Annotated in this window: 94 protein-coding genes and 1 tRNA gene (1 of these 95 running past the window's edge); 39 read left to right on the plus strand and 56 right to left on the minus strand. The window is 67.6% G+C overall.

What is annotated here, in order from left to right; translation table 11 throughout:
* Both ACYVDK_RS00005 and ACYVDK_RS00010 read left to right on the plus strand, forming a co-directional pair.
* The coding region (locus tag ACYVDK_RS00005; protein ID WP_460516098.1) for a molybdopterin-binding protein at positions 1–598 on the plus strand (598 nt) is incomplete at its 5' end.
* 30 nt (positions 599–628) lie between these two features.
* Positions 629–796 (plus strand): hypothetical protein, encoded by a 168-nt coding sequence (locus ACYVDK_RS00010; protein WP_460516101.1) that lies wholly within the window; start codon positions 629–631, stop codon positions 794–796.
* Between the two features lie 53 nt (positions 797–849).
* On the opposite strand, the gene ACYVDK_RS00015 is transcribed toward ACYVDK_RS00010, so the two are convergent.
* From ACYVDK_RS00015 to ACYVDK_RS00045, 7 genes are all read right to left on the minus strand, one after another.
* Positions 850–934: transfer RNA gene (locus ACYVDK_RS00015), tRNA-Ser, on the minus strand.
* 28 nt (positions 935–962) lie between these two features.
* Complete coding sequence (locus ACYVDK_RS00020; protein ID WP_460516104.1) at positions 963–2105, minus strand: winged helix DNA-binding domain-containing protein; 1143 nt, start codon at positions 2103–2105, stop codon at positions 963–965.
* A 32-nt stretch (positions 2106–2137) separates the two neighbouring features.
* On the minus strand, positions 2138–2860 hold the full coding sequence (locus tag ACYVDK_RS00025) for a hypothetical protein (protein ID WP_460516107.1): 723 nt from the start codon (positions 2858–2860) through the stop codon (positions 2138–2140).
* 277 nt (positions 2861–3137) lie between these two features.
* A complete protein-coding gene (locus ACYVDK_RS00030) occupies positions 3138–4532 on the minus strand; it encodes a glycoside hydrolase family 32 protein (protein WP_460516110.1) in 1395 nt (464 codons plus the stop codon).
* 117 nt (positions 4533–4649) lie between these two features.
* Positions 4650–5525: a carbohydrate ABC transporter permease gene (locus tag ACYVDK_RS00035; RefSeq protein WP_460516113.1), complete on the minus strand. Its 876-nt coding sequence runs from the start codon at positions 5523–5525 to the stop codon at positions 4650–4652.
* Positions 5522–6442, minus strand: a complete 921-nt coding sequence (locus ACYVDK_RS00040; protein ID WP_460516116.1) for a carbohydrate ABC transporter permease — start codon at positions 6440–6442, stop codon at positions 5522–5524. The genes ACYVDK_RS00035 and ACYVDK_RS00040 overlap by 4 nt, the downstream gene beginning before the upstream one ends.
* Positions 6443–6480: 38 nt before the next feature.
* Complete coding sequence (locus ACYVDK_RS00045) at positions 6481–7884, minus strand: ABC transporter substrate-binding protein (protein WP_460516118.1); 1404 nt, start codon at positions 7882–7884, stop codon at positions 6481–6483.
* A gap of 207 nt (positions 7885–8091) precedes the next feature.
* Between ACYVDK_RS00045 and ACYVDK_RS00050 the strand changes: the two genes are divergently transcribed.
* Entirely contained in the window at positions 8092–9168 is a 1077-nt protein-coding gene (locus tag ACYVDK_RS00050; RefSeq protein WP_460516120.1) for a LacI family DNA-binding transcriptional regulator, read from the plus strand.
* Positions 9165–10643: a glycoside hydrolase family protein gene (locus ACYVDK_RS00055; RefSeq protein ID WP_460516123.1), complete on the plus strand. Its 1479-nt coding sequence runs from the start codon at positions 9165–9167 to the stop codon at positions 10641–10643. The genes ACYVDK_RS00050 and ACYVDK_RS00055 overlap by 4 nt, the downstream gene beginning before the upstream one ends.
* A 34-nt stretch (positions 10644–10677) precedes the next feature.
* On the opposite strand, the gene ACYVDK_RS00060 is transcribed toward ACYVDK_RS00055, so the two are convergent.
* The 9 genes from ACYVDK_RS00060 to ACYVDK_RS00100 all read right to left on the minus strand — a co-directional run bounded on the left by ACYVDK_RS00060 (position 10678) and on the right by ACYVDK_RS00100 (position 21422).
* A complete protein-coding gene (locus tag ACYVDK_RS00060; protein WP_460516126.1) occupies positions 10678–11325 on the minus strand; it encodes a Fic/DOC family protein in 648 nt (215 codons plus the stop codon).
* Positions 11325–11567, minus strand: coding sequence for an antitoxin VbhA family protein (locus ACYVDK_RS00065; protein WP_460516129.1), 243 nt, complete (start codon positions 11565–11567; stop codon positions 11325–11327). Before ACYVDK_RS00065 ends, ACYVDK_RS00060 begins: the two co-directional genes overlap by 1 nt.
* An 80-nt stretch (positions 11568–11647) precedes the next feature.
* A complete protein-coding gene (locus tag ACYVDK_RS00070) occupies positions 11648–12025 on the minus strand; it encodes a PIN domain-containing protein (RefSeq protein ID WP_460516132.1) in 378 nt (125 codons plus the stop codon).
* Between the two features lie 102 nt (positions 12026–12127).
* Positions 12128–14704: a GH32 C-terminal domain-containing protein gene (locus ACYVDK_RS00075; protein WP_460516134.1), complete on the minus strand. Its 2577-nt coding sequence runs from the start codon at positions 14702–14704 to the stop codon at positions 12128–12130.
* 347 nt (positions 14705–15051) lie between these two features.
* Positions 15052–17607: a right-handed parallel beta-helix repeat-containing protein gene (locus ACYVDK_RS00080; protein ID WP_460516137.1), complete on the minus strand. Its 2556-nt coding sequence runs from the start codon at positions 17605–17607 to the stop codon at positions 15052–15054.
* Positions 17608–17760: 153 nt separating this feature from the next.
* Positions 17761–18984 carry an ABC transporter permease gene (locus ACYVDK_RS00085; RefSeq protein ID WP_460516139.1) on the minus strand — a complete coding sequence of 408 codons (1224 nt, stop codon included), beginning with the start codon at positions 18982–18984 and terminating at the stop codon, positions 17761–17763.
* Positions 18981–19664 carry an ABC transporter ATP-binding protein gene (locus ACYVDK_RS00090; protein ID WP_460516142.1) on the minus strand — a complete coding sequence of 228 codons (684 nt, stop codon included), beginning with the start codon at positions 19662–19664 and terminating at the stop codon, positions 18981–18983. Before ACYVDK_RS00090 ends, ACYVDK_RS00085 begins: the two co-directional genes overlap by 4 nt.
* Positions 19661–20749, minus strand: a complete 1089-nt coding sequence (locus tag ACYVDK_RS00095) for a peptidoglycan-binding protein (protein ID WP_460516145.1) — start codon at positions 20747–20749, stop codon at positions 19661–19663. Before ACYVDK_RS00095 ends, ACYVDK_RS00090 begins: the two co-directional genes overlap by 4 nt.
* Entirely contained in the window at positions 20742–21422 is a 681-nt protein-coding gene (locus ACYVDK_RS00100) for a hypothetical protein (RefSeq protein WP_460516148.1), read from the minus strand. The genes ACYVDK_RS00095 and ACYVDK_RS00100 overlap by 8 nt, the downstream gene beginning before the upstream one ends.
* 113 nt (positions 21423–21535) lie before the next feature.
* Here ACYVDK_RS00100 and ACYVDK_RS00105 point away from each other — a divergent pair, with 113 nt between their 5' ends.
* Entirely contained in the window at positions 21536–22186 is a 651-nt protein-coding gene (locus tag ACYVDK_RS00105) for a response regulator transcription factor (protein ID WP_460516151.1), read from the plus strand.
* 7 nt (positions 22187–22193) lie between these two features.
* Positions 22194–23504: a sensor histidine kinase gene (locus tag ACYVDK_RS00110; RefSeq protein WP_460516154.1), complete on the plus strand. Its 1311-nt coding sequence runs from the start codon at positions 22194–22196 to the stop codon at positions 23502–23504.
* On the opposite strand, the gene ACYVDK_RS00115 is transcribed toward ACYVDK_RS00110, so the two are convergent.
* Together ACYVDK_RS00115 and serS are read right to left on the minus strand one after the other, a co-directional pair.
* On the minus strand, positions 23396–24280 hold the full coding sequence (locus ACYVDK_RS00115; protein WP_460516157.1) for an HAD family hydrolase: 885 nt from the start codon (positions 24278–24280) through the stop codon (positions 23396–23398). The genes ACYVDK_RS00110 and ACYVDK_RS00115 overlap by 109 nt on opposite strands.
* Positions 24277–25545 carry a serine--tRNA ligase gene (gene serS / locus ACYVDK_RS00120; RefSeq protein WP_460516160.1) on the minus strand — a complete coding sequence of 423 codons (1269 nt, stop codon included), beginning with the start codon at positions 25543–25545 and terminating at the stop codon, positions 24277–24279. The genes ACYVDK_RS00115 and serS overlap by 4 nt, the downstream gene beginning before the upstream one ends.
* A 152-nt stretch (positions 25546–25697) precedes the next feature.
* On the opposite strand from serS, the gene ACYVDK_RS00125 reads away from it, so the two are divergent.
* Positions 25698–26783: a diacylglycerol/lipid kinase family protein gene (locus tag ACYVDK_RS00125; protein WP_460516164.1), complete on the plus strand. Its 1086-nt coding sequence runs from the start codon at positions 25698–25700 to the stop codon at positions 26781–26783.
* 105 nt (positions 26784–26888) lie between these two features.
* Here ACYVDK_RS00125 and ACYVDK_RS00130 read toward each other — a convergent pair whose 3' ends face one another.
* Together ACYVDK_RS00130 and pheA are read right to left on the minus strand one after the other, a co-directional pair.
* A complete protein-coding gene (locus ACYVDK_RS00130) occupies positions 26889–27305 on the minus strand; it encodes a GNAT family N-acetyltransferase (protein WP_460516167.1) in 417 nt (138 codons plus the stop codon).
* 19 nt (positions 27306–27324) lie between these two features.
* Positions 27325–28377, minus strand: a complete 1053-nt coding sequence (gene pheA, locus ACYVDK_RS00135; RefSeq protein ID WP_460516170.1) for a prephenate dehydratase — start codon at positions 28375–28377, stop codon at positions 27325–27327.
* Positions 28378–28452: 75 nt separating this feature from the next.
* Between pheA and pgm the strand changes: the two genes are divergently transcribed.
* On the plus strand, positions 28453–30078 hold the full coding sequence (pgm, locus tag ACYVDK_RS00140) for a phosphoglucomutase (alpha-D-glucose-1,6-bisphosphate-dependent) (RefSeq protein WP_460516173.1): 1626 nt from the start codon (positions 28453–28455) through the stop codon (positions 30076–30078).
* Between the two features lie 258 nt (positions 30079–30336).
* Here the strand turns inward: pgm and ACYVDK_RS00145 are convergent, their stop codons facing one another.
* The 5 genes from ACYVDK_RS00145 to ACYVDK_RS00165 form a co-directional block, all read right to left on the minus strand.
* On the minus strand, positions 30337–31149 hold the full coding sequence (locus tag ACYVDK_RS00145; RefSeq protein WP_460516176.1) for an ABC transporter permease: 813 nt from the start codon (positions 31147–31149) through the stop codon (positions 30337–30339).
* 9 nt (positions 31150–31158) lie between these two features.
* Entirely contained in the window at positions 31159–32001 is an 843-nt protein-coding gene (locus ACYVDK_RS00150; RefSeq protein ID WP_460516179.1) for an ABC transporter ATP-binding protein, read from the minus strand.
* Between the two features lie 171 nt (positions 32002–32172).
* Complete coding sequence (locus ACYVDK_RS00155) at positions 32173–33129, minus strand: DUF4097 family beta strand repeat-containing protein (RefSeq protein WP_460516182.1); 957 nt, start codon at positions 33127–33129, stop codon at positions 32173–32175.
* Positions 33129–33644: a type II toxin-antitoxin system HicB family antitoxin gene (locus tag ACYVDK_RS00160; protein ID WP_460516185.1), complete on the minus strand. Its 516-nt coding sequence runs from the start codon at positions 33642–33644 to the stop codon at positions 33129–33131. The genes ACYVDK_RS00155 and ACYVDK_RS00160 overlap by 1 nt, the downstream gene beginning before the upstream one ends.
* A 188-nt stretch (positions 33645–33832) precedes the next feature.
* The gene (locus ACYVDK_RS00165) at positions 33833–34471 is read right to left on the minus strand and encodes an amidase domain-containing protein (protein ID WP_460516188.1); all 639 of its coding nucleotides are present in this window, start codon (positions 34469–34471) and stop codon (positions 33833–33835) included.
* 179 nt (positions 34472–34650) lie between these two features.
* Between ACYVDK_RS00165 and ACYVDK_RS00170 the strand changes: the two genes are divergently transcribed.
* Positions 34651–36081, plus strand: coding sequence for a L,D-transpeptidase family protein (locus tag ACYVDK_RS00170; protein WP_460516191.1), 1431 nt, complete (start codon positions 34651–34653; stop codon positions 36079–36081).
* A 179-nt stretch (positions 36082–36260) separates the two neighbouring features.
* On the opposite strand, the gene ACYVDK_RS00175 is transcribed toward ACYVDK_RS00170, so the two are convergent.
* Together ACYVDK_RS00175 and ACYVDK_RS00180 are read right to left on the minus strand one after the other, a co-directional pair.
* Positions 36261–37073 (minus strand): M15 family metallopeptidase, encoded by an 813-nt coding sequence (locus tag ACYVDK_RS00175; RefSeq protein ID WP_460516194.1) that lies wholly within the window; start codon positions 37071–37073, stop codon positions 36261–36263.
* A 46-nt stretch (positions 37074–37119) separates the two neighbouring features.
* Positions 37120–38082 (minus strand): amidase domain-containing protein, encoded by a 963-nt coding sequence (locus ACYVDK_RS00180; protein ID WP_460516196.1) that lies wholly within the window; start codon positions 38080–38082, stop codon positions 37120–37122.
* Between the two features lie 355 nt (positions 38083–38437).
* Between ACYVDK_RS00180 and ACYVDK_RS00185 the strand changes: the two genes are divergently transcribed.
* From ACYVDK_RS00185 to ACYVDK_RS00195, 3 genes are all read left to right on the plus strand, one after another.
* Positions 38438–40834 (plus strand): MDR family MFS transporter, encoded by a 2397-nt coding sequence (locus ACYVDK_RS00185; protein ID WP_460516199.1) that lies wholly within the window; start codon positions 38438–38440, stop codon positions 40832–40834.
* Positions 40835–41394: 560 nt separating this feature from the next.
* Positions 41395–42426, plus strand: a complete 1032-nt coding sequence (locus ACYVDK_RS00190; RefSeq protein WP_460516202.1) for a LacI family DNA-binding transcriptional regulator — start codon at positions 41395–41397, stop codon at positions 42424–42426.
* Positions 42427–42476: 50 nt separating this feature from the next.
* Positions 42477–43715, plus strand: coding sequence for an MFS transporter (locus ACYVDK_RS00195; RefSeq protein ID WP_460516205.1), 1239 nt, complete (start codon positions 42477–42479; stop codon positions 43713–43715).
* Between the two features lie 295 nt (positions 43716–44010).
* Here the strand turns inward: ACYVDK_RS00195 and ACYVDK_RS00200 are convergent, their stop codons facing one another.
* Entirely contained in the window at positions 44011–44865 is an 855-nt protein-coding gene (locus ACYVDK_RS00200) for a DNA-methyltransferase (RefSeq protein WP_460516208.1), read from the minus strand.
* A gap of 58 nt (positions 44866–44923) precedes the next feature.
* On the opposite strand from ACYVDK_RS00200, the gene ACYVDK_RS00205 reads away from it, so the two are divergent.
* Positions 44924–45220 carry a GNAT family N-acetyltransferase gene (locus ACYVDK_RS00205; protein ID WP_460516211.1) on the plus strand — a complete coding sequence of 99 codons (297 nt, stop codon included), beginning with the start codon at positions 44924–44926 and terminating at the stop codon, positions 45218–45220.
* Between the two features lie 106 nt (positions 45221–45326).
* Here the strand turns inward: ACYVDK_RS00205 and ACYVDK_RS00210 are convergent, their stop codons facing one another.
* The 6 genes from ACYVDK_RS00210 to ACYVDK_RS00235 form a co-directional block, all read right to left on the minus strand.
* Positions 45327–46343 (minus strand): PHP domain-containing protein, encoded by a 1017-nt coding sequence (locus ACYVDK_RS00210; RefSeq protein WP_460516214.1) that lies wholly within the window; start codon positions 46341–46343, stop codon positions 45327–45329.
* Positions 46322–46468 (minus strand): hypothetical protein, encoded by a 147-nt coding sequence (locus ACYVDK_RS00215; protein WP_460516217.1) that lies wholly within the window; start codon positions 46466–46468, stop codon positions 46322–46324. Before ACYVDK_RS00215 ends, ACYVDK_RS00210 begins: the two co-directional genes overlap by 22 nt.
* Positions 46469–46551: 83 nt before the next feature.
* The gene (locus ACYVDK_RS00220) at positions 46552–46860 is read right to left on the minus strand and encodes a hypothetical protein (protein WP_460516219.1); all 309 of its coding nucleotides are present in this window, start codon (positions 46858–46860) and stop codon (positions 46552–46554) included.
* Between the two features lie 154 nt (positions 46861–47014).
* The gene (locus ACYVDK_RS00225) at positions 47015–48064 is read right to left on the minus strand and encodes a lipoate--protein ligase family protein (RefSeq protein WP_460516222.1); all 1050 of its coding nucleotides are present in this window, start codon (positions 48062–48064) and stop codon (positions 47015–47017) included.
* A 344-nt stretch (positions 48065–48408) separates the two neighbouring features.
* Positions 48409–49254: an alpha/beta fold hydrolase domain-containing protein gene (locus ACYVDK_RS00230; protein ID WP_460516225.1), complete on the minus strand. Its 846-nt coding sequence runs from the start codon at positions 49252–49254 to the stop codon at positions 48409–48411.
* Between the two features lie 16 nt (positions 49255–49270).
* The gene (locus ACYVDK_RS00235; protein WP_460516228.1) at positions 49271–49912 is read right to left on the minus strand and encodes a dihydrofolate reductase family protein; all 642 of its coding nucleotides are present in this window, start codon (positions 49910–49912) and stop codon (positions 49271–49273) included.
* 247 nt (positions 49913–50159) lie between these two features.
* Here ACYVDK_RS00235 and ACYVDK_RS00240 point away from each other — a divergent pair, with 247 nt between their 5' ends.
* On the plus strand, positions 50160–50720 hold the full coding sequence (locus ACYVDK_RS00240; RefSeq protein WP_460516231.1) for a MarR family winged helix-turn-helix transcriptional regulator: 561 nt from the start codon (positions 50160–50162) through the stop codon (positions 50718–50720).
* Positions 50721–50725: 5 nt separating this feature from the next.
* On the plus strand, positions 50726–52027 hold the full coding sequence (locus ACYVDK_RS00245; protein ID WP_460516234.1) for an MFS transporter: 1302 nt from the start codon (positions 50726–50728) through the stop codon (positions 52025–52027).
* 9 nt (positions 52028–52036) lie between these two features.
* On the opposite strand, the gene ACYVDK_RS00250 is transcribed toward ACYVDK_RS00245, so the two are convergent.
* Positions 52037–53563 (minus strand): MFS transporter, encoded by a 1527-nt coding sequence (locus ACYVDK_RS00250; RefSeq protein WP_460516237.1) that lies wholly within the window; start codon positions 53561–53563, stop codon positions 52037–52039.
* A 515-nt stretch (positions 53564–54078) separates the two neighbouring features.
* Between ACYVDK_RS00250 and ACYVDK_RS00255 the strand changes: the two genes are divergently transcribed.
* The 4 genes from ACYVDK_RS00255 to ACYVDK_RS00270 all read left to right on the plus strand — a co-directional run bounded on the left by ACYVDK_RS00255 (position 54079) and on the right by ACYVDK_RS00270 (position 58672).
* Positions 54079–56229 carry a DUF6807 family protein gene (locus ACYVDK_RS00255; protein ID WP_460516240.1) on the plus strand — a complete coding sequence of 717 codons (2151 nt, stop codon included), beginning with the start codon at positions 54079–54081 and terminating at the stop codon, positions 56227–56229.
* Positions 56226–57365, plus strand: coding sequence for a M24 family metallopeptidase (locus tag ACYVDK_RS00260; protein WP_460516242.1), 1140 nt, complete (start codon positions 56226–56228; stop codon positions 57363–57365). Before ACYVDK_RS00255 ends, ACYVDK_RS00260 begins: the two co-directional genes overlap by 4 nt.
* Positions 57366–57441: 76 nt before the next feature.
* Entirely contained in the window at positions 57442–58146 is a 705-nt protein-coding gene (locus tag ACYVDK_RS00265; RefSeq protein WP_460516245.1) for a helix-turn-helix transcriptional regulator, read from the plus strand.
* A gap of 118 nt (positions 58147–58264) precedes the next feature.
* Positions 58265–58672, plus strand: coding sequence for a VOC family protein (locus ACYVDK_RS00270; RefSeq protein ID WP_460516248.1), 408 nt, complete (start codon positions 58265–58267; stop codon positions 58670–58672).
* A gap of 259 nt (positions 58673–58931) precedes the next feature.
* Here the strand turns inward: ACYVDK_RS00270 and ACYVDK_RS00275 are convergent, their stop codons facing one another.
* The 4 genes from ACYVDK_RS00275 to ACYVDK_RS00290 form a co-directional block, all read right to left on the minus strand.
* Positions 58932–60245 carry a mandelate racemase/muconate lactonizing enzyme family protein gene (locus tag ACYVDK_RS00275; protein WP_460516251.1) on the minus strand — a complete coding sequence of 438 codons (1314 nt, stop codon included), beginning with the start codon at positions 60243–60245 and terminating at the stop codon, positions 58932–58934.
* Complete coding sequence (locus ACYVDK_RS00280; protein WP_460516254.1) at positions 60242–61165, minus strand: beta/alpha barrel domain-containing protein; 924 nt, start codon at positions 61163–61165, stop codon at positions 60242–60244. Before ACYVDK_RS00280 ends, ACYVDK_RS00275 begins: the two co-directional genes overlap by 4 nt.
* Before the next feature lie 88 nt (positions 61166–61253).
* A complete protein-coding gene (locus ACYVDK_RS00285; RefSeq protein WP_460516257.1) occupies positions 61254–62315 on the minus strand; it encodes an NAD-dependent epimerase/dehydratase family protein in 1062 nt (353 codons plus the stop codon).
* Positions 62312–63865 (minus strand): Gfo/Idh/MocA family protein, encoded by a 1554-nt coding sequence (locus ACYVDK_RS00290; protein WP_460516260.1) that lies wholly within the window; start codon positions 63863–63865, stop codon positions 62312–62314. Before ACYVDK_RS00290 ends, ACYVDK_RS00285 begins: the two co-directional genes overlap by 4 nt.
* A 289-nt stretch (positions 63866–64154) precedes the next feature.
* On the opposite strand from ACYVDK_RS00290, the gene ACYVDK_RS00295 reads away from it, so the two are divergent.
* From ACYVDK_RS00295 to ACYVDK_RS00305, 3 genes are all read left to right on the plus strand, one after another.
* A complete protein-coding gene (locus tag ACYVDK_RS00295) occupies positions 64155–65513 on the plus strand; it encodes a LacI family DNA-binding transcriptional regulator (RefSeq protein ID WP_460516263.1) in 1359 nt (452 codons plus the stop codon).
* 447 nt (positions 65514–65960) lie between these two features.
* Positions 65961–68876: a family 78 glycoside hydrolase catalytic domain gene (locus tag ACYVDK_RS00300; protein ID WP_460516266.1), complete on the plus strand. Its 2916-nt coding sequence runs from the start codon at positions 65961–65963 to the stop codon at positions 68874–68876.
* Positions 68877–69015: 139 nt separating this feature from the next.
* Positions 69016–71280: an alpha-L-rhamnosidase gene (locus ACYVDK_RS00305; RefSeq protein ID WP_460516269.1), complete on the plus strand. Its 2265-nt coding sequence runs from the start codon at positions 69016–69018 to the stop codon at positions 71278–71280.
* An 86-nt stretch (positions 71281–71366) separates the two neighbouring features.
* On the opposite strand, the gene ACYVDK_RS00310 is transcribed toward ACYVDK_RS00305, so the two are convergent.
* Both ACYVDK_RS00310 and ACYVDK_RS00315 read right to left on the minus strand, forming a co-directional pair.
* Positions 71367–72218 (minus strand): dihydrodipicolinate synthase family protein, encoded by an 852-nt coding sequence (locus ACYVDK_RS00310; protein WP_460516272.1) that lies wholly within the window; start codon positions 72216–72218, stop codon positions 71367–71369.
* A complete protein-coding gene (locus ACYVDK_RS00315; protein WP_460516275.1) occupies positions 72215–74956 on the minus strand; it encodes a glycosyl hydrolase family 2 protein in 2742 nt (913 codons plus the stop codon). Before ACYVDK_RS00315 ends, ACYVDK_RS00310 begins: the two co-directional genes overlap by 4 nt.
* A gap of 269 nt (positions 74957–75225) precedes the next feature.
* Between ACYVDK_RS00315 and ACYVDK_RS00320 the strand changes: the two genes are divergently transcribed.
* The 3 genes from ACYVDK_RS00320 (at position 75226) to ACYVDK_RS00330 (ending at position 78477) form a co-directional block, all read left to right on the plus strand.
* Complete coding sequence (locus ACYVDK_RS00320) at positions 75226–76557, plus strand: ABC transporter substrate-binding protein (RefSeq protein WP_460516278.1); 1332 nt, start codon at positions 75226–75228, stop codon at positions 76555–76557.
* A gap of 85 nt (positions 76558–76642) precedes the next feature.
* Positions 76643–77575, plus strand: a complete 933-nt coding sequence (locus tag ACYVDK_RS00325; protein WP_460516281.1) for a carbohydrate ABC transporter permease — start codon at positions 76643–76645, stop codon at positions 77573–77575.
* Positions 77572–78477, plus strand: coding sequence for a carbohydrate ABC transporter permease (locus tag ACYVDK_RS00330; protein WP_460516283.1), 906 nt, complete (start codon positions 77572–77574; stop codon positions 78475–78477). Before ACYVDK_RS00325 ends, ACYVDK_RS00330 begins: the two co-directional genes overlap by 4 nt.
* A gap of 51 nt (positions 78478–78528) precedes the next feature.
* Here ACYVDK_RS00330 and ACYVDK_RS00335 read toward each other — a convergent pair whose 3' ends face one another.
* Together ACYVDK_RS00335 and ACYVDK_RS00340 are read right to left on the minus strand one after the other, a co-directional pair.
* On the minus strand, positions 78529–79311 hold the full coding sequence (locus ACYVDK_RS00335; RefSeq protein ID WP_460516286.1) for a nucleotidyltransferase domain-containing protein: 783 nt from the start codon (positions 79309–79311) through the stop codon (positions 78529–78531).
* 191 nt (positions 79312–79502) lie between these two features.
* Entirely contained in the window at positions 79503–80504 is a 1002-nt protein-coding gene (locus ACYVDK_RS00340; RefSeq protein ID WP_460516289.1) for a LacI family DNA-binding transcriptional regulator, read from the minus strand.
* A gap of 519 nt (positions 80505–81023) precedes the next feature.
* Here ACYVDK_RS00340 and ngcE point away from each other — a divergent pair.
* From ngcE to ACYVDK_RS00375, 7 genes are all read left to right on the plus strand, one after another.
* The gene (gene ngcE, locus ACYVDK_RS00345) at positions 81024–82403 is read left to right on the plus strand and encodes an N-acetylglucosamine/diacetylchitobiose ABC transporter substrate-binding protein (RefSeq protein WP_460516292.1); all 1380 of its coding nucleotides are present in this window, start codon (positions 81024–81026) and stop codon (positions 82401–82403) included.
* A 193-nt stretch (positions 82404–82596) separates the two neighbouring features.
* Complete coding sequence (locus ACYVDK_RS00350) at positions 82597–83604, plus strand: LacI family DNA-binding transcriptional regulator (RefSeq protein ID WP_460516477.1); 1008 nt, start codon at positions 82597–82599, stop codon at positions 83602–83604.
* A 50-nt stretch (positions 83605–83654) separates the two neighbouring features.
* Complete coding sequence (locus tag ACYVDK_RS00355) at positions 83655–85610, plus strand: ADP-ribosylglycohydrolase family protein (protein WP_460516295.1); 1956 nt, start codon at positions 83655–83657, stop codon at positions 85608–85610.
* Positions 85611–85808: 198 nt separating this feature from the next.
* Positions 85809–87134, plus strand: coding sequence for a hypothetical protein (locus ACYVDK_RS00360; protein WP_460516298.1), 1326 nt, complete (start codon positions 85809–85811; stop codon positions 87132–87134).
* A gap of 155 nt (positions 87135–87289) precedes the next feature.
* The gene (locus ACYVDK_RS00365; protein ID WP_460516301.1) at positions 87290–87766 is read left to right on the plus strand and encodes an L-rhamnose mutarotase; all 477 of its coding nucleotides are present in this window, start codon (positions 87290–87292) and stop codon (positions 87764–87766) included.
* Positions 87763–88926 (plus strand): L-rhamnose isomerase, encoded by a 1164-nt coding sequence (rhaI, locus tag ACYVDK_RS00370; protein ID WP_460516303.1) that lies wholly within the window; start codon positions 87763–87765, stop codon positions 88924–88926. Before ACYVDK_RS00365 ends, rhaI begins: the two co-directional genes overlap by 4 nt.
* Positions 88923–89855, plus strand: coding sequence for an alpha/beta hydrolase (locus ACYVDK_RS00375; protein ID WP_460516306.1), 933 nt, complete (start codon positions 88923–88925; stop codon positions 89853–89855). Before rhaI ends, ACYVDK_RS00375 begins: the two co-directional genes overlap by 4 nt.
* Here ACYVDK_RS00375 and ACYVDK_RS00380 read toward each other — a convergent pair.
* Entirely contained in the window at positions 89827–90066 is a 240-nt protein-coding gene (locus ACYVDK_RS00380; protein WP_460516309.1) for a DUF2442 domain-containing protein, read from the minus strand. The two genes, ACYVDK_RS00375 and ACYVDK_RS00380, sit on opposite strands and share 29 nt — an antisense overlap.
* Positions 90047–90283 (minus strand): DUF4160 domain-containing protein, encoded by a 237-nt coding sequence (locus ACYVDK_RS00385; RefSeq protein WP_460516312.1) that lies wholly within the window; start codon positions 90281–90283, stop codon positions 90047–90049. The genes ACYVDK_RS00380 and ACYVDK_RS00385 overlap by 20 nt, the downstream gene beginning before the upstream one ends.
* A gap of 106 nt (positions 90284–90389) precedes the next feature.
* Between ACYVDK_RS00385 and ACYVDK_RS00390 the strand changes: the two genes are divergently transcribed.
* Positions 90390–92444 (plus strand): bifunctional aldolase/short-chain dehydrogenase, encoded by a 2055-nt coding sequence (locus tag ACYVDK_RS00390; RefSeq protein WP_460516314.1) that lies wholly within the window; start codon positions 90390–90392, stop codon positions 92442–92444.
* Positions 92441–94126 carry a rhamnulokinase gene (locus ACYVDK_RS00395; RefSeq protein ID WP_460516317.1) on the plus strand — a complete coding sequence of 562 codons (1686 nt, stop codon included), beginning with the start codon at positions 92441–92443 and terminating at the stop codon, positions 94124–94126. The genes ACYVDK_RS00390 and ACYVDK_RS00395 overlap by 4 nt, the downstream gene beginning before the upstream one ends.
* Positions 94127–94138: 12 nt before the next feature.
* Here the strand turns inward: ACYVDK_RS00395 and ACYVDK_RS00400 are convergent, their stop codons facing one another.
* Positions 94139–95884, minus strand: coding sequence for a glycoside hydrolase family 2 protein (locus tag ACYVDK_RS00400; RefSeq protein ID WP_460516480.1), 1746 nt, complete (start codon positions 95882–95884; stop codon positions 94139–94141).
* Positions 95885–96014: 130 nt separating this feature from the next.
* Here ACYVDK_RS00400 and ACYVDK_RS00405 point away from each other — a divergent pair, with 130 nt between their 5' ends.
* Positions 96015–96716, plus strand: a complete 702-nt coding sequence (locus ACYVDK_RS00405; RefSeq protein WP_460516319.1) for a type II toxin-antitoxin system VapC family toxin — start codon at positions 96015–96017, stop codon at positions 96714–96716.
* Here the strand turns inward: ACYVDK_RS00405 and ACYVDK_RS00410 are convergent.
* The 8 genes from ACYVDK_RS00410 to ACYVDK_RS00445 all read right to left on the minus strand — a co-directional run bounded on the left by ACYVDK_RS00410 (position 96709) and on the right by ACYVDK_RS00445 (position 106551).
* Complete coding sequence (locus ACYVDK_RS00410; protein ID WP_460516322.1) at positions 96709–99462, minus strand: exo-rhamnogalacturonan lyase family protein; 2754 nt, start codon at positions 99460–99462, stop codon at positions 96709–96711. The genes ACYVDK_RS00405 and ACYVDK_RS00410 overlap by 8 nt on opposite strands.
* Complete coding sequence (locus ACYVDK_RS00415; RefSeq protein WP_460516325.1) at positions 99455–100135, minus strand: DUF1961 family protein; 681 nt, start codon at positions 100133–100135, stop codon at positions 99455–99457. Before ACYVDK_RS00415 ends, ACYVDK_RS00410 begins: the two co-directional genes overlap by 8 nt.
* Positions 100132–100806 carry a rhamnogalacturonan acetylesterase gene (locus tag ACYVDK_RS00420; RefSeq protein WP_460516328.1) on the minus strand — a complete coding sequence of 225 codons (675 nt, stop codon included), beginning with the start codon at positions 100804–100806 and terminating at the stop codon, positions 100132–100134. The genes ACYVDK_RS00415 and ACYVDK_RS00420 overlap by 4 nt, the downstream gene beginning before the upstream one ends.
* Positions 100803–101744 (minus strand): carbohydrate ABC transporter permease, encoded by a 942-nt coding sequence (locus ACYVDK_RS00425; RefSeq protein WP_460516331.1) that lies wholly within the window; start codon positions 101742–101744, stop codon positions 100803–100805. The genes ACYVDK_RS00420 and ACYVDK_RS00425 overlap by 4 nt, the downstream gene beginning before the upstream one ends.
* The gene (locus ACYVDK_RS00430) at positions 101744–102730 is read right to left on the minus strand and encodes an ABC transporter permease (RefSeq protein ID WP_460516333.1); all 987 of its coding nucleotides are present in this window, start codon (positions 102728–102730) and stop codon (positions 101744–101746) included. Before ACYVDK_RS00430 ends, ACYVDK_RS00425 begins: the two co-directional genes overlap by 1 nt.
* A gap of 66 nt (positions 102731–102796) precedes the next feature.
* Positions 102797–104347, minus strand: coding sequence for an extracellular solute-binding protein (locus ACYVDK_RS00435; protein ID WP_460516336.1), 1551 nt, complete (start codon positions 104345–104347; stop codon positions 102797–102799).
* Positions 104348–104428: 81 nt separating this feature from the next.
* Positions 104429–105115: a YesL family protein gene (locus ACYVDK_RS00440; RefSeq protein WP_460516339.1), complete on the minus strand. Its 687-nt coding sequence runs from the start codon at positions 105113–105115 to the stop codon at positions 104429–104431.
* Positions 105116–105153: 38 nt separating this feature from the next.
* The gene (locus ACYVDK_RS00445) at positions 105154–106551 is read right to left on the minus strand and encodes a right-handed parallel beta-helix repeat-containing protein (protein WP_460516342.1); all 1398 of its coding nucleotides are present in this window, start codon (positions 106549–106551) and stop codon (positions 105154–105156) included.
* Positions 106552–107082: 531 nt separating this feature from the next.
* Between ACYVDK_RS00445 and ACYVDK_RS00450 the strand changes: the two genes are divergently transcribed.
* A complete protein-coding gene (locus tag ACYVDK_RS00450) occupies positions 107083–108012 on the plus strand; it encodes a 2-hydroxyacid dehydrogenase (RefSeq protein ID WP_460516345.1) in 930 nt (309 codons plus the stop codon).
* A 152-nt stretch (positions 108013–108164) separates the two neighbouring features.
* On the plus strand, positions 108165–111206 hold the full coding sequence (locus ACYVDK_RS00455) for a right-handed parallel beta-helix repeat-containing protein (RefSeq protein WP_460516348.1): 3042 nt from the start codon (positions 108165–108167) through the stop codon (positions 111204–111206).
* A 193-nt stretch (positions 111207–111399) separates the two neighbouring features.
* On the opposite strand, the gene ACYVDK_RS00460 is transcribed toward ACYVDK_RS00455, so the two are convergent.
* Positions 111400–112362, minus strand: coding sequence for an aldo/keto reductase (locus ACYVDK_RS00460; protein ID WP_460516351.1), 963 nt, complete (start codon positions 112360–112362; stop codon positions 111400–111402).
* 125 nt (positions 112363–112487) lie between these two features.
* On the opposite strand from ACYVDK_RS00460, the gene ACYVDK_RS00465 reads away from it, so the two are divergent.
* Entirely contained in the window at positions 112488–113402 is a 915-nt protein-coding gene (locus ACYVDK_RS00465; protein WP_460516354.1) for a FadR/GntR family transcriptional regulator, read from the plus strand.
* A gap of 97 nt (positions 113403–113499) precedes the next feature.
* Complete coding sequence (locus tag ACYVDK_RS00470) at positions 113500–114834, plus strand: alpha-hydroxy acid oxidase (RefSeq protein WP_460516357.1); 1335 nt, start codon at positions 113500–113502, stop codon at positions 114832–114834.
* Between the two features lie 65 nt (positions 114835–114899).
* Here the strand turns inward: ACYVDK_RS00470 and ACYVDK_RS00475 are convergent, their stop codons facing one another.
* A protein-coding gene (locus ACYVDK_RS00475) for a transglutaminase-like domain-containing protein (RefSeq protein WP_460516360.1) crosses the window boundary here: on the minus strand, positions 114900–115343 show its 3' end. Its footprint extends 543 nt past the window's final position; the window shows 444 of its 987 coding nt (coding positions 544–987); its start codon lies beyond the right edge, outside the window; the stop codon is at positions 114900–114902.

The raw sequence follows: 115343 nt of genomic DNA on the forward strand, positions 1-115343 counted from the left end.
CATGGTCCTGTCCCGCAGCGTCGACGGCTTCACCGCGAGCACACCACTGACCGCGCTCACCGACCCGAAACGTGACGCCATCCTGGCGGTCGGGATGAACGGCGAGCCGCTTCCGCTGGAGCACGGCTTCCCGGTCCGGATGGTCGTCCCCGGCCTCTACGGCTACGTCTCAGCAACCAAGTGGCTTACGGACCTGAAGGTAACAACCTTCGCCGCCGACCAGGCCTACTGGACGCCCCGCGGATACAGCCCAAAAGCCCCGATCAAACTCTCCAGCCGCATCGACACCCCACGCCTCGACCGGCCACTCTCGGCGGGCCCTACGAAGATCGCGGGCGTCGCCTGGGCGCAGACCGTCGGAATCAGCAAGGTCGAGGTCCAAATCGACGGCGCCTCCTGGCAAGAGGCGCCGCTCGCCCCCGCAATCAACGCCGACACCTGGGTGCAGTGGTCGCTCGACTGGAACGCGACAAGCGGATCCCACACCCTGGCGGTGCGTGCAACCGACCGCGCAGGAACATTGCAGGAAGAGAAGCGCACCCCGATCGCACCGAACGGGTCGACCGGGTGGCAGTCGACACTGGTACAGGTTTCTTGATCGCGCCCCGACTGGCCAACAGTGATCAAGGTGGCCGGCTTGCACATAGTCCTCGCGAGAGAGTCGGCAACGATGGCGCTCGACGTCTACGCGGACCTCTTCGACGATGACCTCGACGACGTAGCGAAGGCCCTGAATCATGCCCGCAAGCGGTCAACTGTCGTCAAATCTGTCGTCAAACCGAAGTCAATAGACTGAGTGAACGCCCAACTCCCCAGTGTTTTCAACGACTCTCTGGCCTCCGAACGAAGCGGAGGGCGTGGGATTCGAACCCACGAGACATTTCTGCCCACTGGTTTTCAAGACCAGCTCCATCGGCCGCTCGGACAGCCCTCCAGCCGCCGAGTCTACCGAGCGCGCGCCGCTACTCGAACTCGAGACGTAGACGCAGCAGCTCAGCGAGGCTCTCGAGTTCTGTGCGCACGGCATCCTTCAACTCCGACGTGAATGACTCGTCCGCATACACGCAGTGCACCTGCAGCACCGATGCCGGCACGTCGCTCGTGGCATCCACCTTGCCGACAAGGCGGTCGCCGTGCAGCATCGGGAGCGCATAGAAGCCGAAGCGCCGTTGCGCCGCCGGCTTGTACATGCCCAACTGGTAATCGAACTCGAAGAGTTCGGCGAGACGCTTGCGGTCGAAGATCAGGCGGTCGAACGGGGACAGGATCGCCGTGCGATCCTGGAAGCCACCGTTCGCTGAGGTCTCTGCCGTCGACCCGCCCACCAACGCGAGGGCACCGGGGTCGACGCGCCAAGTTCCTCGCACACCCTCGATGACGGCGGGCTCGCCGGCGTCGCCGACATCCAACGGCTCGAACTGCGTCTGTGTGGTGCGCGCGCGAGCAATGCCCAGCGACCGGAGGCGGCGAGCGCGACGCTCGCGCACGGCATCCTCCAGGGGTACCACCGGATCGTCAGGGTAGATGCGCTCGGCGAGGTCCCACTGGCGTTCGCGGCCGAGCCGGCCGGCGACGGCCACCTCGCCTCGCTGCTCCATGAACTCGAGCATCATGGCGGAATTGCGTCCGGAGTTCCATCCGCTGGACTGCCACGGCTTCACACACTTGTCGTCAGGCAGGTCGCGCGAGACCATCGGGCCACCGTGACTGATGCGGTCGAGGATGTCCCGCCGCAGCGCGTCGTTAGCCTCCACCCACGCTGCCTGGGCGCGCGCCCAACCCGGAGCACCCGCGCCGGGCCACGCCGTCATCTCGGCCCGGTAGAGCGCGATGTCGTGTACTGGCCGCATCATGCTGCGCAGCTCCACGATCACGTGGGATGCAAGTGCCCGCTGCAGATCATCCGGCCGATAGAAGCGCCCGAGTCGACTCCACAGCACGAGGTCGGCGCTCGGGGCGACCACGGCGGTCGGCTCGTACTGCACCAGCGTGAGCCTGCGCACGGTGTCGAGCAGATCGACCGGGCGCGAGGCATCCAGCAGCTGGGCGCGCACGGCGATGCGACGTGCGTCCTGCCGACTGAGGCGGTGCGGGGGCTCGGTCACGCCGCCATGTTAGGCGGGACGTGCGACGGTGCTCACCAGTCCCCCGAAGGCGCGGCGACGATCGGCACGTCGACGCCATGCCAGATCGCGCCGTAGTCGTAGTGTCCGCCGGCCCACGGCGAGTCGATGATCGCCTGCACACTCGTCGCGACGGGCGCGTTCGAATCGAACGCCTGCGCGATTCCGGAGAACAGGTCACGCCGAAGCTGCTGTGCGACATAAGACGCCGCGATCGTGAGGTTGTCGTAGCTGCCGAAGCCCGCTCCGCCGCCGGAGCCCAGCCCATTGTTCAGGGGGTTGTTGCGCAGCCACCAGCTGTGCGGGTCGTTCTCGGAGTCCATCCACTGCAGTATCACGGTGAGGTTGTTCGGTGTCACGGGGAACTTGCCGTCTTGCAGCACGAGCGCCGCCCAGTCGGCGTTGGTCGTGCCGCCTACCGTGATGGCCGACGAGCCGTCCGGCCTCGTGAAACCGGCCGAGCCGAACTTCGGCTGCTCGATGGCCGCCTGCGCGACGTTCCCTGACACGTGCATCGACTGGGTGTGCAGCGAGGCGGTGTTCGCGATGAGCTGGTCGGCGTACAGCGTGCCGGATGGCCCGGTCGCGGCGTTCGCGGGAATCGCCACCATCGCGCTGCCCGCCAGGAACATTGCGGCGGCCGCCGCTGCCGTCACCCGCCCCGGCGATCGCCATTGCCTTCGGGGCGTGCGATGGGCCGCGCGGCCGTGCTGGACATCCGCCGTCGATCGAGCCATCGTGGCTGCTCGCGACCGCTCGGATGCCTGATCTTTCGACGCCCGGCGGCGCCGGTGCGCGTGGTCGGCCGCAGCGGCGGCCTCACGGGCCGCGCGTCGAGTGGGGTAAGCAGGCATGGAATCCGGATGTCACGGTGCACGCATCGCGTGCTCGCCGTTGCGGGTAGGGGGCGGGGAATACTCAAAGTCGACCAGAGCACTCAAGCATCGAGGGTAACAAAGACCCCCTGGCGGGGGCCAGTGATGCCGCCCGCCGATCGCTCGTCCGACCGTCTTGTCACCGCAGTGCGGCCACCATCGGCACTTCTGCCTCCGTCGCCACCGACGCCACGAGGTCCCAAACGAGCACGCCCTCCGGCGCCTCCACGGTCCAGTCCGACCCGCTCAGCGGATAGGCCCGGGTGGTCAACGAGCGGCCGGCGCTGGTGAATGCCTCGATCACCGAGCCGTCGAGGAATATCCGCAACGCAGGGCGAGCGGATGTCTCGTCGAAGGCATCCGACGCGACGGCACGACCGCCGCGGGCACGGACATCGTCACTGGCGTGATCCGTGTCGATCGCCACGGTTCCCCACTGCGCATCGAGGTCGATGTCGACCCACTCGTCGGCGCCGAAGCGCAGACGGATGCGACCGGTCACGCTCGCAGGAACGACGAGTTCCGCCTGGGCGGCGAGCACGGCTCCGTCCGCCGCACGGGATTCCCCGACCCGCAGCTCGACGAGCGCCGGATGCGGCTCGGTGCAGAGCCGGTCGACGCCAGTGGCATCCGGAGCGAGCCACACGTTGCGCGGCAGCGCAACGGCCCCGGACCAGCCTTCTTGATGCCACCAGGCGGAGTCACGCCCCTCCATGATCCAACCGAAGAGCAGCGGGCCGTAAGAGCTCTCGCGCAGCACCGACGGCGCGTAGAAGTCGTGCCCATCGTCGACACGACGCGGCTCCGGCGTGCCGTCGAGCAGGAAGGCGAGGACGCCGTCGGGGCCGTCCGAGAACGACCAGGAGCAAACAACGGCCACCTCGCGTCCGTCGACACACACCACCTGCGGGCACTCCCAGCCCTCGCCGGTGTCGATGAATCGGCCGTTGTCCTCGATGAGCGTGCGCTGCAGCTCGGCGAGATGGCCGTCATAGCTCCAGTCCAGGCCGTCCTGCGAGCGGTAGTGGCGGATCGCCGCGGGGCCCCCATCGGCGACCGAGCCGACGGCCATGTGCCAACCATCCGAACCCGTCCACACGAACGGGTCGCGGAACATACGGATGCCTTCGGCCGTCTCGGGATCCTCGAGGAGTCGCGTCGGCGGCCCGAAGTTCGTGCCGTTCTCGTCACTCAGCGCGGTGACGATGTGCTCGAGCGGGCGGCCCTGCACGTGCCCGGAGTAGTACGCGCGCACCCGACCACCATCGACCGCGGAGTTGCCCGACCAGCATCCCTCCGAGTCGAGCCCACCCGGAAGCGGACTCATGGCCGGGCGATGGAGCGTCCAGTGCACGAGGTCGTCCGTCGTCGCATGCCCCCACTCGACCGGCACCGCGAGATCGGCCAGCGACCGCGACTGGAAGTAGAGGTGGAGCATATCGCCTAACTCGATCGGCCCATTCGGGTCGTTGAGGTAGCCGCGCGGCGGGCTTATATGGAACTTCGGGCGGTGATGCGGATGCCGGTCGGCCATCGGCGCAGACTCCTTGGCTGGGTGGCGGTGCGGTCAGCGCAGCGCCGTGACGGATGTGGGCGACGAGGTTCCCGGGCGGGTGCGATCGCACCCGCCGGAGGCGCCTCGGACTGTGGGTTATCGGAACGAGCCGGCGGTGACGCCCTCGATGAAGTACCGCTGGGCGAAGACGAACAGCAGAACACTCGGGATCATCGCGAGGATGACGCCGGCCAGCACGATCGAGATCGACCCGGTGCCGAGGTTGCCCTGCAGCCCGACGAGGCCGAGAGGCAGCGTGAAGTGGTCCTGTGAGTTGAGGAAGATCAGCGGCCGGTAGAACTCCGCCCAGAAGCCGGAGAAGTTCAGGATCGCCAGCGTCGCGACCGCGGGTGACGCCATGCGCGCATAGACGTGCCAGAACACTCCGAACTGGGTCGCGCCGTCGATGCGGGCTGCTTCGCCCAACTCGCGCGGCATCTGCATGAAGTACTGCCGCATGAGGAACGTGCCGAACGCGCTGCCCAGTGCCGGGATGATCAGCGCGCCGAGCGAGTCGCTCAGGCCGAGCATCCTCACGATGATGAACACCGGGATGATGATCGTCTGCAGCGGCACCATCATCGTGGCCAGGAACACGCCGAAGATGGTGTTCTTACCCGGGAATGAGATCATCGCGAACGCGTAGCCCGACAGGGTGCAGGTGATGGTCTGCCCGACGACGATGAGCACTGTGACGACGACACTGTTCACGAAGAACTGGCCGATCGGAATCTGGTTGAACACGGCGACGTAGTTGCCGAAATCCCAGTCGGTGGGAATCCACTGCGGCGGGTTCGTGAACGCTGCAGCCGGAGTACGCAGCGACGTGCTGAGGGTCCAGAGCAGCGGACCGAAGGCGACGACCGCGCTGAGGATGAGCATGACCATCCCGGCGATGCTGCCCACCTTCACGATGGGGCGCCGGCGGCGGCCCACGACATGGACCGTGTCGGGGAGTTCGATCGTCGTCATTGGTAGAACACCAGCTTTCGAGCGGCGAGGAATTGAATGCCCGTGACCAGCAGGATGATCACCAGCAGCAGAATGGCGATCGCCGATGCGTACCCGAACTGGAGGTTCTGAAAGCCGGTCTGGTACATCGAGATGGTGGCTGTGGTGGTCGCCGTTCCCGGGCCCCCTTTGGTCATGATGAACGGCTGGTCGAACAGCTGCATCGCGTTGATCATCGCCACGACCGTCGCGAACAGGATCGTCGGGCTGATCAGCGGGATCTTGATGCGGAACAGCGTGCGCCACGGCCCTGCGCCGTCGATCGCTGCGGCCTCCAGCACGTCGGTCGGCACCGAGGTGAGGGACGCCACGAACAGCACGAACGTGAAGCCCACCTGCTGCCATACGACGATGATGATCATCGTGATCTGCGCCGTCACCGGGTTCACCAGCCATGGCACCGCGGGGATGCCGAACTCACTGAGGTAATAGTTGATGAGCCCGAACTTCGCGTCGAAAAGGTATCCCATGAAGATCGAGACCGCGGCGGTGGAGGCCAGCAGCGGCAGGTAGAACGTCGTGCGGAACAGCGCCTTCGTCCACTTGTGCTTGCGGTTGTTGACCAGCACTGCGAGCAGCAGTCCGAGCGCGATCTGCAGCACCACGATTCCGATGGCCAGCAGGATGGTGACCCCGAATGAAGAGAGCACCTGGTCGTCGGAGAACAGCCTCGTGAAGTTCTTGATGCCGACGAACTGCGGCGGGGTGATGACATCCCATGAGAAGAAGGACAAGCCCAGCGACACCAGGATCGGGATGAAGGTGAAGACGGCCACGAAGACCACCGCCAGAGAGATCATCAGGTAGCCGAAGGTCGCCTGCCGCCGGGCCTCCCGCCGCGCACCGGGGCGACGGGAGGATCGATGGGAGGCTGTCACGCGCACAACCTCCTGCGCGCTTTCAGCGGTGGCGGTCATCAGGAATTCGCCTGAGCCTTTTCAAGGTCGGACTGCATGCCGTCGAGCGCTGCCTTGGCGTTGCCGCTCGAGATGGCCTGCGTGGTGCGCTGGTTGAGCGAGGTCGCGAGCGCCTGGTAGTACGGCGGGGCCGAGATCGGAACGGATCCGTTCAGCTGGTCCCAGAACGTCGACCAGTGGTCGGGCCCGGTGCTCTTGTAGCGGTCGGCCGTCATCAACGACTTGCGGGCAGGCGTCGTCACATTGCCCGGGTAGACGAGGTCGAAGGTCTCCGGCTGAACGAGCATCTTGACGACCTCCCAGGCGAGGTCCTTGTTCTTCGAGGTGTTGAAGATGCCGTACCCGCCCGCGCCGAACAGCGACTTGTTGCTCTTCCAGGTCGGGAAGGGCGCAACGTCGAAGGTGCCGGGCTTCATGCCGGCGTTGTGCAGACCGCCGGCCCAGAACCCGCCGCCGATCGTCATGCCGACGCGACCTGACGCGAACAGGCCCTGCAGCGTTCCACCGCCTCCGACGTCGGGCGACGGCGACAGGTTCGCCTTCTGAAGCTCGATCATGTACTCCAGCGCTTCGACCGCCGGGGCGGAGTTCGCCGTGGGCGCGCCCCACTTCCAGCCGCCACTCCTGCCTTCGGCCAGCGGATTGTTCGCGTAGGCCTTCTTCCAGAGCCAGTCGCCGCCCGAGTACTTGCCTTCGGTGAGCAGGTTGCCGTCGTTCGCGTAGAGGAACGAGGTCCAGCTTCCCCAGAGGCGCACCACCCAGTCGAACGCGTTCGTGTTCGAGCCGAGAGCAGCGATCTTCTGCGCGTTGGTGTGGAAGTCGTCCATCGTCCACTTGGCGGTGGGCAGCGCGAGCCCGGCCTTCGCATAGAGCTCCGTGCTGTAGAACATGCTGCCCGCGTTGAAGCTGTCAGTGAGCTCGTACAGGTGGCCCTGGTACATCATCGACTCGACAAGGGCCGGATGTACGTCGTCGAAGTAGCTCTTCAGGGAGTTCATGTCTTGGGTGACGTAGTGGTCCAGCGGCGCGATCATCTGCTTGGCCGCCATCTGCTGAAGACCCTCGGTGGCAACACTGACCAAGTCAGGCGCAGAGCCCGCCGCAATCTGCGTGAGCACCTTCGCAATGAAGTCGTTCCAGTCGGTGCCGTTGATGCCGGTGATCTCCAGGGACGCGTTCTTGTCGATCTTCTTGATCTGCGGCTCAAGAGCCTTTTGCAGCGTGGTCGCCGCGCTCTGCTGGCCGAAGTAGAGCATCTTGAGGGTGGCGGAGCCTGTTGTTCCTCCACCGCCTCCGGTCGATGAGCAGGCAGCGAGTGACGCAAGTCCCGTTATGGCCAGCCCGGCTCCGCCGAGCTTCAATAGCGTTCGACGATCCATGGTCGGGCCGAAGGTGGCGGTCATAGTTCGCTCCTCTCTGAGCGGTTCATTTGTCTGAGCGGTTGTGGTCGAAGTTGTGTTCTGCGGGTACGTATCTCCGTCGCCGCATTCTCGGCCTTCGGACACCAATACGTATTTGCTCGTGCAGCATAACTCGCCGCGAGATGCGATGGCAATACGTATTGGTTTCGTGACAAGATGGTTACATCGCCGCGACGAGAAGGAGCAAGGATGCCCGACCATAAGAAGCACCCGCCGTCACGATCTGCGGTCGCAGCCGATCAGGGCCGTGAGCAGCGCCGCGTCACCATGAAGGATGTCGCCAAGCGCGCCGGCGTCTCCCAGCCGACGGTGTCGTTCGTGCTCAATGATCGGCGCGACGTCTCCGTGGCGGACGAGACACGGGCTCGCGTGCTGCAGGCAGCCAAGGACCTCAACTTCCATCCCAACCGTGCGGCGCGGGCGCTGAGGTCGAACAAGTCCTACACGGTCGGCGTCATCGCCAACCGCATCGTCTCCCAGCCCTACGCCGGCCAGATCGTGCTCGGAGTGCAGCGGGCGGTGCAGCCTGCCGGCTACGTGTGCTTCGTGGTCGAGACGTCGGAGACTCCGGATGCCGTCGACGCGGCCGTGCAGAACCTCCTCGCGCAGGGAGTCGCCGGGCTGATTTACGCCGCACCGGGGCCGGAGCCGATCCGGGCGGCGGTGACCGAGAGCGACGTTCGCACCATCTTCGTCAACTGCTGGGCCGACAACGCGAAGGATGCCCCGCAGATCCTGGCAGACGAGTATCAGGGTGGCCGCGATGCCGCCGCCGCGACCTTCGCGGCCGGTCACCGTCGGGTGGTCTACCTCGGTGGGCCTGCAGGCGACTACGCGTGCAAGGAGCGCGAGCGCGGGCTCGCGGATGCCGCGCGGGATGCGGGCATCGAACCCGCAAGCATCCGTCGCGAGCACGGTGATTATCACGTGCACTCGGGTTACGACCTGGCACTGAGGGTGCTGGCGGAGGGCATGCCGACGGCATTGATCTGCGGCAACGACCGCATGGCGGTGGGCGCACTGATGGCCACTCATGCAGCCGGACTCGACTGCCCGGGCGACGTCAGCATCGTGGGATTCGACGACCAGCCCGACATCGCCGACCAACTGCATCCGCCACTGACCACCGTGGCGCTGCCGCACCTGAAGATGGGGCTGACCGCGGGCGAACTTCTGCTCGCAGACGAGGAGCCGCAGGGCACCCGGCTCATCCCGTGCACGTATGTGCCGCGTGGATCGCTGGCGGCGCCGAAGGACCGTTCGTGACGTCGGCGCCCAGCACGCACTTCCGGCCGGCCGGTGGCTTCGTCGGCGACGTCATCCCGGTCGAGCGCGACGGTGTGGCGTGGCTGTACTACCTGCTCGATGAGAGGCCGGGCACTGACCCCGCCGACCGTGCGACAGGGATGCCCTGGGCCGCGGTCACGACCCCCGACTTCGCCCGGTTCGAAGACCGCGGTGTCGTGCTGCCCTCGGGCGGCCGCTCGGCTGCGGACTTCGACTGCTACACCGGGAGCGTCGTGGCCGGTGACGACGGCATGCTGCACCTCTTCTACACAGGCCACAATCCCGAGGTGCGCACCGCGGACGGTGACCTGCAGGTGGTCTGCCACGCGACATCCGACGGCGATCCTTCTGCGTGGACCAAGCACCCGGAGTGGACGTTCGGCGCTCCGTTCGGCTATGCGGCGGAGGACTGGCGCGATCCCTTCGTGTTCCGGGCCGCACTGGATGAGCCGTGGCAGATGCTGCTCGCGGCGCGCCGCACGGATGCCCCGTATCGCCGCTCCGGGGTCGTCGCCCGGCTCGTCAGTGATGACCTCGTCACCTGGCGAGCCGCGGAACCGCTCTGGGATCCGCGGCGCTACATCACCCAGGAGTGTCCCGACGTGTTCCGCTGGGGTCAGTGGTGGTATCTCGTCTACTCGGAGTTCTCCGACTCGTTTCAGACCAGGTACCGCATGGCTACGAGCCCCGACGGCCCGTGGCTGGCGCCCGAATACGACACGGTGGACGGCCGCGCGTTTTACGCTTCAAAGACGGTCGGGCTCGGCGGAGAACGCTTCTTCATCGGATGGATCGCCACCCGCGCGGGCGATCGCGACGACGGTGCGTGGCAGTGGGCGGGCACCATGTCGGTGCTGCGCGCGACGCAGCGTGCGGACGGGACGCTGGCTTTCGGGCTGCCCCGGTCGGTGCTCGAGCTGTACGGGGCGGGGCTGCACGACGGGCGGGCGAGCATCCTCGACACGCTGACGCCGCTCGACGGTGCGGATGCCCGTCCCGGTGCGGGTGCAGACAGTCGCCACAGCGCATGGCTGGGTCCGGAACTTCCACGGGAGGCGCTCGTCACGGCGGAGTTCGACATCCACCCGGGCACGCACGCGTGCGGACTCCTGCTGCGCGCATCCGCTGACGGCGAGAACGCGTACATCCTGCGGCTGGAACCGCTACGGGGAAGGCTCGTGTTCGACCGGTGGCCGCGCGTACGCACCGGCGGCGAGCAGTGGCAGATCCACGGCGACGTGCCGCACGCGGTCGAACTCGAGCGCCCGGTCGCGCTACCCGCCGGTCGCCACACCGTGCAGGTGCACCTGGATCACGACATCCTGGTTGCCGTGGTCGACGACGCGGTGGCGCTCAGCACGCGCGTGTACGACCTCGAGGCGGGTCGGGTGGGCGTGTTCGCCACCGACGGCGGCTTCGAGCTGACCCGCCTCGACATGCACATGCGCGGGTGAACGCGCGGGGCAAGCCACTACGCGCCGCGTCGCCTCACCGATCGACCGCGATCGCGTCGAATACGTCGCGCAGCTCCTCCGGATGAGGGTCGTACGCACCGAGGTCGGGGCCGGAGAACATGGATGCCTGATTCCACAGTTCCGGCGTGACACGCTCGAACTCGAAACGAAACCGGGAACCGTCGGCGAGGTGCTCCATGAAGACTTTGGCCGTGCGCCCGTTGCCCTCCCTGAACGGATGTGCCTGATTCAGGAACGCGAACACCCGCGAGCAGGCGTCGACGAAACCGGCACGATCGAGCCGCGACCAACTCGTGCTTGTCGCCATGACGTGCATATCGGCGAGATATCGGTCGATCATCCCTGAGTTCGCATCGGCGAAGCCGCCCGGTGCATCACCTTTTGAGATGTTCACCGTGCGGTACTCGCCCGCCCACTCGTAGACATCTTGGAACAGGTGGAGATGGATCGCTCGAACGTGATCCGCGTCAAAAGTGCGGCCGATCCCGACCGCGCCGTCAAGAATCTGCCGTTGTCGCAACTGCGTAGCGGCGTACTCGAACGCACGCAGTACGTCCGCGTCGCGCTCATCGAGCTTGTTCCGCAGTGTCCCCTGCCCGCGCCAATCCATCGTGTCCGCGTAGAAGTATGACTCCCAGGAGTCGTACTGCGGAGCGGACATCAGCTCGCTGCCGCCGCGACCTTACGACGGCGCTCGGCCGCCTCCCGCGCGCGACGTAGATATTCGGCCTCATCGATCGCCCCGCGCGCCTCATCGGTCAGGTTCTCGACGTCTTCGCGGTTCGGCACCCATCCCTCGTGCCAGCTGGCAGCCAGCGACTGCACTACCGAGCGACGCTGCCCCTCGTCGAGTTGCGTGAACAACTCCGGCCAGCGTTCCACGACGTCGAACTCCACGCTCATGATCCCGGTCCCTCCGCTGTCGCTATTTTATCCGACCGGCATGCCTCGACAGGGCGAGCGACCGTCAGCTCGGTGACTCGTCAATAGGGGACGGACAACCCGCTGAACATCGGGAAATGTTTGACGTTCCTGGTCAGCAGCCGGGCGTCGAGCGCGATCGCGGTGGCTGCGATCGCGAGATCCGCGGAATCGATCCCGCGGTTTCCGGGGAGCCATTGCCGCCCCAGCTCGCCCGCGATCTCGGCGATCCCCTCGTCCAACGGACGCCACGTCAAGGCGGCGAAAAGCGTTCGGGTGGCTGCTTCCTCCTGAGCGCGCATCCCTGCCAAAACCTCCAGCCTGACCTCCTCGCTCGCGTGCAGCGGGCCGGACTCACGCGATTCGCGGAACGGCCTGGCGGCCGCCTGCTCCCCGCGGAGAACGTCGACGAGAACCGACGTGTCGACGACGACGGTCATCGCGCGCACATGATGTGCTGAACCGATCGGCACGCGCTACAGACATCGGCATCCGCTACAGAACTTTCGTGTAGCGGATGCCGATTGGTGTAGCGGCAAGGTTTACGGCTGGGCTCCCCCTGCGTTATCGCTTGTCCAGATCGACTTGAGGTGCCAGGCCTTCAGCGAGTCGACCGTGGCGGTGCCGCCGGTCGCGAACGCGGTGACGCCGCTGCTGGAGGCATCCGGGAAGATCTGCTCCGTCAGCACACGGGTCCCGTCAGCGGAGAAGACCTCGACCGATGATGCGTCGACGAGGATGCGCAGGCCCAGCGATCCGTCCGCGTCGAGGGCGAGCGGCGCCGAGTTGCGGCTGTTGAACGCCGAGCTGAAGCTCGTGTCGCCCGACTTGCTGCGGTCGACGTACAGCTCGCCGGTGGTCGTGTCGTATCCGATCTGCGTGTACTGGCCGTTACCCGTGCGCACGTTCAGCCCGAACGTCGATGCCGTGCCGGCGCTCAGCTGCGCCTCCATCTCGAGTTCGTCTCCGTTCACCTTGAGCGGAGTCGTCGTGTCGGCGACCGAAAGCTTGCGCACGGTCGACACCGGTCCGGTGCGGAGTGCGGCCAGCCGGTCGACCGGCTGCTGAACCAGTTGCACCTGACCCGCGATGGTCTGTAGCGAGACCGTGCGCGGGAAGGACTCCGAGCCCTGCCACGGGGATGTCGGCACGTTCGACGCGTACGCCCAGTTGCTCATCCACGCGATGTCCACGCGCTGACCGTGCGGCGCGCCGTTCCACGTGTTCTCGGCGTAGTAGTCGGCGCCGTAGTCCATCCAGTGCGCGCGTTGCAGCTGGTCCAGTGCGGGCTCATCGGCGAGGCTGAAGTCGTCGGCGAGCACGTGTCCCCAGCTGCCGGTGGCGTGGTCGACGATCTCGATCTGCGCCTGCTGTCCCTGCAGATCCTTCACGTTCCAGGAAGCCCAGTCCAGGTTCTCGCTGTTCGCCCCGGTGGACGAGCGCACGACCTGACCGTTCATGACGAGGTTCACGGCGGTCTGCGTGTCCCACGCGGGTGCCTGCTCGCCGGCGAACACGATGTCGCCCACCATGAGGTGGCCCCAGCCCTGCGATCCGTCGTTCTGGTCGACCACCTGGATCTGCGCCTGTTGCCCCTGGTACGCGCTGGTGTCCCAGTTCGTCCAGGTGAGCGTTCCCGAGTTGTTGCCGGTCGCGGTGGCGACCACCTTTCCGCAGATCAGCAGGTTCACCGCGGTCGGGTTCGCCTGGCTCATCGGATGCTCGCCGCCGGCCGTCTGCAGATCGATGTAGGGACTGTCCACGGTGAACGTGGGCGAGGTGATCGTTCCCTCGCCGGGGTCGCCGTCCGGGCCCCACGTGTCGAGCACGCCCGAGCTGACCTGGTTGCCGAGCTGCTCGTGGCTGGGGCCGGTGCCGACGAAGGAGCCGGTCGTCGTCCATCCCGGGTCGTAGCTCGTTCCGGAGAAGTCCGTGAAGACGGTGCCGGTGGGCAGAGTACCGAACGGCACCGCGTTCGCAACGTACGGGTTGTTCCCGCCTCCGACGAGGAAGTTCAGGTACGGCTTGTCGATGGTGAATGCGGGCGAGTCGAGGCTGCCGGTGGAGGCATCCCCGCCGTTGTAGCTGTTCACGACGTAGGTGCCGGGGTATCCGGTGACGGGCTGCTGGTTAGGCAGCGCTCCCGCTGCCGGTGCCGTTCCGAACGCGCTGCCTGTGGCGGTCCAGCCCCCGTAACCGCCCGATTCGAAATCATCCAGTGGTGTTCCGGCGGGCGGCGTGTAGGTCGCCGGCCCGTCTGGGGTGAAGGTCGAGCCGTCGAAGTCCCCGACGAAATACTGCACCCCGGTGCTGCCGACGCTGACGCTCAGCACCCACTTCTGGTGGCCCTGGTTTCCGTCCACGGGCAATTGGTACAGGTCGGGCATCTCCCACACGCCCGTGGTCGCGCCGGCCGGACCGAACGTGCCCACCTGCTTCCACGTCTTCAGGTCGGGCGACGTGTAGAACGCGGTCTTGTACTGGTCGCTCAGGGCGACCACCATCATCCACTCGTGACCCGGCTCGTACCAGAAGACCTTCGGATCGCGGAAGTTCACCGAGTGGATGTCGATCACCGGGTCGCCCGCGTAGCGCGTCCAGGTGCGGCCGTCATCCGTGCTGTACGCGATGTCCTGCGACTCGATGTTCGTGCCCTGCTGCACGCTCGTGTAGACGGCGACCATGGGCGGGTTCTTGCGGGTGCCGAAGCCACTCGTGTTGTTCGTGTCGACGACCGCACTCCCGGAGAAGAACGCGCTGCTTCCCGGATCAGGTGCCGGACCCGTGACCGGGATGTTCTTCCAGTGCACGAGGTCTTTGCTCACGGCGCCCTTCCACGTGCCGTAGCTGAACAGGTAGTAGAGGCCGTTCTTATAGACGAGGCCGTTCGGGTCGCCCATCCATCCGGTCGGCAGACTGAAGTGATACTGGGGGCGGTGCGGCTCCTGATAGCTGGGCGGTGTGGCCGCGGAGCCGGCCGTCGCCGTGAGCCCGGTAATGGCCATGGCGCCGACGACGGACATCGCCGCGAGCGCGATGAGCCGACGACGGGCGCGACGCCGCAGGGTCAGTGGCCCCGGTCGCGGCACGAGCGGAGCGTGCTGGGGAGAACTGGTCATGATCGAAGATGCCTTCCTCTCTGAAGGATGCCGACGTGACGGCGGCACCATGCCGTCGGCGGCTATTGATACGTATTGGTACCGCGACCTCGCTCTGCGAACTCAAAGTGAAGAAGGCAGGGGGAGACGCCTATCAATACGTATTAAGGCAGCCGCTGACGATTCTGTCCCCGATCTGCACCGTGGTCAACCCTGCAAGTCGTCGAACACCGCGAGCACGTTCGCTACGAGCGAGGCCCCGCGGCCGCCCACACGCCGAGATCCCGTTTCACTGACAGATATTGCTGTTCCGACGGGCATCCGTCAGCATTCTTCGTCAGTGAAACGGGATCTCGTGGCAGCAGCGCTCAGCCCGCGCCACCCCCGACGGCCATCGCCAGCACCAGCAGCCCCGGCGTCTTGCCGTCGGCGTACGGCGGCAGGTTGGGCAGGGTCACGTAGGCCACCTGCTTCGAGCTGTCGAGCGGGATCGTGCTCTCGTACAGGCTGAACGGTCCCGCTCCCTCACCCGATGGCGTGTTGCGGTAGTCCATCGTGGTGAACACGGTGTTCCCGACCGCCGGCTTGTTGTAGTAGTAGTCGCCGGCCGCCAGCGTGAATGTGCTCGACGTGCCATCCGTGTACGTGACCGATGCCGTCCCCGACGCCGGCGTCGGATACGCGTTCACCCCGAACACCACGAGCCCGAGCGAGTCGCCCTGCCCCGAAACCGCGATGCTCTGACCCTGCGACCACACCGCGTTCTTCTCGCCCGGCGTGAACTGCGGCCAGGTGTACGCCACCTTCACACCCTGCACGCTCGCGCCAGGGGCGATGCCCTTGACCTTCTGCAGGTCGTTCGACGACAGGCTGCTGCGACTCAGCGCGAGGTCTCCGGTGTACGGGTCGGCGCCGTCCGCGGTGATCGCTACGTCGTCGAACGCGGACTCGATGTCCTTGTACAGCGAGCGCACCTGCACGGTGGTCGTGACCGACCCGAGTTCGCCGTGACGATCGGCGACGGATGCCGTGAGCTGCGCACTCCCGGATGTCGCGTCATCCGGCGGCGTCACCTTCCACGACAGCGACGCCGTCGCACCCGCTTTGAGCCCGTCGGCCACCGCAGAGCTCACGGGTTCGACGCTCCACCCGGCGGGCGCCGTCAACGTCGCAACGACGCCCTCCGTCGGCTTGGCCGCCCAGAACGTCGCCGTCGCGTTCACCGTGACCGGGAGACTCGCCGCGGCCGCGACTGCAGGCATCCGGATGACCGCTGACGGCTCGGCGTGCACGCCCGGGCCTTGATACGCGCCGATGTTCACCGGCCCGGTGCGAGGCACAGGCGTGCCGTAGATGTCGCGTCCGCCGTTGTGCGGCACCGCGACGCCGGCCCGGAGCGCCGGCGAGAACTGGCGAAGCTTCAGGGTTCCCAGGTCGTTCGGACCGGCCGGTTCGTGCGTCTCGTCGACGAAGCCGGGATCGGAGGCGACGCCGCCGGGGTTCGTGGACCCATCCGCGTTCGTCGGCACACCGCTGACGCCGATGAACAGGTTGTGGTCGAACGAGAGGCCGGGACCGCGCACCTGAACGCCCATCGGCGCGTTGCGGTTCACCATGATGTTGTCGCTGAACGTGACTCCGCGGTTGGTGCTGTTGTCGTCCTGCAGGAAGTACGTCGGCGAGGCGGACTCGTCCACGATCGTGTTGTTGTAGATCTGCGTCTTCTGGATGTTCCCGGGGCACAGCTGGAACACGCGCGCGGCGTCGTCGTAGCTCACGTTGTAGCGGAACACCGTTCCCCACGTCCAGGCGCCGGAGTAGGGGCAGACCAGCAGCAGGCCGCCGCCGTTGTCGTGGCTGTAGTTGTACTGGAACACGGTGTTCTGCGATCCGCCGTCGGCGTCGAACGACATGCCGTCATGGTTGTTGCCGCCACCGGACACGTCGTTGTACTGCACGAGCGTGTCATCCGAGTTGAACGGCCAGATGCCGGCGTTGTTCGCGTTCGACCGCAACTGGAATCTGGCGAGCGTGTTGTGCTCGATCACCGCGCCCTTCGTGGTGTCGACCTTGATGCCGTCGCCCGCGATGCTCTTCATCGTGTTGCCTGCGATCACGACGCCGGTGCTCGCCGTCCACGGGCCGAGCCCGCTGGTGTCCTGCGTGCCGACCTCGGGCCGCTTGTTCCAGGTCGACTTGAAGTAGATGCCCTCGCGGCCCACGTTCGTGATCGTGTTGTCGCGGATCTGCAGCCCGTCGATCCACGTCGGAGTGGTCTGCCCGCCGATCCCGACCTGAATGCCCGCCGACCCGGTCAGACCCTTGTTGTCGTCACCCATCACGTCGTGGATGTCCAGCCGCTGCAGCACGTAGCCGCTCGCCTTGCCGAAGTCGGTGAGCGAGATGCGGATGCCGTTGCGCTGGGTGCCGGGGTTCGCCGCATTCGTGATCGCGAGATCCTGCACCGTCACGTGGTCGATGTTCTGCAGCAGCACCGCGTCGTGCGCCCCGGCGCCGTCGATGACCGGTGCAGCACCGGCGCCGTACGCGCCGATCACAATGGGGGCCCGTTCGCTTCCGGATCCCCGCGGCGTGAGCGTTCCGGCGCACGTGGACCCGCGCGCGAACAACACCGAGTCGCCCGGTTTCAGCGCGAGCGCGTTCACCTCGTCGATCGTGGTGAACGGATGCCCGACACTCCCGTTCGCCCCCGCATCCGGCGCGCTGCAGTCGGCGTGGTACGTCGTGCCGGTGGTCCGACCGTGCCCGGCGGGTGCGGCGACCGCGGGCACGGCGCCGAGCAGACCGAGCGGCAGCGCGGCAACGGCGACGCCCGCCGTCAGCAGCACGCGCCGCGCACGGCCGCTCTTCGCTCGTTCACCGTGAGCGGCACTTCCGCGTGTCGCCCGAAGACATCGCAGCATGGGTTTCCTCCTTGAATGCCCGTGACCTCGACATCCTCAGCGGAACAAGGAGTGCCACGCACGCGAGCGACCACACTCGACCGCGATCACAACCGGCCGATCGCGTGCATCCGCTCCTGACGCATTCGAACAATCAGAACGGTGATCGTTGCGTCACTCAGCGCCAGAACGCAGCGCGGTCGCCGGTGTCAGCCGAGCCGCACGGAGCGCGGGATAGATGCCCGCAAGAACGCCGACGACGAGGGCCGCGCCGAAGCCCACGAGCGGCACGATCGGCGGGATCGTGAGCGGGTTGTGCGCCAACCGATCGACCACGGCGGTCGCCAACGCTCCGAGGCCGGCTCCGCCGATTCCACCGATGGCGGCGAGAACGGCGGCCTCGAGCAGGAACTGTGCACCGATGTGGATGCCTCGCGCGCCGACCGCGCGCCGCAACCCGATCTCGCCGCGGCGCTCGAGAACGGCGATGACCATCGTGTTCGCGATGCCGACTCCGCCGACGAGCAGGGAGACGGCTCCGAGTGCGAGGTACAGGCCCACGAAGCTGGTCTTCGCCGCTGCTCGCGCTGCGAGGATGTCCGACGGCCGCCGCACGGCGACCGCCTCCGGGTGTGCCGGCGACGCCGCGAACGGGAGCACGGCGGCGACGGCCTCGACCTGGTCGGGATCGGCACGCAGATAGAGCCTGCTGGCTCCCTGCTGGAGACCGAGGTCGGCTGTCGCGATGGGGAAGCTGACGAGGGCTGCCTCGTCGATTTCGGGTGCAACGCCGACGGGCGCGAGCAGCCCGATCACGGTGAAGTACCGGCCGCCCAGGTACACCTGCGTCTGCGGGGTGAGCGTTCCGATGCCGAGGTTCTTCGCCGCCTGATAGCCCAGCACGACGAGCGGATAGCGCTGCGCCACCGGGTCGAGGAACCGGCTGGCGATGACGGATGCCCCGATCGTGCGCGGCAGGGACTCCTGCGCGGCCATCACCGTGATGCCGCCGGTATCGATGGCCGGCACCGCGGCACTGCGTCGCACCGTCACCCCGGTCAAGGATGCGACCGCGGTCACGTTCTGCACGGGCGGAATCGCTGCCACCATCGACTCGGCCGTCGACGGCAGGGGCAGCGCGGTGCCGCCGAAGTCCTGCCCAGCGGCCACCGTGAGCAGGTTCGACTCCCTTCCGAGCTGGGCGAGCAGCTGCGCCTGCGCGGAGGAGGCGAGGCCGAGCACCGCAACGATGGCGCCGATCGCCACCGCGATCCCGAGAGCGGACAGAGCCGACCTCATCCGCCTGGCCCGCAACCCGTCGCCGCCGACCCGCAGCGCGTCGACCATGCGCATCCGGGACCGGGCGGGGATCTCGGCCTCGCGCCGAACCGGCATCATCGTCGCCCGCTGTCTGCGACGACTCGTCCGTCTCGCAGGCGGATCTCTCGTCCCATCGCCGCGGCGACATCCGGATCGTGGGTGATCACCACGACGGTCGTGCGTCGATCGGCGAAACCGGCGATGAGCCGCATGATCGCTCGCCCGTTGGCGGAGTCCAGGTTGCCGGTGGGCTCATCGGCGAGCAGGATGCGCGGCTCTCCCGCCATCGCCCGTGCGATCGCCACACGCTGGCGCTCACCACCGGAGAGCTGGCTCGGGCGATGCGTGCTCCGGGCCGCGAGACCAACGGCCTCCACCGCCGCGGTCGCCGCCGTGCGACGACGTCTCGCCGTCCACCCTCGATACAGCAATCCCGTCATGACGTTCTCGAGCACGGTCAGGTGGTCGAGCAGGTGGAACTCCTGGAAGACGAAGCCGATGCGCCACGCGCGAAGCCCGGAGACCTGGCGGTCGGACATCCGCGACATGTCCTGCCCATCGAGGGAGAGGGAGCCGGATGTCGGTCTCTCCAGCGTCCCGATGAGATCGAGCATCGTCGACTTGCCGGAGCCGGACGGCCCCGTGATCGCCACGGACTCGCCGGCGTCGACGCTGAAGGTGACGTCCGCGACCGCGGCGACCGCAGCAGGGGGCGGATACACCTTGCACACACCGTTGAGGTCCAGCAGTGCACTCATGACGCGGGAACCTCGACCTTCTGGCCTGGCTCGATCCCCGAACCGGTGACCTGCACGAGCGCGTCGGTGAAGAGCCCGGGCGTGACGCCGACGAGCTGCCGCCGTCCGTGCTGGCCGTCCACCCACACGCCGTACCCGCCGCCCGAAAGCGCCACGAGCGCAGTGATCGGAACCGCGAGCGCGTTGTGCACCTGCTGATCGACCACGTTCACCGTGACGGGCGCCCGGTCGAAGCCCGCAGCATCCGACGCGTCGGCGAGGGCGACATGCGCAGGCACGGTCGCCTGCGGAGGCCCGCCGGACTGGTCTCCGGAACCGTTGCTCTGCACCTGCGCGACGGCTGAGACATCAGTGACCGTGCCGGCGATGGTGCGGCCGGTGGGCAACGTAACCGTGACATGGTCGCCGACATGTACGAGCTGCACCTGGAGCGTGGGGATGTCGACGGTGACCACGGGCACGGGCGAGGTCACCGTCAGCACGGGCTGGCCCGGACCCGTCACGGAGCCGAGTGCTGACGTGTCAGCGATGCGCAGCGGCCCGGGCGCGAACAGCACACGGCCGAGGTCGATCTCCCCGGTCGGAGCCTGCCCGGTGGCGCGCTGCCAGGCCAGAATGCCCCGCTCGGTGTTCCAGGTGAAGTCGTCGTCGACCGTGATGCCAGCCCCGAATCCGAGCGCCGTGAGGTTCGCCTCCAGCTGCTGCACATCGGGACCGGGCACCATGCCGAGCTGGAACGCGCGCCAGACCGGCCGCGCCCCATAGAACAGGTAGACGGATCGCCCGTCGACCTCGTACAGCTGCTGACCCCTCGGGATGATCGCGCCCAGGCTGGGAAGCGCGGTGACCGTGCCCTCGGATTGGGACGAGAGCGTCTGCTCCCCCGCGTATCCCAGCGTCGCCGAGAGCTGGGTGGTGGTGCTGAGCGTCGTTCGCACGATCGTCGCGGTCGCGGTCGGCACGGTGGGCCGCGGGGCCGGGCGATCTCCGGAGGCCATCCAGTAGGCGCCGCCGGTGGCGAGCGCCAGCACCAGGATCGCCGTCACCGCCACGGCGACCACTCTGGCCCTGCGCCTCTCAGCCATGGGCGAGGCTGCTCATCGTCGACGCCGCGACCTCGGCGTCGAGCTGGGAACGACAGGCGGTGAACGCGTTCTGAACGGTCGGATCCTGCTTCCCGAGGGCACCGTTGTTGGGCAGTTCGTTGCCGGAGACCTCGAAGCCGTGTCCCGGGGTGAACGGTGTCTCGCTCGTGGGATCCCGGTAGTTCGGCAGCCCGTGCGTCCTCAGGCACTGTGCGGCACGAACGCCCGCCTGCACCAGCTTCGGCGGAGCCGGCGACTCGTCGTCGGGTTGCAGGCCGGCCACGGCGAACAGGTGACCGCACGCCCGGTCGAACGTCGCCGTCGCGGCGGTGCGCTGCGACGACGACATCTTGGCTTCGACGTCTTGGATGCTGCGCGCATCCGTGAAGACGTAGCCGTCGGCCGTGAGCACGGGATCCTGGTAATCGGGCACGCCGTGCTCCCGAAGGCACTGAGCGGCGGCGTGCAGCTGTGCGACCCGGGACGAGCTGTAGCCAACGCGCGGATGAGGCCGCCCGCTCGGCTTCGAACCGGATGCCGCGGCGCCCGCCGTCGCTGTGCTGCCGGAAAGGCTTGGAACGGTCGTGCCCGACGGCGACGAACATGCTGTCAGCAGAAGGGCTGCCCCGATCAGGACCGTCAACGCCGCCGTCTTCATCGTCGTGGTGCGCATGCGATGCTCCCTGCTTCGGATGGTGAACACCGCTGGTCTAACAGCGCACGTGTGACAGCATCGAAACGTCCGCTGTCAGACGGATGTCACGTGCTCCGGCGCATCATGGGAGCATGCGAGTGCTGGTCGTCGAGGATCACGTCGCGCTGGCGGACCGCATCGCGGAGGGCCTGCGCGACGCCGGGATGGCCGTCGACGCCGTCTACGACGGTCAGGCCGCCCTCGATCAAGCGGAAGTGGTCGACTACGACGTGATCGTGCTGGACCGCGACCTGTCGGTCGTGCACGGCGACCGGGTCTGCCGCACGCTCGTGAGGGCGCAGACACCGAGCCGCATCCTGATGCTGACCGCCGCATCCGACGTCGATGACCGCGTGGACGGACTCGAACTGGGCGCCGACGACTACCTCGGCAAGCCGTTCGCCTTCCACGAGCTCATCGCGAGGCTGCGAGCGCTGGATCGCCGAGGGCCGGGCGCATCACCCATCGTCACCAAAGACGACCTCGCCGTCGACCGTGCCCGTCACCGGGTGAGCCGTGCGGGGCATCCGCTCACCCTGACGCGCAAGGAGTTCGGCGTGCTCGAGCGCCTCGCCGGCGCCGATGGGGCCGTGGTCAGCGCCGAGGAGCTGCTGGAGCACGTATGGGATGCCAACCTCGACCCGTTCAGCAACATCGTGGCCGTCACCGTCGCGCGGCTGCGCCGCAAGCTCGGCGATCCTCCCTTGATCGAGACCGTCGTCGGCGTCGGCTACAGGATGTGATCGGCGCATGAACGCGATCTTCGCGAGGTTCCGCCTGCGGCTCAGCGCCCGCGCCCGCCTCACGCTGCTGTACACCTCGCTGTTCCTCGCCTGCGGCGTGGTGCTCGTCGCGGTGATGTACGTGCTCGTGCTGCAGATCCCCACCACGGAGGGCTCGTCGCTCTCGCCGTCAGAGATGAACAGCCAGATCAAGCACTGCGAACACCTGCAGACCCCGAAGGGACCCGTTCCAGCCGACGCGAAGAAGAAGTGCGTCTCCCTGTATGCGAACGGCGTGCAGGCCGGCGCCGCCGCCCAGTGCACCGCCACGCTCGACAACCTCCTGCTGTACTCGCTGCTGACCCTGGCGTGCATGACCGTGCTCGCCGCGGTTCTCGGCCGGTTCGTCGCCGGGCGCATCCTCCGGCCCGTGCACCAGCTCACCGCGGCAGCCCGGCAGGCCACGGAGCACAATCTGTCGACCCGGCTCGCGTTGCAGGGCAGACACGACGAGTTGCGCGAGCTCGCCGACACGTTCGACGACATGCTCGACCTTCTCGACAGGGCGTTCCACACTCAGAGACAGTTCATCGCCAACGCGGGCCACGAGTTGCGCACACCGCTCACCGTGATGCGTACCTCGATCGACGTGTTCCTCGCCAAACCGCATCCCACCGCCGAGGAGACCGCGTCGATGTGCATCGAGGTCCGTCAGGCGGTCGATGGCGCAGAGCGGCTCATAGACGCTCTGCGCACGCTGGCACGCAACGAGCAGGCGCCATCGCTGGCGGAGCAGCTCGACCTGGCGGTCATCGTCGAGGACTGTGTCGACGATCGCGCCGGCCGCACCCCGGCCCCCACGCTGCGCCTGCACGATGCGCCGGTCCTCGGCGACCGTGTGCTGCTCGAACGCCTCGTGGGCAATCTTCTCGACAACGCCGAGCGTTACAACGTGCCAGAAGGCACGATCACCGTGACGACCGGCGTCGACGGCGATACCGCCGTGCTGGAGATCTCGAACACGGGACCGCAGATCCCCTCCGACGACGTGGAACGGCTCTTCCTACCCTTCACCCGACGTGACGATCGCATCGGACACGAAGGGCTCGGACTCGGACTCGCACTCTTTCGCTCCATCGCCGCGGCCCACGGCGGAACCGTCAGCGCGACTGCTCGTCGTGAGGGCGGCCTGGAGGTCGAGGTGCGCCTGCCTGCGTCCCTTCAGTCGGCTCAGAGCGCGCGACTCGCCGCCACCGACATGAGCACGTCCGCGAGCCCGTCATCGTCGACCGTTCCGGTCACCTCGTCGGCCTCGGCCTTCACCTCGTCGGGCGCCTGACCCATCGAGACCGCGCGGCCTCCGCCGGATCGCGCCAGCCGGAACATCTCGATGTCGTTGCGTCCGTCGCCGACAACGAGCAGGGCATCCGATCGCAGCTCGAGCCGGTCGAGCACGCGGGCGAGCGCGCTGCCCTTGCTCACGCCCTCCGGCGCGATGTCGAGCCAGGCGGCCCAACCGACGGCGTAGGTGACCTTGCGCAGCCCCATCTGCTCGACGATGCCGAGAAACTCCTCCGCGTCATGCGACGGCGAGACGACCACCACACGGCTGACGGGCTGTCGGCCGAGCTCATCGAACGGAACGGGGTCGGCCTGCCCGAGCGTCCAGCCGGAAGAGTCCATCCCCTCCGTGTAGTACCTGGTGCCGTCGGCCTCCTCGACCATGTAGCTGCCCTCGGGGAGAAACCCGTGCACCATCTCGAGCACCGGCCTGGCGTCGAACGTCTCCACGATCGCGCGGCGGTATCCGTCGCCGTCGCGCTGCATGATGACGGCGCCGTTCGAGCACACGACGTACTCGGGCTTCATGCCGAACTGTGCCAGCACGTCGCGGGCGGTCTCCCAGCTGCGACCCGTCGCCAGCGTCACCTCGTGACCGGCGTCGATCGCCGCAAGCACGGCATCCTTCACCGCATCGGACGCCGACCCGTCCTCGTGCAGCAGCGTTCCGTCGACGTCGAGGGCGACGAGCAGGCGACCGGATGCCTGCACCGCAGACGCGCGCGAACCTTCCGCCGCGAGGCCATCGCCGACCGCAGACCGCGCGCCCGTCATGCGGCCACCGGCCGCAAAACGTCGAGCCCGCCGAGATACGGCTGAAGCACCTCGGGAACCGTGACGGAGCCGTCGGAGTGCTGGTGCGTCTCGAGCAGCGCGACGATCCACCGTGTCGTGGCGAGCGTGCCGTTCAGCGTCGCTGCGGGGGTGGTCTTGCCGCTTTCGGTGCGGTACCTGATGTGCAGGCGCCGGGCCTGGAACGTGGTGCAGTTCGACGTGGATGTCAGTTCGCGGTAGCGACCCTGCGTCGGCACCCACGCCTCCACGTCGTACTTGCGCGCGGCGCTGGATCCGAGGTCGCCTGCAGCGGTGTCGATCACCCGATACGCCAGACCGAGGGACTGCAGCAACTGCTCCTGCAACGCAAGCAGGCGCAGGTGCTCGGCCTGGGCATCCGCTTCGGTGGTGTACACGAACATCTCGAGCTTGTTGAACTGGTGCACCCGGATGATCCCGCGGGTGTCTTTGCCGCCGCTCCCGGCCTCACGCCGGTAGCACGTCGACCACCCGGCGTAGCGCAGCGGACCGTCGCTGAAGTCGATGATCTCGTCGGCGTGGTATCCGGCCAGCGCGACCTCGCTCGTGCCCGTGAGATAGAGGTCGTCGGTTCCGAGGTGATAGACCTCGTCGGCGTGTGCGCCGAGGAATCCGGTGCCCTGCATCACCTCGGGCTTGACCAGCGTGGGCGTGATCATCGGCGTGAACCCGTTCTGCAGCGCCGTCTCGAGCGCGTAGTTCATCAGGGCGATCTCGAGCCGCGCGCCGACCCCCTTCAGAAAGTAGAAGCGGGCGCCGCTCACCTTGGCGCCGCGGGCCATGTCGATGGCGTCGAGCTTCTCGCCCAGCTCGAGGTGGTCGAGGGGCTCGAAGTCGAACAGCGCTTTCGTGCCCACCTCGCGCAGCGTGACGAAGTCATCCTCGCCGCCGGCAGGCACGCCATCGATGATGACGTTGCCGATGCGTCGAACAGCGTCGTCGAAGCGCTCCTCGGCACCGGATGCCTGCGCCTGCGCCTGCTTCACCCGTGCCGCAAGCTGCTGCGCCTGCGCGACGAGCTCCTTCTTCTCGTCCTTCGGAGCGGATGCCACGCGCTTGCCGAACGCGTTCTGCTCGGCTCGCAGCGACTCGTACTCGGTGATCGCCGCGCGACGTTCCGCGTCGGCGTTCAGCGCGGCATCCACGGTCTCGGGTGACTCGCCGCGTGCCTCCTGCGAACGCCTGATGAGGTCGGGGTTCTCGCGCAGAAGGACGGGATCGATCATCGTTCAATCCTATGTAACGCTCGCGGGGCGCCTCCCCCGCTTCGAGAAGTCAAAAGATGCGGTCGACTTCCGGCATTGGTCGCATTCTTTGACTTCTCGACCCGAGTACCCGCCTGCGGCGACGGCCAGGCCCAGTCGGTAGCGTGGTGAGGGTGAGCGATCCGGTCGCAGCAGCATCCGATCCCGCGTCCGCCGGCCTGGCCCCGGGCGCCTTGGACAGCGCCGATGCGTCTGGCAGCGCAGGCATGCGTCGCGTGGCAGTCGTGTACAACCCGACGAAAGCCGACCAGAAGGTGCTGAGCGCTGCCGTGGAATCCAGTGTCTCGGCGCGTCAGACGGCGTCCGCTTCGGATGACACGGCGTGGGCCGATCCGGTCTGGCTGGAGACCACCATCGACGATGCAGGCCAAGGCCTGACCAGGCGCGCGCTCGACGACGGAGCGGATCTCGTGCTCGCGGCAGGCGGCGACGGCACGGTGAGAGCTGTGGCAGCGGGCCTGCGCGGCAGCGGTGTGCCGATGGGCATCGTGGCACTCGGCACAGGCAACCTTCTCGCGCGCAACCTGGGGCTGCCGTTCGCGAATCTGCAGGCATCCGTCGACATCGCCATCAACGGCGCCGACATGCCCATGGATGTCGGCGTCGCCGAGCTGACCCGCGACAACGGCGCGTCGAGCGATCACGTCTTCCTCGTGATGGCGGGCATCGGCATCGACGCCGCAATGTTCGCGAAGACGAATCCGCAGCTGAAGAAGCGGGTCGGATGGCTGGCCTACGTCGAAGGCGGCCTGCGTTCGCTCGGCACGAAGAAGCTGCACATCCACTACCGGTTGCCCGGGCAGCAGGCGCATTCCGCGCACGTGAGCACGATCCTCGCGGGCAACTGCGGCGTGCTGCCGGGAAACATGGAGTTGTTGCCCGATGCCAGCCTCGACGACGGCGTACTCGACGTCGCCCTGGTGCAGCCGCGCACGATCTTCGGGTGGCTGGCCATCTGGCGCAAGGTGACGTGGGAGAACCGGGTGCTGCGCCGTTTCGCGTTCGGGCGCCAGATCATCCGCCTCACCGGCTCCGACAAGACCCGCGTGCTCACCTACCTGCGCGGACGGTCGGTGCACGTCGAGGTGGAGGGTGCCGAGCCGGTCGAGCTCGACGGCGACGGTTTCGGCGAGGTCGTCGGCGCGCACTTCTGGGCGGATGCCGGTGCCCTCGTCGTGCGGGTGCCTGCGCGTTCCTGACGCCGCGCACCATCGCTCATCAGGTCGCACTTTCCGTCGGTACAAGCGAGTTGACGCGACAGAAACCGCGACCTGAACGAATGTTGCGGCTCAGGCGCGTCGCACTCAGCCCTGCCGGGCCATCCATTTCCAGGGCTCGGCCAGCGGCTCGAAGCCGAACTTCGCGTACAGGCCGTGCGCGTCGCCCGTGGCCAGCGCGATGCGCTTGAGCCCCAGCGGCTCGAGGTCGGCGACAATGCCCTGGATGAGGCCGACGCCGACCCCGCTGCCGCGCACGGACGGATCGACGAACACGTCGCACAACCAGGCGAACGTGACGCCATCGGTCACTGCCCGCGCGTACGCGACCTGGGCGCCGGATTCGGCATCGAAGACGCCGTAGTTGCGCGAACCCTCGATGGCGGCATCCTGTACCGACCGTTGCCGCCCCTGCGCCCAGTACGACTGCTCACTCAGCCAGCGATGCACGAGCTCCCGGTCGACCTCGGCCGTGCTGCACGAGAAGCGATAGCGGTCGTCCATCGTTCCAGGGTAGAGGCGTTCAGGCCTCGGGCTCGCCGCCGATGAGACCGCGCAACCAGTCGCGCGCCTCGATGAACACGCCGTCCGCATAGCGCGGGTCGAAGTCGGCTGGAACGTGATCGGCGCGCGGATACGAGCCGAGGAAATTGATGTTCGGGCTGAACCGGAACAGGCCGAGCAGGGCATCCGCGACTCGTTCGTCCTTCACGTGGCCCTCGGCGTCGATGACGAACCGGTACCTCCCGAGCTCGTCGCCGATGGGGCGGGACTCGATCAGGCTGAGGTTCACGCCGCGGGTGGAGAACTGCTCGAGCATCTCGACGAGCGTTCCGGACTGATCCGACGGCAGCTCGACGATGAGACTCGTCTTGTCGGCGCCGGTCGGCTCCGGGATGCTACGCGTGCGGCTGACGAGCGCGAACCTCGTCACGGCGTTCGGGTTGTCGATGATGTTCTCGGCCAGCAGCACGAGGTCGTGGTGATCGACGATGGCGGGCGGGGCGATCGCCGCGTCGGCCGGGCTGATCGGGCGGCCTGTGGCATCGGTCTCCAGCAGCGAGATGGCTGCCGTCACGTTGCTCGAAGCCGGCATGTAGTCGTGCGCAGGCAGGTACGCGCCCAGCCACTCCTTGCACTGTCCGTAGGCGACCGGATGCGCCGCCACCGTCTTCACGTCGGCCAGTTTCGTTCCCGGACGGGCGACCAGCACGAAGCCGACCGGCACCAGATACTCGCCGATGATCCGCAACTCGGGGTTCCTCGCGAGTGCATCCTGAGTGGCCGAGACGCCACCCTCGATCGAGTTCTCGATCGCGATCATCGCGGCGACGCTGCGGCCCGAGACCACATCGTCGAGCGCCTCCCCCACATTGTTCACCGCACGCCAGGGCTTGCCCTGCGCCTCGGGCACCTGCGCGAGAGCCGCCTCGGTGAACGTGCCGGACGGCCCCAGAAAGCTGTACGTCTGCGATCCGTTGGAACGCGCTTCAGGCGCGTACGCGGCAGAGGGCGCGTCAGCCGGCTCTGTACCTATTACTACGGGGGCTGGTGTCGCGGCGCGGGCATCCGACATGGCGAAAAGCCTAGCTGCGCTTGAGACACACCCCGACACGCGACGAGACGCCGGCCGAGTGTCAGACTTGGTCGCATGTCGGATCGCGCAGGCACTCCAGCAACAGAAGCAGACCTGATCGATGTCGAGGCTCTCGTGCGGGCGTACTACGACCTGAAACCGGATGTCTCGATGCCGGAGCAGCGCGTCGTGTTCGGCACCAGCGGGCACCGCGGGAGCGCGTTCGACACGGCCTTCAACGAAGATCACATCGCGGCCGTCACGCAGGCCATCGTGGAGTACCGCCGGTCGCAGGGCACGTCCGGCCCGCTCTTCATCGGTGCCGACACGCATGCGCTGAGCATGCCGGCGCAGACCACGGCGCTCGAGGTGCTCGTGGCTAACGGTGTCGACGTACTCGTGGACGAGTTCGATGACTACACACCCACCCCGGCGGTCAGCCACGCGATCATCGCCTACAACCGCGAACATGGCACCAGTGCGCCGGCGGACGGCATCGTCGTGACGCCGAGCCACAACCCGCCTCGCGACGGCGGATTCAAGTACAACCCGCCGCACGGCGGACCGGCCGACACCGATGCCACCAGCTGGATCGCGAACCGCGCCAACGAGCTCATCTCCGACGGCTTGCGCAGCGTGAACCGGGCGGAACCGAGCGGTGTGGCCACGTACGACTTCCGCGAGCACTATGTCGACGACCTGCGGAACATCATCGACGTGGATGCCATCAAGAAGGCCGGCGTGCGCATCGGCGCCGACCCGCTGGGCGGCGCGAGCGCCCACTACTGGTCGCTGATCGGCGAGAGGTACGGCCTCGATCTCACCGTCGTGAATCCGGCCATCGATCCGCAATGGGGGTTCATGACCCTGGACTGGGACGGCAAGATCCGCATGGATCCCTCCAGCGCGTCAGCGATGGCATCCGTGCTGAACCACAAAGACGACTTCGACGTACTCACCGGCAACGACGCGGACTCCGACCGGCACGGCATCGTCACGCCCGACGGCGGGCTGATGAACCCGAACCACTACCTGGCCGTGGCCATCCAGTACCTCTACACGCACCGCCCAGGCTGGCGGCCGGATGCCGCGATCGGCAAGACCCTCGTGTCATCCTCGATCATCGACCGCGTCGCCGACTCGCTCGGCCGTCGGCTCTGGGAGGTGCCGGTCGGCTTCAAGTGGTTCGTTCCCGGCCTCGTCGACGGCTCCGTCGCGTTCGGCGGCGAGGAGAGCGCCGGCGCGTCGTTCCTGCGCATGGACGGCACCGCATGGACGACCGACAAGGACGGCATCCTGCTCGCCCTGCTGGCCGGCGAGATCACCACCGTCACGGGCAAGAGCCCGTCGCAGCTGTATCGCGAGCTCACCGAGCAGTTCGGCGATCCGGTCTATCAGCGGGTGGATGCCGCGGCATCCAAGGAGCAGAAGGCGAAGCTCGGCAGGCTGGACGGCGACGCCATCGCAGCGACCGAGCTCGCGGGCGAGAAGATCACCGCGAAGCTCTCCCGAGCTCCCGGCAACGACGCTCCGATCGGCGGTGTGAAGGTCGTGACCGAGAACGCGTGGTTCGCTGCCCGCCCGAGCGGCACGGAGGACGTCTACAAGATCTACGCCGAGTCGTTCCTCGGCCTCGACCACCTGCGCCAGGTGCAGTCCGAGGCGAAGCAGATCGTCGACGCGGCGATCAGGGCCGATTAGGCGCCCGTTCCCGCCGGGCGCCTCGCGGTCGGCCTAGTGCGCTGTTGCGTTCGGCGCCGTACACGCCGCCGCCTCGTAGAGCGTCATGCGTGATCGACGCCGCGGCATGTCTCAGGCTCTGCCCGATCGCGACACGGCCGGACAACCCGAGCAGCTTCCCCCAACAGGACAATCGCCCGAAAACAGGCCAGATCGTCATGCTCTCGGCGTGCGAGCGCGATCTGTCCTGTTTTCGGGCGTTGGACAACGAGGCCGGAGTCAGCTGATCTTCTTGCGGTAGATCACCTGGGCGAACACGTACGCGACCACCAGAATGCCCACCAGCCAGGCCAGCGCGATCCAGATCTCACCGCCCACCGGCGCTCCGATGAACAGGTTGCGGATCGTGTTCACGATCGGCGTCACCGGCTGGTACTGAGCGAACCAGGCGACCGGGCCGGGCATGGAAGCCGTGGGCACGAAGGCCGAACTGATGAACGGCAGGAAGATGAGCGGGTACGAGAACACGCTTGCGCCGTCCACGCTCTTGGCGCTCAGGCCCGGGATCACCGCGATCCAGGTCAGGGCGAGCGTGAGGAGCAGCAGGATGCCCGCGATGGCCAGCCAGTCGAGCACGCTCGCGCCGGTGCGGAACCCCATCAGCAGCGCGACGCCCACGACCACGACCATGGAGACCACGTTCGCGATCATCGAGGTGAGCACGTGCGCCCAGAGCACGGACGAGCGTGCGATCGGCATGGACTGGAACCTCTCGAAGATGCCGCCCTGCATGTCGACGAACAGCCTGAAGGCCGTGTAAGAGATGCCGGAGGCGACCGTGATCACCAGGATGCCCGGCAGCAGGTAGTTCACGTACGAGGTGTTCGTTCCGGTGTGGATGGCGCCACCGAGCACGTACACGAACAGCAGCAGGAACCCGATGGGCATGACGCAGGTCGTGATGATCGTGTCGAGGCTGCGTGTGACGTGCTTGACCGTGCGTCCGGTCAGCACTGCGGTGTCGCCGAAGAAGTGCGATCCGGTCGGCGTGCGCGATCCGGTCGCGATCTGGGTTGTCGTCGTCGTTGTCATGGTCTTCGCCTACTTCTGGTTCGCGCCGGCACGACGGCCGGACTTGTTCGTGTCGTTGCCGGTGGCGGTGTCCGCCGATTCGTCGCCCTTGTCGCCGACGATGGCGAAGAAGACGTCTTCGAGGCTCGGCTGCTTCTCGACGTATTCGACCTTCGCCGGCGGAAGCAGTGCCTTGAGCTCCCCGAGGGAGCCGTTCACGATGATCCGGCCCTTGTGCAGGATGGCGATGCGGTCGGCCAGCTGCTCCGCCTCGTCGAGGTACTGCGTGGTGAGAAGCACTGTGGTGCCGCTCGCCGCGAGCTTCTTGACGGCATCCCAGACCTCGATGCGCGCCTCGGGGTCGAGACCCGTCGTCGGTTCGTCGAGGAAGATGACCGGCGGGTTGCCGATCAGGCTCATCGCGATGTCGAGCCTGCGACGCATGCCACCGGAGTAGGTGGACACGCGGCGAGCGCCGGCATCCGTGAGGGAGAATCGCGCCAGCAGCTCGTCTGCGACGGCCTCTGGATGCTTCACGTGCCGCAGCTTGGCGATGAGCACGAGGTTCTCGCGTCCGCTGAGAATCTCGTCGACGGCAGCGAACTGGCCGGTCAGGCTGATCGACTGCCGCACCTGAGCACCCTGCTTGAAGACGTTGTACCCGTTCACGGTCGCCCTGCCGCCGTCGGCGCGAAGCAGCGACGACAGGATGCGGATGGCCGTGGTCTTGCCTGCACCGTTGGAGCCGAGCAGCGCGAAGATGCTGCCCTGTGCGACGTCGAAGTCGACGCCGCGCAGCACCTCGAGCTTGCCGTACGACTTCACCAGGCCCTGCACCTGGATCGCAGGGGACTGGACTGCGCTGGTTGTCATGATGTTCTTCCGTTCTCTCGCGTCGCCCCGTTTCCGGGCGCGCCGATCACCGCCCTCCTCGAGCGGCAACTGTTTCTGGTGTGGTGTTCGTCTGACGTTCAAGTCGCGAGCGATGCCCTCATCGACCCTCAGACGGGCCGATCGTGCGACTTGAAGCGGTGGGCCGGGCCGCTACTGGAGCGGGCGGCGGATGGTGATGGAGGCGTAGTCCGCATGCGCCGTGATGGCCACGGTGCGGTCGGTCTCGACCGGGGCGGATGCCGCCTCGAGCTCGTTGCGCACCTGCCCGTGCCGTGAGGCGATGTCGAGCCAGGCAGCCGTGCCCTCCGGCACGCCGACCTCGATGGATCCGTAGCCGCCGTCGATCTTGACCTCGCCTGTGCCGACCCGGTCGATGCGCACCTCTCCGTGTGCGCACTTGATCTCGGCCGAGCCGTTCAGCTGTTCGATCACGACATCGCCCGTTGTGGACTTCATCGTGAGCGGTCCTTCGACCTCGCCGAAGGTGGTGGTTCCCGTGGTGTTCTTGATGTTTCCCTCGCCCTCCAAAGTGCCGATCCGGATGGAACCGGCCCCGTTCGTGACACGCAACGGACCGGCGACGCGACCCGCCTGAATAGCGCCGGCGCCGCTGTGCAGCGTGGTCCTGCCGGACTGCTCGATGCGGAGCTCGCCGGCTCCGGTGCGGGCGATGCAGAAGCCGAGCTCGCCGTGAGTGCTGACGTTGCCTGCGCCCACCTTGGCGTCCAGGTTCGACCCTTTCGGCACGGTGATGTCGACGATCAGTCGCGGACTGCCGCTGAACCATGTGTAGTAGCGCAGCGTGCGCATGATGCGCACGCCGAGCACACCGTCGACGAAGTCGACGTTCACCTCGCCGAGCGCCCGCACGTCGTCCCTCTTGGTCGGGTCGGCTGCCTTGATCGACAGGGTCGTGGTCGTCGTGTCGGCGGCCGTGACCGTCAGGCTGACGACGACGAGCATGTCGAGCACCACCTGAATGGGCTGCGGTGTCTCGTACTCGGTGTTCATGGTGACTCTCCCCTGTGCGTTCTCGGTGGAAGCGGGATTCGAGGTGGAAGTGGTGGTGGATGCTGTGCCGCCGCGGGATGCCGTGCTCACGGTCATCACCGAACCCATCCGGTGACGCGCTTGTTGACCTCTTGCCTGATCTCCTGCGCCAAGGTGCGCGAAGCTCCGGCCTCGAGCGCCGAGGCGATCGTGCGCACCAGCCAGGTGTTGACGGAGACGCCCGCGTGCGCTGCGGCGGCTTCCACACGCGACTTGAGCTCGTCCGGAAGCCGCAGGGTCGTGCGGGTGGTCGACCCCTCCTCACCCTCGACGGCGGCAGGCACCACGGGTGCCGGCGCTTCGGCGGGTGCCGAAGGCTCCGACCATTCCGGAACCTGGGTGACGACGAACTCGGGTTCGCGGCCACGCAGCCGAAGGTCGACGGACCCCGGTGTCAGCTCTGTCGTGATCTCACTCGCAGCGGCGCCCAGCGCCTCGAGCAGCATGAGCCGCGCCGACGAGCCGAGCGCCGCACTCAGCCGCTCGGCCGTGTCACGCGTCTCGTCCGTACCGGCGGCAGCCGCCGCGACGAGCTGGCGCTGAAGTTCTTCGACGTACGTTTCCAACTGCATGACACCATAGTGACACCATCATGGTGTCGCGTCAAGCACAAGCATGAAATTGATGACACCACGTGGTGTCACGTACTCGTTCCGCCCCCGTACCGAAACGCCAAAAGGTGCGATGTCGCCGCCGGTTTGACCGCAATTTCTGACCTCTCGACGAGGCGGGGTGCCGGGAGTTGGGCGAGAGAGTCGTGCTATGTCGAGGGCGTCGGCGCGGCAGTCGACGGCAGCGCCACGTGCCAGAAATGGCCGGATGCGCCGGGGTACTCCTTGTCGAGCACATCGTCGAGGTCGCGGTACTCCGTGTCCTTGTTGTGGCCGGCCATCTTGATGTCGACGTGCTTCTTGCCGTCGACGGTGGTGTCGATGACCTTGCTCACCATCTCGACGTGGTCGTACTCATCGGTGCCGGCCCACGAGAACACCACGATGTCGCCGACCGCGATTCTGGAGCGCTCGTCGAACGGGTACTCCGTGAGCCCCAGCGACTTCGCATTGGCGGCGAAGTAGTCGTCCATCGCCGGAACGTAGCCCCACGCGGGGCTCCAGTCCTCGGCGGCGTCGTGGTCGTACCACTCGTCGGTCATCTTCCAGCCGCGCGCGATCAGCGTCTGGCTGACGAAGTTGGCGCAGTCCCCGCCAACCGGGTTCAGGTCGCCGTAGACCTTCGTGTTGTAGTGGTCCCAGTGCGCCAGCGCGTAGTCGAGCTGCTTCTGGATCGGCGCGGGAAGCGGCGCCGGGCCCGCCGAGCATCCGGCGAGCGCGAGCACGGCGACCATCGAGAGCACAGACCCCGCACGCCGCCATCCGGTTCGCCGTTTCGCCTGCGCCATGCCTTCGACGCTATCGACCACGTCCTGTGCGTCAGCCCGACCTGCCGCACCCCGAGCGGACGCCGAGGTGCCCCGTTCGGGGTTACCCCATAGACAGGGCTGTTTCTGATTGCGACGCGCGGATATAATCTGTGTTGACGTTTCGCCCAGCGGGGGGTCACCGAGCGAACGAGGCGGCCGTGACGGATCAACTGACACACGATCCTGCCGTCGGCGACGGCCCGAACGAGCCAGAGCCTGCGGCGGAGACGCGTGCGCGCATCACGGAGTCGCTCCAGGCGACGAGCAAGCCGGCGCGCAAGCGGCGTTTTCTCTGGATCTGGATCGCCGGCGGCGCGCTCGTGGTGCTGGTCGGTGCGGCGCTCACCCTGCTGATCGCACCGGGAACGACCGTCGCCGGCGTTCCCGTCGGCGGGCTGCCGCCGAGCATCGCAGCGAACGTGGTCTCGCAGCGGCTCGCAGATTCCACCGTCAGCGTGAACGGCACCAGGATGACCGGGCGCGAGTTGGGCGTGCAGGTCGACGCCGCGGGGCTCACGAACCGGGCGCTCGCCGACCGGCCGCTGTGGAACGTCGGCGCGTGGTTCGGCGCTCCGATCCAGGCGCCGGTCACGCTCGAGGCGGGCGTCGCCGACAAGGCGCTGCAGCAGGCACTCCCCACCCTCTACACGAAGCCGACGGATGCCACCGTCACCTACGCGAACGGAACCTACGTCGTCAAGCCGGCCTCGCCGGGCATCCGCGTGAACACCGCTGCGCTCGCGCAGTCGCTGCAGAACGCGTTCAGCCGGGACATCGATCGCGTCGCGGTGAGCACGACGAAGGCCGACGCCCTGCCCCCGATCAGCACCGCCACGGCCGACGCCATCGCGAAGAGGCTCAACGGCATGCTCGCCACGATCGGCTTCTACGTCGGCACCGAACGCACCGTGCCGGTCGCGCCGGACGTCGCCGCCTCGTGGCTGACCGTGACGTCGAACGACAGTACGGGCGGCTTCTCGATCGCCGCCGATCAGAAGAAGATCCAGACCGCGGTCGACACGCTGCCCGGCCAGGTGAATCGCCAGCCGGCGAACGCGCAGAACATCGTCGACGCCACCGGCGCAGTGCTGCGCGTCGATACCGCCGGCCAGACCGGCCGCACGCTCGGGAACACCAGCGGTATCGCCAGGGCGTTCGCGACCCAGCTCGGCGACGGCAACGCCGAGTATCGCCTACCGGTGACGCAGACGCCGTTCCAGACGACTAACCTGCAGCGCAGCATCGAGGTGAACCTGAGCACGCAGCGCCTCACCATGATCCAGAACGGCGCGGTCGTCGGCTCCTGGGCGATCTCCGCGGGACTTCCGGCAACGCCGACGCCGACCGGCCATTTCACCGTTCGTGACCACATCCGCGTGCAGACGATGTCGAGCACGCAATACGGCTACGTCGTGCCTGACGTGCAGTGGGTCATGTACTTCGACTACAACGGCGACGCCTTCCACGGCGTGTACTGGCACGACAACTTCGGGCATCCGATGAGTCACGGATGCGTGGGCATGCCGATCAGCCTCGCCCAGCAGCTCTACGAATGGACGCCTGACGGCACCGACGTCTACGTGCACTGACGTCTGCGTGCACTGACGTCTACGTGCACTGACGTCTACGTGCACCGACGTCTGCGTGCACCTACGTCTGAGGCGAGAGCCGAGCGAGCCGGCCCGCCTGGCCGAGCCGATGCGAATCGGTCCAGCACGCAGCGCCAACGCTGGGCGTGCAGCGCGAGCACTCGCGACGCCGCACGACCTCAGCCGGGATACGTGTCGCCACCCGGCACCCCGAAGAACTGCTCCAGGGTGGCGACGCCCGTGTCGTGCAATTCGGTCGACAGCGGGATGCCGACATACCTGAAGTGCCACGGCTCATACGTGTAGCCCGTGATCGCCTCTTCGCCCTGGGGATAGCGCAGCAGGAATCCGAAGCGCCACGCGTTCGCCGCCAGCCACTGTCCCTCGGGTGTCTGCCCGAAGCAGGCATCGAGGCTGCAGCGACCGGATGCCGCGCTGATGTCGACGGCGAGTCCCGTCTGGTGCTCGCTGTGTCCCGGTCGCGCCGTGTCGCTGTCCGCATACGCCCGGCCGTGCGCTGCGACGTCTCCGGCGTAGTCGTTGACCTGCATGTCATAGGAGCGGTACCCGCTCTGCAGCGTGAGCAGGAGACCCGCCTCTGACTTCGCGGCAGCGAACATGGCGGTGAGCGCGTCGGAGACGACCTGCCGAACGGGCTGGTCGTGGATGTTCGGAACGGGCGGCTGCACGAGATCGGGCGGTACGTAGGTTTCAGGGTTGAGAGCGCGCGACTTGTTCACCACGACCCATATGCTCGACGGGTCGTCGATGGAGTTCGCGCTCTTGTCGAATGCCGGACTGGTCGGGGTGGGAGTCGGCACTGGCACGGGAGACGGCGAGACCGTCGGCGACGGGCGGGCCGTGAGCTGCGCGCGCACAGGCGCGGAGTCCGGGAGTGCGGCGCCCAGCGTCCATGCGCCGGCACCGAGCACGAGCAGCCCGGCGGCCGCGAGCACGATCATCGTGCGAGGGCCGACGCGCCTTGATGCCACCCAACGAGTGTAGGGGCGGGTCGGAGGGTGACCGCGCCCGAGCCGCTCAGCGCGTCAGGTGCCAGAAGTGGCCGGTTGCGCCCGGGTGCTGCGTGGTGATCGTCTCGTCGAGGTCGCGATAGGCGTAGTCGTCGTTGTGGCTGGCCAGCTCGATCTTGTACTGTCCGTTCACCTTCGTGATGCGGTCGACGACCTCGACGTGGTCGGGCGACCCGTCCCCGTCCCAGTCGAAGACGGCGATGTCGCCGAGCGCCACCTTGGCCCGGTCCGCCTGCGAGAAGCTGAGCTCCTCGAGCCCGAGGCTGGACGCGTTCTCGGCGAAGTAGTCATCCATCGCCGGAACGTACCCCCACGCCGCACTCCAGTCGTCGCCGGCTTCGTGGTTGTACCAGTCGTCGTTCATGGTCCAGCCGCGCGCGATCAGCGTCTGGCTGACGAAGTTGGCGCAGTCGCCGCCGTCGGGGTTGAGGTCGCCGTACTCGGCCGTGTTGTAGTTCTGCCAGTGTGCGAGGGCGTACTGCAGCTGCGCCGCCACGCCGCCCGCAACCGTGTACTCGAGAGCCTTCGACTTGGTCGCGATCGTCTTGCCCGTCTTGCCCATCAGCTTCAGACCCACCGTCGCCGGCTGATAGTTCGCTGCTGCGGGCGCCTGCGCGATGACCCTGTCGGCGCTGGCTGAGAGCACACGCACATTCGCCGAACCGAACGCCACGGTCTTCACGTTCTGCAGGTCGGTGCCCTTGATGGTGACCTTCTGGCCCACCACGGATGCCTGCGCCGGGGACACCGACGCCACCGACGGCGAGGCGTCAGTGGCGTGCTGCGCAGCGGCCGTGCCGCCATCGGTGCGGGCAGTATGAGCCGTGCATCCGGTGAGAAAGAGAGCGGATACCGCCACCACCGCGATGACGGCCGCCCGCACATTGCGGGTGTGCAGAACACGAGCAGAGGTGCGTCGCCGGCTGCGGGAGCGGATGCCCGCGTGCGGCTCGTTCGGGGGGTACGACATGGCGCCGTTCACGGTACCCGGCTCTCCTTGGAATACCCGATGGGCCCCGTGTGGGACCGCCCTCCGTGCCGCCTAAGGGCGACCCTCATGCGCATCAGAGCAGTTGTTCGCCCGGCGCGAACCGTTCGACTCAGTAACTGCTATGGTTCGACGCGCACACTTCTCAGGTGTAAATTTGCAGTCACCGCAAATTTCTCAGCACCGACAACTCTTCACACGCCAACGACGGCGGGGATCGCCGTCCGGCCTGTCTTCGCTTTCGTGCCGCATCAGCTGTTTCAGCTTCAACGTACGGGGATCAATGTCAGAAGCCGCCATGTCAGCGTCGGCGCAGTCAGCGCCCAAAGCCCCGATCATGACCCACCGCCAGATCCTGTTCGTGATCTTCGGACTGATGGCCGGCATGTTCCTCTCGGCTCTCGACCAGACCGTCGTGGGAACGGCCATCCGCACCATCGGCGACGATCTGCACGGTCTGAGCCTTCAGGCGTGGGTGACCACCGCGTACCTCATCGTCTCCACGATCGCGACGCCGATCTACGGCAAGCTGTCCGACATCTTCGGTCGCCGGCCGCTGTTCATCCTGGCGATCGTCATCTTCGTGATCGGCTCGATCCTCTCCTCGTTCTCTCAGTCGATGATCGAGCTCGCCGGATTCCGTGCGATCCAGGGGCTCGGTGCCGGTGGCCTGATGTCGATGCCGCTGGCGATCATGGGCGACATCCTCGCTCCACGCGAGCGCGCCAAATACCAGGGGTACTTCCTCGCGGTGTTCGGCATCTCCAGCGTCGCGGGGCCGTTGATCGGCGGACTCTTCGCCGGCGCGAACCAGATTCTGTGGATCGCCGGCTGGCGCTGGGTGTTCCTGATCAACGTGCCGATCGGCATCATCGCGCTGCTCATCGTGCTGCGCTTCCTGCACCTTCCCCGACACGACCACAATTCGGTGCGCATCGACTGGTGGGGTGCATCAGCCGTCATCGTGGCTCTCGTGCCGCTTCTCCTCATCGCCGAGCAGGGCCGCGACTGGGGCTGGACCAGCGTCGGCGCCATCCTCTGCTATGTGATCGGAGCCATCGGCATCCTGGCGTTCATCTTCGTCGAGATGTGGATGAAGGACGACGCGCTCATCCCGCTCAAACTGTTCCGCTCCAACACCTTCTCGATGGCCACGATCATCGGCGTGCTCGTCGGTTTCGGCATGTTCGGCGCCATGCTGACCATCCCGCTCTACCTGCAGCTCGTGCTGGGATCGAACCCCACCGAGAGTGGGCTGCAGCTGCTGCCGATGATCCTCGGACTGATGATCGCGTCGATCGCCAGCGGCCAGATCATCGCCCGCACGGGGCACTACCGGCAGTTCCCGATCATCGGAACGCTGCTGCTCTCCGGTGGATTCTTCTGGCTGACCTTCATGAAGTACGACTACTCGTACTGGTTCATCGCCGGCGCCATGCTGCTCATCGGTCTCGGACTCGGCCAGCTGATGCAGACGCTGACCATCGCCAGCCAGAACTCGGTCGGCCTGCGCGACATGGGTGTGGCCACGAGCGCCTCGACGTTCTTCCGGCAGATCGGTGGAACGCTGGGCACCGCCGTGCTCATCTCGGTGCTGTTCTCCGTGATGCCCGCCAACATCCAGACCTCGCTCAGCGACAAGCCTACACTGACCTCGGCCCTGGACGCCGCCTTCGACCCGGCCGTGGCCAACGCGCCGGAGAACAAGGGCATCATGGGCACGATCTACAACCCGATCGTCGACGAGGTGACGAAGACCACGACGAAGGGGCTGCAAGCGCAGATCGATGGGGCGAAGGCTGCGGGCGCGGCCAAGGGCAAGCAGGCCGGCGTCGCGGCCGTGCAGGCCCAGGTGGCCGCCGGCCAGATCCCACAGGCGAACGCGGAGGCAGCGGAAGCCGCGGCCGGGGCCGCGGGAGCTGCCGCCGGTGAGAAGGCGGCGCTGGCCAAGGCCGTACCAGCGGTCGAGGCCGCCGTTCCGGTCGCGCGGGTGTCGTCGGATGGAACCGTCACCCTCGACTTCACGAACGCGGCGAACCGTGACGCCTTCGTCACGAAGAGCGTCGTGCCCGCGGTGCAGAAGCAGTTCGCGAAGAAGAGCTCGAGCGGTTCGACGAGCGTGAACAGCAGCGCCATCAACGACACGTCGTTCCTGAAAAACGCCGACCCACGGCTGGCGAAGCCGTTCCTCGTCGGGTTCAACGCCGCGGCGATCGAGGTCTACTGGATCGCCATGATCGTCGTGCTGCTGGCCTTCGTGCTCTCGTTGTTCTTCAAGACTCCGCCGCTGCGGGCCAAGTCCGCTCTGCAGGAGGCGGCCGACGACGAGGCGATGCTCGCGAACGAAGCCGCCACCGAGACCGGCTCGCTGGCGCTGCCCGACGAGGAGGCCGAGCCGGGTCTCGTCCCGGTCGGCACCGTCTCGCCGGCATCCGAGGCGGCGCGCGGATCAGCAGGGGCCGGGTCCGTAGCGGCCGGATTGGCAGGGTCAGGGTCAGCAGCGGCCGGGTCGGCGGCGTCAGTTGGCCCAGCGGCAATCGGGTCAGCGCCAGTCGGGTCGGGAGCAATCGCAGCGACCGACTCCGGCGCCGAGCATGGGCGTCACGCCCAGCCCGGCGTGGCCTCGGTGTCGGATCCGGCGCCGAACGCCGCACCGCCACCGTCGGCTGATGCGCGACCGAGGTCCGAGCATCACGGCCGGCACATCGCCCCGGGCGAGGTCGCCACCCCGTAGCCCGCTCCCGTCGTTCGCCGCGCGGGACTGCCTGGCTCACCCGCGCGGGACTGCCTGGCTCACCCGCGCGGGACTGCCTGGCTCACCCGCGCGAGACTGCCTGGCTCACCCGCGCGGGACTGCCTGGCTCGCACGACGCGGGCCGCTGTGCTCGCCCGGCGCCCGCCTCGTCCCGCCCGCCTCGCCTCGCCCCGCCTCGCCTCGCCTCAACAGGACATTCGCCCGAAAACAGGCCAGACCGGCATGTCGACGGCAGGAGAGCGCGATCTGTCCTGTTTTCGTGTGGCAGGCAGGGGTTCCGGTCGGCGGCGATCGGCACGACGCGGGCCGCTGTGCTCGCGCGGCGCCTGCCTCGTCCCGTCCGGCTCGCCTCAACAGGACATTCGCCCGAAAACAGGCCGGGCTGGCATGTCGACGGCAGGAGAGCGCGATCTGTCCTGTTTTCGTGTGGCAGGCAGGAGTTCCGGTCGGCGGCGATTGTGAGAGCGCGCTCATTTCGTGACCTGCGCGGGTCGCCCCTGCCACGGAATCGCGATAGGTTCGGGCGGGGAAGGGGCTACATGGGCGCGAGAACGCAGGCGCAGGCGCCGACGCTCGAGATGGTGGCAGCACGAGCCGGAGTCTCGCGCGCGACCGTTTCGCGGGTCGTGAACGGTTCGCCCAAGGTGAAGCCCGAACTGCTCAAGGCGGTGAACGCCGCCATTGCAGAGCTGAACTATGTGCCGAATCGCGCTGCACGATCGCTCGCGAGCCGCCGCACCGAATCCATCGCGCTCGTCATCCCGGAATCGACGACCCGGGTCTTCGCGGACCCGTTCTTCGCGCTGATCATCCAGGGAGTCGCCGTCTATCTCGCCACGACGGACTACACGCTCGGCATCGTCGTGGCATCCGAAGCCAATCCGGACAAGACGCGGCGCTACCTCACCGGCGGCAACATCGACGGCGCGCTCGTCGTCTCGCATCATTCCGGTGACCACTCCTACGCACGCCTCGGCCGCACCGTTCCCGTCGTGTTCGGCGGGCGACCGCTGCACGGCTACGACGGGGAGGCCGACGCCGTCGAGAGCTTCTACGTCGACGTCGACAACATCGAGGGGTCGTTCACCGCGACCCGGCACCTGATCGAGCGCGGACGGAAGAACATCGCCACCATCGCCGGCCCCGCCGACATGCCAGCAGGATTCGACCGCGAGCTCGGCTGGCGCCGCGCGATGACCGAGGCGGGCCTGCACACGAAGCTCATCGAATGGGGCGACTTCTCACCGGCATCCGGAGCGATGGCGATGCGCCGGCTGCTTGCGCGCAAGGTCCCGCTCGACGCCGTGTTCGCCGCCAACGACCAGATGGCACTCGGCGCGTACGCGGCCATCGCCGAGGCGGGACTGAGCATTCCACACGACATCGCCGTGGTCGGATACGACGACGACGCTCTCGGGTCGGCCGCCTCCCCCGCGCTCACCACGATGCACCAGTCGATGACGGAGCTCGGAGCGGCGATGGCCGAGAAGCTGGTCAGGATCATCGAGGGCGAGCCGGTGGATCACGCGACCATCTTGAAGACGCGGCTGATCATGCGCAGCTCGAGCTGAGTCATCCGTCGCGACCTGCGCGAGCGGCCTGCCGGTAGAGTGAACGCCGCATGAGCTCCCCGACCGCACCAGGGCGTCGCACGACGTCGACCGCTTCGCTTCTGCTCGGTGCTATGGGCCGGGCCTACTTTCCGATCGCGTTCATCGCCCGGTTCCCGTACGCGATGATCGTGGTCGGCGTGCTCACGCTGATCGTCACGGTGCGCCACTCGATCGCGCTCGGTGGGCTGGTCTCCGCGTGCGTCGGGCTGGGCACGGCCGTGGTCGGTCCTCTGATCGGTGCTGCGGCCGACCGGTTCGGCCAGCGGATGGTCGTGCTCGCCGCGGGGCTGGCGAACGGCGCATCCCTCCTGCTCGTCACGTGGTGCGCCGTCGCCGCACCGGTCGCCGCGGTTCTGCTGGCCGCCCTGCTCGTCGGCGCCACCGCACCCCAGGTGTCGCCGCTGTCGCGGAGCAGACTCGTCGGCATCATCGCGACGCGGATGCCTGCGGCGCGCCGCGGGAGCATCCTCAATTCCGCCTTCTCCTACGAGTCGGCGGCCGACGAGGTGACGTTCGTGTTCGGCCCGGTGCTGGTCGGCGCCCTCGCAACGGCGTTCGGCCCGCAGGCAGCGGTCATCGGTGCCGCGCTTCTGGAGTTCGTGTTCGTCACCGCATTCGCGTTGCACCCCACCAGCCGCTTGGCCGCGCACGAATCGGCGGTGCGCGAGCGCGAACCGGCGAGGGCGCTGCTGCGGCCGCGACTTCTGGTGCTGCTGATCGCGACAACCGGCATGGGGCTCTTCTTCGGCGCGATGCTCACCTCGCTCACGGCCCTGATGACCGAACTCGGCAGCGCCGACCAGTCGGGCCTCGTGTACGGGGCGCTCGGGGTCGGATCCGCCGCATTCGCACTCGGCGTCGCGCTGTTCCCCGCCCGCTACAGCCTGCGAGCGCGCTGGCTCACCTTCGCGATCGTGCTGTTCGTAGGCGCCGCGACCTTCCCGCTCGCCGGAACCGTGCCGCTCGCCGTCGCTGTGCTGTTCGTGACCGGGATCGGCGTGGGCCCGACCCTCGTCTCGCTGTACAGCCTCGCGGCGCTGCGAAGCCCGAACGGACGCTCCGCCACCGTCATGACGATGCTCGGTTCGGGGATCGTGGTCGGGCAGGCTGCGGCGTCCGCGATCGTCGGCGGCGTGGCATCCATCACCTCGGCGCACGCAGTGTCGTTCACGCCCGTGCTCGCCGCGCTGATCGTGCTCGCCGCGGCCGTTGCGAACTGGGCGCTGAGCCGCCGGCTAGCCGCATAACCGAACCGCAGGCCGCTCAGCCGAACCGCAGGCCGCTCAGCCGGTCAGCCGGTCAGCCGGTCAGCCGGTCAGCCGAACAGCCGAACAGCCGAACAGCCGAACGACAATTGCAGCCGATCCCGCCGCTCGCGCAGCGACTTTCCATGCCGGCCTGGCGGGTCGGCGCCAGGCCGTGGCTCGCCGCACCGGGTCTCCGCATGACCGTCGGTGCGCGCACGAGCGAGAACCGCCGCGGGCGGTCAGCCGCGGGCGGTCAGCCGCGGGCGGTCAGCCGCGGCTGGTCAGCCGCGGGCGGTCAGCGGAAGGCGACGTCGGGCATCCGGTCGAAGCGGGTGCGCATGACCGCGATCGCCTCCGGGTTGCTGTCGATCAGCACGAAGCGGCGGTCGAGCGCGGCAGCCACCGCGCCCGTCGTGCCGCTGCCGGCGAAGAAGTCGAGCACCCAGTCGCCAGGGCGAGAGGATGCCTGCACCATTCGCCGCACCACCCCCTCCGGTTTCTGCGTGGGGTACCCGGTCTTCTCCCTGCCGGTCGTGGTCACGATGGTGTGCCACCAGACATCCGTCGGGAGCTTGCCGCGCAATGCCTTCTCCGCGGTGACGAGCCCCGGCGCCATGTATGGCTCGCGGTCGACGGACTCCGAGTCGAAGTGGTAGCCCCGCGGGTTCTTCACGTACACCAGGATCGTGTCGTGCTTCGCCGGCCACCTGCTCTTCGACTTCGCTCCGTAGTCGTACGCCCAGACGATCTCGTTGAGAAAGGATGCCCGCCCGAAGAGCGCATCGAGCAGCACCTTCGCGTAGTGGGACTCCCGGTAGTCCAGGTGCAGATACAGGGTGCCGTCGTCGGTCAGCAGACGCCATGCCTGAATCAACCGGGGCTCGAGGAACTCCCAGTAGTCGTCGAAACGGTCGTCGTAGCGCATGAGGTCGCCGCGGATGCGTTCGTAGCCGCGACCCTGGAATCCCGCCGTCGAGCCGATGGAGTCGCTGCGCACGGCGGTGACCGCATGCCGCTCCTGCCTGCGACCCGTGTTGAACGGCGGATCGAGGTAGATCAGGGTGAACGAGGCATCCGGAAACGTGGGCAGCAGGGCCAGATTGTCGGCCTTGAACACGGTGTTCGGACTCTCGGGAGACCAAGCGGGCATTGCATCATTGTCGCCGGTTCTCGGCCCGAGTCCGGATCGGTGTGCTTATGGTGGCGATATGAGTGCACAGGTGCGCGACGACCGGGATGCCTCCCGCTACGTGATCGAGCTGGGCGGCCAGATGATCGGCGCGGCGTATTACAAGAGATTCGATGACCACATCGTGTTCACGCACACCGAGGTGGACGAGGGACATCAGGGAGAGGGACTCGCCGGCGATCTGGTGCGGGCAGCACTGGATGACGCGCGCGGCGGGGGGCTGCGGGTGGTGGCGCTGTGCCCGTATGTGCGGTCGTGGATTCAGCGGCACCCGGAGTACCAGGACCTGCAGAAGGCGTCGCAGAGCGCGGGCTGAGCACGCCATCCCTCGGCGGTTGCGCTAGGTCTCGGCTGCTGCGCCAGGATACGTGGCGCAGAAGCCGAGAAGTGGCGCAATCGCACCGAGGTACCGGCGGCGGGTGTCAGTGGCGGGATGCCAGCCACTCGCGGAGGCGCGCCAGCGGCCACGTGGTGACCACGCGGTCGGCGGGCACGCCTGCCGCCTCTGCACGGGCCGCCCCGAGGGCCACGAAGGCGAGGTGCCCGGGAGCGTGGGCGTCGCTGTCGATGCTGAACAGGCATCCGGCGTCCAGTGCCGCAGCGATGAGGTCGTCCGGTGGGTCCTGGCGCTCGGGTCGCGAGTTGATCTCTACCGCGACGCCCTCCGCGGCGCAGGCCGCGAACACCCTCTCGACGTCGAACTCGGAAGGCGGGCGCGTGCCGCGCGACCCCCTCACGAGGCGGCCGGTGCAATGCCCCAGCACGTTCGTCGCCGGATCGCGCACCGCGCCGAGCATGCGGGCGGTCATGGTCGCCTCATCCGCTCGCAGCTTCGAGTGCACACTCGCGGTGACCACGTCGAGGCGGCCGAGCATCTCGCGGGTCTGGTCGAGGGAGCCGTCTTCGAGGATGTCCACCTCGATGCCCTTGAGCAGCGTCACCGCCGCAGGCTCGGCCGACCGGTTCCACTCCTCGATGTCGGACAGCTGCTGCTGCAACCGCTCGACGCTCAGGCCGTTCGCCACCGTCAGGTGAGGCGAGTGGTCGGTGATCGCGAGGTATTCGCGGCCGAGGGCGGTCGCGGCGTCCGCCATGGCCGCGATCGGCACGGTGCCGTCCGACCATTCCGTGTGCGAGTGCAGGTCGCCGCGTAGCTGCGCCGCCAGCCGAGAGTCCGACCGTTCGGGGCGGGCGGCGCGCAGAGCGGCGAGGTAGTCGGGAACGACTCCGTCGACCGCCTGCGAGATCACCTGGAACGTGCGGTCGCCGATCCCCTTCGTTCGGGCGAGTCGCCCGTCGGTGATGCGTTCGCGCAGCTGAGCATCCGTCATGCCGTCGATCGCGGATGCCGCCCGCCGGAACGCCTGCACCTTGAAGCGCGGCGCGAGATCGTACTCGAGCAGGAACGCGATCTCGTTCAGTGCGGCTTGGGGCTCCATCCGCCCATCTTGCCGCGGGCGACGACGTCGTGCGAGTGGATGCCGAGGGCGCGGCGGATGCCGTCAGCGCGGCGCACGCGGTCGGCGACGCGCTCGCGGTCAGCGCAGCGGTTTGTCGTCGGCAAAGCGGTTTGTCGGCCGGCCCGGCGAGTTGCGGTCAGCACACAGCATGCCGTCGGCGCAGCGGTATGCCGGGTCGGCAGCTCGGTCAACGTAGCGGTTTGCCGTCGGCGTCAAGACGGATACGCACCGGACCCTCGCTGAAGATGCCCTTATCGCCGTCGCCCGGGATCGGGGCAGGCACGGGCAGGCGAGTGCGCTCGTCGAGCTGCAGCTGAGCCTCGTACTTCGCGGGCGCAAATACCTCGTCACCGATCAGCAGAGCACCTCCGCCGCGGGATGCCCCGCCATCGGACGACGTGCGGCTCTTGTCGCGGAGGTCGATCCAGCCGAGCCGCTGGGCCACCCAGAGGAGCGCTCCGACGCCGACAACGCCGACCAGCACCCACCAACCCACGCCGGCATTTTACACGAGCGTCTAGCCTCGGCTGCCGCCCCGAAAGCCCCTCAGCCGTCGAGCCGCCGCTGTGCCACCGAGCCACCCCGCAACTCACGCGAACTACATGGTGGCTCGACGACAACATGGCGGCTCGACGACATGGGCGAAGGCCTCACGGCACGCGATAGAGCCACTCGTCGGTGCCGAACTTCTCGGCGACGAGGCGTTCGGCATCCGCATATTCCGCGTCGGAGATGTCACCGGGCCGCGCGCCGTACAGTTCGGTGAACGTCTGCTTCATGCGATCGATGATCTCTGCGCGGCTGAGCCCGCTCTGCGCCTTCAGCGGATCGACACGCTTGGCCGCGGACGTGATGCCCTTATCGCTGATCTTCTCCCGGCCGATGCGCAGCACCTCGGTCATCTTCTGGCCGTCCATGTCGTAGCTCATGGTCACGTGGTGCAGCACCGAACCGTTCTTGAACCGCTTCTGCGCGGCGCCGCCGATCTTGCCCTGGGGGCTGGCGATGTCGTTCAGGGGCTTGTAGGTGGCATCCACTCCCAGGGACCGCAGGGCGAGAAGAGCCCAGTCGTCGAGGTACGCGTAGCTGTCGGCGAAGCTCATGCCCGAGACCAGGTCGGCCGGAACGTACAACGAATACGTGACGACGTTGCCCTTCTCCATCATCATGGCGCCGCCGCCTGTGATGCGACGCACGACGTCGAAGCCGTAGCGCGCCGCGCCCTCCGGATCCACCTCGTTCTTCACCGACTGGAAGCTGCCGATGACCACGGCGGACTCATCCCACTCCCAGATGCGCAGCGTCGGACCCCGGTGGCCCGCAGCGAGCGAGTTGCTGAGCGATTCGTCGAGCGCGAGGTGCAGGCGAGGCGGCACCGCCTTGGCGTGCACGATCGACCAGTCGTAGTCGCGCCACGCGGTCGCGTTGGAGAGCGATCGACGGATGGCGACGGCCACCGCTTCCGGCGAGAAGCCGAGCAGGACGGCATCCGACGGGAGAGCGTGACGGACGGCGTCGGCGATGGCGGCCGAGTCGGATTGGGCCGGCAACCCGTTCACGGCGGAGTCGATGGACTCCAGTGCCGAATCGGGCTCGAGGAAGAAGTCGCCGGAAAGGTGGAAGTCGCCGATCGCGCCACCGGCCACCTCGAAGTCGACGACGACCAGCTTGCCGCCCGGAACCTTGTACTCACCGTGCATGGTTCAACCCTACGGATGCGCGCCCACCCGCGTCTGCTTCACGGCGAGGCCGCGCGTCCCGCTCCACTGGCCGCACCCCATCCCGCCGCACCCCGTCCCGCCGCACCCCGAGACCGCACGCCCCGCCCAGCCGCACCCCGAGACTGCACACCCGGCCCGAAACAGCGGGTATTGCCCGCAGTCTCGGGGCGGGCGTGCAGTCTCGCGCACACGGGAACGCTCACACCGGCGCACACACGGGCGCACACACGGGGGCGCGCACGGGGGCGCGCACGGGGGCGCGCACGGGGCGCACACACAGGGCGCGCACGGGCGCGCTCACACGGGCCGCGGTGCACGGGCGGTCAGGCGCGGGCGGGGAAGCGCGCGTCGAGCCAGCGCACGAGGTCGCTGAAGACCTCTTCGCGGTTGGTCTCGTTGAACACCTCGTGCCGCGCGCCGGGATAGATCACCAGCGTGGTGTCGGTAAAGCCGGAGCGGGCCTTGTAGGCGGCCACGAGCATCCGTGCGCTGGCCGGACCGCCGAGCGAGTCCTCCTCGCCGATCATCACGAGCAGCGGAAGATCGCGGATGCCCCGCGCGGGTCGCCCGTAGAGCCGCAGGCCGTCGGCGACACCGAACAGCTTCAGCACCTTCGCGTCGAACGTGAGCGGATCCGCCGCGAACTCCGCGGCGACGCGGTCGTCGCGGCTCAGCCACTCGTACCCTGTGGTGCCGAGGTGCTTGTGGTGCTTGTTGAGATCACCGGCCTCCATGCGCAGCGGCATGCGGTAGGCCGTTCCCGTGAGCACGAGTGCGTCGACCTCATCGGCGTGGCGATTGACGAGCATCTGGGCCATGAGCGAGCCCCAACTGTGCCCGAGAAGCACGAGCGGCACGCCCGGATTCTCGTCGCGGATGATGCGGTTCACCCCACGGATGTCATCCACTGCGGCGCGCAGCCCGCCCGGTCCCAGCCGCCCCAGCCTGGAGTGATCGCCGTTCCACTGGTCGAGCCCGGTCCGACCGTGGCCGCGCTGGTCCGCTGCATAGACCGAGAAGCCGTTCTCGTTCAGCACGCGCACCAGGGGTTCGTACCGCGTGGCGTACTCGCCGAGTCCGTGCACTACATGGATCACGGCCCGCGGATGCTCCACCCGCCACACGTAGTAGGTGACGGTCACGCCCTGTTCGTCTTCGAAACTCGGCACGGGCCGATTCTCGCAGCTAACCGGCACTCATGTCGCCGACGGCCGGCTCGCCGTTCGGCGCATAACGAAGCTGCACGACACCGTTGGGCGATGTCTCGGCGGGGGCGAGCAGTTGCAGGCTCGCCGGCACGGTGCCGTCGTGGAACAGGCTCTTGCCCGTGCCGAGAACGACCGGATACACCCACAGCTTCAGCTCGTCGAAGAGCTGCGCATCGAACAGGGTGCGCGCGAAGTCGACGCTGCCGATCACGTGCACGTTGCTGTGCTTGTCGCGCAAGGCATCCACATCGGCGAGCAGGTCGGGGCCCAGCTGTGTCGAGCCCTGCCAGTCGAGCTGCGGTGTTCCCCGCGAGGCCACGTACTTCGGGATGCTGTCGAACAGGCGTCCGATCACGCCGTCGCCGTCGCCTGTGGTGTGGTGCGGCCAGTACCCGGCGAAGATGTCGTAGGTGCGGCGGCCGAGCAGGAGGGCGTCCATGCCGTCCATGCCCGCCATGACCCATTCGCCGACGGCTGCGTCGTTCATCGGCGCCTGCCATCCGCCGAACCGGAAGCCGTTCGCCGGGTCTTCCTCCTGGCCGCCCGGCGCCTGCTGCACGCCATCGAGTGTGCTGAACAGGTCGATCGTGATACGGCCGCGCTGGTCGTCTGTGCTCATGAGGTCTCCCCCTCTTTTCATGACGGCTTTGTCGTGACGGTTGTGGCGACGGCTGCATCATGACGGCAGCGTCATGACACTCGGTCGCGACAGCTGCGTCATGACGACTGTGTCGTGACGGCGGTCTCGTGACGGTCGGCTCCTTGCCGAGACTGTCGTCCCTTCGCCGAGACGTTTCGAGTTCATTGTCCGGCGGAACCGAACGGAACGGAATATTTAGCTTGGCTAATTTGCTAAGCTAAAGATCATGACACCGCCCATCTCGACTGCCGCCCCCGCCGAAGCGGGCGTCGCGATGGGCAACGCGACGACAGGCACGGCGACGACCGCTGCGGCGACCAGCTCCGAGCCTGCCGCCGAGGTGCGCACCGAACTGGCTCCCCGGCGAATCACGACGCACGAGCTGTCGGGCGACCTGCGGGTGGCGGTCTCGCGACTGACCCGGCGCATCCGGGCCGAGAAGGCCGACGACGCACTCAGCGACGGCCAATTCAGTGTGCTCGCACTGCTGCACCGCGAGGGCGAGAAGACGCTGGGCGAGCTCGCCGACCACGAGCGGGTGACCCCGCCGTCGATGAACCGCACCGTCAACAAGCTGGAAGCGGCGGGATACGTGGTGAGGCGGGCCTCCGCCGACGATCGCCGCAAGGTGCTTTTCGTGCCGACGGATGCCGGTCATCACCTGGTGAAAGAGACCCGCCGCCGCCGCGATGCCTGGCTGGACCGCCGCTTGGCCAAGCTGCCCGCCGAGACTCGTTCGCTGTTGGCCGACGCCGCCGAGGTGATGCGGGAACTGGCCGACTCGTGAGTGCGATGTTCCGTTCCCTGTCGGCGGTGAACTATCGCATCTGGTTCGCCGGGGCCCTAGTTTCCAACGTGGGAACGTGGATGCAGCGCACCGCGCAGGACTGGATCGTGCTGACCCAGCTCACCCACAACGACGCCCTCGCGGTGGGCGTCGTGATGGCGCTGCAGTTCGGGCCGCAGCTCATCCTGCTGCCGATCACGGGTTACGCGGCCGACCACCTCGACCGCCGCAAGCTCATGATGGCCACGCAGGGTGCGATGGGGCTGCTGGGACTCGGGCTGGGCATCCTCACCGTGACCGGTGTCGTGCAGCTGTGGCACGTCTACCTGTTCGCGCTGCTGCTCGGCGTCGTCGCGGCGTTCGACTCGCCGGCACGGCAGACGTTCGTCGGCGACCTCGTCGGAACGCGGATGCTCGGCAACGCGGTCGCGCTCAACTCCGCGTCGTTCAATGCGGCGCGACTGGTCGGCCCCGCCGTCGCCGGCCTGCTCACCGCGGCCGTCGGCGCCGGATGGGTGTTCCTCATCAACGCGGCCAGCTTCGCCGCGGTGCTCGCCTCATTGAATCTGATGCGCCGTGATCAGCTGCACGTGACGAAGCGCGCTGCGCGCGCGCGCGGCAGCCTGATCGAGGGATTCCGCTACGTGCGCGGGCGCCCCGACCTGATCGCCATCCTCACCATGGTGTTCCTGGTCGGAACGTTCGGGCTGAACTTCCCGATCTTCGTGGCCACCATGGCGAGCACGGTGTTCCACAAGGGCGCAGGCGAGTACGGCATCCTGTCGTCGGTCATGGCCATCGGCTCAGTGGTCGGTGCCCTGCTGGCCGCCCGGCGGGAGAAGCCTCGCGCCGCCCTGCTCTCCGTCGCCGGTGTCATCTTCGCGATCGGATGCATCGCCGCGGCCGCAGCACCCAGCTACTGGATCTTCGGCGCGATGCTCGCCGTCGTGGGTGTGGCCTCGCAGACCTTCAACACCACCGCGAACGGCGTGGTGCAGCTCTCCACCGACCCTGTGGTGCGCGGTCGGGTGATGGCGATCTACATGGCCATCTTCATGGGCGGCACGCCGATAGGGGCCCCCATCGTCGGCTGGGTGGCCGACGCGTTCGGGCCGCGGTGGGCGCTCGTGCTGGGCGGGGCGTCCGGTCTCGCGGCAGCAGCGGTCGGCATCTTCTACATGGTGCACTACCGCGGCATGCGCCTGGCCTTCACCGAGCGCAGGCTTCGGTTCACGTTCGCAGAGCCCACGCGCAGCATGGCATTGGCCGAGATGGAAGGCGACGAGGCGGCCGCGCAGAAGGCGTGACGCCGGCTGCTACTCGACTGTGGGTCGGCCTGTCACAAGCCCGGGGGCTTCTTGCCGATCGGATGCGACGCGCGGCGATCGGCGAACCGCCCCGGCCAGCACCGCGGCGAGCCCGAGTGCGGCGAACGGCGCGAGCAGGGCGAGCGTGACGCTCGTCACGTTCGCGAGCAGTCCGATCAGCGCGGGGCCGCCGAAGATGCCGACGTAGCCGAACGTGAGCACGCGCGAGAGCACCACCGCGGAATGCGGCTGGTTGCCGGCGGCGCTGAAGACCTGGGGGACGCATCCGCACAGTCCGACGCCGAGCAGGGCCCAGCCGGCGAGTGCAACCCACAGTGACGGGGCGACCAGCACGGCGGCGAGGCCGACCACGCCGAGAAGCGCGCCGCCGCGTACGACCGCGACGGGGCCAAGCACCGCAACGACGCGATCGACGACGAGACGTCCGCCGGTCATCGACACGCAGAACGCCCCGTAGCCGAAGGCGGAGATGCCGGCAGCAGCACCAAACGCCTGAGTGAGTTGGAGGGCGCTCCAGTCGGTCGCCACGCCCTCGGTGAACATGAGCAGCAGCGCGCAGGCTCCGAGCATCACGGCGACACGTGTCCATCGCACACGCATGCGCCTCGGGCGTACGACGGATGTCGCGGCACTCGCTGCATCTGGGGCGAGCTCGGGCCAGCCCGCGGGGCCGACCACGACGTCGCGGGCGGTGGAGAGAGCGGATGGCGCCGGCGCTACGGATGCGGATGTGCTCGGGGCTGCAGCTGCGCCTGCGAGGCCAGCGGATGCGGCGACGGCGGATGGGGATGCGGCGGCGGCAACGAGGCCTGGGGCCGCGGCTGGGGCAGGGGTTGGGGTTGGGGTTGGGGCTGGGGCTGGGGCTGGGGCTGGGGCTGCATCCTCGCCGACGGATGTCGTCGCATCCGCTCCGCTCGCCGCCTCGACCGCCGGACGCACCAGCCAGCCGCCTGCCACGCACACCGCGATGGTGCAGAGCAGCGCTGCGAAGCCGAGTTGCGGGCGCACGGTCCAGCCGAGCGCGGCCGTTCCGAGCACGGCCAGTGCGCCCGCCGCGCCGCCGAGCGAGAAGAACGCGTGGAACGCCGACATGATCGGCCGGCCGTATGCGCGTTCCACGACGACCGCCTGCAGGTTCATGCCGACGTCGTTCAGGCCCATACCGAAGCTCACGATGGTCATGGCGCACGCGAGCACGCCGGCATCCCCCGCGAAGCCCATCGCCAGCACGCCGAACGCCGCTGTGGCGATGCCCGCGATGCAGAGCGCCATGCTGCCGGCCCGGTCCTGAGCGCGGCCGCCTACCTGTGCTCCGGCGACGATGCCGACGGAGCTGATCAGGATGACCACCCCGAGACCGCCGGCGGAGAGTCCGGCCCCGGATGCCACGAGCGGGATCGTGCCCGACCACATGCCCACGAGGAATCCGGAGGACGCGAACACCGCGAACACCGCCATCCGGGCGTTCCGCAATTCGGGTGACGGGCCCCTGCGAGTGCGCTGCGCGTCGTACACAGTTCCTCCTCCACCCGATCGCGCGACCAGTTACGTGCAGACGTCGAACGCGGGCGGCGGATTCCGACACCACGAACCACCCTGCTGCCCGCGAGCAGGCACGCAAGCGACGAGCTAGCACGCGGCCGACGCCGATTCCGTGCTCGCTCGTCGAATCCGTGCTCAGCCGACGCTTGCGTGCTCGCTCGTCGAACCCGTACTCGACCGTCGCTCCCGTGTTCAGCCGACGCTCCCGCGCTCTGCCGCCGCGTCCGCGCTCTGCCGCCGCGTCCGTGCTCTGCCGCCGCATCCGCGGCACCCATCGCGTTGAGCCGTGCATGCTCGCGCGGGAAAGCGCTTTCTGACAGAATGAGAGGGTTGCAGAATGGTGAGGACGATGCCGGAGTCGCGGGCGTCAGGGTCGAGGCCAAGCGCACCACCGCATCCCGGCCCGACGCGAGGCTGGTCGCCGACGCCGGAAGAGTCGCCGACGCCAAAGCGCCCGCAACTGCAGTTGCCCGACAGAGAGGTCGCCGATGACAGACACACACACCGCCCCGGTTCCGCACGTCGTCATCACCGGCGTCGGCGGCTACGGGCGCCTGCACCTGGCGAACGCCCGCCGGCTCGCGGATGCCGGACGCCTCGCCATCGTCGCTCTCGTCGACCCGGCGGTTGCGACAAAGCGCGACCGTGACGCAGGCATCCCGATCTACTCCGATCTCGATGCGGCGCTCGCCCGTCACCGTGCCGACATCGTCATCGTGGCCACGCCGCTGGACACGCATGAGCGCCTCGCCGAGATCGCGATGCGTGCAGGCGCCGACGTGCTGCTCGAGAAACCTCCGGTGCCCACGATGGCGGCGTTCGAGCGTCTGCTCACGGTGCAGCGCGAGACGCGGCGTGCCGTGCAGGTGGGCTTCCAGAGCCTCGGCTCCGCCGCCATCGCCGCGTTGAAGGACGACTCACTCGGCCTCGGCCCCACCGAACGTGTGAGCGCGACCGGGCTGTGGAGCCGCAAGAAGTCGTACTGGGCGCGTGCCAGGTGGGCCGGACGGCGCACGCTCGACGGCCATGCTGTGGTGGACGGCGTGGCCACCAACCCGCTCGCGCACGCCGTCGCGACCGCGCTGCGGATCGCGGGCTACGACACCGCCGAGTCGGTGGGGCGTGTCGAGACCGAGCTGTATCGGGCGAACGCGATCGAGGCTGACGACACCTCCGTCATCCGCATCACCGGCGAGGGCCGGCCGACCGTGACGTGCGCTCTCACGCTGTGCGCCCCGCCCGAATTGCACGACGAGCCGGATCAGGCCGCGACCGTGACCGTGCTCGGTGAGGTGGCATCCGCCACCTTCTCCTACACGACGGATGTCGTCACCATCGCCCACGCGCAGCGCCCGTCCGACGGCAACGGGCAGCGCCCGTCCGACCCCAACGCGCAGCGCACCTTCGACCGCGCCGACCTGCTCGAGAACCTCATCGAGCACCGGCGCAGCGGAGCCGAGCTGATCGTTCCCCTCGCCTCGACCGGGGCGTTCATGCGGGTCGTGGAGGCGGTGCGACGAGCGCCGGAGCCGACCAGGATCGACCCCCGGCAGGTGACGTGGCACGGCGATCAGGGCGACGAGTATCCGCTCGTGGACCGCATCGTCGAGTCCGTGCGCGCGGCCTCAGCGGCAGGCGTGACGTTCAGCGAGCAGGGCGTGCCGTGGGCCATGCGCGGCGTCGACCGCGTGATCTCGGCGGCCGAGGTCGACGGCACTCTCGTCGCCGAGGAGGTCGATGGCGGCGGCACGATCGAGTTCTCGAGCCCGCATCCGTACCTGCATCCGGTGCGAACGCTGGGCGGGATCACTGTCACGGCGACGCATCCGGCCGACCACGACTGGCACACCGGCATCGGGTTCACGGTGCAGGATGCCGCGGGCGTCAACTTCTGGGGCGGTCGCACGTACGTGCGCGACAGCGGGTACGAGACGCTCGACGACCACGGTCGCATCGAGGTGCTGCGCACCCGGCAGCCCGACGGCGCGTCCGCCGCCGCGTCGTCTGGTGGTGTCGAGCACGAGCTGGTCTGGCGCGGACCGGACGGCGAGGCGGTGTTGACGGAGCGGCGGAGCATCCGCTGGCGGCCGATCGTGTTCGGGGACGACCGGCGTGCCTGGGCGCTCGATGTCGACGTGCGCCTCATGCCCCCACGGCTCGGCGAGGCGGGCGCGGCGACGGCAGCCGGCGCGAGTGCCTCGGCCGAGGTGTCGTTGGGCAGCCCGGGCAGCAAAGGTCGCGCTGGCGCCGGGTACGGCGGCTTCTTCTGGCGCTTTCCGGACTGCGCCGACGTGAACGTGTTCACCGCGGATGCTCACGGCGAAGACGACGTCAACGGATCGGTGGCAGGATGGCTGGCCTTCAGCGCGCACTTCATGGCCGGTCCCGAGCACAATGGGCAGGCATCCATCGTGCTGGCAGCCGGCGACGAGACGACCGCGGGCGACCCGTGGTTCGTGCGGGTGCGGGACTACCCGGGCATCGGATCCGCGGTCGCGTGGGACTCCCGCACAGCGGTGCCCGCTGACGGGTTGACCCGCAGGTACCGTGCGGCGGTGGCAGACGGTACCGTCTCTGCCGGTGAGGCGGACGAACTCGCCGGACACCTCGGCTCGGCGTCGACGGGAGTGCAGCAGTGACCGTGGCGGCGGGCACCGTTGCCGGCGGCACCGCGGCAGTCCGGGGCCTCACCCACACGGATGCGTCGGCCCAGCGAGCCCTCGACCGTGCGGTGAAGCGCGCACGCGTGCTCGATGTGCTCGAACGCGCGGGCCGGAGCGGGGCCGACTCGGTCTTGCTGACCAGTGCCGCCGCAGTGTCGTGGTATCTCGACGGCGGCCGGTACGGGGTGAGCCTCGCGGCCGACCCGATCGTGGCTGTGCGTGTCGCGCGCGATGGAGACGAGGTGTTCGTGACCTCGAACGAGACCTCGCGACTGATGGCCGAGGAGCTTCCCACGGATGTCGTCGTGCGCGACCGGCCGTGGTTCGAGCCGCTGGACGTGCCCGCCTCGCCCAGAGCGCTTCGCGAACACGACGTGGATGCCGAGCTGCGGGCCGCGCGTGCCGTTCTTCTGCCCGGCGAGCTGCAGCGCTTCCGCACGTTGAGTGCTGACGCCGCGAAGGTCGCAACGGACGTGCTGCTCGACGCCGAGCCGATCTGGTCTGAGCGGGGGGTCGCGGCAGAGGCCGCCGGGCGACTGGTGGCGGCCGGCGCCGATCCGCTCGTGCTGCTGGTCGCGGGTGAGTCGCGGGCATCCCTCCCTCATCCCCTGCCCACGGATGCCCCGCTCGGCCGCCGCGCGATGCTCGTGATCTGCGCACGCCGCGACGGGCTCATCGCGAACCTCAGCCGGTGGGTGTCGTTCGGACCGCTCACGAACGGCGAGCGCGACGCGCAGCGGGCCATCCTGCAGGTCGAGTCCGCCGCCTTCGATGCGACGATTCCGGATGCCGCGCTGAGCGATGTGCTCGCTGCCATCGCATCCGCGTATCCGGCCAACGGGTTCGACGCCGACCAGTGGCGACGCCACCACCAGGGTGGCGCAGCCGGTTACGCGGGTCGCGACCCGCGGGCGACGCCGTCGACGAGCGATGTGGTGCGGCTGGGGCAGGCCTTCACCTGGAACCCCTGGGCGCCCGGCACGAAGGTGGAAGACACGGTGTTGCACACCGGAGGGCCGGAGGCGCCCGTGATCGAGCCCATCACGATCGACGAGCGCTGGCCGACGACGGATGTCGCGGGCCGCGTTCGTCCCGTGACGTTGGAGCGGTGAGCACGGCCAGCGCGGCGTGCCCGAGGGGCACGGGCCGTCACCCGCAGCATCCGGATGTGCGCAGTAGCGTCGAGGGGTGAACCGCACCGACCGCCTGTACGCGATCGCGGAGGAGCTGCGTGCCGTGGCGCCGAGGCCGCGAAGCGCGACCTGGCTCGCGGAGCGATTCGAGGTGAGCGTTCGCACGATCGAGCGCGACATCAGCGCGATGCAGCAGTCGGGAACTCCGATCTGGGCGCAGCCGGGTCGTATCGGCGGGTACTGCATCGACCCGGCCGCAACGTTGCCGCCGCTCAACTTCACCGCCGACGAGGCGATGGCGGTCGCCGTTGCGCTCGGCCTGACCGAAGCCGACAGCCCGTTCCGCCTCGCCGGCGCCGCGGCGCTGCGCAAACTGCTCGGCGCCATGCGCGAGAGCGATGCGGCATCAGCAGGCGACCTGGTCTCCCGGGTGCACGTGATCGGCGGTCCTGAGCGGTCGGCGCCGATTCCGGATGCACTGGCGGATGCCGTCAGCCGCCGTCGGGTCCTCCGCCTGAGGTACACGGATCGGGACGGCACCGCCACAGTGCGCGACGTCGAACCGCTCGGCTATGTGCGCTCCACCGCCGGCTGGTACCTGCTGGCGTGGTGCCGGCTGCGGGACGGCATTCGCGCGTTCCGATTCGATCGGGTGCAGCAGGTGACGGTGCTCGCCGAACCGGCGCAGGCGAGAACGGTGACGACGGCGGACATCCAGGTGCCTGAGGGCGACCTGCGCACGTTGACGCTGCTCCGCTGACGCTGCTCTGGCGCGGGTGCGCGCATCCGTCGGAAACACCGACAGGGGGCTGTCGCCTCGCTTCCGGAAGATGGATGAGGACTGCATTCGCAGCGCAATCGCCGGCACGAAGGAAGCCATGAACCTCACCTCCATCCGCCTGATCACCGACGACGTCGACCGCCTCGTCGCGTTCTACGAACGCGCGACGGGCATCGTGGCCGAGCGCCCGACGCCCGATTTCGCGGAGCTGCGCACCTCCGGCGGAACGCTCGCCATCGGCAGCACGCGAACCGTGGCGCTGTTCGGGCCGGGCAGTGCGCATGCTGCCGACAATCGGTCCGCCATCGTCGAGTTCCTCGTGCAGGATGTCGACGAGCTCCACCGGAGACTCGCCGCCGGCAGCGACATCATCGTGCAGCAACCCGCCACGATGCCATGGGGAAACCGTTCGCTGCTCGTGCGCGATCCGGACGGAACACTCGTGAACTTCTTCACGCCGGTCAGCCCGGATGCCGTCGCAAAGTTCGCTGACGTCGCACGCTGAGGTAGGTGTGCCGTAAATCGTCAGACACGCCGGCGGCGAAACGCATCTCGCTGCTCCGCAGCGCACACGAACGGCGTGTCTGACGATTTGCGGCACGGGGCGAGGATGCACGGGGCAGGGGCGAGACGGGTTTCGACAGGCTCAACCCACGGAAGAGCACGGCGAGACGGGTTTCGACAAGCTCAACCCACGGAAGAGCACGGCGAGACGGGTTTCGACAAGCTCAACCCACGGAAGGGCGGGCGCGGATGGGCCGCCGTCAGGCCAGCGTGATGCCCAGGCCGGGGCGGCCGGTGGAAGTGAGTGCGGCATTCGCGATGCGCACGGGTGCCGGCTCGGCGAGGAGTCCCAGTCGCTCGAACCCCGCATCCTCGACGTCTTCGACGAGCGTCGTCCGGTTCAGCGCCAGTGCTAACTGACCGGAGAGCTCGGGCAAGAGGTGCGGGTGCACCTCGACCCCGGCGCCGGCCCTCGCCGACGCATCAGCCCCGGCGCCGGCCCTCGCGGACGCATCAGCCCCCGCCCACGCACCAACCCCGACTCGCGCACCGGCCCCGGCAGAGCCACCGGCCCCTGCCGCACCGAGGCCGGCACCTTCGGTGTCGGCGACCAGCTCGGCGATCGCGAGGAACGGCGTGATCCCGCCGACCCGAATCACGTTCGGCTGCAGGATGTCCGCAGCGCCCAGCTCGATCGCCTCGCGGAACCGGTACGTCGTGTGCAGGTTCTCGCCGAGCGCGACCGGAACGTCGATGCGCGACCGCAGCGCGGCGTGCCCGAGCAGGTCGTCGGCGCGCAGCGGCTCCTCGACCCAGCGCAGGCCGAAGCTGCTCAGCTCGTCGATCGCATGCTCCGCCTCATCGAGACCCCACAGCTGGTTCGCGTCGATCGCGAGCCCGACATCCGGCCCGATCGTCTCGCGCACCGCCGCGACCCGATCGACGTCTTCGGCCAGCGCATGCCCGCCCACCTTCATCTTGACGAGCCGGTACCCCGCATCCCGCCAGCGCCCGGCCTGCGCCACCATCTCCTCCAGCGGGTAGTGCCGGTTCACGCCGCTGCCGTAGACGCCGACGGCTGTCCGGCGCGCGCCCAGCAACTGCGTGACGGATGCCTGCGCCGCCCGCCCCGCGGCATCCCACAGCGCGAGGTCGAGGCCTGCCATCGCGATGGTGGTCACGCCGCCGGAACCCGCCTCGTGCAGGTGCTGCCAGAGCGGGGTCCACAGCGTGCGGGCATCCGCGTGGCGACCGAGCACGAAGTCGCGGATGTCGTGATCGAGCATGGCCCGCACCGCGTGAGCGCCGATGGTGGGCGTCCAGCTGAACCCGTGGCCGATCACGCCGGACTCCGTGTCGACCAGCACCTCGATGATGTGCAGCTGTGTGACATCCGGACCCCACGGACGCACCAGTGGGGCGTCGATCAGCCGGGTACGCAGCCCGGTGATACGTCCGAGCGCTGCTCCCGATGGTCGAGCTCGTCGAAGCCCGGACTCCGATGGTGCTGATTCCGACCCTTCGGTGCCTTCGGCACCCGTACCGCTCGATCGGCGGGGCTGCTGCTCATTCACGTCGTGGCGACCAGCTCGTCGCCGATCGCGATGATGCGTCGCAGCTCCTCGACCTGCCGCTCGTCCGGATCCACCAACGGCGGCCGCACTCCGCAGACGGGCAGCCCTTCGACCCCGCTGGAGCCCAGCCGCACGCCTGCCTTCACCAGCGACACCGCGAACCCTGGCACCTCGTCGCGCAGCCGAACAAGCGGCAGGTAGAACGCCTCGAGGATCTCCAGCCGGCGCGCATCGTCACCGCTCGCGTACGCCTGATAGAACGCCTTCGCCACGCGGGGCGCCATCGCGAACGCGGCCGACGAGTACAGCGGGATGCCGATCGCCCGATACGCCTGCTGCGTCAGCTCCGCGGTCGGCAGGCCGTTGAAGAATGCGAAGTCCTTCCGTCCGGTCGCCGCAACGGCACGCACGAGTTGCTGCGCGACTCCGGGGTCGCCGACGCCGTCTTTGAAGCCGAGAACGCGCGGGTTGTTGGCGAGCCGGGCGGCAGCATCCTCGTTCAGGCGAGCGGAGCCGCGGTGGTAGACGATGACCGGCAGATCGGATGCCTGCAGCACGGCCTCGATGTAGGCGACTGTTCCGGCCGTCGTGCTTCCCACGAGGTACGGGGGCAGCACGAGCAGGGCGTCGGCACCGGCATCCGCCGCGCGCCGCGCGCACTCGATGGCGTGTCCGAGGGGGCCGCCCGCGCCGGCCACGACCGGGACGCTTCCGTCGACCGCCTTCACGGTCGCGGCGACGACGTCGCCGACCTCCGGCGCGCTCAGCGCGTGGAACTCGCCCGTGCCGCACGCCGGGAAGACGCCGCCGGGCTCGTAGGCCAGGCGCGACGCGACGTGCTCGGCGGTGAGGGCCGTGTCGACGGATCCGTCGGTGGCGAATGCCGTGACGGGAAAGAACAGCACGCCTTCGAACTTCATCATGCTCCTTCGGTTTCTGTGCCGTCTGTTTCTGTGGCGTCGGTCGAGCTCGGCCTGCCCTGAGCTTGTCGAACGGTCGATACCCGGCTCATGCTCGGCCGGCTTCGCGCCCTGGCCCCACGGCCGCCACGTCGCCTCGCGACGCGCCGGAACCGGCGGCTGGGGGCCCCGGCTCGACCGACGGGAGGGGAGTCATCACTTCGTTCGCCGCCGCGACCTCGCTGCGCCAGTCGTGGTCGGGCGTCCAACCCAGCAGCCGACCCGCTTTCTCGATCGAGAACGCGGGCGTCCTGCCGGTGAGCTCGCGGGCCGTCTCGGCGGTCTGCGGCCAGTACACCGGCATGAGCTCGGCGAGGGGGCGGCGGGCGAGAGCATCCGCGGCTCCGACGATGAACGTCTGCGCGTTCGGGATGTCGTCGAGCGCACTCAGAAGCGTGTCGAGGAATGCGCCGACATCGCGTGCATCGACGTAGTTGAACAGCGCGGGAGCAGACAGCGCCGGATCGTCGAGCCGCTCGAGGATCGTGTGGCCCTGCTGCGTCGGTGCTCCGTGCCACTCCTCCGGGGCGACGACGTAGCACGGGCGGAACGCGGCGAGCCGCACCTCGTCGCCCCTCTGCGTCGCGAACATCTCCATGGTGCGCTCGGCGAGAAGCTTCGACAGCGCATACGCGTTCCACGGCCGCGGCGTCACATCCTCATCGAGCGGAAGCCGCTCCGGAACCCAACCGGCCGGCGACCCGTAACCGAAAACGGTCGGGCTGGATGCCGTCACGATCTTGCGAACTCCGGCGTCGACGGCGGCCTGCATCACGTTGTACGCGAGCGACGCGTTGGTGCGCAGAATGTGCTGCTCCGGCGCGCTGAACGGCACCGCGATCGCGGCGAGGTGGATGACGGCATCCGCTCGCGCATCGGCGATCACGGCGGATGCCTGTGCCGCGTCGGTCAAATCTGCGACAACGTGCTCGACGTCGACCTGCTCTGCAGCGACCTGCTCTGCGGCGACACGCTCGGCTGCGATCGGGCTCCCCGCGTCAGGCCGGACCGCGAGGTCGACGCCGATCACTTCGTGACCCCGCGCGGCGAGCACGGCGACCACGCTGCGGCCGAGACGGCCGGAGCTTCCGGTGACGAGCACGCGACTCATCGTGCGGTCTCTTCAGCGGGAGCGGTGGCTGAATACGACGGCCGTGCCACCGCAGCCGTCGCTCGGCGCTCCAGCGGGCTCTTGAGGGTGCCCGCCGACGGACTCTGGACGGTGCCCGCCGACGAGCTCTGGACGGCGCCCGCGTGCTGCGCGCCCATCGAGCTCGCGTCGCCCAGCCGAACGCCGAGGTCGAGCTCGTCGACCCGTATGGGCAGCCCGGTCGCGAGCGAGCGGTTGCCTGCGATGCCGACTGCGATGGCGCGGATGCCATCCCGGTAGTCGGCCGCACGCCCCAGCTCGTCAACGGTGTCGCGTTCGCCGCGGCCCACGAACACGTCGCGCAGCAGGATGGCGTCGCCTCCGCCGTGGCCGCCTTCACCGGCCGGGATCTCGACCTCCTGCGGCGTCTCCCAGTGCCGCTGCAGCAGAATGCGCTCGCCTCTGGCCCGTAAGGCCGCCGACCGGGAGTCGACAACCGCCGACGGACGGTGCCCTGAGCTCGCCGAAGGGTCGACGATCCGCCCGCCGCCGTCCAAACTCACGTCGCTCCGCTCGACGACGTCGAGTTCCGCGCGACCCTGGGTGCCGTTCACCGCGATGCGGTAGCCCTCCCACGGACTGTGCGCGTTGAGGGAGTAGCTCATGCTCGGTCCGCCGGCGTAGTCGACCACGAGCGAGAGGTTGTCCTCGATGCTGATGCCCGGATCGAAGACGTCTTTGTCGCGGAGGTAACCGTCGTACTGCTCATTGCGCAGGTAGAGGTCACGCAGCTTCTCGTCCGCCGCAAGGTCGAGGGCGAACGGATCGCCGGATGCACCGGTGCCGCGCTCCGGGCGCTCGCCACCACCGCGGGCGCGCCAGTTTTCGGAGCCGTAGAACCGCAGGCCTCCCGACGCGAAGACGCGGGACGGCACGTCGGAGATCCACCAGTTGACGAGGTCGAAGTGGTGCGACGCCTTGTGGATGAGCAGGCCACCCGAGTTGGCCTTCTGCCGATGCCAGCGGCGGAAGTAGTCCGCCCCGTGAGACGTGTCGAGCACCCACTCGAAGTGCACGGACAGCGGACGGCCGATGGCCCCGGAGGCGATCACGCGCTTGAACGCGCTGTTGCGCGGCGCGTACCGGTAGTTGAACGTCATCACGACGTCGCCGTCCGTCTCGCGCACCGCCTCGACGATGCGGCGGCTGCCCGCCTCGTCGATGGTCAGTGGCTTCTCGACGACCACGCGGGCGCCGGCACGCAGCGCACGGGAGACGTACTCGGCATGCGTGAAGTCGGGCGAGGTGACGATGACGCGCTCGACGCGCTCGTCACGGATGATCCGCTCGAGTTCATCGGGATGCGCGGTCACGGGTGTGCCGGCATCCGGCGCCGAACCCGCTCGCACCTGCTGGGCGACATGGTTCACGTAGTGCTCGAGCCGCCCCTGATTCGGGTCGAGCGCAGCGACGAGCTCGGCCACATCGGCATGTGGGCCGATGATCGCGTCGATGTACATCTGGGCGCGGGAACCGGTTCCGACGATGGCATACCGGGTGCGGTGCGGCACGATGGTCCTCTTTCGAACTGGCCGGGCGTAACGGCGGCCCGGCGGAACGTGCGCCGCGCCGCCGACCTCGAAACGGGGCTTTCGCAACGCGACCTACCAGCGTGAGAAAACGCTTTCTCTCACGATACACGATATCGTGGGGCAGCGCGCGGGCCGACACGAGCGCACTCCGAGCCTTCGACGTGCGCGCGGTCCGCGAAACTGCATGCCCACCCCGAGACAGTGGGGTTCTCCCGCTCGTTCGGAGTGGACGTGCAGTCTCGCGGGAGAAGCGGGACGGGAGTTGCAGATGGCTAGAACGAAGTCGGGTGTGCGACGCGGCGGCGCCACGATCGCGGATGTCGCGGCGAGGGCGGAAGTGTCGCTGTCGACCGTCTCTCGAGTGATGAACGGCAGCACCACGGTGGATGCCGCGCTCGCCGAACGGGTGCGCGAAGCCGCATCGTCCCTGGGCTATTCCGCCAGTCCGCTGGCGCGCAGCCTCGTGCTCGGCACGACTCAGACCATCGCCGTCGTGGTGCCCGACCTCGGCAACCCCACATTCCAGGGCGCGTTGCGCGGCCTCAGCGACGGAGCATCCGAGCACGGGTACCACGTGCTCGTCGCAGACTCGCACGAACAGGCCGATCAGGAGCGCGTTCTGGCACTGGATGCCCGCCGCCGCTGCGACGGCATCGTGCTGTGCGCACCGCGCATGCCGGCCGAGGAGCTCGCGGCCGTGCTGCCCCTGCTGGCGCCCGTCGTGGTGATCAACCGCATCCCGGAGCCCGCTGCCACGGCTTCGGCCGGGACGGAGGCGTCCGCTACGGAGGCGGCCGGGACGGCGGCAGCTGCAACGACGGCGGCCGGGCCAGGAACGGCCAGTGCAGGATCGGCCGCTAGGGGACCAGCAGGCACCGAGGCGGCAGGTGCGGAGGCAGCGGGTACCGATGCAGCAGGTGCGGAGGCAGCCGGCACCGAGGCGGCAGGTACCGAGGCAGCCGGTGCCGAGGCTGCAGCACCGGATACTGCCGCGAACGTCGCGCAGCGTCGCCCGGACGCCGCACCCCACGTGCCCTCCGTCGTCGCGGACTACAAGGCGGGACTGACCGCGCTGCTCGACCACCTCTACGGGCTCGGCCACCGTGACATGCTCTACCTCGCCGGCAGCCGCCAGGCCGCCTCGAACCTCAACCGGCTGGCCGCGATCCGGGAGTTCCAGGCATCCCACTCCGATGCGAGCGTCGCGACCAGCCCCTGCGGCGTCGGGTTCGAAGACGGCCACGCCTCGGCCCAGGCAGTCGTCGACTCGGATGCAACGGCGGTGCTCGCGTTCAACGACCTCGTCGCGATGGGGCTGCTGAGCGCGCTGGGCGAGCGGGGTGTTCGCGTGCCCGAGGATGTCTCGGTCACCGGATTCGACGACATCCCGTTCGCGCGCTACACGACTCCACCCCTCACGACGGCTGCCATCCCGGTGGAAGACCTCGGCGAGCAGGCGTGGCAGCGCATGTGGTCGCTGCTGGAGGGCACGGCACCCGCGCACGACCTCTCGTTCGGCCCGCACGTCATCCCCCGCGGTTCGACGGGTCCGGCGCCGCAATCACCTCGCGCCGCGCTCTCTCGTGAGACTAGGCGTGCGCGCCGAGACCAGGCGCAAGGCGCCTAGTCTCGGCCCATCCATCTAGTCTCACGTCGGTGGAGTGGATGCGCGTGCACGCGAGAGCGCGGCCGGGCTCCTCGGCGGCTGAGGGCGTGCCCTCCCCCGGTCGCGGCTCCGTCGGGCAGCACGATCGTGGCCCAGGTGCGGCGGGTGCCGGTATTGACGGGGACGCCAAAACATTTGAATCGATTCACGAGCGATCCCGACGAAATCGTCGAAGGCGGGCGCATGAGATGGCGAGGACCCGAGGCGGCGTTAAACAAACCTCGAGCGGCCGCCGCCGGCGGGGCGACCCGAACGGTGTCCGCGGTTGACGACGCAACGCTTGCGGCCTAGGTTCGAAAGAGTTATCTGAATCGTTTCAGGATGCTTTCACAAGGCGAAAGCGGGCAGTTTTTGCTACCCGAACCCGGAACGCGCCTCGCGACCAACACATGACAAGGGAGTCATCGGATGCCCCACCTCACCCACCTGCGCGTCGACCACCTCGAGAGCCCGCTCGCCCTGGCGCGCCGCACGCCGCGATTCGCGTGGTGGATCGAGGCGAGCGACTCCGAGGCCGTGGCGCAGCAGGCGTACCGCATCGTCGTGAGCACCTCGAAGGGCGAGGTCGTCGCGGATACCGGGTGGGTGGCATCCGCTGGCTCGGTCACCGTCACCGTGCCGGGCTTCGAGGGCGTACCCGGAGCGGAGTACGGGTGGGAGCTCTCCGTGCGCCTCGGCTGCAGTGGTGGCACCACCAGTGGCGACACCAGCGGCACCCGGCATCACCCCGCCGCGCACGAGCCCGGCAACGGGACCCACGACGCCCAGCCCACGGGCAACGCCGAGCCCGCCGCCCACCACGACCCGGCCGAAGAGCTGCACGCACGCGGATCGTTCGGCATCGGTCTCGACTCGTGGAACTCCCCGTGGTTCGAGCCGCAGCAGGAGCCCGTGGTCGAGGAGGGTCCGCTGGCACTGGGGCCGGAAGCGTTCGCCGAAGCAGCCGTTGCCGGTCCTCCGGCCACGCGGCTGCACCCGCCCCGCTATCTGCGCCAGGCGTTCACTCTCGACGCCGTTCCCCTGAAGGCGCGCCTGCACATCACGAGCCAGGGGGTCAACGCGCCGTCACTCAACGGGGTACCGGCGAGTGACGGTCTGCTCGCGCCGGGCTACGAGAGCTACCAGCACGCGATCTCGGTGCACACACACGATGTCACCGGGCTTCTAGGCGCCGGCGAGAACGTGCTCGGCGTCGTGCTGGGCGACGGTTGGTACGCGGGTCGCATCTCGATCCTCGGCCGCAGCACACAGTACGGGCGCATCCTGCGGGCGACATGGCGGCTCGAGGTCGAGTATGCGGATCGCTCAACGACCATGGTGACTCCCGACCACACGGTACGCAGCTCGCGCGGGCCGATCGACTGGTCGGACATCTTCATCGGCGAACGCCACGACGCGCGGCTTGCCGTCGACGGATGGGACGCGTCCGGTTTCGACGCATCGGCGTGGCAAGCGGGCCGCGTGCTGCCTGCGAATGCGGAAGAGGTCGCCGTGGCACTGGTGCCCTTCACCGGGGAGCCGATCCGGCGGGTGCGGGAGTTGCCGGTGGCGAGCATCCTCTCCACCCCGGCCGGTGAGACGGTGCTCGACTTCGGCCAGGTGATCGCCGGCCGGGTGCGGATGACCGTGCGCGGCGACGCGGGAACGGTAGTGCGCCTAGAGCACACCGAGGTCGTGGATGCCGATGGCAACTTTCTCGACAACATCCTCGGCGTCAACAAGGACCAGGCCGACGAGTACGTGCTCGCGGGCGACCCGCACGGCGAGACATGGGAGCCCCTGTTCACGTTCCACGGGTTCCGGTTCGTCAAGCTCGTCGGCTACCCCGGCGATCCCCGGGCGGAGGATTTCACCGCCGTCGTGATCGCGAACGATCTGGAGCAGACGGCGTCATTCTCCTCGTCGGATGCCCGCCTCGACCGACTCGTCGAGAACACCGTCTGGTCGCAGCGCTCGAACTTCCTCGCAGTGCCGACCGACTGCCCGCAGCGCGAACGTGCCGGATGGACCGGCGACCTGCAGATCTTCGCACCGACCGCCGCGACCCTCATGGGTGTCGCAGCGTTCCTCGACCGCTGGCTGGCGAACGTGCGGATCGACCAGCGCGCCCACGACGGCGTCGTGCCCATCATCGTGCCGCTACCACCCGCGATGGACGATCCTGTGGCGTCCGACGACGGCCTCTTCGACATTCGGGCGGCGGCCGGGTGGGGCGACGCCATCACGATCGCACCGTGGGCGCTGTACCGGCACTACGGCGACATCCGCTTCCTCGCCGACAACCTCGAAGCCATGCGCGCCTGGGTCGACCACCAGACCGCGAGCGCCGCCGACGTGCTGCCCCCGAGACTGCAGGATGCCGCACTCGCCGACCGGCAGCGAGCGAACCATGCACTGCTGTGGAACGGCCCGTTCAACTTCGGCGACTGGCTCGCGCCTTCGACCCTTGTCGGTGGAGACGACGAGTTCCAGGCGATGATGAACGCCCCGCGACTCACCGCGGAGCTCACCGGCCCGCTCTTCCAGCTGCTCTCGCTCGACCTGCTCGCCGATGCCGCGTCCGAGCTCGGCGACGACGGGCTGGCGGATGCCTGCCGTGAGCACGCGCAGAAGGTGCGCGCCGCCTTCGTCGCAGAGTATGTGGAGCCGGATGGCCGCATCCGCCCCGACCTGCAAGGCATCTACGTGCTCGCGCTGGCCTTCGACGCGGTACCGGCCGACCGGCGGCAACGCGTGGTGGACCGGTTGGTCGCGCTGATCCACGAGGCCGGAGACCACCTCGACACCGGATTCGTCTCGGTTCCCTACCTGCTCGACGTGCTGTGGGAGAACGGTCACCGCGACCTCGCCCGCACGCTGCTGCACCAGGACACGGCGCCGTCGTGGTTGTACGAGGTGGAGCACGGCGCCACGACCATCTGGGAGACGTGGCACGCGGTGCACGAGGACGGCACCGTCGACCGGGTCTCGATGAATCACTACGCCTTCGGATGCGTCGTCGACTGGATGATGCGTCGCATCGCCGGCATCGACCTCATCGAGCCGGGCTACCGCCGGGCGCGCATCGCACCCGATCTCGACGGTCGGCTCGAGAGGTGCCGCGCGCATGTCGACACGCCGTATGGCCGTCTCGCCGTCGAGTGGAGCCGGCGGGATGACGGCGCCTCGGTCACCGTGACCGTTCCGGTCGGCATCAGCGTCGATGTCGAGCTGCCGGAGGGATGGTCCGCAGCGGGCCGGCGCACGCTCGGTCACGGCATGCATCGGCTGGATGCCCGGCCGCTCGTCACGGCGCGAGCTCCGGCGCTCCGGCGGAACTTCTGAGCGACACGCCGTCACGGACCCGCGACCCGCCGCCGGCACCGGCGCCGGATCTCCGCAGGAGCGCACGGCCGAAGCCCGACAGACAACACCGAACAACGAACACACCGAGCAACGCACACAGAGAAAGAGTGAATACACCATGACATGGCACGCGCAGATGATCGCGCCCGACTCGGACTTCGATTCAGCGCCGCTGCTTCGCACCGAGTTCGACCTCGAGAAGGGGCACGGAGCGGTCTCCCGTGCCACGCTCACGCTCACCGCGAGGGGAATCGTCGAGGCCTGGCTGAACGGACGAGCCGTCTCCGACGACGTGCTGACGCCGGGGTGGAGCAGCTACGAATGGCGGCTCCGCTACGCGAGATACGACGTGACGGGGCTGATCGAAGATCACACGGCCATCGCCCTCGCGCTGGGCAAGGGCTGGTTCGGCGGGCGTCTCGGCTGGAGCGGCCGTGGCTGGTTCTACGGTTCGGAGCTCAGCGCGTTCGCGCAGCTCGAGATCGAGTTCGCCGACGGCAGCCACCAGCTCGTCACCACGAACGACGACTGGACGAGCGGCCCGGGCGCGGTGCTCGCCAACGATCTGTACGACGGTGAGACCATCGACGCGCGGCGCCTCGAAGACGCGTGGAAGAACCCGGGATTCACCGCCGACGACTGGGTGGGCGTGCACGCCGTCGACTTCGACACCTCGCTGCTCGCCCCCTACATCGGTCCGAGCGTGAAGCGCTGGAACGAGCTTCCGGTCGCCGAGGTGATCACCTCGCCGTCGGGCAGGACGCTTCTCGACTTCGGACAGAACCTGGTCGGATGGCTGCGCCTGCGCGCGCAGGGACCCGCCGGAGCCGAGATCACAGTGCGGCACGCCGAAGTGCTCGAGCACGGCGAACTCGGAACGCGCCCTCTGCGCACGGCCCGGGCGACGGACCGCTTCATCCTCAGCGGAGGCGAGGACGAGTTCGAGCCGACGTTCACCTTCCACGGATTCCGCTACGCAGAGATCAGCGGGTGGCCGGGCGAGTTCGATCCCGCGGCCGTCACCGCCGTCGTCATCGGCTCCGAGCTGACGCGCATCGGCACCATGACGACATCCGATCCGCTGCTCGACCAGTTCCATCGGAACGTGGTGTGGGGCATGCGCGGCAACTTCGTCGACGTGCCGACGGACTGCCCGCAACGCGACGAGCGTCTCGGCTGGACCGGCGACATAGCCGCCTTCGCGCCGACCGCGGCCTTCCTCTTCGACGTCGATTCGTTCCTCTCCGACTGGCTCGTCGACCTCGACCTGGAGCAGCAGCACCACGACGGCATCGTCGGATTCGTCATTCCCGACGTGCTCAAGTTCGCCGACCGCGAGCGGCCGAGTGAGTCCGGTCCGATCGATGCGACCGCGATCTGGAGCGACGCCGCGGTCTGGGTGCCGTGGACGCTCTACCAGGCCTACGGCGACACCGACGTGCTCCGGCGCCAGTTCGGGTCGATGGCATCCCACGTGCACCGAGTCGAGTCCCTGCTCTCGGCGAACGGCGTCTGGGACGGCAACTTCCAGTTCGGCGATTGGCTCGACCCCGATGCCCCGCCGGACGACCCGGCACGCGCGAAGGCCGACAAGGGCGTCGTCGCCACGGCATCCGCCTACCGCTCCGCCCGCATCGTCGCCGACGTGGCCGAGGTGCTGGGCCTGCCCGACGAGCACGCCGAGTTCGACCGGATCGCCAACCGTCTGCATCAGGCGTTCAACGACGAGTACGTCGGCCAGCAGGGCGTGGTGAAGAGCGACTGCACCACGGTGTACTCGCTGGCCATCGTGTTCGGGCTGCTCAGCCCCGAGCACGAGGAGTTCGCCGGCCGTCGTCTCGCCGAGCTCGCCCAGCAGGCCGGCTACCGCATCTCGACCGGCTTCGCCGGCACACCGTTCATCACGGATGCCCTGACCAAGACCGGTCACGTCGAGGATGCCTATCGAATGCTTCTCGAGCGCGAATGCCCGTCGTGGCTGTACCCGGTGACGATGGGCGCAACGACGGTCTGGGAACGCTGGGATTCCATGCTGCCCGACGGCACCATCAACCCGGGTGAGATGACCAGCTTCAACCACTACGCGCTCGGCGCCGTCGCGGACTGGATGCACCGCGTCGTCGGCGGGATCGCCCCGCTGACGCCCGGCTATTCCTCCGTACTGGTCGCGCCGCAGCCCGGTGGCGGCCTCACCGACGTGCAGACCGCGCTCGAGACGCGCCACGGCCGCGTCGCCGTGCACTGGACGCTGGCTGACGGGCAGTTCACAGTGGATGCCGAGCTGCCCGACGGCGTGACAGGCGCACTCCGCCTTCCCGGGCAGGAGGACCGACCACTGACCTCCGGGCGGACGACGGCTACCGTGCGGCTACCGGCATCCTGACGCCCGCGATCCTGACTGCGCCACTTCTTCGCGTCTGCGCCGGCCCTTCTGGCGCAGACACCGAGAAGTGGCGCAGTCGATTCGACTCAGCCTGCGAGTTCCCGGCGCAGGGCTGCGAGCTGCGCCTCGGTGGGTGGGTCGAGCGCCACGCGCGACGGGCCGGCAGGCAGGCCGCGCATCGCTGCGGACGCCTTGAGCAGACGGATGTCGCCCGCGCCGACCGACTCGACGGCGCGATCGATGGCCGGCTGGAAGGATGACGCGTCCTCCCCTGCGTTGAGCGCAGCCGCGGCCGCCACGAACGGCTCCGGGAACACGCCGCACACCCCGGAGACGACACCGGCACCGCCGGCGGCCGCCAGGCGCACCAGATCGACGTCGTTCCCGGCGAGCACGCGGAACCCCGCAGGCACCGACCGGATGTATTCGATCACCTGTACGGTCGAGAGGCCGGAGATCTTCGCCCCGACGATGCCAGGGATGCCTGCCAGCGCCGCCAGCTCGAGCGGGGACACCGTAGTGGTGGCACGTGCCGGGAACACGTACACGTAGAACTCGGCCTGCGGCACAGCGGTGGTCAGTTGCTGATAGTAGTCGGCGACGGCGACTGGTCCGGCCGTTTGGTAGAACGGGGTGATCGCGGCCAGTCGTGTCGCTCCGAGGCCGTAAGCCGCCCGAGCGATCTCAACCGCTTGCCGCGCGGTCGCGGCGCCGACATGCGCGTAGACGCCGTCCGCGCCGAAAACGTCGAGCGCGCACTCGATGACCGCCATCCGTTCGCCGTCGTCGAGCGCCGTGAACTCGCCCGTCGTGCCCGGTGTGAAGACGGCGTGCACGCCGGATGCCCCGATCGCCTCGAACAGCACTCGGGTGCCGGGCACGTCGAGTTCGCCGTCTTCACCGAACGGCGTGATCGGCGCGCAGACCAACTCGATCATGCCGAAGCCTCCCAGCGCAGCACTGGCACGGTCAGCAGCCCCGACCGCAGCCCGTCGGCGGCGTGCTCGACGTCTTGCATGCGGAACCGCACGCCGTATCGCGCGTAGGATGCCGCGACATCCGCCTCGAGACGCCGCACGGCATCCGGCGCGGCGAGCGCTGCGGCCGTCGCGTTGCCGACGCTGATGCGCAGCACGTTGTCGCCTCGGCGGAGCGCTTCGGTCACCTCCAGACGATAAGGCGGTGCATAGAGCGTGCCGCACTCCACATCGTTCAACGCGACGACGGCGATCTCGCGGATGGGCGGCTCCACCATGGCGCGGAACGATGCCCCGCGCATTCCGCGCTCCGCCCCGTCACCAACGCGCACCGGCGCAGCGTCACCGAAATCGAGCTCGGCGCATGCGGGCGGTTCGTCACCCCAGAGGGCGCCGGCATCGAACACGAGCTCGTACGTCGCCATGCCCGCGAAGCGTGGGCGGTCGTCGGTCCAATCGTGCGGAAGCACGACGGGGGCCGCATCGTCGCCGGGGAACGTCACGGTCCACGGCCTTCCCTCGACGCCGAGCGGATGCTCTCCCCTGGTCCGCCCGCCGGGTTCCGGTGGCCGCGCGGCTGCCGCGTTCTGACCCGCGTGCTCATCAGTGAGCACGAGCACGGCAGCCTCGTAGGGCGCCAACTCGAGTGGGGCGACAGCCCCCTCGCCCTCGTCGGTCACGCGTGTGCTCTGCGGGTCCCAAAGCTGCCAGCTCGCCCCGGTCGCACGCGGCGCCACCGAGAACCGGCGGGTGTGAACGCCCGTGTTGGCGACGAAGTAGACGTCGATGCCGTCGATGCGACGGTGCACGAACCCGATGTCGGCGCAGGGCGGCTCGATGCGGAGGTCCGGGGTCGCATCGGCGCGGAGCTCGGCCCCAAGCTCCTCATCGGCGACCACGCGCCAGCCCGACGCCGGTTCGGTTGCCACGTCGGCGGCGGCGTTTCCTTCGGTTTCCGGCAGCGCCGTACCGGTCCCCTGCGACGACGCGGCGAACTCGGGTCGCACCTCGATCACGACACCCCCGGCCGCGCACACGTTGCGAAGCCAGGCGCGCGCGCTCTCGGGCAGACGGTCGACGTGCGGCAGCACCACCGGGCCCGTAGACGCGACTGTGGCGGGATCGAGTGTTTCGAGCATCCGGTCGTCGACGAGATCGAAGTCGAAGCCGGCGTCGCGGATCGCGGCCGGGATCGCATCTCCGATGATCGCCCGCGCAGTGCGCCACAGGTCGAGCGATCCGCCCTGGGCGAGTCCGAGCACGTTGTACGCGTCGGCGGACGGCAGGTAGAGCGTCACGTCGGCGACCGGCCGGCCCTGTCGGAGCAGCCAGCACAGCCTGGTCAGATATGCGGTGAGCGCCGGCATGGCCGGCCACCACGCGTTGCGGTCGTCGAGCGCCCCGGATGCGTAGAACAGTCTCCCGAGACCAGCGCTCGGCGGGGACGCGGGCTTCGCGCCGGAGTCTGAGCCGGGCTCAGCGCTGGCGTTCGACGCGGTCGGCGAAGCCGGCCACCCGTGCCCGATCAGGTGGTTCACGCCGAGCAGGAAGTGCTCGTGCGCCTCGCCCTTGAGGTCGAGCGGAGTCGCGCGCAGCGACGGCGAGTGCACCCAGGTCCAGGCTTCGGCCGAGACGATGTCGCGACCCAGACGGTGCGCGGCGGATGCCGCCCACCGCGTCTGCGTCACACCTCGCCAGCCCCATCCCTCGCCCTCGATGATGTCGACCCGGCGGTACGCGCTGAGCCGGGTGAGCGGAACTCCGTAGTTCTGCACCCGGAACGGCACACCGCGCTGCGCGGCCCACTCGCGGATGATGCCGAGGAAGTTCTCTTCGAACAGGTCGGAGAGCGTCTCGTAGAACTCGGCGCGGAACCGATCCGTGCCCACTGCCTCGAAGCGGAGCTTCCAGAGCTCGTCGAGCGGATCGCGCGAACGTCGCGCTCGGAACGCGTTCTGAAGCCCCGGCGTCCAGTCCGCGTCGTAAGCCTCCAGGCTGTCGCAGAATACCGATCCGATCCGCTCGCCACCGACCGCGTCGAAGAGCGGATCGGCCACCGCCCGAAGATGGTCGCGCACCGCAACGGCCGAGTAGTGGTCGAGCACCGGCCCTTCCGCTCCGACCGCCGCACGCTTGACCTGCTGCCCGGTCGGCACCGACCACGCGATCGCGACGAGCCGCGGGCTGCGTCCTGCGCCGACGAGCAGGGCGCCGTCTCCTGTCCCGAGCCGATCGAACGAGACCGGCGGCTCCTGCAAAGAGCCCTCGCCGAGGTACGCCGCAACGAACTCCTCACCTGGCCAGCGCGACTCGATGCCGATACGCAGCTCGTCGCCGCCGATCTCGCGCACGTCCCAGATCAGCCGACGCGAGGCGGTCTCGGCCGTGATGTGCGGTCCGCCGAACGACCATCCGCTGCCGAGCGTGAGGTCGAACCGAAGGCCGAGCGATGCCGCAGTGTCGGCCGCGAAGCGCAGATCGCTCAGAAACGCCTCGGAGAGGAACGGATGCTCGACCCGGCTGAGCGGATAAACGTACGCCACTTCCACCCCACCGAGCCCGGCATCGGCGACCGCCTTCAGCTGGCGCACGATGTCGGTGCGCTCGATGTCGGGTCCGAACCACCACCAGCGCATCATGGGTCTCGCCTCAGGTGCCGGTGCGGCGAATCCCGCCAGGAGGTCTGCGGCTGTCGTCATGGGCTCTCTCCTTCGTGAGTCGAACGGCGCGCCGAAGTACAACATCCGGGTAAGCGCTCTCCATCATGAAACGATTCACGCCAGAGGTCAACGGGCGCCCTCGACCTCGACGAACGGTTACCGGATCGTGACGACCAAAGATGGTTAACGCTTGACCACCCCCTTCGGAGCACCGTATGGTTCGAGTTATTGAATGGTTTCAATTGCCATTCGAAGAATTCCCCGTGGCGAGCGGAACGGACCGACTCGCATTACAAGGAGGTAACGGGATGAAGTTCTCCCCTCTGCGGCGCGCCCTGGTGGCCACCGCATCAGTCGCCGCCGTCGCCCTTACGCTTTCGGGCTGCAGCGGCTTCGGAAGCACCGGCTCGAACTCCGGCGCCAAGGTGACCATCACCTATCTCACCGGAAACGATGCAATCGACACCGCCCAGGGCAAGGCGCTGATCGCCGGGTTCGAGAAGAAGTACCCGAACGTGCACGTGAAGATGGACACGCAGCCCACCGGGACTCAGGGCGACAACCTCATGAAGACGAAGCTGTCGACCAAGACGATGGACAACGTCTTCCACTACAACTCAGGCTCGCTGTTCCAGGCGCTCAACCCGAAGACCAGCATGGTCGACCTCAGCGGCGAGAGCTGGGTGAACGACCTCGACAAGAACTTCAAGCAGGTCGTCTCCGTCGACGGCAAGATCTACGGCGCGCCACTGGCCACATCTCAAGCCGGCGGCATCCTCTACAACAAGAAGATCTATCAGCAGCTCGGCCTTTCGATCCCGACCACATGGGACGAGTTCATCGCGAACAGCAAGAAGATCCAGTCCTCCGATCCCAGCGTGGCGCCGATCCTTCAGTCGTACGGCGACACCTGGACGAGCCAGCTTCTGGTGCTCGGCGACTTCGCCAACATCAACAAGCAGGATCCGAGCTGGGCGAAGAACTACACCAACAACACAGGCAACGCCAAGTACGTTAATCCTCCGGCGTTCGAGGGCTTCCAGCACACGTCGGAGATCGTCGCCGATGGGCTGGTCAACAAGGATTACGCCTCGATGACGAATGCCCAGGCGATGGATGCGCTCGCCACCGGCAAGGGCGCCCAGTACCCGATGCTGACCGGCGCCATGGCAACGGTTCAGCAGGACAACCCGGGCAACATGAACGACATCGGCGTCTTCCCGATCCCGTCACCGGACGCGAAGTACACATCGCTGACGCTGTGGGAGCCGAACGCGCTGTATATCGCGAGCACGACGACCGGCGACAAGTTGCAGGCCGCGAAAGACTTCGTGGCATTCGCCAACTCGTCTCAGGGCTGCACGATCCAGAACCAGACGGGCGCCGCGGCGGGCCCGTACGCGACCAGCGCGTGCAAGCTCCCGTCGAACGCTCCGGACTTCATCAAGGATGTGCAGACCTACATCAAGGAGGACAAGGCCAGCCCGGCGCTCGAGTTCCTCTCGCCCATCAAGGGGCCGAACCTCGAGACCATCCTCATCGGCGTCGGTTCCGGCACGACGACCGCGGCGGTGGGTGCGCAGCAGTACGACCAGGACGTGAAGGCTCAGGCTCAGCAGCTCGGTATCAAGGGTTGGTGATCCGCCCCCTGCCGTAAGGATTCAACGAGAGCGGGGGCCGACGTCGCATATCGTCGGCTCCCGCTCTCTCAGCAAGGGAGTGCGTATGACCACCGCATCCATGACCATCGACCCGGCCGCCCCGACGAGGGCACCGCGCAGGTCGAGAAGCGATCGACACGGAATCCGTAGCCCGTATCCGTCATGGTTCTATATCCCGGCGGGCGTGCTGTACCTGATCTTCTTCGCGCTGCCGACGTTCTCGTCGTTCTACTTCGCCCTGACCAGGTGGACCCTGTTCAATCAGACGTTCATCGGCTTCGGCAACTTCGTGCAGTTCTTCCAGACGCCGGCACTCACCCAGGGCTTCGTCAACACGTTCATCTACGGCTTCGTCACCTCGGCGGCCAAAGTCGTGCTCGGCCTTGCGCTCGCCCTTCTCTTGACGGGCGCCACTTACGGTCGGGGCTATCTGCGGGCCGTCGTGTTCTTCCCTGTGCTGGTCTCGACAGTGGGCGTCGGCCTCACGTTCAAGGCACTTCTCGACCCGTTCCACGGCGTGGTCAACCAGGTGCTCGGGTTCTTCCACCTCCCGCAACCCGGCTGGTACACCGACCCCCACCTCGCCCTGCTGACGGTCGCCGGCGTCGATATCTGGAAGGGCGTGGGAATCGCCACGCTCATCTTCATGGCCGGCATCGTCGCGATCCCCTCCGAGTACTTCGAAGCAGCCCGGGTGGATGGCGCAGGGTCGTGGAACGTGTTCCGCAACATCACGCTCCCGCTCGTGCGGCCTGCGATGGCGACGGTGATCATCCTCTCGCTCATCGGCGGTCTACGATCCTTCGACCTGATCTGGGCCATGACCAACGGCGGGCCGGGCTTCTCCAGCGACGTCATCGCATCCGTGATCTACAAGCAGTACCAGGCCGGATTCTTCGGCCTGTCCACCGCGGGCAACGTCATCCTCTTCCTGGTCGTCACCGCGATCATGCTCCCCGTTCAATGGTTCCTCAATCGAAAGGAGGCGGACCTGTGACCGCGACCAGGGCCATCACCACAGCTCCCGGGAGCGGCCGGCGTCTGCATCCGCCCCGGCGTCCCATGACCGCCCGCCGGTTCGCAAGGAAGTACCTCGTCGGAATCATCGCGATCCTCGTCTCGATCGTCGTGTTCCTGGTGCCGTTCATCTTCGTCGTGCTACAGGCGGCGAAGGACCCGAAAGAGGCCGGACTCATGGGGTTCAGCCTTCCGAGCACCTGGCAGGTCGGGCAGAACTTCTTCGAGGTCATCCAGACGAACAACTATCAGTTGCTGGCGGCCTTCATCAACAGCTTCATCCTGACGATCGCGAGCGTGGCCATCATGGTCGTCTTCTCGGCGATGTGCGGATACCTGTTGCACCGAAGGAAGACGAGGCTCAACCCGCTCGTCAACTTCCTTGTGCTCGCCGGCCTCATCGTGCCGCCGGCGGTCGTCCCCACCATCTGGGTGCTGCAGGGCATCGGGATGTTCGACACGTTGCCTGGCATGATCCTGATCGAGGCGACGCTCGGGCTCTCGTTCTCGATCCTTCTGTTCCGGGCGTTCGTCGCGACGATCCCCCGCGAGCTCGACGAAGCGGCGATCATCGACGGAGCCGGGCCGATGCGGCTGTTCTTCCAGGTCATCCTGCCGCTCCTGCGACCCGTGGTCATCACGGTCGTCGTCGTGCAAGCGGTCGCCGTGTTCAACGACTTCACGGGACCGCTGTACTTCCTGCCGAGCAGCGCCAACCCGACCGTGCAGCTGACGCTCTACAACTTTCAGAGCCAGGCCGTGAGCCAGTACAACCTGCTGTTCATGAACATCCTGCTCATCACGATTCCGCCGTTGATCATGTACATCTTCTTCAACCGTCAGATCGTGGCCGGCATGACCAGTGGTGCCGTGAAGGGATGATCGGCGCAGGCGCGGTCGGGCCGACACACGACCGCGCCGACCGGAAGCCGATCAGAAGTACTCGGCGGGCGCGCCTCCCCGCAGCCACGTGAGTTCGTTGTCCCGGATGAACGTCGAGAGCGCCTCGTCGGGCGTGACCCCGGCGCCGAGCCACTCCATCAACTGATCCAGCAGGTCGGAGGCGCTCTCCTGCCCTGGCTCACGCACGGCGCGGTCCCACGCCGGAACGAAGCCGTCCGGAGTCGGCACGGACCGCACGAGTTTCGCGATGTACTTGGGGCCGGGCATGAGCACGTGCGCAGCGGCGAGCGCGGCACGCGCGGCGGCCAGCGTGAGGTGTACGGATGCGTGGCGCACGAGGAACTCATCGCCACGTTCAGCTCCCTGCACGAGGAAGTAGCCACCGTAAAGCCGTGCCTGCGCGACGTGCGATCGCACGCGCTCATTCCATGCGGCATCCGGAAGCGCTGAGATGCTCGTCACCAACTCGTCGAACCCGGGCTCGCGGGAGTACACGACGCGGGCTCCGGCGAAAGACGCGCGAGTCGGGTCGTCGCCGCGCTCGACCGCGGCTCGCAGGTAGGAGGGGCTCGACACCTTGACGTCGATGTACGAGCCGGGGTAGTCGAGGCCGTGACGGTCGGTCCACGCGAACCTGCCGACATCCGTCTCGCGGGTGAACCGCTCGTCAGTGACGACGAGGTACACGTCGATGTCGGAGTCCTCGCGCTCGGAGCCCCTGGCGAGAGAGCCGACCAGAATGACGGCGAGCACGTCGGGATCGCGTCGCACGCCGTCGATGTACGCGACGAGTGCTCGGTCGTGGTGCTCCATGTTGGTTCCTTTCGTGATGTCCGTGATCGCCTCCGGCTGGTTCGGCCGCAGGGCGCCGCCGGCTATTGCGCCATGTGTCCCGGATTGCGCCACCTCTTCTGGCGCAATCCGTGAGAAGTGGCGCAGTCGCAGGGCGGTCGCGATCGCGCATGCGCGGGAGCGGGCACGAGCGGGAGAGCGAGCGGGCCGGCTCAGCCGGCGGTCGACTCCCGCACGACGAGCTCGGGCTGGTAGACGATCTGCTTCGGCTCGAAACCCTCGCCCTGTTCCGCCTCGCCGAGCAGCAGGTCGACGGCGGTGTGACCGATGAGTGCGGCCGGCTGCCGCATCGAGCTGAGCGGAACGGTGGCGGCTGCGGCGAAGTCGATGTCGTCGTAGCCGATGATCGCGAGGTCGTGGGGCGGGCGCATGCCCGCTGCGATCGCCGCCTGCAGCACGCCGATCGACACCAGGTCGTTCGCGGCGAGCACGGCATCCGGACGCCGGGATGCCTCACGCGCCAGCAGTGCGGCTCCCGCCTCGGCGCCCGCTCGCACGGTCAGCGACGAGGTGGGCACGTACTCCAGGGCTGCGCCGGCACGTTCGGATGCCGCGATCCGCGCCCCGGAGAGACGGTCTGTGACCTGCCTGATCGAGTCGGGGCCGCCCACGAAGGCGATGCGGCGGCGGCCGGTCTCGATCAGGTGTTCCACCGCGCTGCGGCCGCCGGCCACGTCATCCACGGCCACCGAGGAGAAGCTGCGGTCCGGCGCCTCGCGGTCGACGAGCACGACGGGGATGCCCCGATCTCGCGTCTTGCGCAGCCTCGGCAGATCGTCGGCGACCGGGCTGATCAGCACGCCGTGCACCCGCTGCTCCTCGAACAGGTCGAGGTAGGCGCTCTCGCGCGACGTCGCCTCGTCGCTATTTCCGAGCAGGATCGAGAATCCCTCTTCGGATGCCCGGCCCTCGGCACCGCGCGTCACATCGGTGAAGAACGGGTTGCCCACGTCGAGCACGATCAAGCCGATGCTCCTGCTGCGGCCCGCCCGCAGTTGACGTGCCGCGTCGTTGCGCACGAATCCGAGATCGGCGATCGCCGCGTTGACGCGCTCCACCGTGGGCGCCGCGACGCGCTCGGGACGGTTGAGCACGTTCGAGACGGTGCCCACCGAGACGCCGGCCGCGATCGCGACGTCGCGCACACTGACCATGAGAGACCTCCTGACGCCCGGACAGACGCCTGCGCCTACACGTCCGACGCATCGTCGTAACAACTGAAACGAATCATCTCACGCAGGCCGCTGGAGGCGAATGACGCACTACGCGCCGCGAGGGCGAAGACTCGTCGCCCTCGCGAGACCCGTTCGAGAAAGTTCACGCAAACGGATTTGCCGTCAGGCGAGAACGTGGTATGTTCGCGATGTGTTACCGGTTACACATCGCGAACACCGCATCTCTCCAGTGGCATAGCCGGCATTGGCAAGGGTACGGAGGGCGACTCGGACAGTGTTGGCTTGCCTGGCCGCGATGGCTCGAAGACCGGAGTCGGGTCGAGCGATTCCCGTAGCTCAGGGAGATGTCGGAACAACTAAGGCAGCGCTTGCCTGAAACGTTTCGATTGGTCCGAACCATAGCCGCTCTCAAAGGCCGCGTCGCCCGCAATGAAGCGCCCCAAGGTAATGCACCAGAACCGTACGCACGAGAAGCGAACGAACAACGAAAGGATCCTGATGGAGATCGAGAAGAAGTCCCTGGACCGGCGCATGTTCCTGCGCGGCGCGCTTGCCGCCGCGGTCGCCGTCCCGATCACTGTCTCGCTCGCGTCCTGCTCCAGCAGCGGTGGCAGTGGCGGTGGCAGCACGGGCGCGGCGTCGTCGTCGAACCCGTTCGGCATCAAGGAGAGCTCGAGCATCGAGGCCGTGATCTTCAACGGCGGCTACGGCTACGACTACGTCACCTTCGCGGCGAACCTCGTCGACAAGGAGTGGAAGACGAAGTCGAAGGTCACCCCGCAGACGAACATCGCGCAGTCGCTGCAGCCTCGCTTCGTCGGTGGCACCCCGCCGGACCTGATCGACAACTCGGGCGCGAACGCTATCGGCTTCAACACGATCCTGACGAGCCTCGAGACCCTCGATGACGTGTTCACTGCGAACAACTACGAGGGCAAGAAGATCTCCGACACGCTGTACCCGAACGCGAAGACGCCGGGTACGTTCAGCAACAAGTTCGTCGCGATGAACTACGTGATGAACATGTTCGCCATCTGGTACTCGGCCACCCTGTTCGAGGAGAACGGCTGGACCCCGCCGAAGACGTGGGACGAGGCCACCGAACTGGGCGCCAAGGCGAAGGCGAAGGGCAAGTACCTCTTCGTCTGGGGCAAGGAGGCTGCGACCTACTGGCTCACGCTCGCTCTGGACTCGGCCATCAAGGAGGGCGGCATGGACGTGCTGAACTCGGTCAACAACCTGGAGAAGAACGCCTGGTCGCAGAAGCCGATCCAGGATGTCTTCAACGCGCTGGAGAAGATCGTCTCGCTGGGCTACTTCATCCCCGGTGGCGCCGGAACGCAGTTCACGGCGGCGCAGGCGAAGTGGAGCAACGACCAACAGGCCATCCTGTACGCATCCGGCGCCTGGATCGAGAACGAGATGAAGAAGGCGACCGCGCCGAACTTCAAGATGACCGGTGCTCCTGAGCCGACCGTGACGTCGAGCCCGAAGATGCCGTACGAGGCGCTGCGCGCCGCGGCCGGCGAGCCGTACATCGTTCCCTCCAAGGGCAAGAACGTCGCAGGCGGCAAGGAGATCATGCGTGCCATGCTCTCCAAGGACTCCGCGACGAATTTCACCAAGACCCGACTGGCGCTCACTGTGGTCAAGGGCCTGGTGCCGTCCGACGGTTTCGGATCGACGGCACTTGTCTCGCAGTCCAAGATGCTCGACGCCGCTGGTAGCAATGTGTTCGACTACGAGTTCGTCAACCTGTACGGTCTCAACACCGACCAGCTCGTGATCTGGAACTCGTTCCTGTCCGGGCAGGCCACCGTTGCGCAGCTGACGCAGCAGATGCAGGCGATCTCGGACAAAGCCGCGGCATCCAAGTGACGCATACGACCTTCGCTGCATGGGCGGGCGGGTAATGCTGCCTTCCCATGCAGTGATGGAACTTGTGCGGCAGCAGCGCGCTTCCCCAAGTACCCCATCACCGGGGCTGCCGTATCGAGTGTCGGGTTCGGAAGGCGCACTCACCGCCGCAGTCGTTCAGTGCTTGCAAGAGACGCGAAGGATGTGAGTGCCGATGGTCACCGTTTATGACGTGGCGGAGCGAGCTGGTGTCTCGGTGGGCACCGTTTCCCGCCTTCTGTCGGGCCGCGGGTACGTGGGAGCTGCCTCCCGTCATCGAATTGAGACAGCGATCAACGAACTCAACTTCGTTCCTAACAGGGCAGCTCAGAGTTTGACCACCAAGCGCACAGGCCTTGTCGGGTTCCTCGTCTCCGACCTCGACAATCCCTTCGTCGCCGAACTCGCCCAAGCTGTCAACGACCGGGCAGCAGCAGAGGGGCACACTCTCGTGATCTGCACAGCGAACAGCCCCGAAGAACGTACGAGGGCGGTCGACACGCTCAGGCAACACAGCATCGACGGTCTGATCGTGTCGCCTCCCGAATCACCGGAACTCAACGCGAAGTTGATCGACTTGCGCAGACAAGGCCTTCCGGTCGTCGGGATCGGTCTGCGTCTCGACCCACCGACAGCAGATGTGGTCAGCACGGATACGAAGTTGGGCGCCAAGGCTGCGATGGAGCATTTGCTCGAATTGGGACACCGGCGGATAGCGTTCGTCGCCGATGAGTCGAAGTCCACGACGACCAGCGGCCGCATGCTCGGATACCGAGAATCGCTCACGTCGGCCGGGATTCGGTTCCACCATGATTACGTCTACAAGGGACCGCTCACCCGCGCCACAGGGTTTCGTGCGGCGAGGGCATTCGAGCAACTCGGTCAGCCGCCCACCGCCATTTTTGCGTCGAACGACGCGGTCGCCCTGGGTGTTCTTCAAGCGGCGTTCGCGTCCGCCATCCGTGTGCCGGACGAACTTTCCGTCGTGGGATTCGACGATGTCGATCTCGCACAACATGCGGTCCCCCCATTGACGACCGTTGCCCAACCCAAGTCAGAGATGGGTCGAACCGCTGCCGATCTGATTCTGCAAAGGCTCAGGGGCGGGGCCCCCTCCGCTCCGATTGAACGGATCCTTCCCTGCACGCTCGTGACACGATCGTCAACCGGTCCGGCAGCGTGACGCGGCGCTTGATCTTCAAAATCCGGAAAACGTCGAACCACCCTGGAAAGGTGAATGAATTGGCCAAGCTCGATGTCGATAGCGACAGGTTCGAAGACAAGCTGTCCGGCTGCTGGACCGGAAAGAACTGCGGCGGCACGCTCGGCACGCCCTTGGAGCGCCAGCATGGGCAACGCGAACTCTTCGACGTCTGGTGGTACCCGGAGCTGCCCGACGAAGGTGGGATGCCGAACGACGATCTCGAACTCCAACTGGTGTGGCTCAAGGCGCTCGAAGAGGTCGGCCCGGGCCTCAACGCCCGTGACCTCGGACGCTATTGGCTGGACCACGTGGGCTACAACTTCGATGAGTATGGGCTATCGAAGACGAACCTTCGCCTCGGCCTCTACCCGCCGGCCAGCGGCTTTCACAACAACTGGTTCCGTGACTGCATGGGGTGTCCAATACGGTCGGAGATATGGGCATGCGTCGCGCCCGGGCATCCTCGAATCGCCGCACGTTACGCATACATGGATGCGATCTGCGATCACGCAGGGGGCGAGTCCGTCTACGGCGAGCTGTTCAATGTCGCCATCGAATCGGCGGCATTCGTGGTCGGCGACGTCCCGAAGCTCCTCGAGATCGGCTTGTCGTACGTACCCGAGGACACCCAGACGTACGCGGCGATCCGTGCGGCAATGACCGCCCACGCCGCGGGAGTGAGCTGGCAATCGGCACGAAATCTGGTGTTGGAGGCTACTCCGCACTACAACGCGCAATACTCCCCCATCAACATGGGGTTCCAGGTCATCGGGCTGCTCTACGGTACCGACTTCGGTGATTCCCTCTGCAAAGCAGTCAACTGCGGTTATGACACGGACTGCACCGGAGCGACACTCGGGAGCTACCTCGGGATTCTCTCCGGAGCTCGGGCGCTGCCTGAGCGTTGGACGAAGCCATTGGGCGGGGCCATCGCGACAAACGAAAGCTGGGGCGGAGTGCGTCACCTTTCGGACGGTCCCAACCCTGCGCCGCAAACCATAGCCGAGCTCGTCGCCCGTATCCGCGTTCAGGCCAGGCGAGTCCTGGCCTTTCACGGGGTTCTCGACAACGCATCTTCGACCACCGTATGCGAGGAAGACCTCTTTGCCGATGCCGAGATCATGGCGCTCGTACGTCAACCTGCGACTCGCGTCGACTACGGCGGTGACGACATCGCCGTGGCAATCGACTGCGACGATCCGGTCGTCGTGCCGGGAGTTCGGAAGCACATAACAACGGTTCTCACAAACCGCGCAGCTGATCCCGTCGCGCTCGATGTCGCGCTGAGCACCCCACCGGGGTGGAGCGCCGGCGAATCGGTCACCACCACGATCGAGCCCGGCGCCTCAGCCGAACTGAAGCTGAGCGTCGATGTGCCGAAGGCGATCCACGTCGAGAACTCGAATCGGCTCTTCCTCGCGATGATCTCGCCTGGCCGCCCCCAGGCATCCTCCGCCCCGGTCGTCTTGGTGGGCGCCCGGGCGGTACGAGTATCCGACGCCTATCCGTTGCCGAGCGAGGTCGAAGATCTGTTGAACGCAACGGCCGGACCCGAGTCGACCGACCTCGCCGATCCCTTAGAGGAGAATTCCCGAACGGGCACGTGGGCCACGGAATACGCAATGGGCGACGCCTTGCCAATTCCCTCGACTCCAACACCCGCTTTCCGCTATCTGCAGACCTTTCTCCGAGCCCCTTCAGCGATGAAGGTCTGGATGGGCGTCGACGCGACCTGCCCGGTCAAGCTGTGGGTCAACAATCGCCCAACCTTCTCTGACACCAAAAGCGAACCCATCCGACACGACTATCGGGGCGACAAGTCAACCTATGTCACGACCGAACTGAATGAAGGTTGGAACGAGATCCTCATCAAACTCGTCGCCACAGCAGGCACACCAGAATGCCACTTCTTGGTGAGCTCGCCCGATGCCCTGCATTCCGGCCTTCCGCAGTTGGAGTGGACACGATTCCCGTGGGACCGATAGAAGCGGGGTCCATCCGCTGCGGAATCACTGCCGATTGACATATGGGCGCGATCGTTGCGGTGAAGTGAAACGTCTCAACCAGGTGCTCGGTCCCCGAAAACCACAACCGCCGGATACGACTCCGGCCTCATGCTTCGGTGACTCGAGTACCGAAGGCCGACAGATCGAAATCCATCAACAGGAAAGGCATGTAGATCAATGAAGATCCCAACGAAGAACGACCTGCCCCACCCCGCTTTGAGCCGAAGAGGATTCATCGGCGGCGCGATCGCCGTTCCCATCATGGCGGGCCTCGGCGCTGAGGCGGCCTCCGCCGCACCGAGCCGACCGCTGGGGCGTTGGCGACAGCGCGAATTCATCATCTCGAGCTTCGAGGGCTTGTGGGGCGATCCGAAGAACTTCCCGACACTCGCGCCGATGCTTCTGAAGCTCGGCCTCAACACCACCGAACTGGCATTCCAAAGCCGCGACGCCTCGCTCGCAGCGCTCGCCGTCGGCGACACCACGGGGTTGAAGATTCTCGCCAACGAAGAGGCGGATACCTCGGCTCAGGGCAATCTCTTCAGCAATTTCTCGAACATCATCGTCGGTGTCGACACTCCGGCAGCGGTGGCCCAGGCCATCCAGATCTACAGCGGGCATCCGTCGCTGCTGGGGTACGGCGTGTGGGATGAGCCGCCCGCCAGCGAGATCGCCAATGCCGGCAAGCTCATGGCCGCCTTTCGTCAGCAAGCTCCCGACAAACTCGCTCTCATGGGCGCACTGCCTCAGTACACATGGGGGCCGTTCGGATCCACGGCGGAATGGACCTCATACCTGGACGACTACGCGTCGACGATCGACTTCCAGCTCATGGGAATCGACTACTACCCGTTCCCTGAGATCGACAAGGGCATGGCATTGGAGGACACCAACTACTTCCTGACCCTGGGGTACGCGCGACGCAAAGCACTCGAGAAGAACGTGGGCATATGGTCGTACATCCAGTCCGTCGGCGACGTGAACACATTGGCGCTCGGCACGATGACGGTCGACAGGATACGACTCCAGGTGTTCACGTCGCTTGTCTACGGCGCACGCGCCATCTCGTACTTCGAGGTTCCCGGCGGCCTCATCGATCTCAACACGCTTCAAGAGACCGAGCTCTACGAAGGGACGGCCCAGATCAATCGAACCGTTGCCTCCTGGGGCCCCCTGCTCATCGGTCTGACCTCGTCGGGTGTCTACCAAACCGGAAAGGTCAACAACCCCTTCGACGATGATCTGAACAGCCAGGACTTGGTCGCCGATGCCCCGGCCGGCTTGATCATCGGGCGCTTCGAGGGCCACGGCTCAAACGAGTACCTGATGCTCGTCAACCGTGACTACACCTCATCGGCTAACGGTGCGCTGACGTTGAACGGCCGGTTCAACATTTCGGAGGTCTCGGGAGATGGCGGAATGGTTCGGCACACCTCTCAGATCAGCTTCAGCTTGCAGCCAGGGCAAGGCCGCCTGTACCGAATTCGCCACATCGGCGCGTGACCGGCTGAACAGTCGGCGATCACGGTTTCGGCCAGGCCGATCGGTGATCGTTCCAATGGCGAGGCCCACCCCTTCCGTGTTCGGGTGGGCCTCGCTCACACTTGTGATCGAGGTCGGAATATGAAACGATTCAATTGCTCACGAAAGGATGGCCGATGGTGTCGACGCAACGGGTGTGCTTCCGGCTGAAAGTTCGGCCGGAGCTTCTCGGCGAATACCGCGCCCGGCATGCGAGCGTGTGGCCTCAGATGTTGCGCGAGATCGAGGCATCCGGCCGCCGCAACTACTCGCTGTTCCTGGCGGACGACGGCGACCTCGTCGGATACTTCGAGACAGACGACGCTGCGGAGAGCGAGCGTTATCTGGCGCAGTCGGAGGTCGCGTCACGCTGGGAAGCGGAGATGGCACGCTTCTTCGTCGCGCTCGACGGGCGCGCCGACCAGTCGTCCGAGCAGCTCCCCGAAGTGTTCTATCTCGAGGGGCTGCTGCGGGCACTTCCCCGGGCATCCGAGACACAGGTAACCGGTAGGCAAGCGTCGGAAGTGCAAGCGCCGCACGCGCAGGCATCCGAGTTCGAAACGTCACATCAGACCCACGGCGTCGTGGGCGAGGCACGAAAGGCAACCACATGACCATCTCGTCAGACACGCTCGAGCTGCTCGGCCGCCAGGTGATCGAGTTGCCCAGCTGGGCGTTCGGCAACTCGGGTACCCGCTTCAAGGTGTTCGGCTCGCCCGGCACGCCGCGGGATCCGTTCGAGAAGATCTCGGATGCCGCCCAGGTGCACAAGTACACGGGCCTGGCTCCCCGCGTGGCGCTGCACATTCCGTGGGACAAGGTGCCCTCGTACTCCGACCTGAAGAAGCACGCCGAAGACAACGGCGTCGAGCTCGGCACGATCAACTCGAACACGTTCCAGGACGACGACTACAAGCTGGGATCGGTCACGCACTCCGACCCGCGCATTCGCCAGAAGGCGATCGATCACCACTTCGAGTGCATCGACGTCATGAACGAGACCGGCAGCCGAGACCTGAAGATCTGGCTGGCGGACGGCACGAACTATCCGGGCCAGGACGACATGCGCGGCCGTCAGGACCGCCTGCACGACTCGCTGTCGAAGATCTATGAGCGCATCGGCGACGGGCAGCGCATTGTGCTGGAGTACAAGTTCTTCGAGCCCGCCTTCTATCACACGGACGTGCCGGACTGGGGCACCTCGTACACCCAGGTCAGCGCGCTCGGCGATCGCGCGGTCGTCTGTCTCGACACCGGTCACCACGCGCCGGGCACGAACATCGAGTTCATCGTGATGCAGCTGCTGCGGCTCGGGAAGCTCGGCTCGTTCGACTTCAACTCGCGGTTCTACGCCGACGACGACCTGATCGTGGGGGCGGCGGATCCGTTCCAGCTCTTCCGCATCCTGCTCGAGGTGATCCGCGGCGGCGGCTACGCGAACCCCGACGTGGCGTTCATGCTCGACCAGTGTCACAACATCGAGAAGAAGGTTCCCGGGCAGATCCGCTCCGTGCTCAACGTGCAGGAGATGACCGCCCGCGCGCTGCTCGTCGACCGGGATGCGCTCACCGCCGCGCAGAACGCCGGCGACGTGCTGGCGGCGAACGACGTCGTGATGGATGCCTTCTACACGGATGTTCGCCACGACCTCGCCGACTGGCGGGAGTCGCGCGGACTGCAGCGAGACCCCGGAGCGGCGTATGCGGCATCCGGTTACCAGCAGCGCATCGAAGACGAGCGCGTCGGCGGAACCCAGGCAGGATGGGGCGCGTGACCACAACGGATTCCACAGACACTCGCGCCACCTCCGCCCCCGAAGATCGCCTGCTCGAGGGGCCTCACGGTCCGCTCCGTGTGCGCATCTACCGACCGGATTCGCCGGCGGGTCCCGCATTGCTGTGGCTGCACGGCGGCGGATTCTCCGGCGGCGACCTCGACATGCCGGAAGGGGACTGGGTGTCGAGGGGCCTCGCCGCGCGGGGCATCCTCGTCGTTTCGCTCGACTATCGGCTGGCGCCATGGCCAGCGGAGCGGGCGCTTCCGCTCGGTCGCGAGATCGCGCCGGAGGGAGTGCACTATCCCGTTCCCGTCGACGAGGCGGTCTTCGCATACGGCTGGGCCGTCGAGTCCGGCCTTTCGTCGGGGCCGTGGGCGATCGGCGGTGCCAGCGCGGGCGCGAACATCGCTGCCGGGGCGGCATTGCGGATGTCGCACGAAGGCGGCCCGGTTCCCGCGCTGGCCGTGCTCGCCTATCCGACGCTGCTCGCGACGCAGCCCGTGCCCGACACCGAGCTGCGAGCGGCGCTCGATGCTGCGGCGGATCCCGCAGCCCGCATCTTCACGCCGTCGTGGGTGGGGCTCATGTACCAGAACTACCTCGGTGGTCCGCTCGATGAGCTGCCGGGTGACGAGGTGCCGGTCTACGCGGTGCCCGGGGCGGCGACGGCCGAGCAGCTGGCATCCTTCCCCTCCACGATCATGATCAACAGCGACACGGATGAGCTGCGCGTCTCCGGCGAGGTCTTCGCCGAGACCCTGCGTCGGGCGGGCGTCGAGATCGACGCCTCGACTGAGCCCGGGACCACGCACGGTCACCTGAACCGGCCGGAGGAGGCCGCGGCATCCGCCTCGCTCGAGCGCTTCTCTGAGCGCATTCTGGCGCTGGCTTCTCCCGTCAGCAGGGAAGCCCGAGCAGGAGGTTGACGGAAATGTCTTCGTCGACCTGTTGCCAGTGGATGCCTGAACCACTTCCGATGAACTGCCAGTCCTTGCGTTGCTCATCGGTTGCATTGAGCAGCCGGGGAAACCACTCAAGTGGAGCCGAGATGCGACGCCCATCGTGCAATGCCACTGTGAGGTACTCGGGAGTCACGCTCACATCCGTGGCGCGCGTGTCAAGTGCCGAAGAACTCAAGCCACACCTCCCAGAGATATTCGCGGTTCTCGATGATGATCGTTCGGATCTTCGTCAATTCCTGACTCGCGAACCCGTCGTTGAGCGCCAATTCTACCGGCGCCAACCAGAACTTCGCCTCGCACGACTGCTTGGCAACGTGCACGTGGGGCGGCTCAACTCGATCCGCGGCGTAGAAGAACACGCGGAATCCACCACGTCGCATAACCGTCGGCATTCCGTCCCTTTCTGAATGACGAACGTAGAAGCCGACACCGGACCGAATCGCCGCATCGGACCCAGCCGGGGAACCGGCGGCACGACCCTCACCTGTGGAGGACAAGATGACGGACGAAGCCGTCGCCGAACTGATCGCGCGGAGCAACCGGCTGGGCGCCGACCCGCGCAACACGAACTATGCGGGCGGGAACACGTCTGCGAAGGGTTCCGCGACCGACCCCGTGACCGGCGCGCCGGTCGAACTGTTGTGGGTGAAGGGTTCAGGGGGTGACCTCGGCACGCTGACCGAGCACGGGCTGGCGGTGCTGCGGCTCGACCGGGTGCGTGCGCTGGAGAGCGTGTATGCGGGTGTGGAGCGCGAGGACGAGATGGTGGCCGCGTTCGACTACTGTCTGCACGGCAAGGGGGGCGCAGCACCCTCGATCGACACGGCGATGCACGCCCTGGTCGATGCCGCGCATGTCGACCACCTGCATCCGGACTCGGGCATCGCGTTCGCGACCGCCGCCGACGGGGAGCGGTTGACGTCGGATGCCTTCGGCGGCCGGGTGGCGTGGGTTCCGTGGCGTCGACCTGGGTTTCAGCTCGGGCTCGACATCGCCGCGGTGAAGCGGGACAACCCCGACGTCATCGGGTGCATCCTCGGCGGGCACGGCATCACCGCGTGGGGCGACACCTCCGAGGAGACCGAGGCGAACTCGGGGTGGATCATCCGCACCGCAGCGGACTACATCGCCGAGCACGGGCGCCCTGAACCGTTCGGGGGGCTGCGACCCGGGTTTCAGGCGCCGCCGGATGCCGACCGCCGGGCCCGCGCCGCCGAGCTGGCTCCCACGATCCGGGGGCTGGCATCCCACGACAAGCCGATGGTGGGACACTTCACCGACAGCGACGTCGTGCTGGACTTCCTGGCATCCGAGAAGGCGCCGGCACTGGCGGAGCTGGGCACCAGCTGCCCCGATCACTTCCTGCGCACGAAGGTGAAGCCGATGCTGCTCGACCTGCCGGCGACGGCATCCGCCGACGAGCAGCTCGCCCGGCTGAAGGAGCTTCACGAGCGGTATCGGGCGGGCTACCAGGCGTACTACGACAGGTACGCGACGGCCGACAGCCCTGCGATCCGCGGCGCGGACCCGCTCATCGTGCTCGTGCCCGGTGTCGGCATGTTCAGCTTCGGCGCGAACAAGCAGACCGCGCGCGTGGCGGGCGAGTTCTATGTGAACGCGATCAACGTGATGCGCGGTGCCGAGGCGATCTCCCGGTACGCGCCGATCCCGGACTCGGAGAAGTTCCGCATCGAGTACTGGGCGCTGGAAGAGGCCAAACTGCAGCGCATGCCCAGGCCGAAGACGCACCAGGGGCGCGTCGCGTTCGTCACCGGTGCGGCATCCGGGATCGGCAAAGCCATCGCCACCCGTCTCGCAGCCGAGGGCGCCTGCGTGGTCGTGGCCGACCTCGACCTTCAGAAGGCCGAAGCGGTCGCCGCTGAACTGGGGGCCGCGTCGTCCGAGAATCCTGGGGATGTCGCCATCGGCGTCGCAGCGAACGTCGCGGACGCCGAGGGGGTGCAGGCGGCGATCGACGCCACCGTGCTCGCGTTCGGCGGCATCGACCTCGTGGTGAACAACGCCGGACTCTCGCTCTCGAAGCCGCTGCTGGAGACCACGGAGAAGGACTGGGACCTGCAGCACGACGTGATGGCCAAGGGCTCGTTCCTCGTGTCGAAGGCCGCGGCATCCGCCCTCATCGCACAGGGCATGGGCGGCGACATCGTCTACATCTCGTCGAAGAACAGCGTCTTCGCCGGTCCGAACAACATCGCCTACTCCGCGACAAAGGCGGATCAGGCGCACCAGGTGCGGCTGCTGGCCGTCGAGCTCGGCGAGCACGGCGTGCGCGTGAACGGCATCAACCCCGACGGGGTGGTGCGCGGATCGGGCATCTTCGCCTCCGGCTGGGGTGCCAACCGCGCCGCGACCTACGGCGTGAAAGAAGAGGACCTCGGCCAGTACTACGCGAACCGCACCATCCTCAAGCGCGAGGTCGTGCCCGAGAACGTCGCCGACGCCGTCTACGTGCTCACCGGCCCCGAGCTCAGCCGCACCACCGGACTGCACATCCCCGTCGATTCGGGCGTCGCCGCCGCCTTCCTGCGATGACCTCCCGCACGGGCACGCTCGTCGTCGCGGTCGACCTCGGCGCGACCAGCGGTCGAGTGATCCTCGCCAGAGTGTCCGGCGACGGCCCGCCTGTGCTCGATCTGGAGGAGATCGCACGGTTCCCGAACGAACCGGTGCAACGCGAAGACGGCCTGCACTGGAACATCGCGGCGCTGCACGAGGCAGTGCTGGAAGGGCTGGCGGATGCCCGTGTCACCGCCTCTCGCTCGGGCGGGCACATCGCGTCGATCGGCATCGACTCGTGGGCCGTCGACTACGCCGTGCTGCGCGACGGTGAGCTCGTGGCGCAGCCGTTCCACTATCGTGACGGCCGGAACGCTCGCGGCGTGGAGCGCGTGCATTCGCTCGTGCCGTTCGAGGATCTCTACGCCCGCAACGGGCTGCAGTTCCTGCCGTTCAACACGATGTACCAGTTCGCGGCCGATCCGCTGATCGCTGCCGAAGGTGTATATGTCCGTAACGGCATACACACGCCGAGCACGCGCGGTGCCGACGTCGGCGGCACACTCGAAGCCGGCAGCCCTGTGTCATCCTCTCTCGCGCGCGGCATCGATGCCGACCGGGGTGATGGGGCCGACCGGGCAGACATCGCCAACGGGGCCGACGGCATCCTTTTGATCCCCGACCTGTTCGCCTACTGGCTCACGGGAGTCCAGGTCGCGGAGGAGACCAACGCGTCGACGACCGGCTTTGTGCCCGCCGCAGCGACGGAACCCCGGTGGGATGCCGAACTGGTGGAGCGCGTCGGCGTGCCTGCGGGAATCCTGCCGCCGATCGTTCGCCCCGGCGACGTCATCGGAACACTCACTGCCGATGCTGCGGAGCGCACCGGGCTTGCACAGTCGACGCCTGTCGTCGCGGTGGGTTCGCACGACACTGCCTCCGCGGTGGTCGGCACGCCGCTCGGCGCTGACGGATCCGTCTTCGTCTCGTGCGGCACCTGGGGACTCGTCGGCGTGGAATCGCCGACGCCGGTACTGACCACGGATGCCCGCGACTCCGGCTTCACGAACGAGCGCGGCGTCGACGGTACGACCAGGCTCCTGCACAACGTGATGGGCCTGTGGGTGCTCAACGAGTGCGTGCGGGCTTGGGGCGGCTTCCGCTCGAGTACCGGTGCGGAGTCACGCTCGGCGGAGGTGGGCAGCGTGGCCGAGGTGGACAGCGTCGCGGGGCTGGACAGCGTGGCGGGGATGGATCTCGCCGCGCTCCTGGATGCCGCCTCCGGGCCGGACGTGCCGTTCACCCTCTTCGACATCGACGACCCGCGGCTCCTGCCGCCGGGCGACATGCCGGCCCGGGTCGAGCGGTTGTGTCGCGAGGCGGGCGGCGACGTTCCGCGCAGCAGGCCGGAGTTCGTTCGCAGCATCGTGGAGTCTCTAGCGGATGCGTTCGCGCGGGCGGCGGCACAGGCATCCGCTCTGCTGGGCGCTCCCCTGGCGTCGATCAACGTCGTCGGCGGCGGCGCCCGCAACGCCCTGCTGTGTCAGACGACGGCCGACCGGGCCGGCGTTCCGGTGATCGCAGGGCCTGTCGAGGCGACCGCGATCGGCAACGTGCTCGTGCAGGCGAGAGCCGCCGGTGCGATCACCGGCGGCCTCGCCGAGCTGCGCGCGCTCGTCGCGGCGACACAGTCGACGACACGGTACGAGCCCCGCTGATCGGCTCGAGGATCAGCGCCGCTCGCGCGCTTCGTACGCGGCGGCCCGGCTCTGCACCGCGCGGATGAGGCCCATGTCGAACTTCGGGCGGCGATCGAAGTCGTACAGCCCGTTCTGTTCCTGGAACGTGTCGGTGAGCTGCGTGTAGCAGTAGCCGAACATGCCGGCATTCTCGCGGAGCACGCTCACCAGGCCGGCGAACCGGTCATGGAACTCCTGGGCGTCGCGCACCCGCTGCCCGTAGCCCCACGAGTAGCGTCCGTCGTCACTCAGCGCGAGCTCGGCGTTCCACCAGATGCCGCCGAATTCTGAGACGAAGAAGGGCTGCCCCGAGTACGGGATCGAGATCGTTCGGCCGTCTTCAGTGTTGACGAACGGCTTGCCGGCCGCCAGCCCGCCCTGCTCATGGGCGAAGGCGGCCGGGTCCTGCTCGTAGGAGTGGGCATCCCACACGTCGACCTCGAGAACGCGGTGCGAATAGCCCGACGCGTCGAGCACCGGCCTGGTCGGGTCGGCCAGCTTCGTCGCGAGGAACATTCCCCGCGTCACATCATCGAGAACCGTGATGCGATCGTGCAGCGTCTGATGCGTCTCGTTCAGTGGGCACCAGCCGATGATCGCCGGATGGTTCACATCGCGTTCGAGCGCCTCGAGCCACTGAGTCACGAACGATGCGGTCGGCCCCTGATTGTGGCCGATCGTTCCCGCACCAGACACGCCCCAGTCACCGAACTCGCCCCAGACGAGATAGCCGAGCCGGTCGGCGTGGTACAGATAGCGCTCCTCGAAGACCTTCTGGTGCAGCCGGGCGCCGTTGAAGCCCGCATCGAGGCTGAGGCGGATGTCGCGCACGAGAGCTTCGTCGTCGGGTGCGGTCATGAGGGATTCCGGCCAGTAGCCCTGGTCGAGCACGAGTCGCTGGAAGACGTGCTCACCGTTGATGAGCACAGCGTCGCCGTCGATGGCGACGCTCCGCAGGCCCGAGTACGAGGTCACGCGATCCGTGATTCTGCCTGCGCCGTCGACGATCTCGATCTCGACCGTGTAGAGGAACGGATGCGCCGGCCCCCAGAGTCGAACGTCGGCTTCGTCGAGCTGCAGCAGCGCCGTGCTCGACATGGCGGTGTCGAGCCGCACGGTCGTCGTCGCCACGACCGCGCCGTCGGCCAGCACTCGCACCGTCGCCGATGCACCAGCCGCATTGCGGCTCGGCACCAGCTCGCATGCGAATGAGCTGGAGCCGACGTCGGGGGTGATCTTCAGCCGCCGAAGGTGGAGCGGGTCCACCGCCTCCACCCACACCGTCTGCCAGATGCCGGTCGTGCGCGTGTAATAACAGTCCGTGTTGCCGTACCAGGTGGACTGCTTGCCTCCCGCCTTCGCCTCGTGCCGCAGATCGCGAGCCCGAACGACCACCGTGACCTCGTCGCCGGCGGTCAGCTCACCCAGCCGCGCCTGGAATGGCGCGAACCCGCCGCGGTGACGCACCGCCTCCACTCCGTCGACCCACACGGTGGCGTCGTGGTCGACGGCGCCGAAGCGCAGAATGCCCGCCAGGTGATCCCACTCGTGCGGCACCGTGAACCGGGTGCGGTACCAGACGGCATCCATGAAGTCGGTGTTGCCCACCCCTGACGCCGCCGACTCCGGCGCGAACGGAACGAGGATGCTGTCAGCGAGTTCCCGATGCAGCAGCCCTCGTTCCAGGCCGCTGTCGCCCGCGTCGATCTCGAACTCCCACGCTCCGTTGAGGTTCATCCAGCCGTCGCGCACGAACTGGGGCCGTGGATACTCCGGCCTCGGCTGTGGACGTTCGTCGACTCGGCCGGAGGGCAGTGGGACGGGAAAGGAGAGAGGAGAGACCACATACACATGCTGCTGTATGTGCATGCCGATTCTCGAGCGAGAGGTGCAGATTCTCTTCGATCCTGCGCAGTACGCCGCGCTCGAAGCCGAGGCTGCCTCGGAGAACAGGAGCGTGGCGGCGCTCGTTCGCGAAGCGGTCGACGATTGGCTTGCACGACGCAAGGGTGACGCCCGGTCGGCGCTGGATCGCCTCTTCTCCAGTGGAGATGAAGCGCCAGGGCTCGGCCCGATCGACTGGGCGGCCGAGAAGGATTCCTACGAGGGCCGCGGCGAGGATCGCCGACTCATGGACACCGTGGAGGCGATGGAGAACGCCGTTATCGTGGATTCGGCTGTGGTCGCCTACGCGCTCGGTGATTCGAAGCCGGAGAGCGACGCCTGCCGCCGATTCCTCATCGAGACGACCACAGGCGGAAGACGCGCGTACGCGAGCGTCGCGACGATCCAGGAGGTTGTGCACCATCGGCTACGGAGAACCGGGGATCGCGTGCGGGCATCCGCCGAGGGGCAGGACACCTGCGCGACCTTCACTCTCCTCGCGTTCGACCACGAGATACCCGACCTCTCACTCGACCTGATCGAGCGTCTCCGGAGGATCCGCGGACGCGACGCCGCGCACGTGGCAACTGCGATCGCACACTGCATCGAGACGATCGCGTCTCCTGACCCTGCGTTCGACGATCTGCCGGGCATCCGTCGGCTCGACCCACTCCTAGCTACCTGACGACCGTCTCTCGTCGCATCTCGTGCCCGCGCTCGGCGAGCGCCTCCCCCACGAGTGCCAGGTTTTGGATGGCCGCGAGCCCGAACTGCGCCGCGGCGTTCGTGGACACCCGCGCGGCCTCGTCGACGGGCGCGATCACGTCGGGCGGGAGTACCGTGCGAACGTGCAGGGCGGCATCCGCGTCGTGGAAGTCGCCGCGAGCGAGGAACTCACCGCTCGCATCGAACGCTCGCCACGCACGGCTGGCCAACTCGTCATCCTCGGTGTGGTGGGCAGCGTAGGCGAGCAGCCGGCTGTGCGCCTGGGTGAGGTTAGTGCCCTGCAGCACCTGTCCCACCGCGGCGGCCTGCTCCTCATCGGTGGCGAGGAAGAGACGGCAGTACTGCAGCCAGGCATCCCGGAAGCCGGGCACGTCGACGAGGTCGACAAGCTCGCTGCACATCTCGACCAGGCCGAAAACGGCACTCAGGTGCGACACCGCAATTCGATCGCGTGTCGTGTCGAAGCGCCCGGTGGTGAGGTCGTAGAGAGCCTCGCCGGTGAGGAAGCCGTGCGGCAGCGCTCCGATGTCGGTCATGGTGCCGACCAGCCGGTCACGCGACCACGCGTCGCCGAATCGCTCCCACTCGGTCAGCCACGTCGCGGCGAGCGCACCCCAGTCGGTGCCCAGCCCGATGGCCAGCGCGTGCTGATCGGGGCGATAGGTTGCGGCATCCGTGCGCACCTTGCGCGTCGGGTCGAGCGCCAGGAACGTGCGGTCGCTGTCGCGCAGTTCGTGCAGGAGGTCGCCGGTGCGCTCGTCCGCTGTGAGGTAGTAGAAGAAGCGACGGTAGGCGGGGTTGCTGATGCGCAACTGCTTGGCACTGCACCCCCAGTGCTGCACATTGTGGCGCGAACCGAGACCCTTGAACTGACCGGCGTGGTAGGTGTCCACCTCAGCCGTGTGCCGGGTCATCGCCTCCGCCACGCGGAAGACGTCTTTGCGTCCGGTGCGCAGGAAGGCGTACCAGAGCCACAGGTCTGGTGAGAGCTCGGAGTTGTCCCACGCGTAGCCCCCAACGTCGTACCGCCATACGTGGCGGTCACGGTCATACGTATGCATGATGTCGCCGAAGTTCCAGAACCCGTACCACCGGCGCTGGTCGACCTGGTCGCGGTAGAACGCGAACAGCGCGTCGAGCTGGTCCTCGAGCTGCGCCCGCTCCGGCGTGCTTCGATCGGGAAGACTCCAGTCGCCGAAGACGCCGGCGGAACGGATGCTCGCGGGCGCGGCGGCGAGCTGCGACGGATCCGCGACGAGGGCCGCGTGCTCGGCGAAGGCCGTCGTCGGCGGCGTCGCCTCGTACGGTCGCAGCCACAGCTCGTGCGTGCGGGCGATGCCGTGGGCGTCGCCGAACCCGGGCTCATAGTCCTCGTACGTGATCTCCAGGCCCTCCAGCTGGGTCTCGTAGTCGTCCTGCCCGAGTCCGTCATGGTAGAACCGCATGTCCATCGGCTGCGCCTCCGGCGAGTGCAGCCACACTGTCAGCGAGCCCTCGTCGGTGGCGGCATCCCGCACGTCGAGCTGCACCGGATACGACTGCCAGAACTCGCGCACGCCGAGCCCGACGCCGCCGGTGATGTCGCCGAGATAGGCGTACCCGGCAGCGCGGGTTCCGGCGGTGACGCCCACCCAGGCGTGACCGGCCGCTGTGCGTTTGCGTAGCGTGAAGCCGTCTGGCGTGAGCTGCGACAGAGTCACGTCGTTCCACGCCGGAATGAGTTCGAGCCTTCGGGAGACGGTCGGCGCCCACTCGTCGACCGGCGGCGTCGGGATGCCGGCGACCTGCGCCGAGCGAACCGTCTCACCGGGGTCACGGCGCAGCCCCGTGATGCCGCGAACGGCCTCGGCGAACACCCCGCCTTCGGCTCCTGCGATGCGTACGTGCCGATCGTGCAGCGCCGCACGCAGCGGCACGCTCACACGAAGGCCGAGGCCGGCGAGGAAGTCGTGTTCGGCGTCGCCGTCCCAGACGAACGTGTGCACGATGCGGATACCCGGCCGCCCCGCCGTGAAGTACAGCCGTACGGAGAATGGCAGCCACCGGCGTTGGCCATCGGCCGCGCGGTGGATGCCTTCCACACGCACCACAGCTCGTACTGGCCCGTTCTGCTCCAGCTCGACGGACACGACCTCGCTCTCGAAGGCGACCCGCTTCCGGTGCTCCTCGTTATCGGGTGGCGTCGTCTGCAACAGGCTGATCAGCCGCGCGTCGCGGGCAACCCGTCGGCCGGCAGCACGGACATCCTTCACGAGAGCGGGCCCCGACGCGGGCACCAGAAGCGACACCGCGCCGGTGTCGACGCTCACACCCTCGGGTCCGTGGGTGACACGGAGGGCCGGTGCAGTGGCATCCTGCGCGCGCCGCCCGACGGGCACGGCATGCTCGGCGGATGCCCGCCTCACCCGGTACGCGATCCGCGACGCCGCCGTCGCGACAGCCGCCCACTTCAGCGATCCGTCGGGCCAGGTGGCCAGCGGCCACAGCTGCGCCGCAACCGCGTTGTCCGCCTCGTCGACGAGTTCGAGTTCGCTCACGGATGCTACTACGCCGCGCGGCAACGGCGCACCGAACGCGACAGCGCCCTCCAGCTCGCGCGGCGGTGTGCCGCCGAGCCAGCGCACCTCCACGCTGTCGAATCTGTTCGTGTTCGTCGCGGATGCGGTTTCGTTCAACGTGTCGGTGTCGTTCGTGAATTCAGGCATGCAGTGAGGTCACCTCGAGATCTCGGTAGGCGGCACGCAGCGGTGCCATCTGGCGGAACCCGATGCGCCCGGCACCGAGAACGTCGTCGCTCTTGTCGTGCCAGGCGAACAGGGTCAGGTCGTCGACGCCGAATCGCACGGACCGGCCGTCCTTCTCGACGTGCACGCGATAGAAGCCGTCCACGTCGGCGATGCCGGGCAGCGGGTCCGCACCCTGCGCGACGAGTTGGAAGCCCGGCGACTTACGCAGGTTGCTCGTCGTGAAGCGGCGCTCGCTCGGCCATTTGCGCCGGTAGTACGACGCGTGCAGCGTGCGGATGTCGCCCGAGTGGTACTGGGGATAGTGGCCCGTGCGCTGTGCGATTTCGGGCGAGAAGAGGTCGGCACGGATGCCCGCGGCGGCGAAGAACACCATCGCGAGACCTTCGTCGGTGAGCGGCCGGAACGACCATGCCACGCGGATACCGTCGGGCAACTCCTCGGGGCACCACACCGTGAAATGCGCATGGTCCCCGAGCTCCGCTTCGTCGGCTGTGCCGAAAAGCTCGAGGCACTGGGCCCCTGGCGACTCCTGCTGGGCCGACCCGAACTGCGCCGCCCCCATCGGACCCTCGATGATCCAGTCCGCGATGTCAGTCGGCCCGCGCAGCGGGTTGCCGTAGATCACGCTCACGGTCGCACCTTCCACTTTCCCCAGGCCGGCTCGTGCTCTCCGAGACGACGGATGCCGTCCAGCGAGCGAGCGACGAAACGGGCGACCGCGTGCGCGCCATCATGGTTGAAGTGCGTGTTGTCCGCCGCCCCGTCCGGCCAGACGGGCGACACCCCTGGTGCCAGGTGTACGAACAGGGCCTTCGAACGCTCCTCGCCGAGCCACTCGTACAACCAGCGCGTGAACGCATTCGCATCGATCAGGTGCACGTCGCGCTCGCTCGCAAGGTCGCGCACCGCCTGCGGATACGCGCCGTGCGTTCGCCTCAGCGCCCCGTGCTCGAAGAGGCGTCGCTCCACCGACGTGACCAGCACAGGATGAGCGCGGCGCTTCCACACGTCGTCCACGAACGAGTCGAGGTGCCTGCGGTAGCCGCCCCGGGCATCCAGCTCCCGCTCCTTCTGGTCGTTGTGACCGAACTGGATGAGCACCCAATCGCCAGCGCGCACCTCACTGAGAAGGGCATCCCACCGCCCCTCGGCCACGAACGAGCCGGTCGTCGCACCGCCGACGGCGAGGTCGCGCACGTCATCGGGCACATAGTCGGCCAGGTGCTCGCCCCAACCGGTCAACGGATCTTCGTCGGTTTTGGCGGGGGCGACGGTGGAGTCGCCGGCCAGATGGATGGTCACCCCTTCACCGCGCCGATCAGCATTCCCTTGGCGAAGTGCTTCTGCAGGAACGGATAGAAGATCAGCACCGGGATGGTCGAGACCACGACCACGGCGTACTTGACGCCCTCCGATGGCGCGATGTAGCCGGGCTGATCCTGCTGCGCGGTCTGCAGGTTGGATGCGCTGGTCACCTGCTGCAGGAACATCTGCAGCGTCCACATCGAACTGTCGTTGAGATAGAGCAGTGGCGACATGTAGTCGTTCCAGATCGCGACCGCGTAGAACAGCGCGAATGTGGCCAGCACCGGCTTCGACAGTGGCAGCGCCACCCGCCAGAACACCCCGAAGTCGCTCGCGCCGTCCACCCGTGCCGCCTCCTCGAGCTCCGAGGGGAGGTTCTGGAAGAAGTTCTTGATAATGATCAGGCTGAACGGGTCGATCGCCAGCGGCAGGATGAGCGCCAGGTAGTTGTTCAGCAGCCCGAGGTTCTTGACGACGAGGAACGTCGGGATCATGCCGCCGGAGAAGACCATCGCGAAGACGACGCCGCTCATGATGAAATTGCGGCCCGGCAGTCCGCGCTTCGACAGCGGGTACGCCATCAGCACGGTCAGGAACAGCTGCACCACGGTTCCGACCGCGGTGACCAGCACGGTGGTGATCAACGCTCGAGGAAAGGCGGGCGTGGAGAAGATCGAGTTGTACGCCTCGAACGTGAACGCCTTCGGCCAGAGGAAGAAGGCACTGGATTCGAGTTCGGTCTCCGGCGCGAACGAGCGCACCAGCACGAACACGAACGGGAACAGCGCGACCAGACCGATCGCAGTGAGAAGGGCGAAGTTGAAGACGTCGAAGACCTTCCCGGCCCTGGTGTTGTAGCGGTACCGCTCGGGCTTGACCCGGACGCGTCTTCTCGTGGCGCTCACCGTGGCGAGTGCACGTGTTGCCGTCGTCATCAGAAGATCCCGTCCTGTCCGAGTCGCTTGGCCACCCAGTTGGCGCCGCCGATCAGGATCACGCCGATGATCGCCTTGAACAGTCCGACCGCCGTCGCGTAGCTGTAGGAGCCCTGCGAGATGCCGACGAAGTAGACGTACGTGTCGAAGACATCCGCGACACCGCGGTTGAGCGAGTTCGTCATGAGGTAGATCTGCTCGAACCCGGTGTTGAGAATCGACCCCATCGAGAGGATCAGCATCACGACGATGGTTCCGCGGATGGCTGGCAACGTGACGTGCCAGGTTCTGCTCCATCGGCCGGCGCCGTCGATCACGGCGGCTTCGTACTGGTTCGGGTCCACGCCGGCGAGCGCTGCCAGGTAGATGATCGTGCCCCATCCGGTGCTCTTCCAAATGCTCTGCAGGATGATCAGCGGCCGGAACCATCCGGGTGACGTCAAGAAGTCGACATGGGTGCCGAAGACTCCGTTGAAGAAGTTGAACAGCACGCCGGAGCCCTGTGCGAACAGCAGATAGGTGAGGGCTGCGACGATCGTCCAGGCGAGAAAGTGCGGAATGTAGATCAGTGTCTGAACCGACCGCTTGAGAACCGTGATGCGCAACTCGTTCAACAGCAACGCGACCACGATGGTCAGCGGAAAGCAGATGAACAGATTCAGCCCCGCCAGGATCAGCGTGTTCGACAGCAACCGCACGAAGTCCGGCGACCCGAACAACTGCGAGAACTGCGCCCATCCGACCCACGGGCTGCCGAAGATGCCCAGGAACGGCACGTAGTTCTTGAACGCGATCACCGCGCCGCCCATCGGGGCGTACCGGAAGACCACAAAGTAGGCAACTCCCGGCAGCAGCATCAGATAGAACCACTTGTAGCGGCTCAGGGTCGCCAGCCATCGGCGTTTCTGTCTCACGGGACGGACCGGCGGGCGCGTCTCGCGCACCAGCAGCGACTCCGTGACCGTGTCGAGCTTCTGTATCGACATCGTGTGCCTCGTGTTTCGTGCTCGGCCAGTGGCGGGCCCGGTCATCCGCGGCCCGCCACCGACCGGCTACTTCTTGGACTTCTTGTAGAGATCGTTCGTCTCGGTGATCACCTGCGAACCGCCGCTCGACTTCCACTGCTGGATGGCGGCCTTGAGCTGGGCGAGGGTGTCTTGACCCGAGATGTACTTGAGCCTCGCGTCGACGATGATGTTGTCGAGCGTCGCGCCCTCCTGCGCGTACGTTTTGGAGACGAATGCCGCCGCAGGGTTGTACACCGCGTTCTTCGTATCCGAGTTCATCGTCTTGATCTCGTTGTCGTACATCTGCTGGTCGTAGGCGTTCGCCTGCGCCGGCGGGTAGAACTTCGAGCCGGTCACGTTCGTGCCCAACTGCGCGTAGCTGGCGACGATCGTCGTGAGGTTGGTCGCATCCGTCGTGGTCAGTGCCACGGCGTGGCCGTCCTTCACTGTGAAGTTCTGCCCTTCGAGGCCGTTGTTCATGATGATCTGGGCCTGCTTCGAGTTCATCTTGTTCAGCACCGCCAGCACCGCCCTGAGCTGCGGAACCGTCTTGACGGATGACTTCGGAATGGCGAGGAAGCCTGAATACCCGGGCGTAGGCAGACTGAGCAACTTGCCGTCAGGCCCAGTCAAGTTCCCAGTCACTTCGACCATGTTCTGGTAGCTGCTCGGATCCTGCTTCTCGAGAAGGCCACCGATCTGACGCGCACGCGAGTACGTGTCGATGATGATGCCGGCCTTGCCTGTCAGGAACGGCTGGTTCCAGTCGACGGAGTCGAGCGTGGCGTAGTCCGGGTTCACATATCCGCCCTGCACGAGCTTCTTCTCGAAGTTCAGCGCGTCGATCCACTTCGGGTTCGTGAAGCTCGGCTCGAGCTTGCCGCCGGTCTCGTACCAGTCATTGCCTGCGCCGTACCAGGTCTCGATCGCGTCGTACGGGCTGTTCGTGGCGAACCCGCCTGGCCATTTCGGAATCGCGATGCCGTACGTGTCCTTCTTGCCGTCGCCATCCGGGTCGTCATCGGTGAACGCCTTGGCCACCTTGAGCAGGTCGGCGGTGGTCTTGGGCATCGGCAGGCCCAGCTTCTTCAGCCAGTCCTTGCGCACCATCACCGCGGTGCGCATCACGTCACGGGCCCTGAAGACGCCGTATACCTTGCCGTTGATGCTGGACGCCTCCTGCACCTGCGGCTCGTTGGTCTTCAGGTTGGGGTAGTCCTTCAGGTAGTCCGTGAGGTCCCAGAACGCGCCGGCCTCGGCGTTGTTGACGAACCCGGAGTCCTTGCCCTGGATGACCATCACGTCTGGGATGTCGCTGCTCGCCAGCGTGATGTTCGTCTTGTCGCCGTACGAGGAGTTCGGCACCCATGTCACATCGAGCTTGGTGCCGATCACCTTGTCGAGCGCCGCGCCCACCGGGTTGTCGGAAGCTGGCGCCTGAGTACTCAGGTAGGGAGCCATGACCGTCAGCGTCGACAGCTTGGCCGCCGTCGCCGCCGTCTTCGGCGTGGAGGCCGAACAGCCCGTAAGTGCCAGCGTGGTGGCGCAGAGAGCGGCGGCTGAGGCCAACACCGCCCTTCTCCGTGTTGATTTCATCGTTGGAATCTCCTTCTTGCGGTTCAATGTGGTGAGTTATGGATGTCGTGAGCCGACGACTCGTTCAGCCGCGCGGCCTTCTCATGCGCTCCGGTCCTGCTCCACGCGGCGGTCCTGCTCCAGGCGGGCGTCGTTGGCGACGAACAGCGTGAGACAGAGTGCGGTGTCGAAGTAGATCCAGGCGCCGACGGAGACGAACCAGAACAGCGCAGGCACGATCGCCGTGACGAGGGCCACGAGCGCGGCGAGGCCGACGAACAGCACGATCGCCCACGGCATCGCGATGGCGAAGCGCAACGCGGTGAGAAGGTAGCGTCGCCGCGGCAAGTCGTAATGCGCGTACATCGGCCCGAGCACTCCGCCCGCCGTGATCACGGGCACCGTGACCGCGACGAGCACGGCGACGAACGGCCACGGCGCGTGCGAGTCCACCGCATACGTCCAGCTGAAGGCGAGCGACGCCACCACCACGACGACGGGTGCTAACACCAGGTTCGCTGTGCGCCACTGCGCCCGATACACCCCCCAGAAGTCACGCACGAATCGGATGCCGTCTCCGCGCATCCTGCGCCGCGTGAGCGTGTACGCGGCCGCCGTCGCCGGCCCGGCACCCAGAACCACGCCGCCGAGCATGGTGCCGATGAACCATGCCAGGTTCAGTGCGGCCATCCAGGTGACCGCACCGCAAGCCGCGTAGGCCAACTGCGCCAGTCCGGGCGCGCCGCGGTTGCTCGAGGCGCCCGCCTCGTCCGCGCGACCGATCGTCATTGCGTGCTCCTTCGCATCCGTTGTGTCTCGTGCGGCGCTTACGACGGGTACGGCGCGAGGGTCCAGTTGTCACGCAACATGTCACCGTCGGCCTGGATGTCGCCGTCGATGATGTTGTCGTAGATGTAGTTCTTGCCTGGGGTCTGGTCGATGATCGAGACGAGCCCGGATGTCTGGGCGCGGAACGTGTTGCCGCTGACGCGCACGTTCTGCGTGTTGTTCAGCTGCACGGCCGGCTGCGGGTATCCGTTGACGATGTTGTCGACGATGTTCACCTGGTCGATCGGGCGCTGCGCGCTGACCCCGTCGAGCAGGATCGGTGCCGGACCGCCGACCTTGTAGCAATTGAAGTAGTTGCTCGTGAACTGCACCTGGCCCTCGAACTTCACGCCGTACGGGCTCTTGGTCTCCAGCAGAAGGCCGCTGCCCGCGGTGACTCCGAGGTAGTTGTTCGAGATGATCGAGTGGTAGCCGTCGATCATATGGATGCAACTGGTCGCGCAGCCATCGATCATGTTGCCGATCGCCTGCACCGTCTCCCAGCCATCGAGATAGATGCCCTCGTTGAAGCTCGACATGCTGTTGGTCATGATGATGATCCCGGCGTCGAACGTGCGGTTCGCACCGCGCACGCCGTACACGCAGTAGCCCAGGTGGTAGAAGACGTTCTGCTGGATCGTCGTGTTATCGGAGTCGTTCAGGCTGATCGCCGTGCCCTTGCCGGTCTGAGCCCCGAGGAACTGGCACTCGGTGACCATGAGCGAGCGCTGGTTGACGCTCGAGATCGCGGTGCCATCCCCACCGAGGAAGAACCGGCACCCGGAGATCAGCGTGTCTTGGAACGGCGAGTGCAGCGCGCTCTCGTCGAGCACGACGATGCTGCCGGTGCCGGCGTACGAGAAGGACAGGTCGATGAGCTGCAGCGCCGGGCCCGGATACACGTTGGCCGTGGATGCCTGCTTCAGGCTGATCCCGGTGGTCACGGCGTCCGCGAACACGAGCTCGCTGCTCGACCAACCGCCGAGGCCGACGACGCGCACCGGACCTGTCGCATTCAGCGTGGCCGAGATCGGGTAGGTTCCAGGCGGCACGACCAGCACGACGGATCCCGTCTTCGCGACCGCGTCGAGTGCGGACTGGAACGCCTCCGAGTCGTCAGTCTTGCCGTCACCGCGCGCGCCGAAGTCGCGCACGCTGACGACGCCCAGGTCCTTCGAGGTCACGTCGCCGGTCCGCTGGCCGTGCGGCTCGGCGGCGCTGGCCGCGGTACCGGTGAGCGCCACACCGGCGAGCACCGCTGCACCGCCCAGGCCGGCGAGCGCCGTGCGGCGCGACCATGAGGCGTGGGCGTCCGGATTGGGGCCCTTCGGAGCGGCCGAGTCACCACGGAAGTCGTTGGAAAGTTCTGTTTCTGGGATGGAACTACGTGCTGCCACCTGAGCCTCCTTGCTCATCGCGTTATCCGCTGCGCGGACGAATCGACCGTGTCGCAGACCGTCTGCGCGCACGCCGAATCGCCCCGCGTGCACCGGTTAGATCAGGATTCCGATCACGCCGACATACGCCGGAAAACGCTTTCCCGAGATTGAATGGTTTCAATATATAGCGATGCCCCCCTGCAAGGTCAAGCCCTGTTTCGCAACAAGTCCCCCTTCAGGGGCAGACCAATCCAGGAATTCTCCGGTCAACGACCGATTCGATGAATCGATCCAGATGGTCCTCTTCACGTTCGCGACGCTGCACGTTCGCGACGCTTGCCGCGTACGCGAGCCCGAGCCCGAGCCCGAGCCCGAGCCCGACACTACGAACGCGGCGTCATGACTACGGTCAAAGTCCGTAGTGTCGACGGCGAAGTTGTAGTGTCGCCGCGCTGACCTTAGTGACGGCGCCCGGACCGTGGTGTCCTGTGCGGGTCCGCGGTCGCTGCCACCGGCATCCACCCGCACCCAGCGCCTAGGGTCGAAGGCGTGAGCATCGTCGTCAGCGTTCCCGGATCCACCCTGTTGAACACCTACGAAGCGCTGCCCGGGCCTTTGCCGCAGGACGTCGAGTTCGTGCAGTGGGACATGAAGTCGCCGCCGCCTCGCGACCGCTTCGACATCGTCGTGCCGCCGTACATGGGTGGCATCGCCGTGCTCGCCGCGCTCGAGGGCGTGCACGCCGAACTCGTGCAGAGCCAGTCGATCGGATACGACGGCGTGGAGTCCGTGCTGCCCGCCGGCCTCGTGTTCGCGAATGCGGCGAGCGTGCACGAGGCATCCACTGCGGAGCTGGCTCTCGCGCTCATGCTCGCCGTGCAGCGCGGCATACCCGGATTCGTTCGCGCCGCCGAACGCGGTGAGTGGGCGCCCGAGCGGCTGGCGAGCCTCGCCGATCGCCGAGTACTCATCGTGGGATACGGCGGCGTCGGCAAGGCCGTCGAGGCTCGGCTGGCCGGATTCGAGGTCGAGGTCACGCGCGTCGCATCCCGCGCTCGCGACGAGGGGGAGGTACACATCCACGGCATCGACGAGCTGGCCACGTTGCTGCCGAACGCCGACATCGTCGTGATCGGAACCCCGCTGACGGACGCCACCAGCCACCTCGTCGACGACGCGTTCCTCTCCGCACTCCCCGATGGCGCCCTCGTCGTGAACGTCGCGCGCGGCGCGGTGGCCGACACGGATGCCGTGCTCAAGCACGCGACGGCCGGCCGGCTTCGGTTCGCGCTCGACGTGACCGACCCGGAGCCGCTGCCGCACGGGCATCCGCTCTTCGCGCTGCCCAATGTGCTCATCTCGCCGCACGTGGGCGGCGCCTCGACCGCGATGATGCCGCGCATGGCCCGGTTGTTGCGCCGCCAGATCGAGCGGATGCTGGCTGGCGAGCCGCCACTGAACGTCGTGCTCCGCACGTAGGCGGACCGTCATCTTCGAGACCGCGAGCGCGAAAGCCTTGTGAACGCACGCAATGGCATCGCTACCATCTCGTGACTGAAGGACAGGTGTCCCTCCTCCCACTCTCCGTCTCCTTGTTTACACACACGACACAGGCCTGCTAGATTCCGGTCGTGTTCGCGATAACAATTGTCCGGACCGGCATCGTCGCCGGCCTGGTCGCAGGATTCGCCCTCGCCGCAACGCCGGCCGCATCCGCTGCACCGCCCACAGCGCCGACCGTCTATGTTGACTGCGCTGCATCGCCAGGAGGGGACGGATCGCAAGGCCACCCCCTCAACAGCATCGACGCGGTCGATTCGCTCGAACTTTCCCCTGGCGAGTCCGTGCTGTTTCGTCGCGGCACGACCTGTGACGGAGAGCTCGCCCCGCAGGGGAAGGGAACTCCGGCGGCTCCGATCACCATCGGCGACTACGGCGACTCCAGGCAACGTGCCGTCATCGATGCGAACGGCGCCACGAATGCGGTCCTCCTGAAAAACAACGCCTACCTGAAGCTCACGAAGCTCGAACTCGTCGCGCCGGGCGACAACCTGACGCCGCGACGCGGTGTGTACGTCTACGGCGACGACGGTGGCACGCTCGCGGGGCTCCGCCTGGAGGCGCTGTACATCCACGACGTACGCGGCCAGTTGCCTGCGGTGGCCGACCCGGGCAACCTCTCCAGCTTCAAGGGCAAAGGACCAGACGCCTCCGGCGGCATCATCGTGGACGCCGAGGGAAGCAAGACTCCGACGGCCTTCAGTGGCCTCACCATCGTCAACAACCGCATCGACGACGTCGATCGCCAAGGCATCTACTTCTGGTCGAACTGGTGCAGACGACCACAACTCAGCCGCTGGGCAGACCTCTGCACCGCGCCATGGTTCCCCGACACCGACGTGCTCGTGGCCGGCAACCACCTTTCCAGCATCGGCGGCGACGGCCTGGTCATCACCGGCTCGCAGGGCGCCACGGTCGAGCACAATCTTCTCGACGGGTTCAACCGCCGTGCGGGCTCGTACGATGCGGGCATCTGGACGGCGAACTCGACCGACGTGCTCATGCAGTACAACACGGTGACTGGCGGCACCGGCACGCTCGACTCGCAGGCGTTCGACATCGACCACGCCACCAGCGATGTCACCGTGCGATACAACTTCAGCCACGACAACGACGGCGGCTTCATGCTCACCTGTCCCGACGCGGGCGGTACTCACGACTTTCTCGTGTACGGCAACATCTCCGTCAACGACTCGACTCGCGTCATTCAGCACGGCTGCGGCGGACCGATCTACAACGGCAAGTTCTTCAACAACACGATCTACACCGATCACACATCGGCGAACGTCTGGGATGACTCCGGGGTGAGCCCGGACGTCGAGATCTTCAACAACATCTTCGTCGCCACCGGAACCGGAAAGCTCACGTTCGTCAAGCCGAGCGATGGGCTGACCATCCACGACAACCTCATGTCGGGCTTCAGCCCGCCGTCCGGAGCGACACGCACGCTGACAGGCGAGCCGGATCTCTTCGCACCCGGCGGTGACGATCCCGCCGATTACCGCCTCGGGCCAGACAGCGCCGCACTCGGCGCGGGAGTCGCCACCGCGATTCCCGTCGACTACTTCGGCTCACCGATGCCGACCTCTGCGCCGCCCAACATGGGCGCGTATCAGGGCAAAGGGCTCGAGCGATCCGAAGCCAACGGATGCGTACTGCAACTGAGCGCGCCCGCCGCTACCGTGCAAGCAGGAACGGCGTCGATCGACCTGGCCGTCACGAACCCGTGCCTCGACGCATTCGCGGGGTCCGCGGTGACTGCGACGATGTCGCCGGACTTCTCCCTGGTCGGATCCCCGGTGTCGCCAGTGGTCGCTGCCGGAGAAACCCGACACGTGACAGTGCCGGTGGCGATTCCCGACACCATCACGCCGGGAACCTACGCCGTCGCGCTGTCGCTGGGCGGGGAATCCACGACGGTGAACGTCACCGTACCGTCGGGATGGACCCAGCGATACGGAGAGGACTTCTCCAACGTGGCGATCGGAACTTTGCCCTCGGGTTGGTACGCCAGTAGTCCCGGCAGTGCAGGCGTTGTAGCTGCTGACGGTGGCCGTGCGCTCTCGATCCAGAGGATCGCCGGGGCAACGAACGTCGTTCGGTGGGACTTCGGAGCTGTGCAACCCACCGCCAGAGTGGAGATGCGTGTGAGGGCGGCTCAGACCGGTGGTGCCATCGGCCTGCAGGTTCTGGATGCATCGCAGCAGCCGGTCGCGCGGGTATCGATGGCGGACCTCGGTGTCTGGGCCTTCACAAATGGCAACACATTCATCAACACCACCGATAAGTACGTCGCGAACACCTGGTATGACGTCGCGATCGTGGTACGGGCGACCGACTATGACGTGTACATCGACGGCGCCCTGCTCGGCACCGGCTCGACGACCGGTGGGCGAGTGCCTACGTCGTTGCGGGTGCAGATTCCGAGCAGCGTGACCGTGCCGAGCACGTTCCTGGTGGATGACATCACTATCGCAACGCCGATCGATGACGGCGCGACGCACGTTCCCGCAGCAGTCGAACCCGCCATCGATCCGACGATCGCACAGCGCCGCCCGGCCTCCGTCGACGCCGGCCGCAGCCTCGGCCTGCTTCTTGCCGGGTTCCGGCCCGATGAGCTCGTGACGATCACGAGCACGAGCACCAGCACCGTGAAGCGCGCTGGTGCGGCGGTTGCAGGCTCGGTGCCGACCGCAGAGGCCGTGAGTGATGCCGACGGCACCGTGCGTGCCGCTCTTCCCATTCCGTCCGACCAGCCGGCCGGACCGATCACGGTGACGGCGATGCAGAGCATGTTCGGTCCGAGGTTGACGGCAACCACCACCGCCACTGTGGTCTCGGATGTGCCGCCAGGGTCAGGCAGTGAAGGCGACGGTTCCGGCGGCGAGGGCACGACTCCGGGCGGCACGGGCGGCACAGGTGGTCAAGGGGCGGGCGGCATCTCAGGTGCAGGGCCGAACGACAACGCCGGAATGCCATCGACACAGAACGCCGCCGGTCGGCTCTCGGATACAGGCAGCGACCTCGTGGGCCCCTTCCTCGGCGGAGCACTCATCGTCGCAGCCGGCGCGGCGACGATGCTGATTGCACGACGCCGACGACGCATTGAGTAGCCGCAGCGCCGGCGAACGCCCCGCCCACTCATCGACATAGCGCTGAGCCGCCACTGAACGTCGTGCTCCGCACCTAGCGTCGCACCTAGCCCAACCCTCGCTTCAGCCGTCGCAAATCGCGGGTGCAGACCGGGCTGGTTCGCATTTTGCGACGGTTGAACTGTCGGGGCGGCGCGAGCCGCGAGGCCGCGCGTTACGCGGCTGCGGCGTCCTCCACCGAGGAGGCCTCGCTCAGCGCGGCGAGCTCGTCGCCGGCCAGCTGCAGCGTGACCGACTCGAGCAGCGCAGGCAGCTGCTCGATCGTGCGGGCGCTGGCGATCGGCGCCACGACAGTGGCCTGCTCGCGCAGCCACGCGAGTGCAACGGCCGCGACGGATGCTCCGTGCGACGCCGCCACGTCATCGAGCGTGGCGAGCACGCGGCGTCCGCGGTCGTCGAGGTACTTCACCGCGCCGGCCGCCCGTGCGCTGTCGACGTCGATGCCGTCGCGATACTTACCGGTGAGGAATCCGCTCGCGAGCGCGAAGTACGGCACCACGCCGAGCCCGAAGCGCTCCGCCCGTTCGCGAAGCTCGGTCTCGAATTCGCGCTCGACCAGGTTGTAATGCGGCTGCAGCGCGACCGCCCGGTGCAGCCCGTCGCGCTCGGTCACCTCGAACCACTCGTCGATGCGCTCCGGCGTGTAGTTGGAGATGGCGATCGCCCGCACCTTGCCGGCATCCACCAGCTCGGAGAGCGCGCCGACCGTGTCGGCGAGCGGAATGGTCGGGTCGTCGAAGTGCGCGTAGTAGAGATCGAGGTGGTCGACCTGCAGGCGGCCGAGCGAGGCATCCGCCGCGGCCTTGATGTTGCTGGGGGCGAGCCCCTTGAAGTCAGGATGCGAGCTCACCTTCGTGGCGATCACGAAGGTGTCGCGGTCGGGTCGCCGTGCGAGCCAGCGGCCGAGCGCGCGCTCGCTCTCTCCGCCATGGTTGCCTGGCACCCAGTGCGAGTAGCCATCGGCGGTGTCGATGAAGTTCCCCCCGGCGGCCGCGTACGCATCCAGCACGGCGAAGGACCCATCGTCGTCGGAGGTCCACCCGAAGACGTTGCCGCCGAGTGACAGCGGGTAGACCTCGAGGTCGGATGAGCCGATGCGGGAGCGCGGTGCAGACATGGAATCTCCTTCGTGGCGTGCGGGCTGGTTCTCTACGATGCAACGCGGTTCCGTCGAATGCATTCCGAGCCGTCATGCTCCGTCATCGTGGCCTCAGTGTGGTCCGACCACAGTGCTACAATTCTGTGGTCAGACCACAGGAGGTGCTCATGGCGGCGCTACGCGAGCCGGATGCCGGCGCCACCGCGCCGGGCGCGGCCGTTGCGGGCGCCGCCGTTCCGGGCGCCGCCGTTCCGGAAGCCGCGCCCCCCGCGTCGCGCGCGTGGCGCGTCGCTCTCGAGCACATCGAGTCCCGACTGCTCAGCGGCGAACTCCGGCCGGGCGACCATCTCCCACCAGAGCGCCAGCTCGCGGCGCATGTCGGCGTCGCACGTTCGTCGGTGCGCGAGGCGATCCGCGTGCTGGAGGTGCTCGGTCTCGTGCGCACCGCGACCGGGAGTGGACCGAACGCCGGTGCCATCATCGTCGCCTCGCCCGACGGCGGCATGAGCGCTGTCATGCGCCTGCACGTCGCCGCGCAGGGGTTCCCGGTGGCCGACGTGGTCGAGGCGCGACTCGTGGTCGAGCCGGCGATCGCAGCGCACCTCGCGCAGGCGCAGGCGCGAGCCGCGAACGGTGCGGTGAACCTGCAGCGGGCATCCGCTCTGCTCGACGCCATGGACGTGCCCGACCTCGAGCCCGCAGAGTTCCTCGCGCTCGACGCGCGGTTCCATGTAGCGCTGGCTGAGGCATCCGGAAACGCGGTGCTCAGCGCCACCATGGCAGGTCTGCGCGATTCGATCGAGGGCTACGTGTTGCAGGCGGTGCCCAATCTGCCTTCGTGGTGGGCGACATCCGCTCGGCTGCGCTCCGAACACCGGGGCATCATGCAGGCGATCCGCGACGGAGACGCGACGGATGCCGCGCGTCGCGTGCACGCTCACGTCGCCGGGTACTACGCGGAGTCCCGGATCACGCCCACGAGGTCGCCCACCACGCGGCCGGCCGCGCACCCCACCCCGTCGCCCACCACCCCGCAGCCGCCCACCACCACCTACTAGCCCGCGAGATGTCAGAAAATGCGACCAAGCGAGAATGATCGCGACAATTTCTGACTTCTCGACGCGGACGACATCGACACCGGAGGAGAACGAGACCATGGTGCAAAGACAGCTGCCGCAGGTGCGAGAGCTCGCCGCCCTCATGCAGTTCAAGAAGCCGGAGCTCAACGCGAAGAAGCGGCGACTCGACTCGGCCCTGACGACCTACGACCTTCGCCGCATCGCGCAGCGCCGCACGCCGAAGGCCGCGTTCGACTACACCGACGGGTCGGCGGAGGGCGAGATCAGCCTGGCGAGGGCGCGGCAGGCGTTCGAAGACGTGGAACTGCACCCTGGCATCCTGCGCCCTGCTGTGGATGTCGACACCACCTGCCAGATTCTCGGCGGCCCGTCGGCGCTGCCGTTCGGCATCGCACCCACCGGATTCACACGGTTGATGCAGACCGAGGGCGAGATCGCGGGGGCCTCTGCGGCCGGGGCTGCAGGCATCCCGTTCACGCTGTCGACGCTCGGCACGACATCGATCGAAGATGTCAAGGCGGCCAACCGCACAGGGCGCAACTGGTTCCAGCTGTATGTGATGCGCGATCGGGAGATCTCGTACGGGCTCGTGCACCGCGCCGCCGCCGCCAGCTTCGACACTCTCATGTTCACGGTGGACACGCCCATCGCGGGCGCCCGGCTGCGCGACAAGCGCAACGGGTTCTCCATTCCGCCTGCGCTGACGCTGCGCACGATCGTGAACGCCATCCCGCGGCCGTGGTGGTGGATCGACTTCCTCACCACGCCGCCGCTCGAGTTCGCGTCGCTGTCGTCGACCGGCGGCACCGTCGGCGACCTGCTCGATGCCGCGATGGATCCGACGATCAGCTACGACGACCTCGCGACGATTCGCGGAATGTGGCCGGGCAAGATCGTGATCAAAGGCGTGCAGAACGTCGAGGACTCGAAACGCCTGATCGACCTCGGCGTCGACGGCATCGTGCTCTCCAACCACGGCGGCCGCCAGCTCGACCGGGCGCCGGTGCCGTTCTGGCTGCTTCCGGATGTCGTGCGCGAGGTCGGCAAGGACGCCACCGTGATGGTCGACACCGGCATCATGAACGGTGCCGACATCGTGGCATCCATCGCGCTCGGCGCGAAGTTCACGCTGATCGGCCGCGCGTACCTGTACGGGCTGATGGCGGGCGGACGCGAGGGCGTCGACAAGACCATCGACATTCTCCGCACGCAGCTGGTGCGCACCATGCGGCTGCTCGGCGTCTCCAGCCTCGACGAGTTGAAGCCATCGCATGTGACCCAGCTCACGCGGTTCGCACCCGTGCCCCGCGCGGCGGCAGCGGCAGCGGATGCCTCACCCTCGCGTCCGCGTGCCGCCGCGTCGCGCGCACGGGCTGCCTCGACGACGAAGCGGACGGCCGACACGAAGTGACCGTGTGAAGCGACCGTGCGCGTTGTCCGGTCGCTTCACCACGGTTCTGACGCCGGTCCGTGGGCTCACCGCCGCCGCAGCTCCGTGATGCGCGGGGGCCCGCCGAGCGGTGACAGGGTGAGCACTGAGCTCGGCATCGCGAGCCCGCTCGCGCGATACACGGCATCCGCCCGCTCAGCCGACTCCTCCGGGGCGAGGTCCGGCACGGTCGCCGCGGCGAGCGCGGCCGCCAACTCATCGAACCGATCGAACTGTGCGATCGTGAACTCCCCGGCCTCCTGGCCCACGGCGAGCGTCATCACGTCGACGCCGGTGAGCGCCGCGAGCGGACCCCAGGCATCCCAGAGCAGCGGCTCGTCGCCGTTCACCGCGGCAAGGTCGAGCACGAGGTTGTGCAGCAGGTACGGCCACGAGCGCAGGAAGGCCTGCGGAAGACCGGGATCGACGACGAATCGCTCGTGGTCGACGACGGCCGAGCGGGCTGTGCGCCAAGCGTCTGCGCCGACCAG

This window comes from Humibacter antri (genome assembly GCF_054777235.1).

Bases quoted from the DNA above. Each gene is read 5' to 3' on its own strand.
- ACYVDK_RS00025 (WP_460516107.1), bottom strand. From the start codon at position 2,860: ATGGCTCGATCGACGGCGGATGTCCAGCACGGCCGCGCGGCCCATCGC.
- ACYVDK_RS00030 (WP_460516110.1), bottom strand. From the start codon at position 4,532: ATGGCCGACCGGCATCCGCATCACCGCCCGAAGTTCCATATAAGCCCG.
- ACYVDK_RS00035 (WP_460516113.1), bottom strand. From the start codon at position 5,525: ATGACGACGATCGAACTCCCCGACACGGTCCATGTCGTGGGCCGCCGC.
- ACYVDK_RS00045 (WP_460516118.1), bottom strand. From the start codon at position 7,884: ATGACCGCCACCTTCGGCCCGACCATGGATCGTCGAACGCTATTGAAG.
- ACYVDK_RS00050 (WP_460516120.1), top strand. From the start codon at position 8,092: ATGCCCGACCATAAGAAGCACCCGCCGTCACGATCTGCGGTCGCAGCC.
- ACYVDK_RS00060 (WP_460516126.1), bottom strand. From the start codon at position 11,325: ATGTCCGCTCCGCAGTACGACTCCTGGGAGTCATACTTCTACGCGGAC.
- ACYVDK_RS00065 (WP_460516129.1), bottom strand. From the start codon at position 11,567: ATGAGCGTGGAGTTCGACGTCGTGGAACGCTGGCCGGAGTTGTTCACG.
- ACYVDK_RS00070 (WP_460516132.1), bottom strand. From the start codon at position 12,025: ATGACCGTCGTCGTCGACACGTCGGTTCTCGTCGACGTTCTCCGCGGG.
- ACYVDK_RS00075 (WP_460516134.1), bottom strand. From the start codon at position 14,704: ATGACCAGTTCTCCCCAGCACGCTCCGCTCGTGCCGCGACCGGGGCCA.
- ACYVDK_RS00080 (WP_460516137.1), bottom strand. From the start codon at position 17,607: ATGCTGCGATGTCTTCGGGCGACACGCGGAAGTGCCGCTCACGGTGAA.
- ACYVDK_RS00085 (WP_460516139.1), bottom strand. From the start codon at position 18,984: ATGATGCCGGTTCGGCGCGAGGCCGAGATCCCCGCCCGGTCCCGGATG.
- ACYVDK_RS00090 (WP_460516142.1), bottom strand. From the start codon at position 19,664: ATGAGTGCACTGCTGGACCTCAACGGTGTGTGCAAGGTGTATCCGCCC.
- ACYVDK_RS00095 (WP_460516145.1), bottom strand. From the start codon at position 20,749: ATGGCTGAGAGGCGCAGGGCCAGAGTGGTCGCCGTGGCGGTGACGGCG.
- ACYVDK_RS00100 (WP_460516148.1), bottom strand. From the start codon at position 21,422: ATGCGCACCACGACGATGAAGACGGCGGCGTTGACGGTCCTGATCGGG.
- ACYVDK_RS00105 (WP_460516151.1), top strand. From the start codon at position 21,536: ATGCGAGTGCTGGTCGTCGAGGATCACGTCGCGCTGGCGGACCGCATC.
- ACYVDK_RS00110 (WP_460516154.1), top strand. From the start codon at position 22,194: ATGAACGCGATCTTCGCGAGGTTCCGCCTGCGGCTCAGCGCCCGCGCC.
- ACYVDK_RS00115 (WP_460516157.1), bottom strand. From the start codon at position 24,280: ATGACGGGCGCGCGGTCTGCGGTCGGCGATGGCCTCGCGGCGGAAGGT.
- serS (WP_460516160.1), bottom strand. From the start codon at position 25,545: ATGATCGATCCCGTCCTTCTGCGCGAGAACCCCGACCTCATCAGGCGT.
- ACYVDK_RS00130 (WP_460516167.1), bottom strand. From the start codon at position 27,305: ATGGACGACCGCTATCGCTTCTCGTGCAGCACGGCCGAGGTCGACCGG.
- pheA (WP_460516170.1), bottom strand. From the start codon at position 28,377: ATGTCGGATGCCCGCGCCGCGACACCAGCCCCCGTAGTAATAGGTACA.
- pgm (WP_460516173.1), top strand. From the start codon at position 28,453: ATGTCGGATCGCGCAGGCACTCCAGCAACAGAAGCAGACCTGATCGAT.
- ACYVDK_RS00145 (WP_460516176.1), bottom strand. From the start codon at position 31,149: ATGACAACGACGACGACAACCCAGATCGCGACCGGATCGCGCACGCCG.
- ACYVDK_RS00150 (WP_460516179.1), bottom strand. From the start codon at position 32,001: ATGACAACCAGCGCAGTCCAGTCCCCTGCGATCCAGGTGCAGGGCCTG.
- ACYVDK_RS00155 (WP_460516182.1), bottom strand. From the start codon at position 33,129: ATGACCGTGAGCACGGCATCCCGCGGCGGCACAGCATCCACCACCACT.
- ACYVDK_RS00160 (WP_460516185.1), bottom strand. From the start codon at position 33,644: ATGCAGTTGGAAACGTACGTCGAAGAACTTCAGCGCCAGCTCGTCGCG.
- ACYVDK_RS00165 (WP_460516188.1), bottom strand. From the start codon at position 34,471: ATGGCGCAGGCGAAACGGCGAACCGGATGGCGGCGTGCGGGGTCTGTG.
- ACYVDK_RS00180 (WP_460516196.1), bottom strand. From the start codon at position 38,082: ATGTCGTACCCCCCGAACGAGCCGCACGCGGGCATCCGCTCCCGCAGC.
- ACYVDK_RS00185 (WP_460516199.1), top strand. From the start codon at position 38,438: ATGACCCACCGCCAGATCCTGTTCGTGATCTTCGGACTGATGGCCGGC.
- ACYVDK_RS00190 (WP_460516202.1), top strand. From the start codon at position 41,395: ATGGGCGCGAGAACGCAGGCGCAGGCGCCGACGCTCGAGATGGTGGCA.
- ACYVDK_RS00195 (WP_460516205.1), top strand. From the start codon at position 42,477: ATGAGCTCCCCGACCGCACCAGGGCGTCGCACGACGTCGACCGCTTCG.
- ACYVDK_RS00200 (WP_460516208.1), bottom strand. From the start codon at position 44,865: ATGCCCGCTTGGTCTCCCGAGAGTCCGAACACCGTGTTCAAGGCCGAC.
- ACYVDK_RS00205 (WP_460516211.1), top strand. From the start codon at position 44,924: ATGAGTGCACAGGTGCGCGACGACCGGGATGCCTCCCGCTACGTGATC.
- ACYVDK_RS00210 (WP_460516214.1), bottom strand. From the start codon at position 46,343: ATGGAGCCCCAAGCCGCACTGAACGAGATCGCGTTCCTGCTCGAGTAC.
- ACYVDK_RS00225 (WP_460516222.1), bottom strand. From the start codon at position 48,064: ATGCACGGTGAGTACAAGGTTCCGGGCGGCAAGCTGGTCGTCGTCGAC.
- ACYVDK_RS00235 (WP_460516228.1), bottom strand. From the start codon at position 49,912: ATGAGCACAGACGACCAGCGCGGCCGTATCACGATCGACCTGTTCAGC.
- ACYVDK_RS00240 (WP_460516231.1), top strand. From the start codon at position 50,160: ATGACACCGCCCATCTCGACTGCCGCCCCCGCCGAAGCGGGCGTCGCG.
- ACYVDK_RS00245 (WP_460516234.1), top strand. From the start codon at position 50,726: ATGTTCCGTTCCCTGTCGGCGGTGAACTATCGCATCTGGTTCGCCGGG.
- ACYVDK_RS00255 (WP_460516240.1), top strand. From the start codon at position 54,079: ATGACAGACACACACACCGCCCCGGTTCCGCACGTCGTCATCACCGGC.
- ACYVDK_RS00270 (WP_460516248.1), top strand. From the start codon at position 58,265: ATGAACCTCACCTCCATCCGCCTGATCACCGACGACGTCGACCGCCTC.
- ACYVDK_RS00280 (WP_460516254.1), bottom strand. From the start codon at position 61,165: ATGAAGTTCGAAGGCGTGCTGTTCTTTCCCGTCACGGCATTCGCCACC.
- ACYVDK_RS00285 (WP_460516257.1), bottom strand. From the start codon at position 62,315: ATGAGTCGCGTGCTCGTCACCGGAAGCTCCGGCCGTCTCGGCCGCAGC.
- ACYVDK_RS00295 (WP_460516263.1), top strand. From the start codon at position 64,155: ATGGCTAGAACGAAGTCGGGTGTGCGACGCGGCGGCGCCACGATCGCG.
- ACYVDK_RS00300 (WP_460516266.1), top strand. From the start codon at position 65,961: ATGCCCCACCTCACCCACCTGCGCGTCGACCACCTCGAGAGCCCGCTC.
- ACYVDK_RS00305 (WP_460516269.1), top strand. From the start codon at position 69,016: ATGACATGGCACGCGCAGATGATCGCGCCCGACTCGGACTTCGATTCA.
- ACYVDK_RS00310 (WP_460516272.1), bottom strand. From the start codon at position 72,218: ATGATCGAGTTGGTCTGCGCGCCGATCACGCCGTTCGGTGAAGACGGC.
- ACYVDK_RS00315 (WP_460516275.1), bottom strand. From the start codon at position 74,956: ATGACGACAGCCGCAGACCTCCTGGCGGGATTCGCCGCACCGGCACCT.
- ACYVDK_RS00320 (WP_460516278.1), top strand. From the start codon at position 75,226: ATGAAGTTCTCCCCTCTGCGGCGCGCCCTGGTGGCCACCGCATCAGTC.
- ACYVDK_RS00325 (WP_460516281.1), top strand. From the start codon at position 76,643: ATGACCACCGCATCCATGACCATCGACCCGGCCGCCCCGACGAGGGCA.
- ACYVDK_RS00335 (WP_460516286.1), bottom strand. From the start codon at position 79,311: ATGGAGCACCACGACCGAGCACTCGTCGCGTACATCGACGGCGTGCGA.
- ACYVDK_RS00340 (WP_460516289.1), bottom strand. From the start codon at position 80,504: ATGGTCAGTGTGCGCGACGTCGCGATCGCGGCCGGCGTCTCGGTGGGC.
- ngcE (WP_460516292.1), top strand. From the start codon at position 81,024: ATGGAGATCGAGAAGAAGTCCCTGGACCGGCGCATGTTCCTGCGCGGC.
- ACYVDK_RS00350 (WP_460516477.1), top strand. From the start codon at position 82,597: ATGGTCACCGTTTATGACGTGGCGGAGCGAGCTGGTGTCTCGGTGGGC.
- ACYVDK_RS00360 (WP_460516298.1), top strand. From the start codon at position 85,809: ATGAAGATCCCAACGAAGAACGACCTGCCCCACCCCGCTTTGAGCCGA.
- ACYVDK_RS00365 (WP_460516301.1), top strand. From the start codon at position 87,290: ATGGTGTCGACGCAACGGGTGTGCTTCCGGCTGAAAGTTCGGCCGGAG.
- rhaI (WP_460516303.1), top strand. From the start codon at position 87,763: ATGACCATCTCGTCAGACACGCTCGAGCTGCTCGGCCGCCAGGTGATC.
- ACYVDK_RS00385 (WP_460516312.1), bottom strand. From the start codon at position 90,283: ATGCCGACGGTTATGCGACGTGGTGGATTCCGCGTGTTCTTCTACGCC.
- ACYVDK_RS00390 (WP_460516314.1), top strand. From the start codon at position 90,390: ATGACGGACGAAGCCGTCGCCGAACTGATCGCGCGGAGCAACCGGCTG.
- ACYVDK_RS00395 (WP_460516317.1), top strand. From the start codon at position 92,441: ATGACCTCCCGCACGGGCACGCTCGTCGTCGCGGTCGACCTCGGCGCG.
- ACYVDK_RS00400 (WP_460516480.1), bottom strand. From the start codon at position 95,884: ATGAACCTCAACGGAGCGTGGGAGTTCGAGATCGACGCGGGCGACAGC.
- ACYVDK_RS00405 (WP_460516319.1), top strand. From the start codon at position 96,015: ATGCCGATTCTCGAGCGAGAGGTGCAGATTCTCTTCGATCCTGCGCAG.
- ACYVDK_RS00410 (WP_460516322.1), bottom strand. From the start codon at position 99,462: ATGCCTGAATTCACGAACGACACCGACACGTTGAACGAAACCGCATCC.
- ACYVDK_RS00425 (WP_460516331.1), bottom strand. From the start codon at position 101,744: ATGACGACGGCAACACGTGCACTCGCCACGGTGAGCGCCACGAGAAGA.
- ACYVDK_RS00430 (WP_460516333.1), bottom strand. From the start codon at position 102,730: ATGTCGATACAGAAGCTCGACACGGTCACGGAGTCGCTGCTGGTGCGC.
- ACYVDK_RS00435 (WP_460516336.1), bottom strand. From the start codon at position 104,347: ATGAAATCAACACGGAGAAGGGCGGTGTTGGCCTCAGCCGCCGCTCTC.
- ACYVDK_RS00440 (WP_460516339.1), bottom strand. From the start codon at position 105,115: ATGACGATCGGTCGCGCGGACGAGGCGGGCGCCTCGAGCAACCGCGGC.
- ACYVDK_RS00460 (WP_460516351.1), bottom strand. From the start codon at position 112,362: ATGTCTGCACCGCGCTCCCGCATCGGCTCATCCGACCTCGAGGTCTAC.
- ACYVDK_RS00470 (WP_460516357.1), top strand. From the start codon at position 113,500: ATGGTGCAAAGACAGCTGCCGCAGGTGCGAGAGCTCGCCGCCCTCATG.